Annotated in this window: 66 protein-coding genes and 1 pseudogene (1 of these 67 only partly in view); 33 read left to right on the top strand and 34 right to left on the bottom strand. The window is 64.3% G+C overall.

All coding sequences use genetic code 11. From position 1 onward, the window contains the following. The 6 genes from HXS66_RS08105 to HXS66_RS08080 form a co-directional block, all read left to right on the top strand. Positions 1-4225, top strand: a 4225-nt coding sequence (locus HXS66_RS08105) for a VCBS domain-containing protein (RefSeq protein WP_176503243.1), incomplete at its 5' end; no start/stop codon positions are given. Between the two features lie 97 nt (positions 4226-4322). Beyond that, positions 4323-6497 (top strand): type I secretion system permease/ATPase, encoded by a 2175-nt coding sequence (locus HXS66_RS08100; RefSeq protein ID WP_240704257.1) that lies wholly within the window; start codon positions 4323-4325, stop codon positions 6495-6497. After that, entirely contained in the window at positions 6490-7872 is a 1383-nt protein-coding gene (locus HXS66_RS08095) for an HlyD family type I secretion periplasmic adaptor subunit (RefSeq protein ID WP_084207911.1), read from the top strand. The genes HXS66_RS08100 and HXS66_RS08095 overlap by 8 nt, the downstream gene beginning before the upstream one ends. 33 nt (positions 7873-7905) lie before the next feature. After that, on the top strand, positions 7906-9210 hold the full coding sequence (locus HXS66_RS08090; protein WP_077378256.1) for a TolC family outer membrane protein: 1305 nt from the start codon (positions 7906-7908) through the stop codon (positions 9208-9210). Positions 9211-9273: 63 nt separating this feature from the next. Then, a complete protein-coding gene (locus HXS66_RS08085; RefSeq protein WP_141392320.1) occupies positions 9274-11199 on the top strand; it encodes an EAL domain-containing protein in 1926 nt (641 codons plus the stop codon). 23 nt (positions 11200-11222) lie between these two features. Then, complete coding sequence (locus HXS66_RS08080) at positions 11223-11891, top strand: transglutaminase-like cysteine peptidase (RefSeq protein ID WP_218015150.1); 669 nt, start codon at positions 11223-11225, stop codon at positions 11889-11891. 101 nt (positions 11892-11992) lie between these two features. Here HXS66_RS08080 and HXS66_RS08075 read toward each other — a convergent pair whose 3' ends face one another. Continuing rightward, positions 11993-12406, bottom strand: a complete 414-nt coding sequence (locus tag HXS66_RS08075) for a hypothetical protein (protein ID WP_077378265.1) — start codon at positions 12404-12406, stop codon at positions 11993-11995. A 363-nt stretch (positions 12407-12769) separates the two neighbouring features. Between HXS66_RS08075 and fabV the strand changes: the two genes are divergently transcribed. The 7 genes from fabV (at position 12770) to astB (ending at position 21785) form a co-directional block, all read left to right on the top strand. Beyond that, the gene (fabV, locus tag HXS66_RS08070; RefSeq protein ID WP_176503242.1) at positions 12770-13972 is read left to right on the top strand and encodes an enoyl-ACP reductase FabV; all 1203 of its coding nucleotides are present in this window, start codon (positions 12770-12772) and stop codon (positions 13970-13972) included. 219 nt (positions 13973-14191) lie between these two features. Next, entirely contained in the window at positions 14192-15193 is a 1002-nt protein-coding gene (locus tag HXS66_RS08065) for a GlxA family transcriptional regulator (RefSeq protein WP_176503241.1), read from the top strand. Between the two features lie 156 nt (positions 15194-15349). Continuing rightward, on the top strand, positions 15350-16570 hold the full coding sequence (locus HXS66_RS08060; RefSeq protein ID WP_077378271.1) for an aspartate aminotransferase family protein: 1221 nt from the start codon (positions 15350-15352) through the stop codon (positions 16568-16570). Between the two features lie 23 nt (positions 16571-16593). Next, entirely contained in the window at positions 16594-17655 is a 1062-nt protein-coding gene (locus HXS66_RS08055; protein ID WP_141392325.1) for an arginine N-succinyltransferase, read from the top strand. Further along, complete coding sequence (astA, locus tag HXS66_RS08050; RefSeq protein WP_176503240.1) at positions 17655-18686, top strand: arginine N-succinyltransferase; 1032 nt, start codon at positions 17655-17657, stop codon at positions 18684-18686. Before HXS66_RS08055 ends, astA begins: the two co-directional genes overlap by 1 nt. 152 nt (positions 18687-18838) lie before the next feature. Beyond that, a complete protein-coding gene (gene astD, locus HXS66_RS08045; protein WP_176503239.1) occupies positions 18839-20338 on the top strand; it encodes a succinylglutamate-semialdehyde dehydrogenase in 1500 nt (499 codons plus the stop codon). Positions 20339-20438: 100 nt separating this feature from the next. Further along, positions 20439-21785: an N-succinylarginine dihydrolase gene (gene astB / locus HXS66_RS08040; protein WP_176503238.1), complete on the top strand. Its 1347-nt coding sequence runs from the start codon at positions 20439-20441 to the stop codon at positions 21783-21785. A gap of 124 nt (positions 21786-21909) precedes the next feature. Here the strand turns inward: astB and HXS66_RS08035 are convergent, their stop codons facing one another. After that, positions 21910-23100: an MFS transporter gene (locus HXS66_RS08035; RefSeq protein ID WP_176503237.1), complete on the bottom strand. Its 1191-nt coding sequence runs from the start codon at positions 23098-23100 to the stop codon at positions 21910-21912. Between the two features lie 587 nt (positions 23101-23687). Between HXS66_RS08035 and HXS66_RS08030 the strand changes: the two are divergent. From HXS66_RS08030 to HXS66_RS08015, 4 genes and pseudogenes are all read left to right on the top strand, one after another. Then, positions 23688-24134, top strand: a pseudogene (locus HXS66_RS08030) ((2Fe-2S)-binding protein); the annotation flags it as partial. Positions 24135-24267: 133 nt separating this feature from the next. Continuing rightward, positions 24268-26649, top strand: a complete 2382-nt coding sequence (locus HXS66_RS08025) for a xanthine dehydrogenase family protein molybdopterin-binding subunit (RefSeq protein ID WP_176503235.1) — start codon at positions 24268-24270, stop codon at positions 26647-26649. Positions 26650-26752: 103 nt separating this feature from the next. Next, entirely contained in the window at positions 26753-27778 is a 1026-nt protein-coding gene (locus HXS66_RS08020) for an XdhC family protein (RefSeq protein ID WP_176503234.1), read from the top strand. An 8-nt stretch (positions 27779-27786) separates the two neighbouring features. After that, positions 27787-28422 carry an NTP transferase domain-containing protein gene (locus tag HXS66_RS08015; protein WP_176503233.1) on the top strand — a complete coding sequence of 212 codons (636 nt, stop codon included), beginning with the start codon at positions 27787-27789 and terminating at the stop codon, positions 28420-28422. Positions 28423-28514: 92 nt separating this feature from the next. Here HXS66_RS08015 and HXS66_RS08010 read toward each other — a convergent pair whose 3' ends face one another. The 13 genes from HXS66_RS08010 to HXS66_RS07950 form a co-directional block, all read right to left on the bottom strand. Beyond that, positions 28515-28925, bottom strand: coding sequence for a hypothetical protein (locus HXS66_RS08010; protein WP_077378298.1), 411 nt, complete (start codon positions 28923-28925; stop codon positions 28515-28517). Between the two features lie 130 nt (positions 28926-29055). Further along, positions 29056-32193, bottom strand: coding sequence for an efflux RND transporter permease subunit (locus HXS66_RS08005; RefSeq protein ID WP_077378301.1), 3138 nt, complete (start codon positions 32191-32193; stop codon positions 29056-29058). Next, a complete protein-coding gene (locus tag HXS66_RS08000) occupies positions 32190-33476 on the bottom strand; it encodes an efflux RND transporter periplasmic adaptor subunit (protein ID WP_136938899.1) in 1287 nt (428 codons plus the stop codon). The genes HXS66_RS08005 and HXS66_RS08000 overlap by 4 nt, the downstream gene beginning before the upstream one ends. Before the next feature lie 310 nt (positions 33477-33786). After that, a complete protein-coding gene (locus HXS66_RS07995) occupies positions 33787-34551 on the bottom strand; it encodes a transporter substrate-binding domain-containing protein (protein ID WP_077378307.1) in 765 nt (254 codons plus the stop codon). A gap of 251 nt (positions 34552-34802) precedes the next feature. Beyond that, the gene (locus tag HXS66_RS07990) at positions 34803-35555 is read right to left on the bottom strand and encodes an ABC transporter permease (RefSeq protein WP_077378483.1); all 753 of its coding nucleotides are present in this window, start codon (positions 35553-35555) and stop codon (positions 34803-34805) included. 41 nt (positions 35556-35596) lie between these two features. Continuing rightward, positions 35597-36313: an ABC transporter permease gene (locus HXS66_RS07985; protein ID WP_084207919.1), complete on the bottom strand. Its 717-nt coding sequence runs from the start codon at positions 36311-36313 to the stop codon at positions 35597-35599. A gap of 41 nt (positions 36314-36354) precedes the next feature. Further along, positions 36355-37173, bottom strand: coding sequence for a transporter substrate-binding domain-containing protein (locus HXS66_RS07980; RefSeq protein ID WP_077378313.1), 819 nt, complete (start codon positions 37171-37173; stop codon positions 36355-36357). A 164-nt stretch (positions 37174-37337) separates the two neighbouring features. Further along, positions 37338-38138 (bottom strand): ABC transporter ATP-binding protein, encoded by an 801-nt coding sequence (locus tag HXS66_RS07975; protein ID WP_176503232.1) that lies wholly within the window; start codon positions 38136-38138, stop codon positions 37338-37340. Positions 38139-38591: 453 nt separating this feature from the next. Continuing rightward, a complete protein-coding gene (locus HXS66_RS07970; protein ID WP_077378319.1) occupies positions 38592-39653 on the bottom strand; it encodes a succinylglutamate desuccinylase in 1062 nt (353 codons plus the stop codon). Further along, entirely contained in the window at positions 39650-40498 is an 849-nt protein-coding gene (locus tag HXS66_RS07965) for a DUF1338 domain-containing protein (protein ID WP_176503231.1), read from the bottom strand. Before HXS66_RS07965 ends, HXS66_RS07970 begins: the two co-directional genes overlap by 4 nt. A 261-nt stretch (positions 40499-40759) precedes the next feature. Then, positions 40760-41314 carry a lipocalin family protein gene (locus HXS66_RS07960; RefSeq protein WP_077378325.1) on the bottom strand — a complete coding sequence of 185 codons (555 nt, stop codon included), beginning with the start codon at positions 41312-41314 and terminating at the stop codon, positions 40760-40762. 139 nt (positions 41315-41453) lie between these two features. Continuing rightward, complete coding sequence (locus tag HXS66_RS07955) at positions 41454-42629, bottom strand: diguanylate cyclase (protein WP_176493558.1); 1176 nt, start codon at positions 42627-42629, stop codon at positions 41454-41456. Positions 42630-42735: 106 nt separating this feature from the next. Then, entirely contained in the window at positions 42736-43962 is a 1227-nt protein-coding gene (locus HXS66_RS07950; protein WP_255303159.1) for a TauD/TfdA family dioxygenase, read from the bottom strand. A gap of 232 nt (positions 43963-44194) precedes the next feature. Here HXS66_RS07950 and HXS66_RS07945 point away from each other — a divergent pair, with 232 nt between their 5' ends. Then, on the top strand, positions 44195-45202 hold the full coding sequence (locus HXS66_RS07945) for a LysR family transcriptional regulator (protein ID WP_176503230.1): 1008 nt from the start codon (positions 44195-44197) through the stop codon (positions 45200-45202). 99 nt (positions 45203-45301) lie between these two features. Here the strand turns inward: HXS66_RS07945 and HXS66_RS07940 are convergent, their stop codons facing one another. After that, the gene (locus HXS66_RS07940) at positions 45302-46129 is read right to left on the bottom strand and encodes a zinc-dependent peptidase (RefSeq protein ID WP_176503229.1); all 828 of its coding nucleotides are present in this window, start codon (positions 46127-46129) and stop codon (positions 45302-45304) included. A 4-nt stretch (positions 46130-46133) separates the two neighbouring features. After that, positions 46134-47693: a carbon-nitrogen hydrolase family protein gene (locus tag HXS66_RS07935; protein WP_176503228.1), complete on the bottom strand. Its 1560-nt coding sequence runs from the start codon at positions 47691-47693 to the stop codon at positions 46134-46136. A 338-nt stretch (positions 47694-48031) separates the two neighbouring features. On the opposite strand from HXS66_RS07935, the gene HXS66_RS07930 reads away from it, so the two are divergent. Together HXS66_RS07930 and HXS66_RS07925 are read left to right on the top strand one after the other, a co-directional pair. After that, on the top strand, positions 48032-48751 hold the full coding sequence (locus HXS66_RS07930; protein WP_176503227.1) for a glutathione S-transferase N-terminal domain-containing protein: 720 nt from the start codon (positions 48032-48034) through the stop codon (positions 48749-48751). 92 nt (positions 48752-48843) lie between these two features. Further along, positions 48844-49533 (top strand): glutathione S-transferase N-terminal domain-containing protein, encoded by a 690-nt coding sequence (locus tag HXS66_RS07925; RefSeq protein WP_141392304.1) that lies wholly within the window; start codon positions 48844-48846, stop codon positions 49531-49533. Between the two features lie 28 nt (positions 49534-49561). Here the strand turns inward: HXS66_RS07925 and HXS66_RS07920 are convergent, their stop codons facing one another. Then, on the bottom strand, positions 49562-50479 hold the full coding sequence (locus tag HXS66_RS07920) for a LysR family transcriptional regulator (protein ID WP_077378346.1): 918 nt from the start codon (positions 50477-50479) through the stop codon (positions 49562-49564). 354 nt (positions 50480-50833) lie between these two features. Between HXS66_RS07920 and modA the strand changes: the two genes are divergently transcribed. The 4 genes from modA to HXS66_RS07900 all read left to right on the top strand — a co-directional run bounded on the left by modA (position 50834) and on the right by HXS66_RS07900 (position 54702). Beyond that, positions 50834-51736 (top strand): molybdate ABC transporter substrate-binding protein, encoded by a 903-nt coding sequence (modA, locus tag HXS66_RS07915; RefSeq protein ID WP_255303158.1) that lies wholly within the window; start codon positions 50834-50836, stop codon positions 51734-51736. A 202-nt stretch (positions 51737-51938) separates the two neighbouring features. Then, entirely contained in the window at positions 51939-52631 is a 693-nt protein-coding gene (gene modB / locus HXS66_RS07910) for a molybdate ABC transporter permease subunit (protein ID WP_077378349.1), read from the top strand. Beyond that, positions 52624-53796 (top strand): molybdenum ABC transporter ATP-binding protein, encoded by a 1173-nt coding sequence (gene modC, locus HXS66_RS07905; RefSeq protein WP_176503226.1) that lies wholly within the window; start codon positions 52624-52626, stop codon positions 53794-53796. The genes modB and modC overlap by 8 nt, the downstream gene beginning before the upstream one ends. 90 nt (positions 53797-53886) lie before the next feature. Beyond that, complete coding sequence (locus HXS66_RS07900) at positions 53887-54702, top strand: MOSC domain-containing protein (protein WP_255303157.1); 816 nt, start codon at positions 53887-53889, stop codon at positions 54700-54702. A gap of 37 nt (positions 54703-54739) precedes the next feature. Here the strand turns inward: HXS66_RS07900 and HXS66_RS07895 are convergent, their stop codons facing one another. Next, the gene (locus HXS66_RS07895; RefSeq protein WP_255303156.1) at positions 54740-55714 is read right to left on the bottom strand and encodes a histone deacetylase; all 975 of its coding nucleotides are present in this window, start codon (positions 55712-55714) and stop codon (positions 54740-54742) included. Then, positions 55698-57725, bottom strand: coding sequence for an alkaline phosphatase family protein (locus HXS66_RS07890; RefSeq protein ID WP_255303155.1), 2028 nt, complete (start codon positions 57723-57725; stop codon positions 55698-55700). The genes HXS66_RS07895 and HXS66_RS07890 overlap by 17 nt, the downstream gene beginning before the upstream one ends. A 321-nt stretch (positions 57726-58046) precedes the next feature. Between HXS66_RS07890 and HXS66_RS07885 the strand changes: the two genes are divergently transcribed. Together HXS66_RS07885 and HXS66_RS07880 are read left to right on the top strand one after the other, a co-directional pair. Then, on the top strand, positions 58047-58718 hold the full coding sequence (locus HXS66_RS07885; RefSeq protein ID WP_176503224.1) for a molybdopterin-dependent oxidoreductase: 672 nt from the start codon (positions 58047-58049) through the stop codon (positions 58716-58718). Between the two features lie 103 nt (positions 58719-58821). After that, positions 58822-61335: an ATP-binding protein gene (locus HXS66_RS07880; RefSeq protein ID WP_176503223.1), complete on the top strand. Its 2514-nt coding sequence runs from the start codon at positions 58822-58824 to the stop codon at positions 61333-61335. A gap of 38 nt (positions 61336-61373) precedes the next feature. Here HXS66_RS07880 and cra read toward each other — a convergent pair whose 3' ends face one another. Continuing rightward, positions 61374-62366: a catabolite repressor/activator gene (gene cra / locus HXS66_RS07875; RefSeq protein WP_077378370.1), complete on the bottom strand. Its 993-nt coding sequence runs from the start codon at positions 62364-62366 to the stop codon at positions 61374-61376. Positions 62367-62753: 387 nt separating this feature from the next. Here cra and ptsP point away from each other — a divergent pair, with 387 nt between their 5' ends. The 3 genes from ptsP to HXS66_RS07860 are packed head-to-tail and all read left to right on the top strand — an operon-like array spanning position 62754 to position 68553. Continuing rightward, the gene (ptsP, locus tag HXS66_RS07870) at positions 62754-65723 is read left to right on the top strand and encodes a phosphoenolpyruvate--protein phosphotransferase (protein WP_077378373.1); all 2970 of its coding nucleotides are present in this window, start codon (positions 62754-62756) and stop codon (positions 65721-65723) included. Continuing rightward, a complete protein-coding gene (locus HXS66_RS07865) occupies positions 65723-66775 on the top strand; it encodes a 1-phosphofructokinase family hexose kinase (protein WP_176493550.1) in 1053 nt (350 codons plus the stop codon). The genes ptsP and HXS66_RS07865 overlap by 1 nt, the downstream gene beginning before the upstream one ends. Continuing rightward, the gene (locus HXS66_RS07860) at positions 66772-68553 is read left to right on the top strand and encodes a PTS fructose-like transporter subunit IIB (protein WP_176503222.1); all 1782 of its coding nucleotides are present in this window, start codon (positions 66772-66774) and stop codon (positions 68551-68553) included. Before HXS66_RS07865 ends, HXS66_RS07860 begins: the two co-directional genes overlap by 4 nt. Before the next feature lie 120 nt (positions 68554-68673). Here the strand turns inward: HXS66_RS07860 and betT are convergent, their stop codons facing one another. The 8 genes from betT to HXS66_RS07820 all read right to left on the bottom strand — a co-directional run bounded on the left by betT (position 68674) and on the right by HXS66_RS07820 (position 81930). Then, entirely contained in the window at positions 68674-70716 is a 2043-nt protein-coding gene (betT, locus tag HXS66_RS07855; RefSeq protein WP_077378383.1) for a choline BCCT transporter BetT, read from the bottom strand. Positions 70717-71587: 871 nt separating this feature from the next. Next, on the bottom strand, positions 71588-72718 hold the full coding sequence (locus HXS66_RS07850; RefSeq protein ID WP_176503221.1) for a Spy/CpxP family protein refolding chaperone: 1131 nt from the start codon (positions 72716-72718) through the stop codon (positions 71588-71590). Between the two features lie 155 nt (positions 72719-72873). Beyond that, entirely contained in the window at positions 72874-73251 is a 378-nt protein-coding gene (locus HXS66_RS07845; RefSeq protein WP_176503220.1) for a hypothetical protein, read from the bottom strand. Between the two features lie 200 nt (positions 73252-73451). After that, positions 73452-74195 (bottom strand): response regulator, encoded by a 744-nt coding sequence (locus HXS66_RS07840; RefSeq protein ID WP_084207931.1) that lies wholly within the window; start codon positions 74193-74195, stop codon positions 73452-73454. Positions 74196-74230: 35 nt separating this feature from the next. Continuing rightward, complete coding sequence (locus tag HXS66_RS07835) at positions 74231-75793, bottom strand: ATP-binding protein (RefSeq protein WP_176503219.1); 1563 nt, start codon at positions 75791-75793, stop codon at positions 74231-74233. Further along, complete coding sequence (locus HXS66_RS07830) at positions 75790-78915, bottom strand: efflux RND transporter permease subunit (RefSeq protein WP_255303154.1); 3126 nt, start codon at positions 78913-78915, stop codon at positions 75790-75792. Before HXS66_RS07830 ends, HXS66_RS07835 begins: the two co-directional genes overlap by 4 nt. After that, positions 78912-80312, bottom strand: a complete 1401-nt coding sequence (locus HXS66_RS07825; RefSeq protein WP_176503218.1) for an efflux RND transporter periplasmic adaptor subunit — start codon at positions 80310-80312, stop codon at positions 78912-78914. Before HXS66_RS07825 ends, HXS66_RS07830 begins: the two co-directional genes overlap by 4 nt. A gap of 259 nt (positions 80313-80571) precedes the next feature. Next, positions 80572-81930 (bottom strand): gluconate:H+ symporter, encoded by a 1359-nt coding sequence (locus HXS66_RS07820; RefSeq protein WP_141392694.1) that lies wholly within the window; start codon positions 81928-81930, stop codon positions 80572-80574. Between the two features lie 386 nt (positions 81931-82316). Between HXS66_RS07820 and HXS66_RS07815 the strand changes: the two genes are divergently transcribed. Beyond that, positions 82317-82967, top strand: a complete 651-nt coding sequence (locus HXS66_RS07815) for a gluconokinase (RefSeq protein ID WP_308478147.1) — start codon at positions 82317-82319, stop codon at positions 82965-82967. Here HXS66_RS07815 and HXS66_RS07810 read toward each other — a convergent pair. The 3 genes from HXS66_RS07810 to HXS66_RS07800 all read right to left on the bottom strand — a co-directional run bounded on the left by HXS66_RS07810 (position 82930) and on the right by HXS66_RS07800 (position 85993). After that, a complete protein-coding gene (locus tag HXS66_RS07810; protein WP_176493545.1) occupies positions 82930-83970 on the bottom strand; it encodes a LacI family DNA-binding transcriptional regulator in 1041 nt (346 codons plus the stop codon). The genes HXS66_RS07815 and HXS66_RS07810 overlap by 38 nt on opposite strands. Before the next feature lie 73 nt (positions 83971-84043). Next, the gene (locus tag HXS66_RS07805; protein WP_077378410.1) at positions 84044-84970 is read right to left on the bottom strand and encodes a lysine exporter LysO family protein; all 927 of its coding nucleotides are present in this window, start codon (positions 84968-84970) and stop codon (positions 84044-84046) included. Between the two features lie 237 nt (positions 84971-85207). Further along, a complete protein-coding gene (locus HXS66_RS07800) occupies positions 85208-85993 on the bottom strand; it encodes a hypothetical protein (RefSeq protein ID WP_176503217.1) in 786 nt (261 codons plus the stop codon). Positions 85994-86344: 351 nt separating this feature from the next. Here HXS66_RS07800 and HXS66_RS07795 point away from each other — a divergent pair, with 351 nt between their 5' ends. Then, positions 86345-86905 carry a DJ-1/PfpI family protein gene (locus tag HXS66_RS07795; RefSeq protein ID WP_077378415.1) on the top strand — a complete coding sequence of 187 codons (561 nt, stop codon included), beginning with the start codon at positions 86345-86347 and terminating at the stop codon, positions 86903-86905. 121 nt (positions 86906-87026) lie between these two features. On the opposite strand, the gene HXS66_RS07790 is transcribed toward HXS66_RS07795, so the two are convergent. Then, complete coding sequence (locus tag HXS66_RS07790) at positions 87027-88256, bottom strand: PLP-dependent cysteine synthase family protein (protein ID WP_176503216.1); 1230 nt, start codon at positions 88254-88256, stop codon at positions 87027-87029. 119 nt (positions 88257-88375) lie between these two features. Here HXS66_RS07790 and HXS66_RS07785 point away from each other — a divergent pair, with 119 nt between their 5' ends. After that, positions 88376-88843 carry an Lrp/AsnC family transcriptional regulator gene (locus HXS66_RS07785; RefSeq protein ID WP_304363344.1) on the top strand — a complete coding sequence of 156 codons (468 nt, stop codon included), beginning with the start codon at positions 88376-88378 and terminating at the stop codon, positions 88841-88843. 10 nt (positions 88844-88853) lie between these two features. Here HXS66_RS07785 and HXS66_RS07780 read toward each other — a convergent pair whose 3' ends face one another. Next, positions 88854-89810 carry a glyoxylate/hydroxypyruvate reductase A gene (locus tag HXS66_RS07780; protein WP_308478142.1) on the bottom strand — a complete coding sequence of 319 codons (957 nt, stop codon included), beginning with the start codon at positions 89808-89810 and terminating at the stop codon, positions 88854-88856. A 341-nt stretch (positions 89811-90151) separates the two neighbouring features. Here HXS66_RS07780 and doeA point away from each other — a divergent pair, with 341 nt between their 5' ends. Further along, a protein-coding gene (gene doeA, locus HXS66_RS07775; protein ID WP_176503260.1) for an ectoine hydrolase DoeA crosses the window boundary here: on the top strand, positions 90152-91119 show its 5' portion. The gene runs 259 nt beyond the window's last position; 968 of the gene's 1227 nt are visible here — the first part of the coding sequence; it begins with the start codon at positions 90152-90154; its stop codon lies off the right edge, out of view.

The raw sequence follows: 91119 nt of genomic DNA, 5'->3' as shown, positions 1-91119 counted from the left end.
CATCACCGGCACCGACGATCTGCCGGTCATCTCCACCGATACCGGCGCCGTGGCAGAAGACGGCACCCCGGAAGCCACTGGCACGCTGACCGCGACGGACGCCGACAATGCCGACCTGGCCTTTGTCGCGGCCACCGATGACAGCAGTGTCTACGGCACCTTCACGGTCGATGCCGCGGGCAACTGGACCTACACCCTCGACAACGAGTCGGCCGCGGTGCAGGGCCTGACGCCAGATGACACCATCAGCGAGCAGTACACCGTCACGCTGACCGATGGGACGACCACCACGGTCGACATCACCATCACCGGCGCGACCGATGACGCACCGACCATCACGATGGCTGACAAGGAAGTGACCGAGGCCACGGGTGCCACTGTCACTGATACCTTCCAGGTCGAGGCGGATGCTGGCATCGCCAGCGTCACCATCAATGGCACGGATATCACTTCGGCGTCAGTGGACAACCCCATCGTGATCCCAGGCGCGACTGATGATGAAGGCACGCTGACCATCACGGGCTACGATTCCGGCACCGTGTCCTACACCTATGTGGAGGATGGTACGGCTGCGGATCACACGGCTGGCGACGATAGCGTGTTCGACAACTTCGCCGTGGTCGTCACTGACCTGGCAGGACAGAGCACGAGCGACAGCCTTGACGTCAAGATTCTGGATACCGCGCCGAAGGCCAAGCCGGATGAGCGCGATATTGATGAAGATGAGACGGCCGAGCTCACGGGTAACGTGATCGACGGTGCCAATGACAATGAAGACATCCTGGGTGCAGATGCGCCGTTCATGGTTTGCAAACTGAACGATACCGGGATTTCCGACGGCGGCAGTGCCACGGTCACGGGTGACTACGGTACGCTGACGCTCAACAGCGACGGTAGCTATACCTACGTTCTGGATACCACCAAGACTCAGTCACTGGCAGAGGGTGAACCGGCGGAAGACGTCTTCACTTATGTGCTGGAAGACAGCGATGGCGACACCTCCAGCACCACACTGACCATCAATATTACTGGCTCGGCCGATACAGTGCCGGTCATCACGCTGGCTGACAAGGAAGTGACCGAGGCCACGGGTGCCACTGTCACTGACACCTTCCAGGTCGAGGCGGATGCTGGCATCGCCAGCGTCACCATCAATGGCACGGATATCACTTCGGCGTCAGTGGACAACCCCATCGTGATCCCAGGCGCGACTGATGATGAAGGCACGCTGACCATCACGGGCTACGATTCCGGCACCGTGTCCTACACCTATGTGGAGGATGGTACGGCTGCGGATCACACGGCTGGCGATGACAGTGTCGTTGACGACTTCGCTGTCGTGGTGACGGATCTTGCCGGTCAGAGCACCACATCCAGTCTGGATGTCACCGTTCTTGACACCGCGCCGATAGCCAATGCTGATACCCGCAGCATGAACGAGAATCGCAGTGCAGCCGTTACCGGCAACGTGGTGGACGGCTCATCTGCGACGGCGGACACCCTGAGGGCCGATGCGGTCACCGTCACCGCCGTCACTTCCGGATCAGAAACCGTCGCGGTGAGCGATGGCGCGGCGGCTGTGATCACTGGTGCTCATGGCGAGCTGACGCTTGAAGCGGATGGCTCCTACAGCTACCAGTCAGCACGCGAAGATCTGCAGTTCCTCGCGGCGGGTGAGTCGGTCACGGATGTCTATACCTACGTGATCAGGGATGCTGACGGTGATACCTCCAGCACCACTCTGACGATCACCATCAATGGTCGCAACGACGGCCCGGCGATCAGCGTCAACAGTGGTGATAGCGCCTCCGCCAGTCTGACGGAAACGGACTCCGCCCTGAGCACCAGCGGTACGCTGTCGGTGACGGATGTGGATCTCAGCAATAGCGTGACGCCAAGCGTGACCAGTGTCTCCAGCAATGGTGATACTGGCGCGCTGGACAACGATGATCTGCTTGCGCTGCTGGGGGTGGACACCGGCGCCATCATCGATGACGAGAACACTGAAGGGACGCTCAACTGGACCTTCGACAGCAGTGCTGCCGGGGAAAGCTTCGACTACCTGTCTGCAGGCGAGTCACTGGTCCTGACCTACACCGTCACTGTCACGGATACGGCGGGAGCGACAGCTACCCAGGATGTCACCATTACCATTCAGGGGACGAATGACGCTCCGGTGGTGACTGCGACTGAAGGCCGCGTCAGCGAAGAAGGGCTCGAAGGCGGTATCGCCGACAGTGATGCGGCTGATGGCTTCACGGATACTACCGATGCCACCATCGTCACCGGTACGGTTTCGGTCACGGATGTCGACAGTGACAGTGTCTCGCTGGTGCTGACAGCGCCCGCCACGGCCATCACCTCCGGTGGCAGTGCGGTGACCTGGTCCGGCAGCGGCACCCAGTCAATGGTGGCAACCGATGCCGAGGGTAATGAAGTCGCGACGGTGACCATCGATGACAGCGGCGCCTATACCTTCACTCTGAGTCAGGCGGTTGATCACTCGGGTGATGGGGAAGATGTCCTGTCTCTGGACTTCGGTGTGCTCGCAACGGATAGCGAAGGCGCAAGCTCCACCGGCACGCTGACCATCGGTATCGAGGATGATGCGCCTCTAGCAGTCGATCCGGCGAGTTATAGCCTTGCTTTCGTGGATACCAATCTATCCTTGATGCTCGATGTTTCTGGTTCAATGGGCACGTTAGATACCACGACAGGTCAGTCGCGTTTAAATAGTGCTATTGATTCACTTAAGACATTGATAGAAGCATATGACCAATATGGAGAAGTAAGAGTTAATCTGGTGATATTCACCAATACAGCGGGTAGTTTGGACGGGTGGGCGACGGCAAATGAAGCGTTGTCAGTGCTTGAATCGCTGCGTGGCTTTAGAGGTGGCGTTACTAACTATGACGCAGCATTAGCGGAGATGATGGATAACTTCAATGAACCCGGCGCGCTGTCTAATGGGCAATATGTGTCTTACTTTGTTTCTGATGGAACGCCTTATGGTTCTGATGGGAATACCGAGACATTGACTAACTCTTATGATAGTAGTGTTTTGTCTGTAAATGACCCAGATAATGGGATAGGAGATGATGAGGAGGATATTTGGACAAGTTTCCTGTCTGAGAATGGCGTCAAATCCTATGCCGTTGGTCTTGGTACTGCTGGAACAGATAACTTGGATCCTATCGCTTACGATGGGGTAACAGGCGAAAATATCGGTAGCGTAGTCTTCGACGGATTTGCACAGATCGATGAATACTTTGCTGATACAGTGACACAGAGCATACAGGGTGATGTCGATGGCTCCTCAATTATGGATGGTGAGATAGGCCTAGCCGATGGTGGATATATTTCCGATCTAACCGTTGATGGTGAGTCTTACTCATTTGATCCTGAGTCTAATGAAATTCAGGCATTAGCTGGCGATTGGAGCTTTGATGCGACGACTTCAGTGCTAACAGTTGCCACTGATCTTGGCGGCAGTCTTGAGTTAAGCTTCCGCGATGGTGGCTTCGAATACACCGCACCTACAGGCCTTACACAAACAGAACAAGAACGCTTCGATTTCACAGTGGCGGACGGAGATGGTGATAGTGAGAGTTCCTATTTTCTGATTGATTTGGATCAGCAGGATGTGTTGATTGGTACCACAGGGAATGACTCGCTCTCTGGGACCGATATTTCTGATCAGGTTATCGGTCTGGCAGGTAATGACACTCTCCGTGGTTTGGAAGGGAATGATACGTTAGTTGGTGGTGCTGGCAGTGATAGCCTCGAAGGAGGTAGCGGTACCGATACACTGAAAGGTGGTGACGGCGCTGATCTGCTCATCGGCGGAACAGGCAACGACATCCTCACTGGCGGCGATGGGGCAGACACCTTCCAGTGGATGAGTGGTGATGACGTCAACAGCGAAGGCGGCATGGCGACGGATACCATCACCGACTTCAGTGTGGCGGATGGCGACGTCATCGATCTTTCGGATCTCCTTCAGTCCAATGGGGACGCCGATGCGCTCTCGAGCTTCCTGCACTTCGAGTCAGATGGGGACGGCGGTACCACCATCGAGATCAGTGTGGACGGCTCTGCGGGCAGCAATGTCACCCAGGAGATCACTCTGCAGGATGTGGATCTGACATCGGGCGGTGATTCCGATGCCCAGATCATCCAGTCGCTGCTGGATAGCAATAGCCTCAAGACCAACGTTGACGGTTGATGCAAAAGATAAGGGAGATGGCTTAGGCCATCTCCCTTTTATTGCATTAGACTTCACCGAATGAATGTCTGCGAAGTGCCCCACTAAGGAGGACAGGTTGAGCGATCAACCCACGCCATTGAGACCAGAGCCGGTCGGCGAAAGAGAGGGCGACCCTCTGCTGAATGCGCTGGTGTTCATGGCGCGTTACCACGGCAATCCCCGGTCAGCCGCCGTGCTGACGGACGGGCTGCCGATGGAGGACGGGCGTTTGCCTCTGGCGCTTGTCAGCCGTGCAGCCGCGCGTGCCAATCTGAGCGCCAAACTGGTCAATCAACAGATCACCGCGATCAGCGATCTGTTGATGCCCTGCATTCTGATGTTGAATGAAGGGCGCGCTGTCGTGCTGCTGGAAGTGGATGCCAAGACAGAAAAGGCGCGAATCCATCAACCGGAAGCGGAAGGCGATGCATGGATCGAACTGGAAACGCTGACGGCACGCCATGATGGACGAGTGGTCTACCTGAAGCAGGAACACCGTTTCGATGAGCGCGCCCCGGAAACGCTGGAACAGAGCGATGGCCACTGGTTCTGGTCGACGCTGAAGCTCTCGACGCCTATCTATCGTGACGTGATTCTGGCCTCTGTCCTGATCAATCTGTTTGCCGTGGCATCGCCACTGTTCGTGATGAATGCCTATGACAAGGTGGTGCCCAATCTGGCGTTCAACACCTTGTGGGTCATGGCGACGGGCATGGCGATCATCATGGTATTCGATTTCGTGATGCGGCAGACGCGTGCCTATTTCATGGATACCGCCGGCAAGAAGTCCGAGGTGCTGCTGACTTCCAAGCTGTTTGCCAAGACCATGAATCTGCGCATGGAGTCGCGCCCCGGCTCCGTGGGCGGCTATGTGAAGCATCTCCAGGAATTCGATTCCATTCGCGAGTTCTTCACGTCAGCGACGTTGACCACACTCGTCGACCTGCCGTTTGCGCTGCTGTTTCTCGCCATCATCTGGATCGTCGCCGGGCCCCTGGTACTTGTCCCCCTGATAGCTCTCGTCATCCTGCTGATCTACAGCCTGGCGATACAGAGACCGCTGCGCAACAGCATCGAGAAGGGCTCGCGGCTGGCGACCGAGCGCAATGCGCGTCTCGTGGAAGCGGTCTCGGGGCTCGAGAGCCTCAAGCTGGCCAATGCTCAGGGAGAGACCCAGCGCCGCTATGAGCGTGCGGTGGGTCAGATCGCTCATTGGGGGGTGAAGAGCCGCAATCTGACGACATCCGTCAGCTCGCTGAGCATGTCATTGACGCAGGCCACCACGGTGGCACTGGTCGTGTTCGGGGTCTATCTGATCGCGGATGCACGACTCTCGGTGGGTGGGTTGATTGCCGCGGTCATGCTTTCCGGGCGTGCGCTTCAGCCCCTGGGGCAACTGGCGCTGCTGATTACCCGTATCGGGCAGACGCGCAGTGCCATGAGTGCGCTTGAGCAGATCATGGCGTTGCCTGAAGAGGCAGAAGATCGTCGTTACGTGCATCGCGAGACACTGCAGATGCGGATCGAGTTCGATCGTGTCGGCTTCGCCTATGCGCCCAACACGCCGCCGGCGGTGACCGATATCTCGTTGACCATCGAGCCAGGCGAGCGAGTGGCCATCATCGGCCGTATCGGTGCCGGCAAGAGCACCCTGCAGCGCCTGATCTGCGGACTCTATCGCGCTACCGCCGGCAGCGTGCGAGTCGATGGTCTTGACCTCAACCAGATCCATCCCGCCGATGTCCGGCGTCATATCGGGCATGCCGGTCAGGACAGTGCGCTGTTCTTCGGCTCTATCCGCGACAACATCACCTTGGGGCAGCCGCATGCCAGTGATACCCAGATTGAGCTTGCGGCCGATGCTGCCGGCGTGACCGAGTTCACTCGCCATCACCCGGAGGGACTTGATCGCCAGGTCGGGGAAGGGGGACGGATGCTGTCCAGTGGCCAACGTCAGACGGTCCTGATGGCTCGGGCGCTTCTGATGCGACCGCCGCTGCTGTTGCTCGATGAGCCCGGTTCGCACATGGACAATCGTGCCGAGCTGCGTCTGAGGCGTATGCTCAAGTCATTGCCGCGTACCCAGACCATGGTGCTGGTGACGCACAAGAGCAGCATGCTGGAAGTGGTAGACCGCGTCATCGTGATGGAAGGTGGGCGTATCGTCGCTGACGGTCCCAAGGACAAGGTATTGAATGCCTTGAATGAAGGGCGTGTGTCCGGGCGCAAGCAGGAGGCTCAACGTGGCTAAGGCACCGATTGAACAGCGCGATCTTCACCACCTGGATGACGTCAGCTCAGCCGTTCTGCTGGCGACCCCCTGGAAGTCACGCATCCTGATCTGGATGGTGCTGGCCTTCATCGTGGTGTTCGTCATCTGGGCCAGCCAGGCGAGCCTGGAGGTCGTGACGCGAGGTTCCGGCAAGGTGGTGCCCTCCACCCACCTCCAGGTCGTGCAGAATCTGGAAGGGGGGATCGTGCGCGAGATCTACATCAAGGAAGGGCAGATCGTGTCGCCCGGAGAGCCCTTGCTGCGCATTGATGACACCAGCGCCGGTTCCGACCTGCGCGAGCGTGTCTCGACCCTGGATGGCCTGCAGGCCACCATCATCCTGTACGACACCGAGCTGGATTCCATCGCGGTGGACGCCTCTGCCGATGACTGGAAGGACCAGGTCGTCATGACCCGCGTCCCCCTGCCTTTCGATGAGGAGTTCAAGACTCGCAGTCCTGCACTTGTCGCGCGTGCGATGACTGCCTATCGCACCCACCTCAACCAGTTGAACAGTGGCTTGAATGGCTCTCGTGAGCAGATTCTGCAGAAGGAGCAGGAGCTGAGAGAGCTGAAGTCACGCATCAATAGCCTGGAGCGCAGCTACCAGCTGTCACGTCGTGAGCTCAACATGACAGCACCGCTGGTACGTGAAGGCGTGGTATCGCAAGTCGATCTGCTCAAGATCCAGCGTGAGGTGAATGATCTGCGGGGGGATCTGGAGTCGGCGCGACTGGCAGTGCCTGGCAAGCAGTCGGAGCTGGATGAGGCCATCTCGAATCGTGTCGGTGTTGCCCAGGAATTTCGCTCGCGTGCAGCAGATGAGCTGGCCAAGACTCAGGCGGATCTCGGGCGATTGCGTGAGGGGCGTACCAGTCTTCAGGACCGTCTTGACCGTACTTTGGTGACGTCTCCCGTTCAGGGGGCCATCAAGACCTTGAATATCAATACCATAGGCGGGGTCATCGAGCCTGGCGAAGATCTGATGGAAATCGTTCCCATCGAAGATCAGCTGCTGGTCCAGGCCCGGGTGGCACCCAAGGACATCGGCTTCCTGCGTATTGGCCAGCCTGCCGTGGTCAAGCTGTCCGCCTACGACTTCACCATCTATGGAGGGCTCGAAGGCGAGGTGGAGCAGATCAGTGCCGACACCGTTCAGGATGAAGAAGGCAACAGCTTTTATGAAATCAAGGTGCTCACGGAGCAGAACCACCTTGGAAGTGACTCAGACCCGCTCACGATCATCCCGGGCATGCAGGCCAGCGTGGATGTCATCACCGGTGAGCAGACCATCCTGCAGTACCTGATGAAGCCGATTCTGCGCGCCAGGCAAGGTGCCTTGCGTGAACGTTGATCATGGACATGAAGTATTCAAGGGCAACCCATAATGAAAAAGACACTCTTGGCATTGAGCGTGATGGCGGGGATGAGTTCCAGTTTCTCCGCCTCTGCGCAGTCATTGGAAGAAGCCGTTTCCAAGGCAGTGATGGAAAATCCGCGTACCCGCTTGCAGGTGACCCGTCATATCCAGCGTCTGGAAGAAGCGGAAGTCCAGCGTGGGGCCTATCGCCCGACGGTCGATCTGACCGGACGACTGGGCTATGGCAAGTTCGACTCCGAGGATGATGGGGTCAATGACGAGGATGACTGGCACGATTATCGTCGGTTGGATCTCACCATTCGCCAGCTGCTCTGGGACGGTGACACCACGATCGAGCGCATCCGTCAGGCAGAGACCGAAGCTGACTATCAGCGCCTGCAGACGGCCGCCGAAGCCAATGATGTCGCGTTGGATACGGCCGGGGCCTATCTGGATGTCATGCGTGATGAGCTGATTCTCAAATATGCGCAGGCCAATCTCGATGCGCACCGTCGTATTTCCAGTGATATCGGGCGTCGTGCAGAGTCCGGTCTCGGCGCACGCAGTGACGTGCGTCAGGTGGATGGCCGCCTGGCCAATGCCGAGGCCAGCGTGCTGTCCGCCCGGAACAATCTCGAGGATTCCCGCTCGGCGTATCTGCGTCTGGTCGGTGAGCTGCCCACGGATCTGAACCTCCCCAGCCTCGATACCGATCTGATCAGTGCCGATGTGGAGAGTGCCTATGTCCAGGCCAATCAGCGCAACCCCCTGCTGGCAGCGGCACGGGTGTCCATTGATGCGGCTCGTCATGAGGTGAACGCTGAGAAGGGTGACAACTACCCGGAATTCAGCATCGAAGGCAATCGCACGCTGACGGACGATTATGATCAGGACGAGAGCAGCTCCGATGACTGGAGCGTCGAACTGGTCATGCGCTACAACCTGTATCGCGGTGGGCGGGATCAGGCCGAGATTCGCGGACGCCAGGCAGCACTGGAAACCGTCGAGCATGACAATGATCGCGTGATGCGCGATGTGCGTGACGAGATCCGACTGGCCTGGAATGCACGCGAGAACCTCAAGCGTCAGATCGATTATCTGGAAAGCTATGTGCGTGCCGCGACGGATACGCGCGAAAGTTATCGCAAGCAGTTCGATATCGGCCGCAGGACGCTGCTGGATCTGCTGGACAGCGAAAGTGAGCTGTTCACTTCGCAGCAGAATCTGATTCGTGCACGTTTTGACCTTGAAACGGCCAACTATCGCTTGTTGTCCGCGACAGGTGCATTGCTGGATTCAATGAACGTTGCCGTACCGACCCGACAGGGTTGAGTCGCTCACGGCACCACCAGGAAGTGGTGCCGTGGTCATACTGACGGCTGATGAGGAAATCAGATGAGTCTTTCGCGCCGCCTGTTTACCTTGATGTTGTTGGTGCTGTTGGTGTTTTCCTTCGGTATCTTCTTCATTCAGGTCAACAATACCCGTGATTCACTGGCCGAACGACAGCGTGTCGAGCTCTCGAATCTCGCCCAGAGCCTGAGTCTTGCACTGGTGCCGCATGTCGAGCTTGGTGATGCTGCCAGCGCGGAAACCCTGATTCGCGCCACCCTGGATGGTGGATATGTCCGGGATATCCAGCTGGAAAGCGTCGCGCTCCCGGCCCCCATCGCGTTTGACATCACACGAGAAAGCCAGGCACCCGAGTGGTTTCAGCAGATGATTCCCATGCCGGTAGAAACGGTCAGCCGTGAATTGCCGGGTGGGTGGGCCTCTCTGGGGACGATCTCGCTGACGGGAGAGCCGGCCCAGGGTCACGATGACCTCTGGAAGCTCGCCAAACGGCTCGGGCTCTGGTTGCTGTTGGGGGGCTTGTTGACCCTGCTGGTGGCCTCGCTGGTCATGCGTCGCCTGCTGCGCCCTCTGGACCGCCTCTCCGCACGTCTCAACGAGATGGAGACACAGCGTTTCGACGCGCCTCTGGAGGAAACCAGTGTCAAGGAGCTGCGTGGCATCACGTCGGCGGTCAATCGACTCGGGCAGCGTCTGCATACCCAGTTCGAGGCTCAGGCGGCGCAGTTGGCGCGCCTGCAGCGCCAGGCAGAACAGGACGCTGTCTCGGGGCTTGGCAACCGTGGTTACCTCAATCGTGCAGTGGATGAATGGCTGAGTGAGCCTCTGGGAGGCAGCTTCGCACTGTTGCGGGTCGCGCAGCTTGAAGTCGTCTATCAGGAGCAGGGCTACAAGGGACGCGATGCACTGCTGCGCGCCATCGCTCAGCGGCTTGAGCAGCGTGAGCTGGCCGGGGAGCCCATCGTGGCAGGGCGATTGGCCAATCATGACTTCGGCTTGCTGTTGCCAGAAGCCGATGAGTCCGCGCTGCAGGCCTTCTTGAAGGGCATCACCGAAGACATCGATCGACTGCTGGATGCCAATCCCATGGCGAACAGCCGCCCGATCGGCTGTGTCATCGGGGCGGCAAGGCGAGAGCCGGGCATGACCCGCACCCAGTTGTTCACGGTGGCGGACACGACCTTGCTGCAGGCCATCGAGCATGGCAGCAGCGTCGCGCTCGCCGAGGAAGGGGATCAGGCGCGTCCACGCGGCGAATGGCGAGACGTCATCGAGCAGTCGCTGGAGCGCCCTGATGGGCTCGATTTCGTGGCGCAGCCCGTGCTGTTCAATGATGGCAGTGAGCTGCACCGGGAGCTGTTCGCGCGTCTGCGTGAAGGGGACCAGCTGCACCGAGCCGGCGATTTCCTGCCGGTCGTGCGCCATTTCCGTCTGGGAGCACGCTTCGACCTGCATGCGCTGGAGTGGCTGGCTGCCCATGTCGATGGCATCGAGGCTCCACGTCTGGCGCTCAACCTCACCGAGGAGACGCTGGATGATGAGGCGAGCTTCTCGGGACTCATCAGCTGGTTGGGAGTCCATCCGCGTCTCTGCAAGCGTCTGGATATAGAAGTGTCGGAAAGCATCGCGCTTCGCCACCTGGAGCGCGTCAAGCTGCTGTTCCGGCGTGCACGCCGGCTGGGCGCGCGTGGAGGCATTGACCGCTTTGCACGTGAGCTGAAGGAGCTCAGTTATCTGGAGGCGCTGCGTCCGGACTACGTCAAGATCGATCAGGCGTTCTTCAAGCGTGACGATGTGGACACCGAGCTGTTGCAAAGCCTGTGCATGACGGCGCATCAGGTCGAGTCTCTGGTGATCGTGACACGGGTCGAATCCGAACAGGACCAGGCGCGCGTGATGTCCCTTGGCGCCGACGGCTATCAGGGCTATGTGGCACCGGCCGTCGATGTCATGGCGAGGAAGCCCTGATAGACAGCCAGGGGTTGGTCGCCATGTGGCAGAGACGCTGCTTCAGCTGGCTGATCGCCTGGCTATTGATGCTGTTCACGGTCGGTTCCGTACTGGCCCGCGATACGCAGGCACAACGTTTCATCGAGGTCTATGGTCAACCGGGGTGGGCGAGAGTCCAGCAATGGGAGCAGCTGCTCGTGGATCTCGACGGGCAGCCGGCCAGGCGTCAGCTCAGTGAGGTCAATGATTTCTTCAACCGGATGCATTTCACCGATGACATGCGCGTCTGGGGGAAGGAGGATTACTGGGCGACCCCGCTTGAGTTCCTGGGGGTCGGCGCAGGGGACTGCGATGATTTCGCCATGGCCAAGTATCTGACATTGCGTCAGCTGGGCGTGCCGGAGAGTTCCTTGCGCCTGCACTACGTCAAGGCATTGAGGCTCAATCAGTTCCACATGGTCGTCACCTATCAGGGCGCGGGCATGTCGATGCCTGATGTGCTGGACAACCTCAACAGCTCCATCCTGCCGGCCAGTGAGCGCACCGATCTCCTGCCGATCTACAGCTTCAATGGCAACGCGTTGTGGATGAGCAAGCGGCTGGAGGGGGGAGAGCGCATCAGCGACAGTCGAGGGCTGTCGAGTCTCACGGACTGGCAACGACGCTACAAGGACGGTGTCCTGAAAGCTCCCTTGCGCAAGCGCCCCTGAGGCGAGGGGCAGTTCAGCGTCGAAGCGCGACAGGTATCAAGCAGAACGCCCCGTGGCCGGACCGCCACGGGGCGTTCTGCTTCATGCGGTGTCGGATCGCTTCATTCCGGCGTGTTGCCGCGCAGATGGAGCACTTCGAGCAGGTTGCCGTAACGGTGACGGCTGGGCATGGTCGCCAGGCCGGAGAACAGCAGCCAGAAGAGGCGCTTCCCGCGAGTGAGCTGATGCGTATGCTGCAGCAGGCGCGACAGCAGACGGTTCTCGTCGCGCTCCTTGTAGCTCGGGGCCATGCTGACCTGCTCACGCACCAGCACCGGGGCCATTTCGAGTCGATACAGCGTTTCGAGTTCCCGGAAGCTCAGGCCGTGTGCCTCGACCACTTCGGCCATGTGCTGATACTCCGCCTCGCGGGGGTCACGCTCCTCCCAGAGAGGCGCCAGCGCCAGCCAGACCTCCTGGCGGCGTTCGAGCAGGGCGGCCACATCGGGGGCGAGGTGAGCGTTCTGATCGTTCATGGAGAGATCCCGAGCGAAGGCTGTCAGACAGACACACCATCAACGGATGGCGCGAAGCAGGACAGCGGTGTGATGGCGGTGTGCTGAATGCGTCACATGATACGGCAGTCGTCATGGAGGGCTCCAGTAACGTGACATCAGCGCGGGTTGGCCCGCCGGGGCGGACAGCGTCGCCGACAGCCGCTAGAATAGCGGCCAGCAGCAGGCACACACGCCTGCATGTCCTGATTCGACAGCCAGACTCACCAGACGTTTTCAGAGCAAGGTACCGGTCGCGCAGCGTGCGCCGTGGTCATTGCATACTGGAATCGGGCATCAGCATCGGCGGGTACACGCCGGGCCAACAGCAAACGAGGTTCTTACGTGATCATCAAACCCAAGGTTCGCGGCTTCATCTGCACCACGACTCATCCCAAGGGCTGCGAGCAGAATGTTGCCGAGCAGATCGCCATCACCCGCAAGACGGTCGGTGACAAGCGCGACGGTGGCCCGAAGAAGGTGCTGGTGATCGGTGCTTCCAGCGGCTATGGCCTCGCGGCGCGTATCACGGCAGCCTTCGGTTACGGCGCGGACACCCTGGGTGTCTTCTTCGAGAAGCCGGGCACCGAGAAGAAGGCCGGTACCGCAGGCTGGTACAACTCTGCCGCCTTCGACAAGTTCGCCAAGCAGGAAGGGCTCTACAGCCAGGCCATCAATGGCGACGCCTTCTCGCACGAGACGCGCGCCAAGGCCATCGAGCTGATCAAGGCCAACATGGGCGAAGTCGATCTCGTGGTCTACTCGCTGGCTTCTCCGGTGCGCAAGCTGCCGGACAGCGGTGAAGTGAAGCGCTCCGTGCTCAAGCCGATCGGCGAGACCTACCGGGCGACCGCCATCGACACCAACAAGGACACCATCATCGAAGCGGAGGTCGAGCCGGCCACCGAGCAGGAAATCGAAGATACCGTCACCGTGATGGGTGGTCAGGATTGGGAGCTGTGGATGCAGGCGCTGGACGACGCCGGCGTGCTGGCGGATGGCGCCCGCTCCGTGGCCTTCAGCTACATCGGTACCGAGATCACCTGGCCGATCTACTGGCACGGTGCGCTGGGTCGCGCCAAGGAAGATCTGGACCGCGCCGCCGGCAGCATCCACGAGAAGCTGTCCGCCAAGGGCGGTCGTGCCCACGTGGCCGTGCTCAAGTCCGTGGTCACCCAGGCCAGCGCCGCGATTCCGGTCATGCCGCTCTACATCTCCATGGTCTACAAGATCATGAAGGAGAAGGGCCTGCACGAAGGCACCATCGAGCAGCTCAACCGCTTCTACGCCGAGCGCTTCTATGGTGAAGGCGAGATCGCCACCGACGAGTCCGGCCGTCTGCGTCTCGACGACTGGGAGCTCAAGGACGACGTCCAGCAGGCCTGTCAGGAACTGTGGCCGCAGGTCACCAGCGACAACCTGTTCGATATCACCGACTACGCCAGCTACAAGCAGGAATTCCTCAAGCTGTTCGGCTTCACGCGTGATGATGTCGATTACGATGCCGACGTCGCCACCGACGTCGAATTCGATGTCGTGCAGATGTAAGAGCGCTTCAGCAAGCGCAGAGGTCAGGGTAGCGAGCGCTGCCAGCTGACCGCTGCCCGCTGAGCGATGACGACGCCACCCTTCGGGGTGGCGTCGTCGTATGTGGCGGCCTCATCTTGAGCGTCATGCCAGTCCGGGCCAGGCACAAGTGCCAGAGGCATGGCACAATATGCCGGCAGGTTTTCCCCACCCTCACGCGATGGACCTCGACTCACACCCATGCCCGTGGATTCACTGGTTTCCCCCCAGGCCCAGCAACGCCAGATCGGCTTCGTGCTGTTGCCCGGCTTCTCGTTATTGTCCCAGGCCTGTGCGCTGGAGCCCCTGCAGGTGGCCAATCAGCTCGCGGGGCAGACACTCTATCGGGCCGTCACCTTTGCGCTGGACGGGCGCGGTGTGGCGTCCGCAGCGGGCTTGAACCTGTCGCCGGACAGCCTGGTCGCCAGTGATTCGCGCCATCTGGATGCCCTGTTCGTGTGCGGTGCTCAGCCGGCGGGCGAGGCGGGCCTGCAGGAGGTGGCCTCGAATCCCGCGCTGCTGGCCTGGCTCAAGCGTCTGGCCGAGCGTGGCGTGATGCTGGGCGGTATCTCCACCGGCACCCGTGAGCTGGCTCGCGCCGGGCTGCTTGATGGCTATCGTGCGACGATCCACTGGCAGCGTGCCGAGTCGTTCCGTCGCGACTTCCCGCAGGTCAACGTCTCCCATCAGCTGTATGAGCTGGACCGTGATCGTGTCACCTGCGGCGGGGGTACCGCGGCGATGGACATGATGATGACGTTGATCGCCCAGCAGCATGGCCGCGTCCTGGCCGAGAAGGTCTCCGAGCACTTCGTCTGCGAGCGTATCCGGCTGGCGGACGAGCCACAGCACGTGCCGCTCAAGAACCGTTTCGCCCATGCGCCCCAGCCGCTGGTGGAGGCCGTGACCCTGATGGAAGCCAATATCGAGGAGCCGCTGTCCACCCACGAGATCGGCGAGCATCTCGGCATCTCGCGGCGTCAGCTGGAGCGGCTGTTCAAGAAGCATCTGCAGGCGGTGCCCAGCCGCTACTATCTGGATCTGCGTCTGGCACGCTCACGTCAGCTCTTGCGCGAGAGTGATCAGCCCATCGGCGAGATCGCGCTGGCCACCGGCTTTTCCAGCGCCGCTCATTTCTCCACGGCGTTCCGCAACCATTTCGGGCGCAGCCCCCGCGACGAACGTCTCATGCTGCAGGCCTGAAATGTCGCATCGGTGACAAAAGTCGCCTCCTGACATAAGTCGTCGTCCTTTCGCTGAAAGTCTTTGTCATCTCGCCTCCCTATACTCGGGAGTCATGACCCGTGGCTCGCCGATCATCGGCCTGCCACGCAACGCCCCCGCGATGAGGAAGAGACGATGACCCAGCTGACCCGTGCCGATTTCGACCATGCCATGGTGCCCAACTACGCACCCCAGGCTGCCATTCCGGTACGCGGCGAGGGCAGCCGTCTGTGGGATCAGGAAGGTCGTGAGTACATCGACTTCGCCGGCGGCATCGCCGTCACCTCGCTGGGTCACTGCCACCCGGCACTGGTCAAGGCGCTCAAGGATCAGGCCGACAAGGTCTGGCACCTGTCCAACGTCTACACCAACGAGCCGGCCCTGGCGCTGGCCAAGGCGCTGACCGAGCGCACCTTCGCCGACAAGGTCTACTTCTGCTCCTCCGGTGGTGAGGCCAACGAAGCCGCGCTCAAGCTGGCACGTCGTTTCGCCCATGACACCCATGGCGAGAAGAAGGACAAGATCATCTCCTTCCGTCAGTCCTTCCATGGCCGCACCTTCTTCACCGTCAGCGTCGGTGGTCAGCCCAAGTATTCCCAGGGCTTCGGGCCGATTCCGGGCGGGATCCAGCACGCCGAATTCAACAACCTCGACTCCGTGCGCGAGCTGATGGGCGATGACACCTGCGCGATCATCGTCGAGCCGCTGCAGGGCGAGGGCGGCATCATTCCGGGGGAGCAGGCCTTCCTCGAGGGGCTGCGTGAGCTGTGCGACCAGCACGATGCGCTCTTGATCTTCGATGAAGTCCAGAGCGGTGCCGGGCGGACCGGCCACCTCTACGCCTACCAGCACTTCGGCGTGGTGCCGGACATCCTGACCACCGCCAAGGGCATCGGTGGCGGCTTCCCGCTGGGCGCCATGCTGACCACGGACCGCATCGCGCCGGCCATGGCCATCGGCACTCACGGTTCCACCTACGGCGGCAACCCGCTGGCATGTGCGGTGGGGCTGGCGGCGCTCGAGACCATCGACACGCCGGAAGTGCTCGAGGGCGTCGCGCATCGCCACCAACTGCTGCGCAATGGCCTGGAAGGTATCGCCAAGCGTCACGGTGTCTTCAAGGAAGTGCGTGGCATGGGCCTGTTGATCGGTGCCCAGATGGCGCCGGACTATGCGGGCCGTGCCAAGGACATTCTCAATCTGGCGATGGAAGAAGGTCTGATGGTGCTGGTCGCCGGGCCTGACGTGCTGCGTCTGGCGCCGTCGCTGGTGATCAGTGAAGCCGAGCTCCAGAGCGGTCTCGACAAGCTCGACCGTGCCGTGGCGAGCTTCGTCGCCGCCTCTGCATCTGCATGAGCAGCGCCATGAGCAGTGCCCCGATGCTGGTGGTGCGGCCTGCCGAAAGCCGCGATCTGCTCGCTCTCGAGCGGCTCGCGGCCTCGGCCACGCCACGCCTGACCAATCTGCCGGCACATCGTGACCGCCTCGAGGAGCGCATCACGCGCTCCCAGCGCAGCCTGCGTGCCGAGATCGATTTTCCCGGTGACGAGATCTACTGCTTCGTGCTGGAGGATCTCGACAGCGGGGAAGTGGTCGGTACCGCCTCGCTGCGCGCCGAGGCTGGCGCGCGGGAGGCCTACTACACCTATCGTCAGGAAACGCTGATCCACGCCTCGCAGCAGCTCAACGTGCGCCATGAAGTGCAGACGCTGTCGCTGTCGCATGAGGTGTCGGATGCCACGCTGCTGTGCGCGCTGTCGCTGGATGCCCGCTACCGCGAGACGGATGCGGACAGCCTGCTGCGTCGTGCACGCCTGATGTTCATCGCCCAGTACCCGGAACGCTTCGCCAATGAACTGGCGGTGGCCTTCCCGGGCTATCTGGAAACGCGCGACGAGCGTCAGGTCAGCCCGTTCTGGGACAGCGTCGGCCAGCACTTCTTTGATCGTGATTTCAATGACATCAACCAGATGGCGGGGGTGCGCTCCAAGAGCTTCATCGCCGAGGTGATGCCACCGTTCCCGCTCTATCTGCCGCTTCTCACGCCCCAGGCGCGTGCCGCCATCGGGCGCGAGAATCCGCGCCACGAGTACGCCATGCAGGAGATGCTCGCCGAAGGTTTCTCGCGCTCGCGTCATGTCGACATCTTCGATGCCGGCCCCTTGCTGCTGGCGGAGTGCGAGCGTCTGCACACCTTCAAGCAGTGCGGCTGGCATCCGGTGCGTATCCGTCCGCAGGAAAGCCTGCCGGACGCGGTGCCGGCGATGGTCGCCAACCAGCGGCTCGGCGATTTCCGCTGCGTGCTGGCGCGCTATGCACTGACGCCGACCGGCCAGCTGATGCTGACGCCGCAGCAGGCCGAGGTACTGGGGGTGGAAGAAGGGCGTGCGGTGCTTGCCGTGCCGATGCCCTTGCCGGCGGTCGATGAGGGAGAGCTGTAATGCGTATTCGTCCTATCGCTCGTCACGATATCGAAGGCCTCAAGGTGCTGGCGCGGGAAACCGGCGTCGGCTTCACCTCACTGCCGGACAATCATGAATTTCTCAGCGCCAAGATCGAGCGCACCCTGGCCGCCTTCGAAGGCCGGGAACCCGGTGATGATCGCCTGTACTTCTTCGTGCTCGAGGATGAGCGCGACGGCAGCATCGCGGGCTGCTGTGCCATCGAGGCCTGTGTGGGCACCGATGCGCCGTTCTATCACTACCGGCTCGGCTCGCTGGCGCATTCCTCGGTGCAGCTCGACCTGCATCGCACCCTGGATACGCTGACGCTGTGCTCCGATCACACCGGCGATGCCGAGGTCTGCTCGCTGTTCCTGCGTGAGGGCTGGCGCAAGGACCGCAACGGTGCGCTGCTCTCCAAGGTGCGCTGGCTGTTCATGGCCCAGTTCCGTGAGGCCTTCCCCGACAAGGTGCTGGCCGAGATGCGCGGTGTCTTCACCCCCGAAGGGCGCAGCCCGTTCTGGGAGTGTCTGGGCAGTCATTTCTTCCCGATGGACTTCAATGAGGCCGACCGCCTCACCGGCATGGGTCAGAAGAGCTTCATCGGCGAGCTGATGCCCAAGTTCCCGATCTATACGCCGTTTCTCTCCGAGTCCGCGCGGGCTGCCATCGGTCAGGTGCACGAGCACACCCGCCCGGCGGTGGCGATGCTCAAGAAGGAAGGGCTGCGCTGGGAAGGCTATGTCGACATCTTCGATGGCGGCCCGACGGTCGAGGCCTATATCGATGACGTGCGCGGCGTCCGTGACAGCCAGCTGGCATGTGTCGAGGTGATCGCGTCTGATGCCCCGGCCTGTGAGCGTCCCGCCGTGATGGCCGCCACCACCGGTATGGCGGACTTCCGCGCCAGCTGGATCAGCCATGCTGTCACGCGGGACGACGCGGGTGCCTGCCATGTGCGTCTTCACCGTGATGAGGCCGAACGCCTCGGCGTCACTGGCGGTGACACGCTACGCGTGCTGGCCAGCTGAAGCATTCGCCCCGGGCATCCGCTTCTTTGCGCCATCTCGCAGGCCCATGTCGCCTTGCGTCCTTTTGCCATCAGCGGGGCAGATCGCCAACTGCCCCGTTATCTCCTTGTTCAGCGTCGCTTACGCGGCGCGCCCTTTCGATGAGGCATGCCATGACCACTACGACTCCGACTCCCGCCACACTCAACGTGCGTCAACAGCTCTTCATCGACGGCGCGTGGCAAGCGGGCGAGGCCGCATCCTTCACCAAGACCGACCCCGTCTCCCAGGCACGCCTGTGGCAGGGCGCCTCGGCCACTGCCGAGCAGGTCGAGCAGGCCGTCGCGGCAGCGCGTCAGGCATTCCCGACCTGGGCGCGCCTGGGTTTCGAGGCACGTCTGGCGGTGGTGGAGCGTTTCCGCGATCAGCTGGAGCAGCATCGTGAAGCGCTGGCGATCAGCATCGCCAGTGAAACCGGCAAGCCGCTGTGGGAAGCGCGTACCGAGGTCGGCGCGATGATCGGCAAGATCGCGATCTCGGTGAAGGCCTATCACGAGCGTACCGGCGAGCGCGCCAAGGATGTCGCAGGCACCCAGGCGGTCCTGCGCCACCGTCCGCATGGCGTGATGGCCGTCTTCGGCCCCTACAACTTCCCGGGCCATCTGCCCAACGGCCACATGGTACCGGCGCTGCTGGCAGGCAATGCCTGCGTGTTCAAGCCCTCCGAGCTGACCCCGGCCACCGCCGATCTCACCCTGCAATGCTGGGAGGCCGCGGGCCTGCCGGCCGGCGTGATCAATCTGGTGCAGGGCGCGGCGGACGTCGGCCAGGCGCTGTCCCAGTCCGAGGGTATCGATGGCCTGCTGTTCACCGGCAGTGCCAAGGTCGGCAAGCTGCTGCACCGTCAGTTCGCCGGTCAGGTCGGCAAGCTGCTGGCGCTGGAGCTGGGCGGCAACAATCCGCTGGTGGTGCGTGATGTGCAGGATGAAGCCGCCGCGGTGCTGGCGATCATCCAGTCGGCCTTCGCCTCGGGCGGTCAGCGCTGCACCTGTGCGCGCCGCCTGATGGTGCCGCAGGGCGAGGTCGGTGATCGTCTGATCGAGGCGCTGGCCACGGCGCTGCGCGAGTTGCGCGTGGCGGGGCAGTTCGCGCAGGACGCGCCCTTCTATGGCGGCCTGGCCAGTGTCGCGGCGGCCGAGGGCCTGCTCAAGGCGCAGGATGATCTCGAAGCGCTGGGCGGCAATGTCCTCGTGCGCATGCAGCAGCTTGAAGAGGGCACCAGCCTGCTCAGCCCGGCGCTGATCGATGTCACCGGCCTTGCGCTCGAGGACGAGGAATTCTTCGGTCCGCTGCTCAAGATCCATCGCTACACCGATTGGGACGACGCCATCGCGCTGGCCAATGACACCCGCTACGGTCTCTCGGCCGGGCTGATAGGCGGTGAGCGTGCTGACTGGGACGACTTCCTGCTGCGCATTCGCGCCGGCATCGTCAACTGGAACCGCCAGACCACCGGCGCCTCCGGCGACGCGCCCTTCGGTGGCATCGGCGACAGCGGCAACCACCGTCCCAGCGCCTATTACGCGGCCGACTATGTCAGCTATCCGGTCGCCTCGATGGAAGCCGAGGCGCTGGCGCTGCCCGCGACCCTGCCGGCCGGTATCCGTCTGTAAGGCCGTCCGTTCGGGCACCGCTGCCGCTTACCCATTGTTGACCACGACGCTCGCCGTGCCTACTCCCTGAGGTGCCAAGGCGTCGTGGCAGGAGACCTTCATGTCCGACACCCCGTATCAAGAGATCAATTTCGATGGCCTGGTAGGCCCGACCCACAACTACGCCGGTCTGGCACATGGCAACGTGGCCTCGATGCGCCACGGCGGCCTGGCCTCCAACCCGCGCGAAGCCGCGTTGCAGGGCCTCGACAAGATGAAGTCGCTGGCGGATCTGGGTTATGCACAGGGGATTCTGCTGCCGCAGCAGCGCCCGGACCTTGGCGCACTGCGTGATCTCGGCTTCACCGGCAGCAATGCCCAGGTGTTGAAGGCGGCCAGCGAGCAGGCACCGCAGCTTCTGCGCGCGGTGTGTTCCGCCTCCAGCATGTGGACGGCGAACGCCGCCACCGTTACGCCCTCGCGCGACAGCGGTGATGGCCGCGTGCACTTCACGCCGGCCAACCTGCAATCCAGTTTCCACCGCTACCTGGAGCCCGCGACCACCGGACGCATCCTCGGCGCCATCTTCGCCGACGATGCCCATTTCGCGCATCATCCTGCGCTGCCCGCGACGCCGGCCTTCTCCGATGAAGGTGCGGCCAATCATACGCGGCTGTGTGATGGCCACGGCGGGCCGGGCGTGCATCTCTACGTCTATGGCCGTCAGGCCTTCGGCGGTGACGGCGTCGAACCGCGTCGCTATCCGGCGCGTCAGACACTGGAAGCCAGTCAGGCCGTCGCGCGTCAGCATGGCCTGAGCGAGGATCAGGTGGTGTTCGCCCAGCAGCATCCGGAGGCCATCGATGCCGGTGTCTTCCACAACGATGTCATCGCGGTGGGCAATGGCCCGGTGCTGTTCTATCACGAGCTGGCCTTCCGCGATGAGGAGGCGGTGCTCAACGAAATTCGCGCGAAATTGTCCACACCGCTGATCCCGATCCGCGTGCCACTGGAAGCCGTCAGCCTCGAGGATGCTGTCTCCTCCTACCTCTTCAACTCGCAGCTGCTCTCCAATGACGATGGCAGCATGACGCTGGTGGTGCCGGGGGAGTGTCAGGAGAACGAGGCGGTATGGAATGCGCTGCAGAATGCGATTCTGGCCGGCCCGAACCCGATCGGGGAAGTGCTGGTCAAGGACGTCAAGCAGAGCATGCGCAATGGCGGCGGCCCGGCCTGCCTGCGTCTGCGCGTGGTACTGAGTGACGCCGAGCGCGCCGCGCTGTCCGGGCGCGTGATGATGACGGATCAGCTGCACGCCGAGCTGGGTGACTGGGTCAAGCGTCACTATCGTGACAGCCTGACACCGGCGGACCTCGCCGACCCGCAGCTGGCCGAGGAGACACTGGCGGCGCTGGATGAGCTGACGCGGCTGTTGAAGGTCGGCAATGTCTACGCCTTCCAGCGCTGATCGCCTGGCCCGAGCCCATACGACACAGCCCCATACGACACAGCCCCCATCGGGTTCGCCGATGGGGGCTGTGTCGTTGTGGAGGTGTGGTCTGACATTTGAGAATCAGATGCCGTGGCGCGACTCAGGCCAGTTGTGGCTGCACCATGCGCTTGGGCTCGCGGCGCACCGGCCAGTGCACGAGTGCGGCCAGCAGACCGAAGATGCCGCTGGCGATCCACAGCAGGTCGTAGCTGCCGGTCAGCTGATAGACCACACCACCGCCCCAGGCCCCCAGGAAGGCGCCGACCTGATGCGCGGCCAGCACCATGCCGAACACGAAGGCCTGACGCTTCTGGCCGAAGTAGAGCGCGACGGCCTGGCTGGTCAGTGGCACCGTCGACAGCCACAGCACGCCCATGATCGCGCCGAAGGCGTAGAGCAGCATGCTGCTGGGCGGGATGACCACCATCGCCATCACCAGTGCGGCGCGGCACAGATAGATCAGCATCAACAGCTGCGGCGGGTGACGGCGGCCGCCCCAGGCACCGAACAGAATGGTGCCGGCGATATTGAGCGCGCCGATGATCGCCAGCGTGTTGCCGGCCACGTTCAGGGGCAGACCGCAGGCGACCACGAAATTGGGCAGGTGGGTGGCGATGAAGGCGACGTGCACGCCGCAGACGAAGAAGCCGCCGGCCAGCGCCAGAAAGCGCCGGTCCTGCAGCAGCGGGCCCTGGCTCGGGACATCCTCTGCCTGTGTTTCACTGCCGGCCGGCGGGCGACGCAGCAAGGGTAGGGCCATGGGAATCAGCAGCAGACAGCTGGCGCCGAGCGCCAGCATGGCGATCTTCCAGTCGATCAGCACCAGCATCGGGGTCGCGACCGAGTAGACAAGCTGCCCGAAGGAGCCGCCGGCCGAGGCGATGCCCAGGCCGATGCCACGATGCTGGAGGGGAACCACGCGCGTGACGGCGGCCAGCACCAGCGGGAAGGTGGTCGCCCCGATACCGATGCCGGCCAGCACGCCGGCGCCCAGCATCCACACCGTCGGAGTCGGCCAGAGGGCGGTGACGCCCATGCCGACCGCATAGCACAGGCTGCCGACCAGGAAGACGCTGAGCGTGCCGAAGCGATCCGACAGCTTGCTGGCGATGGGCGCGGCCAGCCCGAAGACCAGATTCTGGATGGCGAGGGCGAATGACAGGCTGCCCATGCCCCAGGTAAGCTCGCTGGCCATCGGTGGCAGCATGAAGCCCATCGCCTGGCGCGCGCCGGTATTGATGGCGAGTATCAGCGCTGCCAGCGCGATCGCCGCCTTCCAGTTGAGTTGCATGTCAGATCCTCATGCCGGGAATCGTTATTGTCGTTGTTCTTGCAGTTCTTGCAGTTCTTGCGGTCCCTGCACCCGGTGCTGGCCATGGGCGGAACATCCTCCATGAGGACTCTCGCTACATTTCACTTTATTCTCATAAAAGTACAGATGCCGGATACGCCACTGTCAGACGCGTCTGCGACACTCTCGTCCATACCAGGCAGTCACATGGCTTCGCGGGAGTCCTCGCTCCGGTGCGCCGCCATCATTCTCGACCGCTACCGGCCCAGTCCCGAGGCGGACCGATGTCATGCAAACATCTGCCGATGACAAGGCGTGAAACGCTATACTGTGTGGCATGCGAGACAGCATCTGCATGGCCATGATGAGCCCAGTGACATCACACTGTTTCCTTTTTGGCACCGTGGTGCCGAATCGTGACCTGTAGAATTCACCGATTCGAATCGTGCCAGGCCTCAAAGCCTGGGGTCGGTCCCTGACGCCGAACCCACGCCACGTCAGTCAGATGACGCCATGGCTGGCCGCGACACCCTGCACGCGTTGTCCGAACCCTGTCCCCCTGCTTCATGCTCCTGAGGAGAAGCCCCTTGGCCAACTTCACTCTGAACGGCAAGGCCGTCAGTCTCGAGGTCGATCCGCAAACCCCGTTGCTTTGGGTGCTGCGTGAACACCTGGGCCTGACCGGCACCAAGTTCGGTTGCGGAATCGCCCAGTGCGGCGCCTGCACCGTGCACCTGAACGGCACCGCGGCGCGCACCTGTGTCCTGCCGGTACTGGCCGCCGAGGGTGGCGACATCGTCACCATCGAGGGGCTGGCCGAGAACGATGACCACCCGCTGCAGCAAGCCTGGGTCGAGGAGCAGGTGCCGCAGTGCGGTTACTGCCAGTCCGGCCAGATCATGCAGGCCGCCGACTTCCTCAAGCACACGCCCAACCCCACCGATGAGCAGGTCACTGCCGCCATGGCGGGCAACCTGTGTCGTTGCATGGCGTACGTGCGTATCCATCGTGCGGTGAAGCGTGCCGCCGCGATCGCCAGTGAGCGCGACATGGCGCAGGTGATGGGCCAGCAGACCGAGGCCACCGCCGCGACTGCCGGTGTCGGCACATTCGATCCGCGTGCCACGGCAGATGCCGTGAGCCATTCTGCTGCCGAGGAGACATCTCATGGCAAGGTTTGAAGATACGCTGGGCCGGCATCAGCGCGCTCAGGCAGCCACTCGTCACCCCTCGAGCCAGCACGGCATCACGCGGCGTGGTTTTTTGATCGGCAGTGTCGCGGGTTCCGCGATGCTGGCGTTCGGGGTCTCCGGCGCGGCCCTGGCCAGCGGCGCCGATGACGGCCGCTCTGCCAGCGAGACGCTGTCCGCCGGCGCCTTCGAGCCGACCATGTGGTATGCCATCGGCACTGACGGCACCATCACCATCCATATCACCAAGGCCGAGATGGGACAGCACGTCGCCACCAGCCTGGCGCGTCTGGTCATCGAGGAGCTCGAGGCCGATCTGGCCTCCGTCGAGATCGTCTACGTCGACAGCGATCCCAAGTGGGGCTACATGATCACCGGCGGCAGCTGGTCGGTGAATCACAGCTACCAGCCGCTGTCGCAGGCGGGGGCTGCCGGGCGTATCGCGTTGATCGAAGCGGGCGCCAGACAGATGGGCGTGTCCGTCGAGAGCTGCAAGGCGCGTCAGGGTCGAGTCATCAGCGGTGAGCAGTCGCTGGGCTATGGCGAGATCGTCGCCGCGGGCCTTGAGCGCAGCTTCACGGAAGATGAGCTGGCGGCCATCGAGCTCAAGCCGGCCTCCGAGCGCCGCGTGCTCGGCACCAAGGGCAATGCGCTGGATGTGCCGCCCAAGACCAATGGTCAGGCGGTCTACGGCATCGATTACACCCTGCCTGCCGAGGTGGAAGCCCGTGTCGGCAAGACGCTGCATGCGCGCCCGGTGCTGCCGCCAAGTCGCTTCGGCTGCAAGGTCACGGCCGTGGATGACAGCGAGGCCAGCAAGGTCATCGGCTACCGCCAGACCATCGAGCTCAAGGATCCGTCCGGCATGTGTCAGGGGTGGTTGGCGGTCATCGCCGACAACTTCTCGGCGGCCATGCGTGCCACCGACCTGCTCAAGGTGGAATGGAGCAAGGGCGACAGCTATCACGTCGATGAGGCGGCAATCCAGGCAGAAGGCCAGCGACTGGTCAGCACCCCGAGTCGTGACAATGGCTCGCTGATGGTGGATCAGGGTGACCCTTCCGCGCTGATCGAAGGTGCGGCGACCACGGTGGAGTCCACCTTCACCACCTCAAGCGTCTTGCACTTCACTCTGGAGCCGGCCAATGCACTGGCCTATGAGGAGGAGGGGCAGTGGCATGTCCACTGCGGTAACCAGCAGCAGTCATTGCTGATTCCCCTCGTCGCCAAGGCGCTGGACGTCGAGGATGGCAAGATCACTCACCACCAGCTGTATCTGGGCGGTGGCTTCGGTCGTCGTCTCCACGGTGACTACGCCGTGCCGGCGGCACTGGCGGCCAAGGCGCTGGGGCGTCCGGTCAAGATGATCTTCACGCGCCCGGACGATAGCCGTTTCGATTGCGTGCGCTCGCCCTCGGTGCAGCGTGTGCGTTCCGGTCTGGATGCCGAGGGCCGTGTCGTGGCCTCCGAGCACGCCGCCGCGGCAGGCTGGCCGACTGCCGCGCTGATGCCGAGCTTCCTCGCCGAAGCCGTGGAAGGCGGTGGCAAGCTGGATTCCTTCTCCATCAGTGGCGCGGACCACTGGTACAACGTGGGCACCCAGCGTGTCTGGGCGCAGCAGAACAAGGTCGCTCATGAGGCCTTCGTGCCGGGGTATCTGCGCTCCGTCGCACCGGGCTGGACGCTATGGGCGGTCGAGCAGCACATCGATGAGCTGGCGCAGGCAGCCGAGCAGGATCCGGCTGAATTCCGCCTCTCGCTGCTGGACGCCGAAGGCCGAAATGCCGGCAAGGCGCCGGTCAGCACGGGCGGGGCGGAACGTCTGCGCAACGTGCTCACGCGCGTGATGGAGAAGTCCGGTTGGAGCGAGCGTGACAGCCTGCCGGAAGATACCGGCATGGGCGTGGCGCTGAGCTTCGGTCAGGAACGCAGCATGCCGACCTGGGTGGCCTGCGTGGCACGGGTCAAGGTCGATCGCGCCACTGGCGAGGTCAAGATCGAGAAGCTGACCAGTGTCGTCGATGCCGGTACCCTCGCACACCCGGATGGCGCCATGGCGCAGCTGGAGGGCTCGCTCTTGTGGGGCGTCTCGATGGCGCTGCACGAAGGCACCGAATACCGCGAGGGTGGCCCGGTGGCGCAGAATCTGGGTGCCTACCAGCCGCTGCGCATGCATCAGGTGCCGCAGATGGATCTCGAGTTCGTTGACAGTACCGAGATGCCGGTCGGTCTTGGCGAGCCGGGCACCACGGTGGTCGCACCGGCGGTGGCCAATGCCATCCATCACGCCGTAGGCGTTCGCCTGCGTGATCTGCCGATGCGCCCGGCGGCGCTCAAGGCCGCGCTCAGCGAGGCCTGATCCTCACCGATGAATGCGTCTGATACCCGCCACTCCGGCATGCCCGGGTGGCGGGTTTCGTGTCTTCTGGCTGGGAGCCGGCTTTCGATATGAGAGATTTTTGATGCAACATCTTGATCTTGAAGTGATCTGTCAGGCGATCGACTGGCTGGCGCCGTCAGATGGCACGCGGCCTGACAGCCCGATCTGGCTGTGTACGGTGCTGTCCACCTTCGGCTCCTCACCACGTGAGCCGGGCGCCTGGCTGGTGGCGCGTGCCGATGGCCAGCATCGTGGCTCGTTGTCCGGTGGCTGTGTCGAGGAGGACTTCCTGGCGCGCCTGGCGGGAGGCGAATTCACCGCGAGCGCCCAGGTGATCCGCTATGGCGAGGGCGGCCATCAGGGTGCGGGGATCGCCTTGCCGTGCGGTGGCTTGCTGGACGTGCTGGTCGAGCGCTTCTCGGCCAGCGAGGCGGACATCGCGCATCTCAAGGCACTGCGCGCGGCACTCGAGGGCCAGACGCCGCGTCTGCGTCAGGTCATGCTGGCGGGGGATGGCGCGCGTACGCTTCAACAGGACAGCGGGCTGGGGGAGCGGGTCGAGCCACTCAAGGGCCATGAGGGCGAGGCGTACGGCTATCAGCTCAGGGTCGGGCCGGTGGCGCGTCTGCTCTTGGCGGGACTCTCGCCGGTGGCGGAAGCCTGCGCTGCCTTCGCCGTCAGCCTCGGCTTCGAGGTGATCATCTGCGAGCCGCGTGAGGAAGTGCTGGCGGACTGGGATGCCCGCAAGACGCCGCACACCGGTGTCACCCTGCGTCGTGAGCTGCCCTCGCGCTTCATCGCGGCGGGGGGCTGTCATGCGGCCACTGCCGTGGTGGCGCTGACCCATGATCCACGCATTGATGATCTCGCGATGATCGAGGCGGTACGCCAGCCCGCGTTCTACATTGGCGTGATGGGTTCGCAGCGTACCTCTCAGGCGCGCGCCGAGCGGCTGGCGCGCAGTGGCGGGCTCAGCGCCGAGGAGATTGCGCGTATCGTGATGCCGATCGGACTGAATCTGGGCAGCAAGACGCCGGCCGAGATCGCGCTGGCGGTGATGGCCGATATCGTGCGTATCCGGCGTGGGCGCGCTCGGGAAAGTCTGTGAGACCCGGCATGAGTGAGACGATCATCCTGGTGATGGCGGCCGGTCAGAGTCGCCGCTTTGGCAGTGACAAGCGTCAGGCTTGTCTGGCGGATGGCCAGACACTGCTGATGGCGACGCTTTCGCAGGTCATGTCCTGTGAGGTGGACTGGCGTCTGCTGCTGCGCGAGGACGATGATCCCGCCGCACTGCTGGGAGATGACTTCGCGCGTGAGCATGCCCGGCGAATCTGGCGTGCGCCGCAGGCGGGCAACGGCCTCGGCGCCAGTCTCGGCGATGCCTTCCGTCAGCTAGATGATGAGGCTGGATTGGCGCATGTGCAGGTGGCGGCGGTATGGCTGGCGGACATGGCGCGGATCACGCCGCAGACCTTTCACGCCTTGCACCGTGAGGCGAGTGCGGAGCATGTGGTGAGGCCGGTGCTGACAGGCGAGAAGGGCAGCCCCGGGCATCCGGTGCTGTTCGGGCGGATGCTATGGCGTGAGCTGGCAGCGCTTGAGGGCGGCGAGGGCGCGCGGGAAGTGATCCTTCGACATCGTAATGCCTTGCGTGAGGTGGTCGTCAGCGATGCCGGCATTCTCGAGGATGTCGATACACTGGCGATGCTGGCGGAAAGGCGGCGAAGTCTCCCACGCCCAAATGCCTGAGCAAGCGTTGGGCGGCAAGCCATCGCGCCAGACACAAGGACGCCCCGTCACCTGAAGGTGACGGGGCGTCCTTGTGTCTGCTCATCCGCATTCTACAGCGTGCGCACGTCCAGCAGCTTGATGCGCTGGATGCGTGGCTCACCCCAGCTCAGATCCAGCACCCACTCGGCATCGAAATGCGTGTGCAGCACGCTGCCGTCGTGATGCGCGGCGCGGTGCTCGCCGCCCATGCGCAGGGTGGCCGTGTCGAGACTCTCGCGTCGGGCACGTACCCAGCCCAGTGCATGACTGTTGATCAGCAGATCATCACGGCGCTGTTCCCAATTGGTCAGGAATTCGCTGCCAGTGAGCGTCTCATCCAGCAGCTGGATCACGGCATCGTCTCCCAGCAGCTCGGCCAGCTCGAGGGACGGCGCCAGGCGGTTGAGCAGAGAGAACCAGCGATGCGCGAAGTTCTCGAGTTCAGCCTCAAGGGCCAGATCATTGAAGGTATCGGCGTACATGCTACCCGCTCCCGAGTATTGAACAATGTAGGTTCGGCGGTGTGCCGAGACGATGCGGCGAGGCAAGCCAGTGCGGCGAATCATCTCGCGTCGCCGCACTGGCGGTGTGGTCCGTGAAGCCCCTGCTTCTCTAGGTACGCTTCTCGACCATCCTGCGGATGCCGACATAGAACAGTGGCGTCAGCAACAGGCCGAACACGGTGACGCCGATCATGCCGGAGAACACCGCCACGCCCATCGCCTGGCGCATCTCGCTGCCGGCGCCCGTGGCCAGTACCAGCGGTACCACGCCGGCGGTGAAGGCCACCGAGGTCATCAGGATGGGCCGCAGACGCAGGCGACAGGCCGTCAGCACGGCATCCAGGCGACTCTGACCTTCATGCTGCTGCTCACGGGCGAACTCGACCAGCAGGATGGCGTTCTTGCAGGCCAGCGCCACCAGCACGATCAACCCGATCCGCGTGAAGATGTTGTTGTCGCCTCCCGTCAGCCACACGCCAGCCAGTGCCGACAGCAGCGTCATCGGCACGATCAGGATGATCGCCAGCGGCAGCGACCAGCTCTCGTACTGGGCAGCCAGCACCAGGAATACCAGCAGCACTACCAGCGGGAAGATATAGATCATGGTGTTGCCGGCCAGCACCTGCTGGTAGGTCACCTCCGTCCACTCGTAGCCGATGCCCTGGGGCAGATTGGCTGCCAGCACTTCCTCGATGGCGGCCTTGGCCTGATCACTGGAGACACCCGGTGCCGGCGAGCCGTTGATGTCGGCGCTGACATAGGTGTTGTAGTGCATCACGCGGTCCGGCCCGGTGGTCGGCGTCACCTTGACGAAGCTGCCCAGCGGAATCATGCGCCCGTTGTCGCTGCGCACCTTGAGATTGCGGATGTCATCCGGGTCGAGACGCGCCGACTGCTCGGCCTGGGCGCGTACCTGATAGGTCCGCCCGAAGCGGTTGAAGTCGTTGACGTACAGCGAGCCCATGTAGATCTGCAGTGTCTCGAAGGCGCGTTCCACCGGGACGCCCATGATCATCGCCTGTTCGCGGTCCACATCGATGTCGTACTGCGGCACCTGGATGCGGAAGCTGGAATAGACGCTGCTCAGGCGCGGGTCGGCATTGCCCTTGGCGGTGATGGTCTGCACGGCGGCGAACAGCTGATCGAAGCCCTGGTTACCGCGGTCCTGCAGCTGCAACTTGAAGCCGCCCGTGGTCCCCAGACCCAGAATCGGCGGCGGCGGGAAGACGGCGACGAAGGCCTCGTCGATGCCGGCAAACTTGCGGTTGAGCTCGGCGGCGATCGCCTGGCCGGAGAGCTGGGGCGACTGGCGATCCTCGAAGTCATCCAGCGGCGTGAACAGGATGCCGGAATTGGAAGCATTGACGAAGCCGTTCACCGACAGCCCCGGGAAGGCCACGGTATGGGCGACCCCCGGTGTCTCGAGTGCCAGCTTCTGCATCTCGTTGATGACCTCGGTGGTGCGATCAAGGCTTGCCGCGTCCGGCAGCTGAGCCATCGCGACCAGATACTGCTTGTCCTGTCCCGGGATGAAGCCGCCGGGCACGCTGTCGAACAGCTTGCCGGTGGCGCCGAGCAGGGCCAGATAGATCACGCCGACGATGACACCGAAGCGCAGCAGCTTCTTGATCAGGCCGGTGTAGCCGTTGGACATCGCATTGAAGGCCCGGTTGAACGGCGCGAACAGCCAGCGTCCGAACAGGCCATCGATGAGGCGTGTCAGCCAGTCCGGCTTGGCACCGTGCGGCTTGAGCAGCAGGGCCGAGAGCGCCGGCGACAGGGTCAGTGAGTTGAAGGCCGAGATCAGCGTCGAGATGGTGATGGTCAGCGCGAACTGCTTGTAGAACTGGCCGCTCAGGCCGCTGATGAAGGCGGTGGGCACGAAGACCGCCGTCAGCACCAGCGCGATGGCGATGATCGGGCCGGTCACCTCGCGCATGGCGATCTGGGTCGCTTCGATGGGGGAGTGGCCCAGCTCGATGTTTCGCTCGACATTCTCCACCACCACGATGGCGTCATCGACCACGATACCGATGGCCAGTACCAGTCCGAACAGCGACAGCGTATTGATCGAGACACCCATCAGCTGCATGACCGCGAAGGTGCCGATCAGCGAGACCGGCACCGCGATCAGCGGGATGATCGAGGCGCGCCAGGTCTGCAGGAACAGGATCACCACGATCACCACCAGCAGGATGGCCTCGAACAGGGTATCGATGACTGCCTCGATGGAGCCGCGCACGAAGACGGTGGGGTCGTAGACGATGTCGTAGCTGACACCATCGGGGAAGGCATCGGACATCTCGCTCATGCGCTCGCGGACCGCATCCGACAGCGCGATGGCATTCGAACCGGGGCGCTGGAAGATCGGCATCGCCACCGCATCCTTGCCGTCGAGTTGCGCGCGCAGTGAGTAGCTGTCGGCACCCAGTTCGACACGGGCGACATCCTTCAGGCGCGTCAGGCGGCCATCCTCATCGACACGGATGACGATGTTCTCGAATTCCTGCGTGCTCTCGAGACGTCCGCGCACATTGAGCAGACGCTGGAACTGGTTGTCATCCGGGGCGGGCTGGGCACCGACGGAACCGGCGGCGACCTGCTGGTTCTGGGCGCGCAGCGCACTGATCACGTCACCGGCAGACAGTCCACGCGCCGCCACGGCGTCCGGGTCCAGCCATACGCGCATGGAATACTCGCCAGCACCGAACAGGCGCACGTCACCGACGCCGTCGAGACGGGCGAGGTTGTCCTTGAGATTCAGGCGCGCGTAGTTGGACAGCCACAGCTGGTCATAGCGGCCATCCGGAGAGGTCAGGTGGACCACCATCGTCAGGTTGGGCGAGGCCTTCTCGGTGGTGATGCCGAGCTGCTGGACTTCCTGTGGCAGTCGTGGCGTGGCACGTGCCACACGGTTCTGCACCTGCACCTGGGCCTTGTCCAGATCGGTACCCAGTGCAAAGGTTGCCGTCAGGGTCAGGTTACCGTCGGAGGTCGCCTGGGAGTCCATGTACAGCATGCCTTCGACGCCGGTGATTTCCTGCTCCAGCGGCGTGGCGACGGTCGAACCGATGACTTCCGGGTTGGCGCCCGGGTAGTTGGCGCGCACCACCACGGTAGGTGGCACGACTTCTGGATACTCGGAGATGGGCAGCTGGAACAGTGACAGCAGCCCCGAGATGACGATCAGGATCGACAGCACCGCGGCGAAGACCGGGCGCTTGATGAAGAAGCTGGAGACGTTCACGTACGGCCTCCTGCTGCCTGGCGGTCGGCCTCGGCCAGCGCCGCGGCATCCTGATCATTGTCGTGCGACGGCTGATCCTTCTGGTGTTGCGTCAGGCGAGCGACACGCTCGGCGAGGGCCTTGAGGGCACCATCGTCGGACATCTCGATCAGCTTGGGCGTGATCGGCATGCCCGGGCCTGCCTTGGCGGGGCCGGCGGCCAGCACGCGATCACCGGCGGCCAGGCCATCGGTGACGGCACGCAGCGGGCCAAAGCGCGGGCCAGTGGTGATGCCACGGTAAGCGAGGGTGTCATCTTCGCCGATCACCAGCACGAACTGACGATCCAGATCGGTGCCGATGGCACGCTCCGGGATCAGCACGGCATCGCGAATCTCGGGGGAGGCGATGCGCAGGCGCGCGAAGGCGCCCGGCCGCAGGGCAGGGTCCTCTGCGGTGAAGGTGGCGCCAATGCGCAGGGTACCGGTGTCGATGTCGACGCTGTTGTCGATGAAGTCGAGCTCGCCCTGGAACGGGAAGTCCTGCTGGCCTGCCAGCTGCAGTTCCACCGGCAGATGATCCTCGGCGGAGACGTCGGCAAAGTCCTGATTCCAGGTCAGCTCGCTGATGTCGATATAGGCGTCCAGCTGGCGGGTTTCCACCAGGGTGGTCAACACGCTCTGACCGGCTTGAACGGTATTGCCGCGCGTGATGCGGGCATTGGACAGTCGGCCATCGATCGGGGCACGCACCGTGGCGTAGTCGAGATCCAGACGGGCGCGCTCGAGCTGGGCGATGGCGGCCTTGAGCTGGGCGTTGAGACCGGAGACGCTGGTGCTGCGTGAATCGGCTTCCTCGCGGGAGATCAGGTTGCGCTTGACCAGGCTGGCCGCGCGTCCGGATTCACTGCGGGCGTTGGCCAGTTCTGCCTTGACGCGAGCCACCTCGGCTTCCAGACGATCAACCTCGGCCTTGAAGGGGCGCTGATCGAGGCGGACCAGCGGGGTGCCGGCGCTCACCTGACTGCCTTCGGTGAACAGGACCTCTTCGATTTCACCGCTCACGCGCGGGCGCAGCTGTACGCTCTGCGGAGATTCCAGGCGGGTGGTGTAAGTGTGCCAGGCCGCGACCGGCTGAGCCTTGGCCGCGACGACTTCCATCGTGGGAGGTGTCGGCTGGGCGCCAGCGGAAGCCTCGTCATCGCCTTCACTGCAGGCGCTGAGCGCAAGGAGACCGCCAAGGGTCAACAGCAGGGAAGAGGCGATACGAGAAAGGCGCGCCGGACGTGAAGGATGTCTCGACATGGGGGAGCTACCGTTGCAGGAGTGGGATGCTGGGCATCCTAGAGAGGCCGGGCAGACGGGATAAGCCCTCTCAGGCACACTGCTTTGGTTCTCAATTTGCACCAATTGTGCAAGGGGACGCGATGACTTGGCATCTGGCTCAGGCGTGGCGGGGGCTTGCTCTCATTCCCCGGCGGCGCTGATGAAGGGGCTGGGTCGGGAATGACCCTGTCTCAACGCAAAAGTCCCGCGGCAGATGCCAGCGGGACGTGTTGTCTTGCGTGTCACTTGCGCCTGTCAGCTCGCGCGCGTCATGACATGGGAGGCGATCTTACTTCTTCTCGCCGAAGTACTTGGTGTGGATGGTGTCGTAGGTACCATCGGCCTTCAGTTCCGCCAGTGCGCCGTTGATCTGCTCGGCCAGGTCCTTGTCACGCTTGCGCATGGCGATACCGAAGCCGTCGCCGAAGTATTTCTTGGGCTCGGTGACCACTTCCCCCACGGCCTTGTAGTTGCCGTTGCCGCCATCGATGAGGGTGGACTTGCCGACCGGGAAGTCGAGGAAGGCGATGTCGAGGCGACCCGCATCCATGTCCAGCACCAGGTCATCGGCGGTGGTGTAGCGCTTGACCTCGGCATTCTTGGCGTAGAGATCCGTGACGTAGTTGTCCTGCAGGGTGCCGCGCTGCACGCCGATGGCCTTGCCCGCCAGGGCCTCGGTGGAGGTGGCGCTCAACGCGCTGTCGGACGGCGCGAACCAGGCAGACGGCGGCGTGATGTAGGTGTCGGAGAACAGCACCTTCTCACGGCGTTCTTCGTTGATGGTCATCGAGGACATGATGGCGTCGTACTTGCGTGCCATCAGGCCGGGGATGATGCCGTCCCATGCCTGGATGACCCACTCGCAGTCGCGGTTGATCTTCGCGCAGATGGCATTGCCCAGCTCGATGTCGAAGCCGGTCAGCTCGCCGTCCGGTGTCTTGTATTCCATCGGCTCATAAGGCACATCGACGCCGATGCGCAGTGTCTCGGCGGCCTGTGCGCCACCGGCCATCAGTGCTGCACCCAGCAGGGAAATTCCCAGAAGCTTCTTCATGTCGTTCCCGTTCCTCGTTGTTGTTGGTCGAGCTGACGTGTCAGCGACACCAGACGCTACCTGAAAAGGTATCAGGCGTCTGCGCCGATGAAGACAGGACTGTCGTCAGCCATTGTTCTCCACACTAGCCCAGTCCTGCGCTGTGGTGAAGGGGGAAAATGGTCGGATTCAAACGTTCGTTAAACGAGATGCATTGCTGGATCAGGAGTGAAAAACGAAAGAAGCGCCCGGCAAGAGGCGCTTCTTTCAGTTCAATTCAATGGTTTCAAGTGTGCCAGCAGACGTTTCTCCAGCTGCCTGAAGATGGCAATGATGGTGAAGGTCAGACACAGATAGATGGCGGCGACGAACAGGAAGGCTTCGAAGGGGGCATAGAAGCGTGCATAGATGTCACGCGCCGCCCCGGTGAGATCCAGTAGCGTCACCACGCTGCAGATGGCGCTGGCATGCAGCATGAAGATGACTTCATTGCCGTAGGCCGGCAGTGCACGTCGGAAGGCACTGGGCAGAATGATGCGACGCATCATCTTGCCCCGCGACATGCCATAGGCGCGTGCAGCTTCCATCTCGCCCTTGGGCGTGGACTGGATGGCACCATGGAAGATCTCGGTGGTATAGGCCGCGGTATTGAGCACGAAGGCCAGCAGCGCCGGGACGAAGGGGTCACGGAAGTACTCCCACAGCCAGGTGTCCTGAATGCTGGGGACATGCACGCTGGTGATTCCCAACGAGATGTCGAAGCCATCGAAGAACACCACTCCGTAGTAGATCAGGTAAAGCTGGATCAGCAGAGGGGTACCACGGAAGACATAGGTGTACAGGTAGACCGGCATCTTGATCCAGCGGCGGCGCGAGCCGCGCAGGATCGCCAATGGCACGGCCAGCACCAGCCCGATGATCAGCGACAGGAACACCAGCTGCACCGTGGTGACCAGCCCCTCCCAGTAGTGCCAGAGAGTGGTGGCGGTGAAGATGTAGTTGTCGCTCAGCACGTCGTCGAGCATCTGGCCAAGCTGGGCGATGACGCCTGTCGGGCCCGCATCGTTCAGTTGTTCCATGCGCTGGCCTCCCCGAATCCGGTGTTGTAGCGCTTCTTGAGGCGCGAAAGCCCCCATTCGGACACGGTGGCGATCAGCAGATAGCCCGCCGCGACCGGCAACAGGAAGGTGAAGGGCTCATGGGTCGCCTTGGCGGCCTCGCTGGCGACACGCACCATGTCGACCAGCCCGATCACCGACACCAGGGCGGTGGTCTTGAGCAGTACCATCCAGTTGTTGCCCAGCCCCGGCAGGGCGTGACGCATCATCAGCGGGAAGCGAATGCGCTTGAAGACCTTCCAGTTGCTCATGCCATAGGCACGTCCGGCCTCGATCTGGCCGGCATCCACTGCCATGAAGGCACCACGGAAGGTCTCACCCATGTAGGCGCCGAAGATGAAGCCGATGGTGATGACGCCCGCGGTGAATTCGTCGACGTTGACGAAGACATCGATGTCATAGCGGTCATACAGCCAGTCGGTGACCATGTTGATGCCGATCTGACCACCGAAGAACAGCAGCAGCATCAACACGATGTCCGGTACGCCACGGATGATGGTGGTGTAGAGCGTCGCGATCCAGCGCAGTGGCGTGGAACGCGACATCTTGGCGGTCGCTGTCATCAGCCCGAGGGCGATGGCCAGCAGCTGGGCCAGCACGGCCAGCTGCACCGTGACCCAGGCACCCTCCAGCAGACTTGGCCCGTAGCCTTGTAGGTCGATCATGGGAATCCTCCCGTGAAGCGCCGTGCAAACCGCTCAGCGGTTTACTGGCTGTTGGCGGTCGCGGCGCTGGCGAAGTACTTGGCGTTGAGACGCTCGAGCGTGCCGTCGGCCTTCAGCGTGTCCAGTGCCTCGTCGATGGATTTCTTGAGATCACGATCGCGCTGCTTCATGGCGATGCCGAAGCCGTCACCGAAGTACTTCTTCGGTTCGCTGATGGCGCTGCCGGTATTGACGAAATTGCCATCATTGGCCTCGACCAGGGTGTCCTGACCGACCGGCAGATCAAGGAAGGCGACATCGACGCGACCGCTGTCCATGTCCAGCACCAGGTCATCCAGCTTGGTATAGCGACGCACCTCGGCCACGCTGGCGTAGAGGTCGGTGACGTAGTGATCCTGCAGGTTGCCGCGCTGGACACCGATCACCTTGCCCTTGAGAGCCTCGGCATCGAGGCTGTCCGCGCCGGCCAGTGGGCTGTCCGCCTTGACGAACCAGCCGGACGGCGGCGTGAAGTAGGGCGCGGAGAACAGCACCTGACGTTCACGCTCCGGGTTGATGGTCAGCGCGGACATGATGACGTCGTACTTGCGTGCCATCAGGCCCGGGATGATGCCGTCGAAGTCCTGCTCGACCCACTCGCAGCGAGTGGCGAGCTGCTCGCAGATGGCATTGCCCAGCTCGATCTCGAAGCCGGTCAGCTCACCGCTCGGCAGCTTGTAGCCGAAGGGCGCGTAGGGCACGTCGATGCCGAGGCGCAGCGGGTCCGGCACATCGGCGGCCTGCACGGCGCCTGCCGAGATGGCGAGAGTGGAGAGACCGAGGGTGAGGCCCATCAGGGCGCGTGTCGCGAACTGTTTCATCACTTTCATTCCTGAAATCTCTTGCGCCTCGAGGCCTGCCGATGGCATGGCGCTCGCGGTGCTGAATCATGTGCCGGACACGGGATCACCGTGCCGGGGGAAGCGCCGGCGGAGCGAGCGGTTGTTCAGAGCCGTCCGTCAGTCCTGTTCATCAGTCCTGCCTGTCAGTACTTGGGCGCCAGGAACTGCTTGAGTCGCTCTGACTGGGGATTGCCCAGTACCTCAGCCGGAACGCCGGCTTCCTCGACCAGACCCTGATGCAGGTAGACCACCTGACTCGAGACGTCGCGCGCGAAGCTCATCTCGTGGGTCACCACCACCATGGTGCGGCCTTCCTCGGCCAGGTCGCGCATCACCTTGAGCACGTCACCGACCAGTTCCGGGTCGAGAGCCGAGGTCGGCTCGTCGAACAGCATCACTTCCGGCTCCATCGCCAGGGCGCGCGCGATGGCACCACGCTGCTGCTGGCCCCCCGACATCTGGGCCGGGTAGTAGTCGGCGCGTTCGAGCAGGCCGACGCGATCCAGCAGGCTGCGCGCGTGCGCGATGGCTTCTTTCTTCGGCTTGCCGAGCACGTGGATCGGCGCCTCGATGACGTTTTCCAGCAGGGTCATGTGTGACCACAGGTTGAAACCCTGGAAGACCATCGACAGGCGCGCGCGCATGCGCTCGACCTGACGCCAGTCCATCGGCTCGCGACCGCGGCGGGTGTCCTTGAAGCCGATCTGCTCTCCGTGGACGAAGATGTCGCCACCGTCCGGCTGTTCCAGCAGGTTCATGCAGCGCAGAAAGGTACTCTTGCCGGAGCCAGAGGCACCGATCAGCGTGATGACGTCGCCCTTGCGTGCCTTGAGCGACAGGCCCTTGAGCACCTGATTGCTGCCGAAGGACTTGGTGATGTCGCGAACCTCGAGGGGCAGCACCTCGCGGTTCGGGGTCTCGATCCCGGGGGATGTCTTGGTCATGCCGTTACTCCGATCCAGACGCAGCGCATCGCTGCCTTGCCAGGCGGCGCGGGCGCGTCCTGAGTCTGCCGCAGGGCGGCACGGACCCGTGGGAACTTGTGCGTTGTCGACACGGCGGCACAGGGTGCATGACGTCGCCAGGCGAGACTGAATCTCGCTGGCAGCTGGCCATGTCGTCGCAGCCGCTCGAGTGGTATCACGGTCGTGATCGTGAAAGGGGGCAGATTCTACCAGCTCAACGCTGGGTTAACTGCTTCCTTGGAGCGTCGCCGGATACGACTTTGGTTGAGCGCGTGTCGGCAAGAGTCGCTGGCTGGCGACAGGAGGGACAGAACGGCAGGAATGCGTCATGAGTGGGGACCTTGTTGTCATTATTGGGGGCGCCCACCCTGCCGATGCGCCGTGCTGCGTGGGGCAGTACGGCGGTGGCTGCGGGTGGGGCGCATTTCATGATCAGGCTGTCTCGGGGGGAGCACAGCTGGCCAGCAGCAAGGCGGCGCGAGCGCCGATCTCGACACTGGCATTGGGGAATACCACGCTCAGCGGCGTGTCCCCGATGATGCAGGGGCCCGCCTGCGCATCCCGGGCGATCAGCGTGCCGGGGGCGAAGCGGGTGAAGTTGGCGACGTCCTCGCTGAAGCACAGCGCGAAGTCTGCGGAGTGGCGCATCAGCTCCACTTCCACCTTGAAGTAATCCATGGCACCGGGATCAGACTCATCCGGCGGCGTTCCAGTGGCCAGAGCCGCGAGCAGGCGGGACATCGGCGCCAGTGCCGCCATGTCATTGGCGCCGAATGGACGCACCTGGCCCAGCTCCAGCGTGAAGGCATCGGCATCATGGTAGTGGCGCGAGTAGTGCGAGAAGGTCCAGCTGTGCTGATGTTGATGCAGCACGGCCTGGAGGCCGGCAGCGCTCAATATCGACCACTGTGAGGGACTGATGGCCTCTCCCTCGCTGAAGGGCACCACGGCAAAGCGCGGGTAGTGACTGTCGCGGATCGCGGTATGCATGTCGTAGTGCAGGTGTCGCGTGCCATCGGCCGGCGGGAAGCGGGCGTAGAAGTCATCCACTGCCGCCATCAGCTGGCGGGCGCGTGCCGGCTCATCATCGGCTGGACAGTCATTGGCCTTGCCGGCAGCCGCGTTGCCGGCGTCCACCGAGATGGCGGTCGCCGTCTCGGTACGTCGGAACAGCCGATTGAGGTTGGTCGCATGGAAGCGCTCACCGGTGCGGATGGCGGGCAGGTTGCCCAGAATCAGCAGCAGCGGGGCACCGGCGATCAGGTGGCCGCTCTCGAGACCGGCGATCAGCTCACCCAGCAGTTCGATGGGCGCCGTCTCGTTGCCGTGAATTCCCGCCGAGAGCACGCAGGGGCGAGCCGCAGGCCCTTGGGTGTCCGGACAGATCTCCAGCACGCCGGGGGCGACGATCTCATAGCGCCCACCGGGGATGCGTCCCATGCCACGCGCGCTGGCGTGGCCTTCGAGTGTCAGGTCAAGCCAGTCGGCAATCACGGGGTGGAGTGCTCCCTTGGGCTGTCCTGACCGGTATCGGAGGATTCGGTCAGGTGGGTGGATTCGAAGATCTTGTCGGCACTGGCGGCCACGAAACCCTGATACAGCTTGCCGTCGGCATCCGGATAGCGACGGGCGAACTCGTAGTAGCAGGTCGCAATCTCGTGCTGCTCGCCGCCGGCGAAAGTGAAGGTCTGGCGGTCGGCGAGGGTGGAGGCCTGCTCCAGCAGGACCTCGGGTGAGCCCTTGATGCGTCCGCCGGCCGGATTGATGCCCAGGCCAAGCGCTTCCACGCGCGTCAGCACCTTGTCGAGCGTGTCATGACGGGTAAGTGCATTGACGCTGATGGTGAAGTGATTGGCGCGCAGGCCGATGATCGACAGCCAGGCCGCGTATTCGCTCTCCTCCATCAGACGCTGATACTGCTCGAAGGTCGGCGCGTCCCACAGGCGACCTGACCACAGCACGGAGGGCTGGGTGGCGGCATCCGGCGAGATCTGGCTGACCAGACCATCGATGATCGACTGGGCGCGCTCGGAAAGCTCATGACATTTCAGCTCGGAGAGGAAGACGCGCGGCATGTCGGGAGACGGCGGCAGATAGCCGAAGGCGCGCAGTTTCTTCTCGCGGAAGTCATAGGGGGCGAAGCGGGTGTAGCCGAGCGCCAGCAGATGAGGTTCCAGCGCGCTCAGGGTGATCGGCCCGCGGTCGAAGGTCCGGAAGGCCACGTGGTCGTTGACGATGGTCTCGCCGTCGGCCACGAAGGCATCCTGGATCTGTTGGGCCTGGGGCGTCATGGCGACGTAATCATCCCACAGGGCGCTGAAGAACTGCTGGATATCCATGGCACGAGCTCCCTCTGAACTGAGTTGCCCAGTGCAGCGAGGTGTCACTGACACTGGGCGACGGCATGTGGCGATTGGCAGCAGAGCAGCGCACTCGGCGAGACGCTGCCTCGGCAGATTGTCAGCTCACCATTGGCGAGCCGCTGGCGCGTGGCAAGAGGCAAGGTCGGTTGGATGAAAGCGGCTGTCCGCACCATGTAAACGTCACGTGTCGGTTTAGACCTTGGGTGGAGCCTGCGCCGTGAGCAAGCGCCTGCGTCATCAGCTCTCGCCGTCAGCGACGGGACATGTCTCACCCTGCTCGACCTTGATCAGTGAATCGGTGGCGAAGCCGAGCTCGGCGGCCTGATCGACCAGCGCCTGATAGGTGCCGTCATCCAGCTGCGGCTCGCGCGCCAGTATCCACAGGTAGTCGCGATCGGCACCGGCCACCAGCGACCACTGATAGTCATCATCCAGTGCCAGCACGTTGTAGCCACCATAGAAGGGGCCGAAGAAGCTGACCTTGAGGGCCGCGGTCTCGCTGCCCTGAGTGAAGTAGGCTCGCCCTTCGGCCTGACTCCATTCGCCCTTGTCGGCATCAAGGCCGCGATTGATGACGCGCACGCCGCCGTCCTCGCGGGGCGAGTAATCGGCGGTGACGCAGCTCAGTCCCTCCTCGAAGCTGTTGGGCAGGCGGGCGATCTCGTGCCATTGCCCGTAGTAGCGTTCGAGCTGGAAGTCCCCGACGGGCTGGGTGCCGGACGGGACACCGGCACAGCCGCCAAGGAGGCTGAGGCCAGCGAGCGAGAGGGCGAGATGCGGCAGGCGTGTCATTGGCGGGCTCCATGAGACAGGACGCCCCGGCGAATCGTCGCGGGGCGTCGTTACGTGATGAAAGGCTGCACAGGCATCCTTCTCTCATTGGGGCGTCTGCGGTTGTCTCAAGAGGGGGGGCATCATTCGTGGTGGAGGCTCACAGCACCAGGCGCAGCGGGTTGGCCGCGACCACTCGCCCGCGGCCACGTTGCTTGGCTTCATACATGGCACCGTCCGCACGCGCGATGATGGTTTCGGGCGTGGCACCGGAGAAGGGGAACAGACAGACGCCCACGCTGGCGCTGACACCGATGATCAGCGGCTCGCCGTCGACCTCGAGGTGGATGGGCCTGCTGATCGCATCCACCAGACGATTGGCCAGTGTTTCCGGGCCCTGGCGGCTATCGCCTTCACGACTGATTAGCACGAGAAATTCATCGCCTCCCAGGCGGCCGACGATATCGTTGCCACGCAGGGTGTCTCCGAGTCGTTCGCCGATGATGCTCAGGACCTGGTCGCCGATATGGTGACCATGGCGGTCATTGATGGGCTTGAAGCCATCCAGGTCGATGAACAGCGCAGCCTGTATGACGCCGGGTGCCTGGATGTCGAGCACCTGATCGAGATGCTCCATCAGGGCGCGTCGATTGAGCAGTCCGGTGAGCGAGTCGCGTGTCGCGTGGTCACGCAGATTGTCTCGCTCGTCGGTGACGTGACATTCGCGCAGGAACAGCAGGCGGCTCTGTCGCTCTCGCGAGTAGGCGCTCATGCCGGCCAGCAGGTTGGCGGACATCATGAAGAAGGCTTCGTTGGCTTCCACCAGCACGCCGGTACCACTGTGCAGGATCGCGCAGCTGGCGGTGCAGCCCATCCAGATCAGCAATCCGCAGGCCAGTGCATAGATGAACTGCAGCCCCAGCAGGGTGTAGGTCCAGAACACCAGCAATAGCAGACTGACGAAATAGGCCGGGAATTCACCCTCATGCATCTCATGGTGATCCACTGCGTGGTCATTGCCGAGATGGAACATGGCCAGCGTGCCCAGCGCCGCGCTCAGGGAGGCCAGGCACAGCAGGCCATTGACCCGGTGTCTGTATCGCGCATGGCGTGACAGCAGGAACAGGCTCAGGACACTGGCGAGAATGCCGGCGCGCAGCAGCAGCAGGCTCTCGAAATGGTGGGTAAGACTTATCTCGATCAGCGCATAGGACGCGAACATCACACAGCTCAGCGGGATGGTGAACCGGCTGAGCTTGTGTGAGGTCTCGATCTGTTGTCGACGATAGCGTCGTTCCAGGGTGTCATCCGCAAAGCAGAGCGTCATGGGATTCATGGGCGGTACCTGAGTAGCCAGAGTCTCAGGATGCCATCGCCTTGCGTGGTCTGCTGCCGGGACTGGGCGAATTGAATCACTGAGCTTCAACGCTCGCGGGCCGTCGTCAGTCCAGCTGGCGCGCTGTGACGCGCAATGCCGATTCCACCATGTCGTAATCGACGTAGCAGCCTTGCAGGTGCCGGCGCCCGGTGGTCGGGTCGAAGGACCGGCGCCCATGCATCACGCGGCGGTTGTCGAAGGCCACCATCTGACCGGCCTCGAGCTTGAGGTGCAGGCGGAAGTCCGGTTCGCGCAGGATGCTCCAGTAGTGGCGGTAGGCGTCGTACCAGGCCTGCATCCGTTCCAGCGGCAGGCGCAGGCTATCGCGGATCCAGTTGTTGAAACGCACCTCGATGACCTTGCCGCTGGCATCCAGATGGATGACCGGTTCGCGCACCACGAGGTCGGTCTGCTCATCCGCGAAGCGAAAGTCCACCGGCGTCTCGGCCAGCAGGCGGAAGGCGGCAGGGTCACGCCGGCGCAGTTCCTCGGCGACGGCCATGCCGTCACCGAAGATCGACTCACCGCCCTCGGCGTCATTGACCAGGCAATAGAGCATCTGGATGTCCGGCGGTTGGCGCCAGTTGGGCAGATCCGTGTGCAGTTCCAGCGCGATGGGCGTGTAGGCGGCATTGTTGGGCGCCTGCTTGGAGAAGACCTCGAAGCGCCCGCCGAAGTTGGTGGCACGGATGGGGCCGATGGTGGCCGCGATGGCATCGATCTCACCGCCTTCACAGGTGCCGCCGTCCATAATCGCGAAGCCGTCGCGGCACAGCGCTTCCAGCCAGCCAAGTCGTGCGGCGCCGCCGGCCATGTAGTCGGCAAAGGCGGTAACGTGAGGCTGATGGCCCTGCTGCCAGGCGCGGCTTGAGGGGACCGGCGTGGCTGGCGGCGCATCACTCGGACGACGTTGCAGCAACCAACCGGCATCGAAGCGACTGGTGTGGCCGTCCTGCCAGATGACGACGAGATTGCCTTGCTCGACACGCAACTGATGCACCGTCAGGGCCGCATCATCCATGAGCATGAAGGTGCGCTCGAAGGTCTGCGGATGACGGCAGGCGTCGCAGGCGCAGTGATCACGCAGCCAGATCAGCGGAAAGCGTGCCTGATCCCCATCGGCCCAGCTCAGAGTCGCCAGTGCCTCGTCATGGGTCGCCTGAATCAGGGGAGTGCCGCGATGATGGGGCTGATATTCCTTCATGTCCCACTGATGACGCGTGCCGGCATCCGTCGCTGCCGTGTCGGTAGTGTCGGTAGTGTCGGTAGTATCGATAGTGTCGTTCGTCACGCTAGTGTCGCCAATACCATCAGTGTCGCTGGTACCGAAAGTGTCGGAATCAGATGCGGTGAGAGTCTCCATTGGCGCCTTCCTTGTCTCTGTCGGTTTCGGTGAGTCTTGTGCTGAGAGTGAGTCTATTGTCTTGCGTGTCATGAAGGCTGACCAACGCGAAATATGACGCCCATGGCTTAGCTGAGCTAATGTGTGGTCATGCTCCTCCATTGTCCGCCACGAGATTGCCATGCACGACTCACCTTCCTCGCCGCCGAGTGTCTTGCCCGTTTCCTTGTCCAGCCCGTTGCCACCCCTGGCCTGGCTGCAGGCCTTCGAGGCGGCGGCACGCCTGATGAGTTTCACGCGGGCGGCCGAGGAGCTGAGCGTCACCCAGTCCGCCATCAGTCAGCGTATCCGCCAGCTGGAGGATCGGCTCGGCCAGCCGCTGTTCGTGCGCCATGCTCGCAGTCTGAATCTGACACCGGCCGGGCAGGCCTGGCTGCCGGCGCTGCAGGATGGCTTCCAGCGTCTGCAGGAGGGCACGCTGGAAGTCTTCGGACCCTCACGCGCCGCGCCGGTGAGTCTGCGTGCGACGCCGATGAGCCAGCAGGCCTGGTTGTTGCCGCGTCTGGCCAGCTTTCATCGAGATCAACCCGAGATCGCCCTGCGGCTGGTGAGTGCCTTCTGGGCGCGTGATTTCGATGGCGAGGAAGTGGATATCGAACTGCGCTATGGCCAGGGGGACTGGCCGCAGGTCGAGGCGATCAAGGTGGGAGCGGAGCAGGAGCGGATGATCGTCGTGGCAAGCTCGGCACTGAGCGCCCGGTTGAGCACGGCGGCGGATCTGACCGGAATGACGCTGCTGCATGCGGCGGGATTCGCGGTGGGCTGGCGTCGCTGGCTGGTCGCGGCTGGTCAGCTGGGACTGGAGAAGACGACGTCCACCATCAGTTGTGACACCCAGGTCATGACACTGGAAATGGCGCGTCTCGGCATGGGCGTGGCGCTGGTGCATGAAGGCCATTTTCAGCAATGGATGGCCTCCGGCAATGGCGGACTGGAGCAGGCCTTCCCGCTGGCGATTCCTGCCGAGCAGCATTTCTGGCTGGTACGTTCCTCCCAACGTCCCATGCGACCCACGGCCCAGCGTGTCTGGGATTACCTGGTGGAAAAGTCAGCAGTGACCGACTCAGGTACTGCTCTTGATGCATCGGGGAATCGCAACGGCGGGCCCGCCGCGGCACACCCTGATTGATATACCGTTAGCTTGAGCCGGTGGTTGAGGGGGTGAGCGGTCGCTATTCATTGTCCGGATCTTCTTGTCTGCCCGTCTGCCTGCCTGGCTGTCAGGCGATCAGTCGTGAGCCGTCGGGCAGCGTGGCAATGGCGATTGATGGAAGAAGCGTTCCAGCAGGGCATACAGCTCGGGATAGGCGGCTTCGAGGGTGTCCGGTGCGGTAAAGAAATACTCGCAGCACACGGCGAAGCATTCGGCGGGGTGACTGGCGGCGTAGTCATCGATCGGCGTGGGAATGCCGTGTGCCAGGCGCTCGCTCAGGTCATCCCAGACGGCAGTGAAGGTGGCGTGCCATTCCTGAGCGCTGATGTGGCCAGGCAGAGGCGGAAAGCCATCGGCATCGGTGGCGTTGGCCATGTCGAGCTTGTGGGCGAATTCGTGGATGACCACATTGAAGCCGCTCCAGTCACCGCTGGCGGCCAGGTCCTGCTGCGTGACCACCACCGGCCCCTGGTACCAGGTCTCACCGGCCCGGGTGTCCTGGAAGACATGCACCACGCCTGCCTCATCCATCTCTTCCACTTCACGGCGGATGGCCTCGAGCGGCAGCATGATCTCATGGACGCGAGCGCCGGCATCCTGCCAGCGCTCGGCATGCGCCCAACCATTGAGCAACAGCATCGCCTGAGCCGCCAATGCCAGCGCCTCGACCTCCTCGAGAGGCTCGGCGCTGGTCAGCTTCCAGTCATGCAGTTGCCGCCGGGCGCGGCGCTCGAGACGCGTGAGCGCCTCGGCGTCGAGTCCCTCGAGGATCGGCAGACGCTCGCGGACGGATTGCCACAGGGTGTCCCCCTCCTGGGTCTGGGAAGAGAAGGGGGCTGAGGCGTCGGCATCATGGCCGTGGCGCTCGGATCGCTGCCACAGTCGTTGCCACCAGGGGGGCATCGAGTCAGTCCTGACGACTGCCGGACTTCCAGGACCAGTCGCGCAGGCGCAGGTCGAAGAGGTCCTTGCGACGGTCCTTGAGGTTGGTCACCGAGCCTTCGCTGCGCACGACCTTGAGGCGTTCCAGATCGAGATCCGAGAACATGATCATCTCGGTGTTCGGGGTCGTCTCGGCCATCACCGCATCATGCGGGAAGGAGAAGTCAGAGGGCGAGAATACCGCTGACTGGGAGTACTGGATGTCCAGACTCTCGATGGACGGCAGATTGCCGACACTGCCGCAGACCACCACATAGCACTCGTTCTCGATGGCGCGCGCCTGGGCGCAGTGGCGGACGCGCAGGTAGCTGTTCTTGGTGTCGGTCCAGAACGGCACCATCAGGATGTCCATGTCCTGGTCGGCCAGCAGACGTGACAGCTCCGGGAATTCCACGTCGTAGCAGATCAGCATGCCGATGCGGCCGGCATCGGTCTCGAACACGGCCAGCTCGTCGCCGCCCTTGATGATCCAGTCACGGCGCTCCTGAGGCGTGATGTGCAGCTTGGCCTGACGGTCGATCTCGCCATCGCGGTGACAGAGATAGGTGACGTTGTAGAGCTCGTTGTCATCACCGACCTCCACCATGGACCCGGCCACGATGTTGATGTTGTAGGCCACCGCCATGCGCGAGATTTCCTGCTTGAAGCGCTCGGTGAAGCCGGCGAGGAAGCGGATGCAGCGCACCGGGTCACTCTGGTCTTCCAGCAGGCCGATCAGCGGCGTATTGAACAGCTCCGGGAAGACGGCGAAGTCGCTCTGATAGTCCGAGAGGGCATCGACGTAATATTCCACCTGCTGCAGCACGGATTCGACACAATCGAACTTGCGCATCTGCCATTGGACGGCGCCGACGCGAATCATCGTCTTGCGGCTTTCCAGCACACGCTCGACCGGCTCGAAGAGGATGTTGTTCCACTCGAGCAAGGTGGCATAGCCCTGTGAGCTCTCGTCTTCCGGCAGATACTGGCGCATCAGGCGCTTGACCAGAAATCCATTGGCCAGCTGGAAGGACAGGATGGGGTCGTAGATCTCGCGTCGCTCGACCTTGTCGATGTAGTCGGTCGCGGACAGCTCCGCGGCATACTCGTGATACTGGGGAATGCGCCCACCGGCCAGAATCGAGCGCAGATTCATGGAGCGACACAGTTCCTTGCGCGCTTCATACAGGCGGCGGCCGAGACGATAGCCCCGGTAGTTGGGGTCGATCAGGACATCCAGGCCATAGAGCGCATCTCCCTCGGGGTTGTTGAGGATGACTTCGCGCTGGCCGATCAGATCATCGTACTTGTGCGGGTTCGAGAAGGCGTCGTAATCCACCAGCGCCGTCAGCGCGACCCCGACCAGCATCTCGCCGTCCTCGATCACGATCTGACCATCGGGGAATTCCGCGACCAGGCGGTTGATGGTGTGTTCCGGCCAGGCGCCGCCGATGTCGTCGTAGATGCCGTCCATCAGGCGTTTCAGCTGGGGGTAGTCGGATTCCTGCAGGTTGCGCAGGTTAAGGTGCAGGTCTTCGACGGACATCGAGACTCCTTGGGAAATGAGTGATGAGAGCAGGGCGAGACGCGGCGGGTGCGACAGCGTGGATCCATTATTCGCGCTGTCGAGGCCGAGTGTCATCAATATCCTTTGGTCAATGACCGGCGCGTGTCGCGAATCCCTCCTCAATGGGTCCAACCTCGCGCCACTGCAAGGGTGAGCGGGTGGAAGCACGGCGAGCGGCGTGTCAGCGGGATATTGAACGAATGCTCATTTTGCTTGCATTTGCGCGGCACAACGTCCAAAACATTGCCATGGGCAAGACGCCCACGGCGACGTCATGCCGAACATCTTGAGCTTGAATGACACCGGAGGATACCTGCATGACCCCAGTACTCTATGAATTGCGAGGCCGTGATGACCGTCTGCGTTTCTCGCCGTTCTGCTGGCGCGCGCGGCTGGCCCTGGCCCACAAGGGCGTCGAGGCGGAACTCGTTCCCATGCTGTTCACCGACAAGAGCCCGATCGACTTCTGCGATTCCACCACGGTGCCGGTACTCAAGGATGATTTCGGCGTGTCGATGGACAGCTACGACATCTTCCAGCACCTGGACGAGCATTATCCGGATGCAGGCCATGGCCCGCTGATCGGCGATGCACTGGCAAGGGCGCGCCTGAATTTCGTCAAGGTCTATGCCGAGCAGGTCATGGCCGTCGGTTTCTTCCGCCTGGTGGCGCTGGATCTGGTGCAGGCCATTCACCCGGATGACCGTGAATACTTCCAGAGCGCGCGTGAAGCCCGCTTCGGCATGTCGTTCGAGGAGTTCCACGATGTCGAGATCGCCCGTGGCATTCTCGACAGCGCCTTCAAGCCGTTGCGTGGCCTTCTGGGCAATCAGCCCTTCATGGATGGCGAGTCGCCGGCGGCGGCGGATTACCTGATCTTCGGCTTCTTCATCTGGGCCCACATCGTCTCCGACACCTCGCCCTTCGGCGAGACAGAAGACCCCGCTGATCCGCTGGTGCAGTGGCGCGAGCGCATGATGGATCTCCATGACGGCATGGCACGCAAGTCGCCGCGTGCCAGCGAGATCCCGCAGTAATCCCTCGATCGCGTCAGCGATGCGCTTCCTGATGGCTCGAACGCTTCCAGGCGTTCGGGCCATGTCGTCTTGCCCTCGAAAAGGTGCTCACGATGATTGACCTGTATTACTGGACCACGCCCAACGGCCACAAGATCACGATCTTTCTGGAAGAGGCCGGCCTCGAGTACCGACTCATTCCGGTGAACATCAGCAAGGGCGAGCAGTTCGCGCCAGCGTTTCTGGCCATCTCGCCCAACAATCGCATGCCGGCGATCGTCGATCATGCGCCGGCCGATGGTGGCGAGCCGATTTCCGTGTTCGAATCCGGCGCGATTCTGGAATATCTGGCCGACAAGACCGGCCAGTTCCTGCCGCGCGAGACGCGCCCACGCAATGATGTGCTGCAGTGGCTGCATTGGCAGATGGGCGGCCTGGGGCCGATGCTCGGTCAGGTGCACCACTTCAAGCACTACGCGCCAGAACCGGTGGAGTACGCCATCGAGCGCTATCACAAGGAAGGCGAGCGCCTCTACGGCGTTCTGGAGCGCCAGCTTGCGGGGCGGGAGTTCGTGGCCGGTGACGAGTTGAGCATCGCTGACATGGCCATCTGGCCGTGGCTGAAGGCCGAGAAGCAGGAGATCGATCTGGCCCGCTTCCCGGCGGTGGCTGCCTACCGCACTCGCATGGCCGAGCGTGATGGCGTCAGGCGGGCGATGGCGCGCATCGACGACATCAATCCGGCGGCCAATGTGGCGATGGATGAAGAGGCGCGTCGCCATCTGTTTGGCCAGGGCCGCTGAGTCGCGCTGGTACGTGAGGCCTGCGGGGCTAGGGCTGCCCCCAGTCCTTGGGCACATGGCGCCGGATACGATCCAGCAGCGCGCCCAGCTTGCGCGGCGGGTGCCCGAAGGGATAGTGCAGGCTGACCGGAATCGAGGGCCCTTGCCACTCGGGCAGGCAGGCCTCGAACTGGCCGGGATGTGCCACGGAGCGGGTGCGCACGTGGTGGTCCGGCAGCAGGCCGATACCGGCGCCATGCGCGATGTGGTCGGCATGTACCACGACATTGTCGACCGTGAAGCGTGAGGGCGGCAGGCTCACTCGGTACTCGCCCTGTTCCGGATGGTGGAGCACCAGATCGGGGTGATGGCGGTCGATCAGGTTGACCCAGTCGTGGGAGGCAAGCTCGCCGGGATGCTGCGGATGGCCATGCTGACGCAGATAGTCCGGGTGGGCATACAGATGCTGACGCTGGTGGCCCAGCACCTCGTCACGCAGGCCGCTGTCACGGGTCGGACCTTCCCACAGCCACAGCATGACCTGATCATCCTCACGTGTCGGAGGCTGCAGGTTCGAGGTCAGCGTCAGGCGAATGCCCGGATACTCCTCGATGAATTCGGTGAGCAGACGATTGAACCAGCCACGCAGGAAATGCGGGTGGACGCTGATGCTGAGATCACCGCTCACCTCCTCGCGCAGCTCGTCCAGTGCCATCTGCGAGCGCTCGCCCAGCGACAGCATCTGCTGGCAATACTGATGGAACAGCGTGCCGGCCTCGGTGGGAATCAGGCGGTTGGCCTGGCGATGCAGCAGCGGCTGACCGAGCTGATACTCGAGGTGACTGATCCGACGGCTGAGCGTGGACTTGGAGATACCGAGGTGTTCGGCGCCGGCGCCCAGGTTGCCATGGCGCATGATGGCATCGAAGGCACTGAGGCCCTGAAATTCGTCAAGTACGGGGGGCATGGATTGGTGGCACCTGAGACTGTCTGCCACTCGGGCAGCCGATGGCATGAAAGAGAGCGTGGAGGCAGAGTGCGCCGCGGATCTGGCGCAAGGGCCAGTGGCGAGTTGCCGATTTGGCCAGCATTGTAGCCGATTTGGCGGGGGGAGTGGCATGCATGAAAGTGATTCGCGTTCTCTGCTGGCGGGCGCGTTCAGATAATGGAGCTCAAGATTCCAGCTCGTTGACGCCCATCCGCGTCCGAGCGGGATGCATGTGGCGGGTGGGCGCGGCATCATGGCATGCAGCAGTGGCACGCGCTGTCGCTGCGTTTCACTCTTCCAAGGCCCTTTCGCGGCCTGACAAAGGACCTCGTGATGTCACTCGCCACGCGCTTGCGCGCTCACTTTCGCTCATGCCAGGAATCCGCTTGCCTGACGCGCACCTCCCTGACGGCCCGCTCGACACTGCTGATGACGCTGGTGGCGCTGCTGGCGGCACCGGTGCAGGCCGACGAACCCACCCGGATTCGCGTCATGGCCGCCGCCTCGCTGCATGATGCGATGGATGCCATCGAGGCCCGCTACGAGCGCCTCGCCAACGTGGATATCCTGCCGGTCTACGCCTCGTCCTCGACCCTGGCGCGTCAGCTGGCCAATGGTGCTCCAGCCCAGCTGTATCTGTCGGCCAACGAGCGCTGGATGGACTGGCTCGAGCAGCAGCCCGGCGTGGTGGTGACAGGGCGTCATGATCTGCTGGGCAATCGTCTGGCGCTGGTAGCCGCCGGGGCAAGTTCTCTGGATGCCGGCGTCAGCAATGCCCGGGACGTGACGGACGTGGCCAAGCGACTGGCCGCGACGGGCGACGCCTCCCGGCTGGCGGTGGGGGACCCGGATCACGTGCCGGCGGGTATCTATGCACGTCAATCGCTGGAATCGCTGGGTCAGTGGCAGGCACTGCGCTCGCATCTGGCCAGTGCCGAGGATGTGCGTGCGGCGCTGGCGCTGGTCGAGCACGGTGAAGCCCCACTGGGCATCGTCTACTCGACGGATGCCTCCGTCAGTCATCGCGTCCATCAGATCGGCCTGCTGCCCGAGAGCAGCCACGACCCCATCCACTATCCTGCCGCCTTGATCACGCGGGGCGGGGATGCGCCCGACGAGGCAGCGGAAACCTTCGCCCACTGGCTGTCCAGCAATGAGGCAGGGGCCATCTTCCATCGCTTCGGGTTCACCACCCTTGGGACCCAGACCGCACCCGCCACCGCTGACAGCCAGTGAGAGCGCCCCGGCTGGGCTGGCGCGCTGGCCGGCATGTCCCGGAGGCACGCGGGCCGCTACACTGGAGGTTTTCCGTGGCATCATTGCGGCAATGACGTGGCTGGCAGAGCGAATCATCGAGCGGGCCATGGCGATGCCATGGGCGCGAGTCGTCTCGTGATCGCGCTGCCCTGCGCCACCTGATCTTGTTCGAGGAGAGTGCATGCTGAGCGCACTGGAATGGGAAGCCCTGAGCCTGAGTCTCAAGGTCGCCTGCGTGGCCGTCGGCTTCAGTCTGATTCCCGGCTTCGCCGCGGCCTGGTGGCTGGCGCGACGCGAGTTTCGTGGCAAGGCGCTGGTGGATGGCCTGTTGCATCTGCCACTGGTGCTGCCACCGGTGGTGGTCGGCTATCTGCTGCTGGTCACCTTCGGACGCAACGGCGTCATCGGTCAGTGGCTGGCGAAGATCGATATCGTGCTGCCCTTCACCTGGCAGGGCGCCGCCGTCGCGGCAGCGGTCATGGCCTTCCCGCTGATGGTGCGTGCCATGCGCCTGTCGCTGGAGGCCATTGACCCGGGGCTGGAGGCCGCGGCTCGTACCCTGGGGGCCAACCCGCTGCGGGTGCTGTTCACGGTGACGATGCCGCTGGCGCTGCCCGGCATTCTGACCGGCGGCATGCTGGCCTTCGCGCGCGCGCTGTCGGAATTCGGCGCCACCATCACCTTTGCGGCCAACATTCCCGGCGAGACCCGTACCTTGCCCCTGGCGCTCTATACCCTGATCCAGACGCCGGGCGAGGAGGGCGCGGCCGCGCGTCTGTGTCTGATCGCGGTGGTGATCGCGATGCTCTCGCTGTTGTCTTCCGAATGGCTGGCGCGCCGGGCCCGACTCCGGATGGAGGGGCGTGATGCTTGATTTCCACCTTTGCCGCACGCTGGGCGCCTTCCATCTCGATGCCGAACTCAAGGTGCCGGCACGCGGGGTCACGGCGCTGTTCGGACGTTCCGGCAGCGGCAAGACCAGCATCCTGCGCATGATCGCAGGGCTCGACCGCCCGGATCATGGCCATCTGCGTCTCACGGGCGAGTGTCTGATCGGCGGCGAGCATGATCACTGGGTGCCTGCCCATCGGCGCAATCTGGGCGTGGTCTTCCAGGAGCCTCGTCTGTTTCCGCACTACAGCGTGCGCGGCAATCTCTGCTACGGCATGCCGCTGGCGCTGACGCGTGCTCAACGCCAGCGCAACCGTGACCACCTGCACGAGATCGTCGCGCTGCTGGGCATCGAGGACCTACTGACGCGCATGCCGGGTCAGCTGTCGGGTGGCGAGGCGCGGCGTGTCGCCATCGGGCGCGCCCTGCTGTCACGCCCACGCATGTTGTTGCTGGATGAGCCGTTGACCGGCCTTGATGGCGCCCGCAAGCAGGAACTCCTGCACTACATCAGCCGTCTGGCTCGCGAGATCGAGATTCCGATCCTGTTCGTCAGTCACGATACCCGGGAGCTGTTCGCCGTCGCGGACCGCCTCGCGCTGGTCGACAACGGGCGCATCACCGCCAGCGGCGAGATCGGTGACATGCTGTCACGTCTTGATCTGGCCCCGCAGACCGGGCGTTTCGAAGCCGGCTCACTGCTCAGCGCCGAGGTGCTCTCGCACGATGAGACGCATCAGCTGACCCGTCTGGGGCTCGGGGCGGGATTGAGTCTCAAGCTGGCGCGCCTGGCGATGCCGGTCGGGCGTCGGGTACGCCTGCGACTGCGCGCCCGTGATGTCAGCATCGCGCTGGAAACTCCGCTGAATACCAGCCTGCGCAATACGCTGCCCGCCGTGATTCACGAGATCGAGAGCGAGCGCGGCCACGCCAGTGCGGAACTGGTGCTGGGCATCGCCGGCCAGCGGCTCAGAGCGCGCGTGGACCGGCTGGCCTGCGAGGAGCTGGGGCTCAAGGTCGGCCTTGGCGTCAAGGCATTGATCTCGAGCGTCGCGCTCTCCGGCCCGGACGTGATCAGTCTCGATGTCGGAGACGAGGTCGCGCAGCAGGATGAGGCGGCCGGCACCAGCGAGACGACGTCTCCCTGAGTCTCCCGCGATCCCGCTCCCCTGAGCCCCCTCGGGCCGGGCATTCTGGTAATGTGCCTCGCTCGGTATCCATCGACAAGGAAGACCCTGATGCAGCTGACCCACCTGTGGCGCTACCCCTTGAAGTCAGGCGCCGCCGAGGCACTTGAGAGCACGACTGTCGGCGAGGAAGGCCTGACGCAGGACCGCCGTTTCGTGGTGGTCGCGGCACGCGGCAAGTTCGTCACCGCACGCACGCATCCGCAGATGCAGCGTCTGGCACTGCGCGAGCAGTCGCCGGGCCACTGGCGGCTGTGGCAGCTGGACCGCCCGGCCTGCGGTGAGGTGAGCTTCGCGACCCGTGATGAGGCCGAGCGTCTCGACATCCAGGTGTGGGCAGACCAGTTCAGCGCCCTGAGCGTCAGTGACGAGGCGGATGCCTGGTTGAGCGAGCAGCTCGGCATGCCGGTGCGGCTGTGCTGGCTGGGCGAGCGCTCCGAGCGCTATCGCGAGATCATCCGACAGCGCGTGAGTGCCGCGGACGGCTTCCCGCTGCTGCTGGCCAACGAGGCCTCGCTGGAAGCGCTCAATCGCGAGACGCCGACGGCGGATCACGGCATGAACCAGTTCCGGCCGAATCTCGTGATCAGCGGTGCCGAGGCCTGGGCCGAGGATGGTTGGCAGGAGGTGATGATCGGCGAGGTACGTTTCCGCCTGGTGTCATCCTGCACGCGCTGCGCGATGGTCAATGTCGACCCGGCCACCGGCGAGAAGCGTGGTGACAGGGAGCCGCTGACGACACTGGCGCGGGTGCGCCGTTTCGAGGATGGCCAGGTGCACTTCGGCTACAACCTGGTGGCGGTGGCCCCGACGCGCCACCAGCCGCTGCGGGTCGGTGATCCTGTCGAGGTCACGGCCTTCAAGTGACGCCTCGCGTCTGCGTTCAGGGGGCGGTTGGCAAGGCTCAGTCCGGCGGCCCGAACAGGGCAGGCTGACCATGTGCCTCACGCCAGACATCCAGCGCTGCCCGGTGCAGCTGACTGTGTCGCCACGCCAGCGCCTCGATATCACGGTCATAGCCGCCGCCGATCACGCAGGCCACGGCCGCGCCCGCCTCGCGACAGCGCTGGATGACATGCCGCTCGCGCCGGTAGAGGCCGCGGTCGCTCAGTTCGAGATGGCCGAGCCTGTCGGCGGCGTGCGGGTCGACCCCGGCATCGAAGATCACGAGTTCCGGCTGCACCCGCGTCAGCACCGCCTCCAGCGTGCGCTCCAGCACCGCCAGATAGTCCTCATCGCCCATGCCTTTCGGCAGGGGCACGTCCAGATCACTCTTCTGCTTGCGGGCCGGGAAGTTGCTCTCGGCATGCAGCGAGAGCGTGAAGACCCGTGGCTCGTCGGCGAAGATCAACGCGGTGCCATCGCCCTGATGGACGTCGAGATCGACGATCAGCACCCGCGTCACGCCATCTTCCAGTGCCTGATGCGCCGCCACGCCGATGTCGTTGAGCAGACAATATCCGCTGGCCGCCTCGGGGTGGGCGTGATGGGTACCCCCGGCGGTATTGCAGGCCAGGCCGCGCGTGAGGGCTTCGCGCACGGTGGTCAGCGTGCCGCCCACCGCCAGCACGCTGCGCTCGCGCAGGGCCTCGCTCCACACGAAACCGCTGCGACGCTGGGCCTGATGACTCAAGGTGCCACTGAGAAATTCATGCACGTAGCGGCGGGTGTGCACGCTGAGCAGGTCTTCCTCCTCGGCGGGCTGGGGCATCACCCACTCGACGGCCCAGGCGCAGTCGGCCAGCTGGCGGTCCAGCAGCCGTTTGAGCACGCTGAACTTGTCCATCGGGAACGGATGTTTCTCGGGCAGCGCGATGCGATAGCCGGGGTGATGGATCAGCGCCAGTGGCGGGCAGGCAGCCTCAGCGACGTGGGACAAAGTGCACCTCCCGGCCCTCGGTGGTCAGCTGACGAATGGCGATGGGGCGGCCCTTTGCATCGAGATCCACCAGTCCGATGCCGCAGGCATTCAGCAGGCGTTCGCCGTGACTCGCGGCATCGTGACGACGTGGCGTGATGCGCATGTTGCGACGCCGTGTCAGCAGGTTGAGCGGTGAGCGTGGGGCGTACAGCCAGCGATTGAGACGATCCAGCACGTCAAGCAATCCCACCGGGAAGCGGTTGCGGATGCCGCTGCTGGTGATCTGCCAGATGTGCGGGCTGGAGCGGCGGTGCCTGAGGCGCACATCGTAGGCGAAGGAGTAGTGCACATCGCCGGACAGAATCACGAAATGCTGCGGCGTGCGCGAATGGCGGAAGATGTTGAGCATCACGCTGGCGGCGCCCTGGTGGGCCATCCAGTTCTCGGCGTCCACCATCAGCGGCTTGCCGGCGAAGGTGAACAGCTTCTGGATAGTCTCGATCAACTTTACCCCGAACACGGGAGCCGGAGACACCAGTACCACCGCGTGCTGCTCCACCAGACGTTGCTGGAGTTCACACAGCGCCTCCCAGTCCATCAGACCCGAAGGGTGCGACAGCTTGCGCTCACTGCGCCAGCGGCGAGTGCGGGTGTCCGCCACGATCAGGGCCGGCGTGGTCTCGAGCTGATAGTCCCAGCGCTCGCAGCGCTCGAGCCGAGCGATCAACGCCTCCTGACGCTCGACGTCGAAATGGCCCTCCGGCGCTGTCTCGGTGTCGGCATGCGCATCCGTGAACAGCTCGCTGGCCTGCTCCAGCAGCTCACCGAGCGCCCGAGGTGCGTTGCCCGCGCCCTGACACAGCAGGTAGCCGGTCAGCGCATTGCCGATGATGCGCCGCGAGAAGGGATTGCCGTAGGCGGCTTTTTCCCAGGCGGCACTCAGATTCCAGTCATCGGTGACGTCGTGGTCATCGAAGATCATCAGGCTGGAGACGTTGGCCAGCAGGCGGCGCACCTGACCGAGCCCAGCGCGGAAACGTGCCAGATGGCGTGCCTCGCGGGCATGGCGCTCGCGGGTGGCCTCGTCGTGGCCTTCGAGCGCTGACGGGTCTTCCAGTTCGACCCCGAGGGCCGCCCACGGCACGTCGGACCACACCAGCAGGTACATGGCGACGACTTCCGACAGGCCGATCAGGTGATTGTCAGCCCCGGTGGAGGTGAAGATGGGCTTGCGCTTGGCGCCGAAGAAACTGGCGGCCAGTCCCTCATTGGCTGGCATGTCCGGCAGCAGCTGCGGGCGATGATAGAGGTGCGACGGGTGCTGGCGCAGTTCGCGGCTGTCGGAGACCTCGGCGCCCAGCAAGGTCTCTTCCGGCAGTCCCAGGCGCTCGATCACCTGATCGATGGCCCCCAGCATGGGGCCGGCGACGTCATCGGCGTAGATCTGATCGCCCGTGAACAGCATCACTTCCGGCCATTCCAGCGGTGTGGTGCGCCGCTCACTCAGCCAGTGATCCAGTGCGACCAGACCATCGCCGGCCGGGCCTTCAGGAGCGCTGTCACTGGCGTTGGCACAGACGCGTTCGGCCTCCTTGTCACTCAGGCCGTGATGCGGCTTGCGACAGCTGCCATGCGCGATGCGGGTCAGCTTCGCCGGCAGACGGAAACGTGGCAGAGGCTCGCCGGGGTAGCAGATCTCTGGGCCCCACTCGGCGATGCCATGCCAGTCGCCGTCCTGCGGCGCGGCGCTACTGTCAGCGGTGTCCTCGCGCTCGCTCAGTGCCAGCTCGTAGGCGATGGCGCAATCGGCGGGCAGGGGAGACTCGGCATGGGCCTCCAGCAGCATCAGCCAGGCATGGGTGCCCAGAGGGATGGCCAGATGCTCCGTCAGTCGGGCAGGTGGCGTATCTGGGAGCCCCGCGAGCGGTGGGCGGCTCTCGTCTTCCGGCAGTAGCCACACGCGGGCCTGTTGAGGGCGCGAGGTCACCAGCCACAGTACGATGCTGTCTGGCGTGACGCGCCTGAGCATCGGACCCGCGAGAACGCGTGGCAGGAGAAGGGAAGGCTCGGGGGACGCTGGGCAATCAGTCATGAACGAAACGGACTCGACGGGTGAAAATGGGCAGCGCTGCAGATCGCGGCCGGCAGCATGGTGTGGGTCCCCGGTCAGGCGACACGACGCGACGCCGAGCGTTCAGAGCGGGGCCGGATGCAGGCCTTCAAAGGCAGCCGAGTCGTCAGGCACGCCTTGTCGCAGGCTCGCAAAGCACAGGGTGGCTGACGTAGAGTTGTGGCTCTCTGCGGACGTGGCGTTGGCAGGATAGCATGGGACAGCAGGATGAAAGAGTGCATGGCAGGCCGCTTCAAGGCCATCTGGACAGAGGCAGAAAGCACTCTGGTGGCGCCTGACAAGACCGGGAAGACAGCCGTGGCGATTCGCGCATGGCGTGGGGCGCGGCGGGTCTCCTTGCTGTGCCTTGCTCTGTTGGCGGCAGGCCTTGCCCCGTCTGCCTTGGCGGCGCACGCGTCAGTGCCCCCTGCAAGGGAGTCTCACCCGCTCAAGGCCAACGAATGCCTGCCGGCGCCCAAGGGCAAGGTCGTGCTGACCATCAGCGGCGTGGTGACGTGTGGCAATGCCGGCAGTGAGGCGTCGCCATTGGCTCGCTTTGACATGCCGATGCTGGAGGCGCTGCCCTCGCGCGTGAATGCCACCCACACGCCATGGACCCAGGGAGTCGTCCGCTTCAGCGGGCCCTTGCTGCGCGAGCTGATCCAGCGGGTGGGGCAGGATGTCTCGACGGTGAGCGTGAAGGCCATCAATGACTTTTCCGCCGATATCCCGATGTCGGATATCACGCGATACGAGGTGTTGCTGGCGACGCGCCGCGATGGCGAGCCGATGCCGGTACGGGATTTCGGTCCCTTGTTCATCCTCTATCCCTTCGATGCCCATCCGGAACTGATGACGGAAGAGATTCGCTTCCGTAGCGTCTGGCAGGTCAACGGACTGGTGCTGCGATGACCAAGGCTGCGATGACGGATGTCGTCAAGTCGCCTCCGGGCGCCGTCGTCCCGGGCATCCTCGTCCCGGGGACCCCCTTCCTCAGGTACCCTCTGGCTCGCGCTTGAATCGGATCTTCTCGTCTCCCTCGTCCACGCCCGGCAACCCACATGATGGTGAGCCGTCTTCCCCCTCGTCGGTGGCGGGCTCCCCTGCATCACGGGATGAGGTGCCGGGCGGCGAGGCAGACTCGCACGCCATGCATGCTCTGGCCCAGGCGCCACGGACACGCTGGCCGCTGTGGGTCGGTATGGCCATCATCATCGCCTTGCTGCTGGCGGCCGTGGGAGTGGGCGGTGTCATCCTCCACAACCAGGTAAAGCTCGAGAATCGCACTCGCGATGATGCCGTCTGGACGGTCTATCAGCTGGACCGCGAGGCCATCACCCTCACCAATTCCCTCGCGCGCTATGCCCAGGCGCAGGGCGTGAAGCGTGGTGCGGCCTGGCAGGAGGTGCTGGAGGATTTCGAGCTGCTCTACAGCCGGACCTTCATCTTCCGGCGCGGCGACTTCCGTCATCATCTGATGAGCCTGGCCTCGGTGCCCATGCTGGCCGATGAGGTGATGAGCCAGATCGACTACCTCGACATCCGATTGGGCGTATGGCGGGAAGAGGGGGAGTGGCGGAAGGAGGCAAAGTGGCGTGAGGGCAGAGAGTTGCCGGACGCCGCCTCTGTCGCGAGGCTGCAGACGCTGAGCGACGAGATCAGTGATGTCACCCAGACGCTACTGCTGCGGGTGAGAGCCCAGCTTGCCGAGGAGTCCACCCAGGAACGCCAGCAGCGCGATCGACTCGTGCATTGGATGCTGTTGCTGCTCGGGCTGATGGTACTGACGACCCTGCTGGTCAGTCGCCAGGTCTGGCTGCAGGCGCGTGCGCGGGAGCAGGCCCGCCAGCAGCTGCTGAGCCTGTCCACGGCCCTCAAGCATGAAGCCGAACGCGCCGAGCAGGCCAGCCGTGCCAAGTCCGAATTCCTCGCCACCATGAGTCATGAGATTCGCACACCGCTCAACGGTGTCATCGGCATGAGCGAGCTGCTGCTGGCCGAGCCGCTGGACAACAGCGCGCACCGGTATGCCACCAGCCTGCGTGACAGCGGGGAGGTGTTGATGGGGCTGGTGGATGACGTGCTGGACTTCTCGAAGATCGAGGCCGGCAAGTTGACCGTCGAGCGGCGACCCTTCGATCTCCAGCAGGCCGTCGATGGCGTCATCGATCTGTTGCTGCCGCAACTGGACAGTACCCGTGTGGCCTTCGTCGATCACCGCTCGGCCCAGCTGCCACGCTGGGTCATGGGAGACTCCGTTCGCCTGCGTCAGGTGCTGCTCAACCTGTTGTCGAACGCCTTCAAGTTCACCCGGCACGGCAGGATCACCCTGATGGTGCATCCGCTGCCGGCGGGGCGAGTCCGTTTCGAGGTCAATGACACCGGTATCGGCATCAGCGAGATGCAGGCCAAGCGCCTGTTCGAGCCCTTCACCCAGGGGGATGCCTCGATCGCGCGGCGCTTCGGCGGCACCGGACTGGGATTGGCCATCGCACGCCGACTGGTGGAGCTGATGGGGGGGCGTCTGGGCATGAACTCCCGCGAGGGCGAAGGCGCCTGTTTCTGGTGCGAGTTGCCGCTGCCGCTCGCCCCCATGAGCCAGCCGCAGACCGACTCCCACGCGCCTCTGCCGCTCAGCCGTGGAGAGAAGGTGCTGGTGGTGGATGACAACCACATCAATCGTGAAGTGGCGCGCGCCATGCTGTGCAGTCTCGGCTATGCGGTGACGGTGGTCGAGAGCGGTCAGGCGGCGCTGGACTGGTGTACGGAAAACGACGATATCGTGCTGGTGTTGCTGGATCTGCGCATGCCGCGGATGGATGGCTTCGCCGTGGCGCGAGGCTTGAGGGCACTGGAGCGGCGCGACGGACGCACCGCCAGCTTGATCGTGGCGATGACCGCCAATGTGGAGGCCGGTGAACGGGCGCGCTGTCTCGCGGCCGGCATGAATGACTTCCTCTCCAAGCCGATGCGCCGTCACCAGGTCGCCACCATGCTGGCGCGCTGGCAGCTGCGGGACGGAGGGCTGGCTGGCTGGCATCAGAGTGAGGCGGAACCGGACTGGAGGGGCGAGCCGGGGCCTGGCCTTCGCGGCGACGCCGGGGGTGAGGCTCAGCGTGATGCTCAAGGGAGAGCATCGCCGGGAGCATGCGCCGAGACGCCAGGCCGCCCAGGGCCGGCACCACAAGCCCGTCATCTGGCGAGCCCATCCCCCTCCAGCTTGCGCGATGAGCTGGACATCGCCAGCATCGCCGAGCTCGAGAAGGCCTTCGATGCTCAGCTGACGGAGCAGCATCAACGTCTGACCCGTGCGCTGGCGCAAGGGGATCTGGCGCAGCTCACCCATGAGGCGCATCTGCTCAAGGGCAGTGCCGCAGCGCTGGAGCATGACCTGCTGAGCGATGCCGCGGAGTTGCTTGAACAGCACCTCGCCCGGCAGGCACCCCAGGGACGTATCGAGGCCGCCGTGGATGCGCTGCTGGCGGAAATACGTGAGCATCGTGCCACGGCGGGCGGGCAGGATAGCTGAACCGGTCGCGGGGCCGGGCCCGACGGCGCATGAGGCGTCTAGCGGCGACGCAACTCGCGTTCCACCAGGGTCAGGCCCGGCGTGATATCGCTCTGGATGGCGGCGAGCGCCAGGGTGAGGGTGGTATCCGCGATGCGCTGGTGGCACTGGGGCAGCGAGTGGATCGGCAACGGCAGGAAGTCGAGCAGGCGATCATCGCCGAAGCTGGCCATCGCCCTGGGGGCGTTGACAGGCGGGCCCTTCGAGAACAGCACGTCCAGCACGCCATCCATCAAGGTGTAGGAGGCGGTCACGATCGCCTCCGGCATGGGCGAGTGCGCGAGATATCCGCGCAGTGCCTCGGCACCGGCGGCGCGCTCATAGCGGGCGGCGTGCAGTGTCGTCGCCTCAAGCGGCGTCTGGCTCTGATGGGTCTCGAGCGCCGAGCGCATGCCCTGGGCACGTTCCCGCGATATCTCGAGTTCCGGCAAGGCATCCAGCCACAGCAGGTCTCGTGGTGAATGCTCAAGCACCGCACGGGTCAGCTGGCTGGCGGCATCGGCATTGTTGCTGACCACGCTGGCGAAGTGGCGCGTGTCCAGTGCGCGGTCCACCCCGATCACCGGGAAGCCATCCAGCGTCAGTTCGCGGTAGAAGGGATCATCCGGTGCCAGACAGCTGGCGGTGATCAAGGCATCGACCCTGCGAGCCTTGAGCATGCGGGCCAGTTCGCGCTCCGTGTCGGGGATGTCGTCGGAGCAGACGATGAACAGCTGATAGTCGCGCTCGCGGGCACCGCGTTCCAGCAGCTTGGCGAGGCGTGCGTAACTGGCGTTCTCCAGATCGGGCAGCATGAACCCCAGTGTCCGGCTTTCCCCACGGCGCAGGGCGGCTGCCTGGGCATCGATCCGGTAGTGATGGCGTTGCACCACCGCCATCACGCGCTCGACCGTCTGTGGGCTGATACGTCGTGCCTGTGCCTGCCCATTGACCACATAACTGGCGGTGGTACGTGAAACGCCTGCAAGACGCGCGATTTCTGCCAGGGTCATGCCACTGTCCTTGCTGGAAGAGGGAGAACGGGACCTGCGAGCTCCATGTGCGAGGAATGATGCTCACTTGTGGCCTGAGGTGCAAATCCTCACTGATGACGGTGTCCCTCGACCGACCCCTCGCAACCCCGCACCACAGGCGGCTCTACGCCCAATGTCTAGTCACGAAAACCGCTCATCTGCATGGCATTCACTTGATCACGCGCAAGAAAACGGCCAGCATGAATCCATTGAGGTGACACGATTCAGCAGTATTCGTCATCACGCCACGCCGCCGCTACCCTTGTGGTACTCGCCCCATGAAGTGCCGGTGCGTCAGATGTCACGCCCGCGCCGCACGTCACACATCCAGGCCTCTTGCCAGAGAGGGGCCTCAAGGAGCCCGCCATGCTCAGCCTTGCTCATGAGGATGTCCTCCTCGCCGCCCACGCCAATGACTGGCGCGATGCCCTGAATCAGGCCGCTGATGCCCTGGTTGCCGGTGGGCGCGCCACGCCGGCCTATCGTGAAGGTCTGCTGGCTCGCGAAGCGCAGTCTTCCACCTACCTGGGGCAGGGCATCGCGATCCCCCACGGGACACCCGACAGTCGTGAGGCCGTGCTGGCCACCGGCGTGCGTGTCCTGCAATTCCCGCAGGGGGTGGAGTGGCACGATGGCAACCGTGTCTTTCTGGTGGTGACCATCGCGGCGCAGTCCGATGAGCACCTCGATATCCTGCGTTCCCTGACGCGCGTGCTGGACCGCGAAGGCGTCAGTGAGCGCCTGGCATCCGCGACGACCGCGGAGCAGATTCTCGCCGAGCTTGGCCGCGAGGTGATTCCGCCACGTCTGGATGCCGATACCGTGCTGTGTGGCTTCCCGGCACGCGACCGCGATGAGCTGGTGCTGGCAGGCGCGGCGCGATTGCGTCAGGCCGGTTGCGTCGGGGACGGCTTTCTCACCGCGATGCTCCAGACCGAGCCGAACGCTCTGGGCCAGGGCATCTGGCTGGTGCAGTCCCGACAGGACGTGAGCCAGCCGGCGCTGTCCGTGGTCACGCCCGAGAAGGCGCTGGATACCCGTCACGGGCGCATCAACGCCGTGGCCTGTCTGGCGCTGGACGCTGATGGCGGGCAGCACCGCGTGTTGCTGGAGCGTCTGCTGACGCTGCTGGAAGATGGCGCGGGCGAGCGCCTGCCGGGGCTGTCCACCTCCGCTCTGCTGGCGCGGCTGCTGGGGGAGTCCTCCACGGCACAGCTGGCGAGCGTGACGCTGCTCAATGCACATGGCCTGCATGCCCGTCCCGCCAAGCAGCTGGTACAGGCCGCGCGGGACGCCGGCGAGAGTTTCGGCATCATTCCCTCGCTGCGCCTCGAGCAGGGGGAAGGCGGTATCGTCAGTGCCGCCAGCCTCACCAAGGTGCTGGGGCTGGGAGCACGTCGTGGCCAGACGCTGGTCTTCAGTGCCAACGGCGAGGATGCCCGGGCCAATCAGGCCGCGCTGGATGCCATGGTCGCGGCGGTCAAGGCAGGACTTGGCGAGTCCGTGGAGCCGCTGATGGACCAGCGTCCCGAGGCCAGTGCGCCGGATGCCCAGCCGGCTTCCGACAAGGTGGCAGCCCCCGAGGCCGACAGTGTCGTGCCGGCGGTGGCGGCCTCGCCGGGCATGGCCATCGCGCCCTGCTGGGTGATGTATCAGCCGCGCTTTCTCTATGAGGCGCGCAGCGATGCGGGCGCCGAGCACGAGGCCCAGCGGCTGGCGAGCGGCATCCAGACGGCGCGTGAGCAGCTGCAGGAGCTGGTCAATCGGGCCGAAGGCGCCGAGATGGCCGAGATTCTCTCCATGCACGAAGAGATGCTCGGCGACCCGGAGCTGTTTGCCGCGGCGCGCGAGAGTCTCGAGGAAGGCCACAGCGCCGAGGCTGCCTGGTGGTCCGCCATCGACAGCGCCGCGCGAGCCCAGGAAAACCTCGCGGACCGTCTGCTGGCCGAGCGCGCCGCTGACCTGCGCGACGTCGGGCGCCGTGTGCTTGGCGTGCTCACCGACACGCCGCTGCCCAGCGCCCCCGAGACGCCGCATGTGCTGGTGACCGAGGATATCGGCCCGTCGGATGTGGCGCGTCTGGATACCTCCCGGGTGCGTGGACTGGTCACGGCTCTGGGCGGGGCCACCTCGCACAGCGCGATTCTGGCGCGTTCACTGGGCATTCCGGCGGTGGTCGGGGCTGGCCCGAGCGTGCTGGCGATCGCCGATGGCAGCGAGTTGATCGTCGATGGTGAGCGCGGGCGTGTCAGCGTGATGCCTTCCGCCAGTCGCCGCGCCCGGGCCGAAGAGGCGATCGCCGGCCATGAACAGCGTCAGGCCGCGGCCTGGGAAACCCGCATGGCGCCAGCCATCACCCGGGATGGCCATCAGGTCGAGGTGGTGGCCAACCTGGGCAATACCGCGCATGCCGGCGACGCCGTCGAGCGCGGTGCCGAAGGGGTCGGCCTGCTGCGGACCGAATTCGTGTTCATGGCCCATCCGCAGGCACCGGATCTCGCCACCCAGACCGCCCAGTACGGTGAGGCACTCGATGCGCTGGATGGCCGCCCGCTGGTGGCACGCACCCTGGATGTCGGCGGTGACAAGCCGCTGCCGTACTGGCCGCTGCCGCGAGAGGACAATCCCTTCCTCGGGCTGCGTGGCATCCGTCTGGCGCTGACGCGTCCGGAAGTGCTCGAGACTCAGGTCAGGGCACTGCTGATGGCGGCGGGCTCCCGCCCGATCCGCCTGATGTTCCCGATGGTCAAGGACCTTGCCGAACTGCGCGCTGCACGTGCCATCGTCGAGCGCGTACGCAGCGAGCTGGACGCCGCCCATGAAGCCGAGCACGGCCAGCCGCTGGTGCGTGACGTGCAGGTCGGCGTGATGATCGAGATTCCCTCGGCGGCGCTGACGGCCGCCAGCATCGCCCCCGAAGTCGATTTCTTCTCGGTGGGCACCAACGATCTCACCCAGTACACCCTGGCCATCGACCGCGGCCATGCCACGCTCTCCGCACAGGCCGATGGGCTGCATCCGGCAGTGCTGCGTCTGATCGAGATGACGGTGGCGGCCGCGCATGCCCATGGTGCCTGGGTCGGCGTCTGCGGTGAGCTGGCCAGTGATGATCAGGCCGTGGGTGTGCTGGTCGGCCTTGGGGTGGATGAACTGTCCGTCTCCAGTCGCCAGATTCCGCTGGTCAAGGCGCGGGTGCGTGAGCTGGATCTGACCATGGCGCGCGAACAGGCACGCGTCGCCCTGGCGCAGCCGACCTCGGAAGACGTGCGCAGTGCGCTGGACAGTCTGATCGAACAGAACGCCCAACCCCATCCCCGGCAGGAGGAGCAGGTGTGATGACAGCTTCCCATCACTCGCCATTACACCCGGCCGCTGACTGTCCCGTGCTGTGCGTGACGCTCAATCCTGCGCTGGATCTGAGCATCGGGCTGGACAGTCTGACGCTGGGAACGGTCAACCGTGCACGCAGTCATCATCTGGAAGCCGCGGGCAAGGGCATCAACGTGGCGCGCGTGCTGGCGACGCTGGGCCACCCGGTGACCTTGAGCGGCTTTCTGGGGGCCGACAATCAGGCCGATTTCACCGTGGCCTTTGCCGACTGGGGGCTGGTGGACGCCTTCGAGCGCGTGGCCGGTGCGACGCGCATCAACGTCAAGCTTGGCGAGGCCAGTGGCCGGGTCACCGACGTGAACGGTACCGGCATGCGGGTGGACGAGGACGCCCTGGCGCGCCTGGAAGCGCGCATCGATGACTGGATCGACCGCCAGCAGGCCGAGGGCAATCTGCCACGTTGTGCGGTGGTGATCGCCGGCAGTCTGCCGCCGGGGATCAGCCATGCCCAGCTGGCAGCACTGGTCAGTCGCGTGCGCGAACGCCATGTCGCCTGCTGGCTCGATACCAGCGGCGCCGCGCTGGAAGCGGGGCTGGCGGTGCCGCCCACGGCGGTGAAGCCCAATGAACAGGAGCTGGCGCTGTGGGCCGGGGAGCCGCTGGACAGTGATGCGGCCCGCGAGCGTGCGCTCAGGCGTCTGATCGATCACGGCATCGAGCAGGCGCTGATCTCCGCCGGGCCGGAAGGCGTGCTGTGGGCCAGCCCCGGCGCCGCCATGCTGCGCGCTCGGCCGCCGCGCATGCAGGTCGTCAGTACCGTCTGCGCCGGCGATACCCTGCTGGCCGCCATGCTGCATGGCGTGCTCTGTCAGCCCGATGCCTCACCCGAAGACCGCAAGCGGATTCTGCGCCATGCCACCGCACTCTCCGCCGAGGCCGTGACCCATCCCGGTCCCGGCAATCCGCTTGCCACCACACTCAAGACCCTCCAACAACACACCAGCATCGAGACATTGGCGTCTGCCGATGTCGAGACAGCCGGAGAGCCACGCCAATGAACGTCATCATCGTCACCGCCTGCCCGAGTGGCATGGCGACCACCTTCCTGGCGGCGCGCCGCCTGGAGCAGGCCGCGCGTCGTCGTGGCTGGAATCCGATCATCGACATGCGCTCGCGCATCGAACCCGAGATCACCCTCAGCGAGGCGCAGCTGGCGGAGGCGGAGCTGGTGCTGATCGCCGCATCGCCGCTGGCCAGCGTGGCGCTGGACGACTTTCTCGGCAAGCGGGTGCATCTGGCCCCCATCGAGGATGCGCTGCCGGACCCGCAGGCCTTTCTGGAGCTGGCCGACTCGCGTGCCCGGGTGCTGGAGCGCAAGGACATCGCGGCCCTCACGGACTCGGCCGCACCCGCGTCTGCTGCCGGTGGGACACCCGTCACGTCGTCCCGGGGGCCGTCCATCGTGGCGGTCACGGCCTGTCCCACCGGTGTGGCGCATACCTTCATGGCCGCCGAGGCACTGAGCGAGGCCGGGCGGACGCTGGGCTATCCGACCCGTGTCGAGACCCAGGGCTCGGTCGGTGCCCAGGATGCGCTGACCGAACAGGAGATCGACGAGGCCGAGGTGGTGATTCTGGCCTGTGACATCGAGGTCGACCCGACCCGCTTCGCCGGCAAGCGCGTCTGGCGCACCTCCACCGGTACCGCGCTCAAGAAGCCGCGCGACACCATCGAGCAGGCGCTGGAAGGTGCCGAGGTGGAATCCGCCACGGCCTCTGGCGGTCAGGGTGGCCAGCAGAAGGGCGAGAAGCGCGGCCCCTACAAGCACCTGCTGACCGGGGTGTCCTTCATGTTGCCGATGGTGGTGGCAGGCGGCCTGATGATCGCGCTGTCCTTCGTGTTCGGCATCAAGGCCTTCGAGGAGGAGGGCACGCTGGCGGCGGCGCTGATGCAGATCGGTGGTGGCTCGGCCTTCAAGCTGATGATTCCGGTACTGGCGGGCTACATCGCCTACTCGATCGCGGACCGCCCGGGGATCACGCCGGGCATGATCGGGGGCTGGCTGGCCGCGACACTGGATGCCGGGTTCCTGGGTGGCATCATCGCCGGCTTCCTCGCGGGGTACACGGCCTCGGGGCTCAGTCGCTACGTGAAGCTGCCGCAGTCCATCGAGTCGCTCAAGCCGATCCTGATCATCCCGCTGGTGGCGAGCATGGTCACCGGGCTGGTGATGATCTACGTGGTCGGCACGCCGGTGGCGGGGCTGATGACGGCGCTGACCGAGTTCCTCGAGTCCATGGGCTCGGCCAACGCGGTCCTGCTGGGCATTCTGCTCGGCGCGATGATGTGCTTTGACCTGGGTGGGCCGGTCAACAAGGCCGCCTATGCCTTCGGGGTCGGCCTGCTGGCCAGCGAGACCTACGCGCCGATGGCCGCGATCATGGCCGCGGGCATGGTGCCGGCGCTGGGCATGGGACTGGCAAGCTTCATCGCACGTTCCAAGTTCGCCGAGCCGGAGCGTGAGGCCGGCAAGGCCAGCTTCATTCTCGGGCTGTGCTTCATCTCCGAGGGCGCGATTCCCTTTGCCGCCAAGGACCCGCTGCGCGTGATTCCCACCTGCATGGTCGGTGGCGCCGTGACCGGTGCCCTGTCGATGCTGGTAGGTGCCAAGCTGCTGGCGCCGCACGGTGGTCTGTTCGTGCTGTTGATCCCCAATGCCATCAACGTCCCGCTGATGTATCTGGGCGCCATCGTCGCCGGCACCCTGGTGACCGCGATCAGCTATGCGATGATCAAGAAGGGCGCACAGCAGGTCGAGACCGTCGCCGCGACCTGAGATGTCCGGTGCCTCGGGCACCCGTGACGTGATGGCGCAGACATAGAAAAGCCCCCGCCGGGAGACCGGCGGGGGCTTTTGCGTTGCAGGCCGAGCGTAGGCTCGGCACCGGATGACGACTCAGTCGATGTCGGTCTGCTTGCCGATCACGCCTGGCATCACCGGGGCTTCATTGACCGTATCGTTGCGCACGAAGGCCAGATGCTGCTGATAGGCGGTGACCACTTCATCGAGCACCTGAGCACGCGACAGGCCGTTGAGCTCCTGACCGCTGCCACCCTCGGAGAGGTGGACGGCCAGACGCAGGTAGTAGTCATCGTTGGCATCGATGAAGCTCGGCGTCTGGTGACGCACCGAACGCACCTGGTAGACGAAGTTGGAGGCATCCTCGAACTCGACTTCCAGTGTCACGCGCGGCAGCGGCTCGCCCTCTGCCGTCTCTTCACTGACGGAGGAGACCTGGCCGCGACGGTTGAGCTCTTCGGCCAGCTGGTTGAGCGCCGGACGAATGGAGCGCTTCAGCGTTGCCTCGGCACTGCCGCTCTTGGCGAAGTCGAGCACGTGATCCAGACGCTCGTGCCAGTCGACCCCTTCATAGACGCAGCTGTTGTCCTGACGCACGTTCTCCTTGCGGTCCTCGATCATCAGCGCCTTGTACATGCCGATCATCATGAAGATCAGCACGATGGAGAAGGGCACGGCGGTGATCACCACGGCGCTCTGCAGCGCGCTCAGCCCCCCGACCATCAGCAGAGCCAGCGTCAGCAGGCCGATGATGGCGGACCAGAAGATGCGCAGCCAGATCGGTGCATCGTGGTTGACGTCCTTGAGGATGGACGTGAAGTTGGCCAGTACCAGCGCGCCGGAGTCGGCGGAGGTCACGAAGAACACGATCCCCAGAATCGCCACCACGGCGGTGGTGATGGTGGAGTACGGCAGCTGCTCCAGGAAGGTATAGATGGTGTTCTGCGGTGCGTTCAGGGCTTCGGTGGCCAGTGCGCTGACGCCCTGGTTGGCGACCATGTCGATGGCCGAGTTACCGAAGACGCTCATCCATACCATCATGAAGCTCAGCGGGATCAGCAGCGCACCGAACACGAACTGACGGATGGTGCGGCCACGTGAGATGCGCGCGAGGAACAGGCCCACGAACGGGGTCCAGGCGATCCACCAGCCCCAGAAGAACAGGGTCCAGCCGCTCATCCATTCATCGGTACCCGGCGTGTAGGCATAGGTATCGAAGCTCTTGGCGGTGAACTGGGTCAGGTAGTCACCGATGTTGAGCACCAGCGCGTTGAGCAGCTGGGAGGTGTCGCTGACGGCCAGCACGAAGATCAGCAGGGCGGTGGCCAGCAGCATGTTGAATTCGGACAGCAGGCGGATGCCCTTCTCGACACCGGTGATGACGGAAATCGTCGCCAGAATCATCACGCCGATGATCAGTGCCGCTTGCACGGCGAGGTTCTCGGGCACGCCCAGCATGAACTTGAGACCGTAGTTCAGCTGGATGACGCCGATGCCCAGTGAGGTGGCGATCCCGAACACGGTGGAGATGATGGCGAAGATATCCACGGCGTTGCCGATCGGGCCATTGATGCGGTTGCCCAGCAGCGGATAGAAGGCCGAGCGGATGGCCAGCGGCAGGCGGTGGCGATAGCTGAAGTACGCAAGCGACATGCCGGCGAGCACATAGATGCCCCAGCCGGAGAGCCCCCAGTGGAAGAAGGTTTCCACCATGGCGTTGCGGATCGCCGCCTGGGTCTCGGGGTCCCCCGTGACCGGTGCCACATAGTGGGACAGCGGCTCGGCGATGCAGTAGAACAGGATGTCGATGCCGATACCGGCGGCGAACAGCATCGCGGCCCAGGACATCAGCGAGAATTCAGGACGCGAGTCGTCCGGTCCCAGGCGGATGCGCCCGAAGCGTGAGCAGGCGATCAGCACACCGAAGACCAGATAGGCCACGATGGCCAGCATGTAGAACCAGCCGAAGGTATCGATGGTCCAGCTCAGGGCGTTGCCGATCCACTGGTCAGCCAGTTCGGTGAACAGCATCGCGAAGGCGAGGAACGCCACGATACCGATGATCGATCCGTAGAAGACCGTCGGATTGATGCGACTCGAGGTCGGCGCAGCGCTCTCGGAGGAAGCGGGTTTCTGCATGAGGAACTCCTGTCATGGGGAAGTTTCACTCGTGCGTAGTGCTTTGCTGACAGCCTGCGGCTGTGGGGGCAACGGCAGGGTGTCAGCAAAGACGGACACGAACGGCACGGGCCTCGCTCAGCTCCCGTCATGGGCAGCGCTGAAGCGGTGGCAGTGTCGACTGGCAGGCGGAGGAATGGCAGGTCCATCCGCAGGCAGCAGGCGAGAACGGCCTCAAGGCGATTCACGAAGGTCGGTCGGCGGGCGCCTCGGCAACGGCATGCCTGGCGACTGTCTCGCGACCTTCATCATGGTGAACGTTCACAGGGCGCTGCTGGACGTCAGAGACTGTCTTGCCAAGATCTCTGACTCCGACATCTGCGCGGCGCGAATTCCTTCGCGGCCAGTGCCGGGTCCGCTTTCCGCTGACGGTTGCAGGCATCCCCCTGCGGTGGCTTCTGTCATGGACACCGTTGCTCAATGCCCTGTCGTTCGAGAGAACCCTCGGACGGGGGAGCTCAGCAGTCAGGAAAGCACGACTCTCATCATCACGCCATGTAATGCTCAAGGCCTCGCAAAATTATTTTAATTGATTGTTCAATAAAAATATAACCCCCATTACCCAAAAAGACAGGGGGACTGTCGCTTTCTCTTATGAACCTGTCGCGATCCGTCGGGCGCGAGCCCTCATGCCAGAGCCTCCCGTCAGGAATGTCGCGGAGAGAGACATTTCTGTCGCCAATGGACGAAAACGACACCGCCCCGACCACCAGAAGGCGGCCGGGGCGGCATCGTTTTCGCGTTTTCTTCCCCACAAGACCGATCAGGGTCACTTCATGGGGCGTGTCTGGCTGGCACCTGAAAAGGGGAGTCGCCTCTCAGGTGCCGCGCATCAGGCCTGCGGAGCCGGCTCGCCCGGTCCCTCCTGCGGACCACCGTGCGGGCCGCCATGACGCATGCCATTGGCCATGAAGGCCTCCAGCGCGTCCAGCTGTTCGGCGGACAGAACATCAGCCAGTTTCTCGCGGCCTTCCTGACGCAGTTCCAGGCGCTGCTCCTTCATCTCCTTGCGCATTTCCTGACGGGCCGCGACACGCTCCTGTCTGGTGTCGGCATCCTTCATGGCATCCCGCATGTCGTCGTGCATCTCTTTCATGCTGTCATGCATCTCGTCACGCATTTCCTTGCGGACTTCCTTGAGCGCCTGCATCTGATCATCGCTCAGATTCCAGCTTGCCAGCAGGGCCTTCATGCCTTCGCGCTGCTGACGCTCCGCCATCTTCGGGCCGCGCTTGTCGCGCTGGTGCATCATGTCCAGCACCTTGATCTGGTCATCGTTGAGCACCTTGGCGAGGCGCTCGTGCTGCGTCTCGCGCAGTTCCTTGAAGGCGGTCTTGCGCGCTTCACGCGAGTCGAAGTCGGTTTCCTTGAGCGACTTCATGTCGCCGCGCATGGCATCGAAGGAATCCTTGAGGGACGCACGCTGGTCCTCATCCAGGTTCCAGCTGTCGAACAGGGCGCCCATCAGTGCCATGCGCTGATCGCCATCGCGTCCCATGTGCTTGCCGCCGGCCGGCTTGTCCTTCATGGCCATCGGCTTGTCGCCATGCTTGTCGGCCCCATCAGGGCGCTTGGCATCATGCTTGCCGTGCATCGGCTTGCCTGCGGCCCAGTAGGCTTCAAGCACCTTGACCTGGTTGTCGTCGAGAATCTCGGCGAGGGCGGCCTTGTGCTGGTCACGCTGGGCCTTGATGGCATCACGACGTGCTTCGCGAGAGTCGAAGGTCTGTTCCTTGAGCTGCTTGCGGCTTTCCATCTGCTGCTGCTTCAGCGTTTCGAGCTTCTGTTTCTGAGCATCGCTGAGGTGCCAGCTGGCGAGAATCTTGTCCAGGCCTGCCTGGCGGCCGGCGGCACCGTCGTGCTGTTCCTGTTGCTTGACGCCGCTGGCGGCCATGGCGGTCATCGGCAGTGCCAGGGCGGTCAGCAGACCGGAAACGATGAGCTTGCGAGAAATGCGGTTCATGACGTACTCCGTATGTCGAGATAAAGAACTGCGTTCATGCGATATAGCGAGTATCGGCGGCGAATGTGCCGGGATTGTGCAAGTACTCGCGGGTAAGTGTGCAATGTGTCATGTCAGGATCTGCAACGCTGTCGCGGCAGCCTGCCACGAGGCCGTCAGTGCCGGGCTTGCTTGCCCGTGCTGGCCTTGTCGGGGTAGTGGCGATCGAAGTGCTGATGAAAACGGCTTGTCTGCTCGGCGTTCAGGATTCTGTCGACCTTGGCCAGATAGTCCTGACGGGCCTTGGCCAGCGCCTTTGCATCGTGGTGGCTCTCGGCCGCCTGACGCTGCTGGCGGTAGTGACGATATTGCGTGTAGAGGGTGTCGCGCTGACTGACGTTCAGGCTGATGCCATCCAGCAATACGCTCAGGGAGACATCGGCGGCGCTGGCGCTGCTCACGGTCAGCGGTGACACCATCAGCATGACGCTCAGCATGCCGGCACTGATCAGACAAGTGCGAGGACGCGCACGCTTGGCAGGACGGTGGGACATGGCGAATACCTCACTTGTGGCGTGAGCCCGAGCTCATGCGGCAGTCGATGTCGCGTACTCAGGCAGTGATGACAGTATCCGTCGCAGTTGGACAGCAAGTTAGCACCGCGGGTGCAACAAAAACGCAACCGCCGTCTGTGGTCACAGACGGCGGTTGTCATGTTGCTGAAAGGTTCGCGGGCCCGGGGAGAGGCGGGGAGTCAGTCCAGCACGTCAGGCTCGAACTTGTAGCCGACGCCATAGATGGAGCGGATCACGTCGCGCTCCGGCCAGGCACTGGCGATCTTGCGGCGCAGCTTCTTGACGTGGGAATCCACGGTGCGCTCCGAGACGATGCGGTGATCCCGGTACATGTGGTCCATCAGCTGATCACGGGAGAAGATGCGCCCCGGTGATTGCATCATCACCTTGAGCAGCTGGAACTCGACGGCGGTCAGCCCCAGGTCATGGCCATCCGCCAGGGCCTGCCAGCCTTCTTCGTTGAGCGTCAGCTGGCCCTTGGCGGAGCTTTGCGAGAGCGTCTGGTCGAGTGCCTGGCTGCGACGCAGCACGGCCTTGATGCGGGCGACCACCTCGCGCGGGCTGAAGGGTTTGCAGATGTAGTCATCGGCGCCCAGCTCCAGCCCCAGCAGGCGATCCACTTCCTCGACGCGCGCGGTCAGCATCACGATGGGCAGCAGGGCGTCTTCAGCGCGCAGCTGACGGCACAGGGTGAGGCCATCGGTACCCGGCAGCATCAGGTCGAGCAGGACCAGTGCCGGTCTCTCGTCATTGACCGCGGCGATGACGGCATTGCCATCATCCACGTGGCGGGTGCGATAACCGCTGCCATTCAGATAATCGCACAGCAGGCTGGCGATCTTGGGCTCATCCTCGACCACCAGAATCAGTGGCTTGCGAGATTGTGCCTGGTCATCGGAGTGGTCGGCGTGAATGTCGCTCATGGTCAAGAGTCCTTGCGGATGAAAAAGAGTCAGTCTCAAGTAGACAACAGCGGCAGGCGAATGTCCCATCGCAGCCCGCCCAGTGTGGAGTGCCCCGGCACCAGCTCGCCTTCATGGGCACTCACCAGCGCGCTGGCGATGGCCAGCCCCAGCCCGCTGCCACCGCTTGAGCGATTGCGCGAGTTCTCGACGCGATACAGTCGCTCGGTGAGGTGGGCAAGCTCGGCGTCCGGCACGCCGGGGCTGGAATCCTCCCAGCGCACGATCGCCCAGCCGGGGTGGCCGGCACCCTGGGCGGGGCTTGCGGCTTCGTGCAGCAGACTGACCTTGAGTCTGCCCGGTGCATCGGTATAGGCACGGGTGTTGCTGGCCAGGTTGCTCCACAGCTGATGCAGGCGTTGCGTGTCGCCCAGCACCCGCAGCGGCAGCGGGATGTCGGTCTCCAGTTCGATCCCGGCATCCGCCAGCCAGCCGCGCAGGTCGTCCAGGCTGTCACGGAGCTGGGTATCCAGCGCCAGCGGCTCGCGCCAGGCTTCCAGCGTACCGGCATCGCTCTGTGCCAGCAGGCGCAGGTCCGCCACCAGGCGATTGAGGGCGTCCACCTCCTGGGCCAGCGAGCCGAGGCTTGAATGGCTCATCGGGCGGAAGCCATCCTGCATGGCTTCAATCTCACCCTTGAGCACCGCCAGGGGAGTCCGTAGCTCGTGGGAGATGTCGCTGACCCAGCGCTGGCGGGAATCGCGATTGCTCTCCAGTGTCGCCGCCAGGGCATTGAAGTCCTCGGCCAGCCGCGACAGCTCATCCTGCCCGCGAACCGGCAGACGGGTGGCATAGTCGCCACTCGACAGGCGATTGGCACCAGAGGCCAGGTCACGGACGCGGTGCCCCAGCCACCAGGCGATCCCGGCGGCCGCCAGCAGCGAGGCGAAGGCGGATGAGAGCATGATGATGGCCAGATCGCGCGACTGACGTTCCAGATACTGGTCCTTGCCGCGTTTCAGCATCTCGCTTACCGGCAGATAGCCGAGTTCTCCGATCTTGCTGCCATCAAGCATCAGGTCCTTGAACTGCATGCCGGGAATGGGGCGCGGTGCCCCATTGAGACGCTGGCCATCGGCATCACGCAGCATGTAATCCTGTGGGCGCGTCATGTTGGGCCCCAGCAGCATGGCCTGCTCTCCGACCGGCGGGCGCGACATGCCGGGGCCGGGCATCATGCTGTCCTCCCGTCCCGGCGGGCGCGACATGCCGGGGCCGGGCATCATGCTGTCCTCCCGGCCTGGCGGCGGTGACATGCCGGGCCCGGGCATCATGCCGTCCTCTTCGCTCGGCGGGCGGGAGTGCACGATACGCCCCCAGTTGCGCCGACTCTTGAGCCATTGCCAACTGCCCTCGGCGGCATAGGCGCTGATCAGGTCCGTCGAGATCATCTCGACGCGCTCCTGCTGGGTCTGCTGCAGGTACTCGGCGAAGCCCTTGTCCATGCTCTTGGAAATGAACAGGTAGATGCTGCCGCCGATCACGACATTGGTCAGCAGCAGGATCACGAACAGGCGGACCGAAAGTCTCGAGCGCAGGGCGGTCACGGGTTGGATCATGACGCACGTTCCTCCTGAGACGGGGGGCGGGGCGGCAGTCCCAGCAGGCGACGCAGGCTGTGCTGCAGGTCTTCCAGCAGCAGATAGAGCGACGGCACCAGGATCAGCAGGATGACCGTCGCGAACAGGATGCCGAAGCCGATGGAAACGGCCATCGGGATCATGAAGCGAGCCTGGCGCGAGGTCTCGAAGATCATCGGCGCGAGACCGAAGAAGGTGGTCAGCGTGGTCAACAGGATCGGGCGCAGACGTCGCGTGGCCGCCATGATGATCGCCTCACGCGCACTGGCTCCGGCCAGCCGCTGGCGGTTGGCATAGTCGATGAGGACCAGCGCATCGTTGATGACGATACCCGACAGCGCCAGCATGCCCATCAGGCTGATCACCGATAGCCCGTAGCCCATCAGCTGATGGCCGATCACCGCGCCGATCAGGCCGAAGGGGATCGCCGTCATCACCAGCAGCGGCTGCAGATAGCTTCTGAAGGGCAGGGCCAGCAGCAGATAGAGCGCCGCCAGGGTCAGCAGCAACGAGACCTGCAGGGACCCCAGGTTGTCGGCGGTCTCCTCCTGACGTCCGCCATAGCCGATGCTCAGAGTTGGATACTGACTCTTCAGCTCGGGATAGACATCGCTTTCCAGACTGGTGATCACCTGACTGACCGCATCGGACGGCGTGACGTTGGCGGTGACCTCGATCACGCGGCGACCATCGATGCGCAGGATGCTGGAGGCGGCGCGTCCCTGCTGGATGTCGGCCACCAGTCCCAGCGGCACGCTGACGCCGTCGGCCGTCTGCACGCCGAAATTCTCCAGCTGGGCCAGACTCGCGCGCTGGGCTTCGGGCAACAGCACCTTGACCTCGACCTCATTGCGACCCTGCTGCTGCTTGAGTGCCGTGGCGCCGGACAGCGGTCCGCGCAGCTGGTTGGCCAGCGTCGCGCCGTCCAGTCCCAGCGAGCGTCCATAGGCATTGAGCTGCAGATAGAGCTCGCGCTTGCCGTCATCCAGGCCGCTGTCGATATCCGACAGCGAGCTGTAATCCTCAAGCGAGGTCGCCAGGGTCGCGGCGGCCGCCATCAGCGCGGCACTGTCGGAGGATGACAGTCGAATGGTGAGGCCCGCGCCGCGTCCCGGCCCGCCGATATCGGATTCGAACAGCAGCGATTCGGTATTGGCGATGGTGCCCGCTTCCTCACGCCAGGCCTTGATCAGCTGCGAGGGCGACCAGTTGTTCTCCACCGTGGTGTCCAGATTGGCGATGATGCTCAGCGAGTTGCCTTCTATCTCGGCGCTGGTGGAAAAGACCGCCAGGTCGGCTTCGCGCTCGCGGACTCGCTCCAGCGCCGCCAGCAGCAGGGTGCGCACTTCGCGGTCCTGGCTGATCGGGCTGCCCACCGGCAGATTGGCGGTGACGCCGGCGCGGTTGGATTCCACGCGTGGCATCAGCGAGAAGCCGAGACGGCCACTGGCCATCCAGGCCATCGCCAGCACCAGCAGCGCCAGGCCACAGATGGCGGTCAGGCCACGGTAGTTCAGACATCCCTCGAGGAAGGGCTGGAAGCGCTGACGCGTGAAGCGCTCCAGTCCGTGCTGGACGCCGTGACGCACGCGGTCCAGCGGTGCCAGCCAGCGAATCGGCTTTTCGCTGGTGTGTCCCAGGTGCGCGGGCAGGATGAAGATCGCCTCGATCCAGCTCAGCGCGAAGATGCTGATCACCACCAGCGGGATGATGCCGAATACCAGCCCGAGGAATCCGGGCAGGAACAGCAGCGGAATGAAGGCCACGATGTTGGACAGGATCGAGAACGCCAGTGGCACCGCGATCTCGCGTGCGCCGAGGATGGCGGCTTCGCGCATGCTGGCGCCGCGCTCGCGATGCGAGTGGATGTTCTCGCCGACGATGATGGCGTCATCCACCACGATGCCCAGCGCGATGATGAAGGCGAACATCGAGATCATGTTGATGGACACGCCGACCAGCGGCAGGAACAGCATCGCGCCCAGGAAGGCCGTGGGGATGCCCAGGGTGACCCAGAAGGCGAGGCGCGCCTCCAGGAACAGGCCCAGCAGCACCAGTACCAGCACCAGCCCCATCCAGGCGTTCTTGAGCAACAGTTCCAGACGGTCCTGGTAGACCAGCGAATCATCGTCCTCGACACTCAGTGTCAGGCCGCGCGGCAGGCTGGCGGACAGCTCCGGCAGCATCGCCATGGTCGCGGCGGACAGCTCGTTGGGTGTCTGGGAGCCGACCTGATAGATGTCCAGGCCGATCGCCGGTTCACCGTCATAGAGCACTTCCTTGTCACTGTCGGCGAAGCCGTCGGTGACGGTGGCGATATCGCCCAGGCGGATGACATTGCCTTCCTGACTGGAGATCACCGGCAGCTGCGCGAACTCGGCGGCACCGTCGCGTCGCGCCTCGTAGCGCACCAGGTACTCGCCCTGCTGGGTGTCCAGACTGCCGCCGGCCAGGTTGAGCGCCTGATTGCCGATCAGGCTGGCCACATCCTGATGCGAGAGGCCGTAACGGCGCAGCGCCCCTTCCTCCAGTGACACGTGCACTTCCCGGTCACGGATGCCGGTCAGCTCCACCTTGGTGATGTCGTTGCTGTCCAGCAGGCTCAGGCGCAGACGCTCGGCGACGTTGCGCAGGGTCTGGTCATCCGTCTGGCCGTGCAGCTTGAGTTCCATCACGCTGCGCGAGCGACCTGCCAGCGAGTAGACGGGCGGATCGGACTCATCGGGCAGGGTAGTGATGCTGTCGATGGCCTGCTGGATGTCCTGGTAGGCGCGCATGGTCTCGACGCCATCCTGAAGCTCGATGGACAGTGAGCCGAGGCCTTCCTCGGCCGTGGCGGTGATCTCCTCGATCCCCTCCACGTCCTGCACCGCGGATTCCATGGCCTGCAACAGACTCTCGGACACTTCATCGGGGGTCGCGCCGGAATAGCTGACGCTGACGTTGATGATCTCGAGCTCGAAGGAGGGGAAGACCTCCTTCTTGATCTGGCTGGACATCAGCAGACCGCCGAGAATCAGACACAGCATCAGCAGGTTGGCGGCGACACCATGATCATGCATCCAGCGGATGGGGCCCTTGAGGCGCGATGGTGCCGTCATGAGTCACTTCCGGTGGTTGTGGCGCGCTTGTCGGCAACCGTGGCGGTCTTGTCACCAGTCGCGGTGTCCTGCTCAACTGTCGCGGTGCTCTTGTCGCCAGCCGTCGTCTTGTCGTCAGCCGCCTTGTTATCAGGGGTCCTGGTGGTCGGCGTCGGCGCATCACCGCGGGCACGCAGCGCCATGCCGGCCTCGACATTGCTCAAGGCACTCACGATGACCCGCTCGCCATCGCTCAAGCCTCCGGCGATCAGCAGGGTGTCGTTGCCCAGATGGCGCACGCCCACCGCACGTTTCTCCAGATAGCCATCCTCCGTCAGCACCCAGACCTGCTGGCCACTGCGCAGGGCGCTGACCGGCAGCTCGATCAGCGATGCGGTGCGCTGAGGTGTCAGAGTCGCTTCCACCACATCACCCAGGCGCAGGGCCGGCGTGCTGGCGCGCGCCTCCTCGGAGACGTCGAGCGCCAATGGGTCTTCCACTGCCACCATCACCTGGGTCAGCAGGCCGTTGTCCTCCAGGGACGGCAGGACGCTCCACACTTCGCCGCGCCGATGCTGGCCCTCCGGCCATGCCTTGCTGGACAGCAGGACCGGCGTGCCCTGACCGTCACGGGCATGGGTCGAGAGCCATTCCATGTCGGCCTGCGGGAGATTGAGACGCACCCAGAAGCGGTCGGTGGCCACCAGCGTCAGCAGGTCGGTGAAGGCGTTGAGGTCACTGCCTTCGCCGACCAGCCGCTCGCTGATCAGGCCGTCATAGGGCGCGCGGATCTCGGTACGTTCCAGATTGAGTCTGGCCTGGTCGCGGCTGGCGCGGGCACTGTCCACCGCAGCCTGAGCCGACTTGAGCTGAGGCTCGCGCAGCACCAGCGCTTTCTGCGCCGCCGGCAGGTTGCGACCGAAGGTCTTGTATTCCGAGGCCGCGCGGATCTGCTCGCCCTTTTCCGAGGCGAGGCTGGCTTCTGCCGTGGCGAGATCCGCCTCGGCCTGACGCAGCGCCAGCTGGTAATCCAGCTGGTCGAGGCTCGCCAGCAGCTGGTTCGCGCGGACTTCACGGCCCGCCTCGATGCCCTCGGGGAAGGGCGCCAGTTGACCGCTGACCCGGGTGGATACGGTCGTCTGACGATCGGCGATCACGCGGCCGTAGCCTTCCAGTGTCGGTGCACTGGCCGTATGGCTGACCGTCACCACTTCCACGCTGGGAACCGGGGCGTCACTGGGCGCGCGCTTGGGGGCGCCGGGGCGATGGGTCATCCACCAGGCCGCCAGCGCTATCGCCAGCGCGAGAATGATCAGCGCCAGCAGGCGCATCCAGATCAGACGGCGGGAGGAGGGTGGCTTGCTGCCAGTGGCGGAGGGTGGCGATGCCGGGGTTGGCGACTCAGGGCTGTTGTCCATGCGGACTCCGGACGAAAGATGTCAGGCCCTGATGCGCAACGCCCTCTGACCAGTCGCGAGAGCGCCGGGCAGAGACGTAGGATCATGGGCCAGAATGGCGGACGAAAGGGTGGATGATCGCATGATGTCATGCAGGCGCAATGCAAAAGTGGGAAATAGCGTGCAAGACGCGCGATAGGGAATTCTGGCATTTGCCAGGCACAAAAAAAGCTGCCACATGACGTGGCAGCTTTTCGTCAGCGCTCCGGGTCGCGGGTGTCTAGAGGAACAGCCCGATCAGCAGCGCCATGCTGACGCCGATCACGCCGATCAACGTCTCCATCACCGTCCAGCTTTTCAGGGTGTCCTTCTCGGTCAGGCCGAAGTAGCGGCTGACCAGCCAGAAGCCGGAGTCATTGACGTGGCTGAGCACGGTGGCGCCGCTGGCGATGGCGATCACCACCAGTCCCAGCACCGGACCGGACAGCGCCAGCGTATCGATCACCGGCGCCATCAGACCGGCGGCGGTGATCATCGCCACGGTAGCCGAGCCCTGGATGACACGCACCGCGGTGGCGATCAGGAAGGCGAGCAGGATCGGTGGCAGATTGCTGTCGGCCATCAGGGTGCCGAGCACGTCACCGACGCCGGAGTCGATCAGCATCTGCTTGAAGACACCGCCAGCCCCGGTGACCAGAATGATGATGCCGGCCGGCTCGAGTGCCTTGGTGGCGACTTCCATCACCTGTTCACGCGTCATGCCGCGACGCGTGCCCAGCAGGGTGAAGGCCATCAGCGTGGCCAGACTCAGCGCCACGAAGGGATGGCCGAGAAAGCCCAGCCAGCCGACCAGCGGACTGTCGTCACCGAACAGGAAGCCGGAGACGGTGTTGAGCACGATCAGCGCCAGCGGCAGCAGCACGATGGACAGGATCAACCCGAAGCCCGGGGCGCGCTGATTGACCTCTTCATCGCTCATCACGCTGCCGGCATTTTCCATGTACTCCGGGATCCTGGCATCGATACGCTTGGCGATGAAGCGACCGAAGATCGGGCCCGCGACGATCATCGCCGGCAGACCGCACAGCGCCCCGAACAGGATCACGTAGCCGAGGTCGGCGCCGATCAGCTTGGCGACCGCGATCGGCCCCGGGGTCGGCGGAATGAAGGAGTGGGTGACGGCCAGACCGGCCAGCAGCGGAATGCCGTAATAGAGCAGCGAGCGGCCGCTGCGGCGTGCCAGTGCATAGACCAGCGGCACCAGGATGATGAAGGCCACATCCAGGAATACCGGAATCGCGACCAGGAAGCCGGTCAGCGCCAGCGCCCACTGGGAGCGTGAGGTCCCGAAGCGCCCCAGCAGGGTATTGGCCATGCGGTCGACGCCGCCGGACACTTCCAGCATCTTGCCGAACATCGCGCCGAGCCCGACCACGGTGGCCACGAAGCCCAGGGTGTTGCCCATGCCGTTGGTGACGGAATCGATGATGGCGTCGGGCTGCATGCCGGTGGCCAGCCCGACCCCCAGACTCACCACCAGCAGGGCGACGAAGGCGTGCAGGCGCAGACGCATGACGAGGTACAGCAGCAGCAGGATACCGCCGAGGGCGGCAAGGACGAGGGTGCTATCTGGGGACATGATGGCGAACTCTTGCGGCTGGCGGTGGCGGTGCGATCTGCCACGGCCTTGGGCGTATGGTGTGAGGCGTGTCGTGTGAGGCCTGTGGTGCAGGGCCGGTTTTGCCAGACCTGTTGTGCAGACCTGTTGTGCAGACCTGTTGTGCAGACCTGTTGTGCAAGACCTGTTGCTTCGTGCAGGATGAAAGTTACCGGTAACATAAGCGTCTGTGCAATGATCCGAAAGGTGCATGTCGCCGGGTCGCCACGACATGGATGATGCCTGCGCGGGGTATCCTGCGCAGCGCCGCCGCTCATGGGCTCGCCACACAGGGTTCGCCGTGGCCGGCCCGGGTGGCAAGGCGGGACGACAGACAACACGGATATTCTTCAAGGGGAAGGGGTGTCATGCAGCAGCAGGCAGAAGGGGTGTCATCCACGGCGTCCGCTCAGGGCAGCGTCGCGCTGGACGACGAGAGCGTCACCTTGCCCGAGGGTGGGGTGCGACTGGTGGTGATGGGCGTGTCCGGGTGCGGGAAGTCGCATGTCGGCCAGGCGTTGGCGGCATGTCTGGGGGCGCAGTTCATCGACGGTGATGACTATCATGGCGAGGCCAACGTGGCCAAGATGGCGCGCGGCATCCCGCTCAATGATGAAGACCGCCATGGCTGGCTGGCCCGCCTGGTCGAGCTGATCGATGAGGCGCGCCGCGAGGGACGCAGTCTGGTGCTGGCCTGTTCCTCGCTGAAGCGACGCTATCGCGATCAGCTGCGTGGCGGGGATGCGGCGCTGGGCTTCGTGTTCCTGGAAGGCACGCGCGAGCTGTTGCTGGAGCGCCTGGAGGCGCGCACCGATCACTTCTTCAAGGGCGCCGCCATGCTCGATGACCAGCTGGCGACCCTGGAGGTGCCTGAGCGTGAGACGGAGCGCGTCTATACCCTCGACATCAGTGCCACACCGCAGGCGTTGGTCGAACAGATGTGTCAGCAGCTGACGGCGCAGCACGCATCCTCGAAAGCGCTCACGCCCGGGGCAGACTCCCGCCTCTCTGCAGGCTGAAGCCCAGGTCTTCCCACAGGCCACGCGGCGTGGAGGCGTGGTCGCCGCTCAGGCGTGCCAGCAGCAGGGCGGCGGTGCGTTCGCCGATCTCTCGGCGCGGCGTGACCACGCTGGCAAGCGCAGGCCAGGTGCCACGGGTCATCTCCAGACCATTGAAGCCGGCCAGCGCCAGCCGTGCCGGCACTTCCAGGCCGCGACGCTGACACTCGAACAGTGCACCGGCGGCCAGGTCGTCGTTGCAGCAGAAGACGGCGTCGAGATTCGGCCACCGAGTCAGCATCTCGTCCAGCAATTCGCCGCCCAGCTTGACGCTTGAGGGTGCCGGAGTGGTCATCAGGTACTCCTGTGACAGGCCGGCGGCCTCGACGGCGGCGCGCCAGCCCGCCAGACGCTGCTCGACGCGGCGGTCCATGCGCGCGGCCAGAAAGCCGATGTGCCGGCGGCCACTCTCGATCATCGCCTCCGCCATGGCGCGGCCGGCGGCGTGCTGATCCAGCCCCACCGCCATGTCCAGTGGCGCCTCACGCTTTTCCATGCACTCCACCACGGCACAGCCGGAGCGCGCGATCATCTCGGTGACGCGTTCGCTGTGGCGGCTGCCGCACAGCACCAGACCGTCCACGCCGAACGAGAGCCAGGTCTCGATCAGGCGCTCCTCTTCTTCCATCGAATAGCCGGTATGGCCGATCAGCAGCTGATAGCCGGCGGCGGCCAGCGGTGCCTCAAGCCCCCGGTGCAGTTCCGAGAACACGGCATTGGACAGTGACGGGATCAGCAGCGCGATCAGCCGGGAGCGACCACTGGCGAGGCTGCCGGCCTGACGGTTGGGCATGTAACCCAGTTCGCGGGCGCACTCCCGTACCCGCTCGCGCATGGCGGCGGAGACCTTTTCGGGCTGGTTGAGCGCGCGCGAGACCGTGACCTTGGTCACGCCCAGGCGAGCGGCGATGTCGGCGAGCGTCACGCGTCTGGGGCGCGGTGGAGTGTGATGCAGAGGCGGCATGGCAATGTCAGGCGCTGGAAAGAGAGAGGCCGAGTGTCACCGTTCCGGGGTGTCATCGGCAAGGACCACGACGTCAGACGTGGCTGAGCGAGAGCAGGAACAGGATCATCGGCGGCGAGGCCAGCGAGAGCAGAAAGCCGGATACGACGGCCACGGGCACGCAGGCAACACCGCCGGTCTGCTGGATGACCGGCAGAGTGAAGTCCATCGAGGTCGCGCCGCCGAAGCCGATGGCCAGCGGCGTGAAGCGTTGGATGGTCAGCGGGATCAACAGGAAGGCGAGCAGTTCACGGCTCAGGTCATTGAAGAAGGCCGCGCCACCCAGAATCGGCCCGAGCTGATCACCGATCAGGATGCCTGACAGCGAATACCAGCCGAAACCGGCCGACATCGCCATGCCCTGATTCCAGTCGAGTGCCAGAAGCGGTGCCGCCAGCAGTCCGCCCAGCAGCGAGCTCGCCATCACCGTCAGCGCGATGAACAGGCCATGGCGGTTGAGCAGGATCTGGCGCAGGCTCATGCCGGAGCTTCTCAGCTGGCAGCCGATCAGCGCCAGCAGGGCATAGAGTGCCCACTCGGCTAGGGTGTCGGTGTCGAGCGAGATCTCCATCAGTCCCAGCACGACGCCCGCCGCGACGCCCAGCGCGACCGCCGCCGCCAGTGTCAGGGAGCCGGACAGCGCTTCCCAGCGGGTCATCGGCGCTCCCTCCACCACGCGTGAGGCATCCGCACGCAGTGCACTGCGGCGTGACAGCGCCCACAGTGCCAGCAGATTCAATGGCGTGATGATGGCGAACAGAATCACCGCCTGCCCGCTCATGGCGGCCATGCCGGCGCCGAGTTGCTCCAGCCCGGCAAGCCCCATGCCCATCAGGAACAGGATGACGTAGATCGAGGCATTCACCAGCTGATTGACGACCGCCAGACGTGCGGGCTGCTCGATACGCACCAGATAGCCGAGAATCAGCGGCAGCAGGATGAAGATGAGACCCGAGAGCATGACCCTTCCTTGTCATTGGCCGTCGACAGGACCAGAGCGACGTAAGCGATTGATTGTCAGTGAGTATCACTGGGAAGGGTTACTGTAACGATTGCCGGGGACAGAGGGTATCCCCGGGAGTGGATCCTGCGCGATAACTGCTGATGGGGGATCAGCGCGGCTTATGCCGCGGCCTGGACACAGAGTTCTGGACTCAGAGCACCGGACACCGAGCCTCACGACGGGTCACGGACTGGCCTAGCGCCGCGAGCTGCTGAGCCGGTCGAGGGTCAGATGTGCGGAGCGCTTGGGGACTTTACCTGCGGGGCTGTCCTCGTAGTCGAGGTAGTCGAGAGCCACCATCAGGCCCGGCCAGCGGGGGGCCAGCCACAGGCGGTAGTGCTTCTGATCACGATGCTTGCGCCAGGTGTCCAGCCGCAGGGTGCGGAAGGTCTGACCGGCGGCCACGCGGGATTCCTGGGCCTGGATCTCATACATCAGTGTCCGGGTGCGCCCCTTGTGATCCAGATATTCCAGCGCACAGGGGGCTCCCGTCAGGCAACTTCCCGCGGCCCACTGGGCATCGGCCTGCTGGCTCAGCAGTACCAGCAGGGTCTGGCGGTCGGGGAGGAGCGTCTCGTCAGGCTCGGGTGCCTCGCGGCTGTAGTCCTTGCCGATACCCGCCAGACGATAACCGGAACGATACCCGGCCGGCTGCAGCTGGCCCTCCTTGAGGAGGAAGCGTCCCTGCTCGTAGCCACTGGCCACCTTGATGGAGGCCTCCATGCTGGCGATGTAAAGCTCCCCGCTCTGGCTGATGCGCTGCGTGATGGGCACATCCGGCCAGCCGTCCAGCACCAGGGTGTATTGAGCGGTGAAGGGCACGGGAGACTCCGCGCTGCTCACGTCAGCGCTCGCCTGTTGCGCCGTGCTCAACAGGGCTGATCCCAGCAGCATCGCGCCAAGCCAGCCGTTCAGGCGGCGAGGCGAGGGTATCCGTCGCAGGCGTGTCCAGTGGATTCGTCGTGGTACAAGGGCAAGCATGGTGACTCCTGTCGAAGCTTTCTGTCCGCAAATGGGGCCGCCCTTGGGGAGTGGTGTCGTTCGGGGCGAGAGCATGATGATTGGGCAGCGTGGCCGCATGCAAGGTTCCCTCGCGCTGGCGCACCTCTCCTGCCAGTCGTGGATGACGCATGAGGGCCCGCTGGCGATGGCCCCGATGACAGGCGCATCAGGCACAGGACGCTATTTCAGCGCTTGCTCATGCGCGCCGGACAGGTACTCTGGGAACGCCTTGTGCGTGAGCTGCAGGCTTCCCGACATGTCAGGCAGAGGTGATGTCAGGCGAGCGCGATGCAGTGATGCCAACCCCGTTTGTTCAATCAGGAGATCATCATGGCCAGCATTGTCATCATTGCCGGAGATTTTGTGGAAGACTATGAGCTGATGGTGCCGTTCCAGGCGCTGCAGGCGATGGGTCATCGGGTCGATGTGGTATGCCCGGACAAGCGTGAAGGCGATATCGTCAAGACGGCGATCCACGACTTCGAAGGCGATCAGACCTATACCGAGAAGCCGGGTCACAACTTCGCGCTCAACGCGAGCTTCGCCGACCTCAAGGCGGAAGACTACGATGCGCTGCTGATCCCCGGTGGCCGCGCCCCCGAGTACCTGCGTCTGGACGAGCGCGTGCTGAACCTGGTGCGTCACTTCGTCGAGGCCGACAAGCCCATCGCCGCCGTCTGTCATGGCCCGCAGCTGCTGGCGGCTGCCATGTCGCTGGAAGGCCATCGCGTCAGCGCCTATCCGGCCTGCGCGCCGGAGGTCAAGCTGGCAGGTGGCGAATTCGTGTCACTGGAAGTCACCGATGCCGTGACCTCCGGCAAGCTGGTGACCGCGCCGGCCTGGCCGGCCCACCCGGAGTGGCTGCGTCAGTTCAATGCCCTGCTGGCATGAGGCGTGACTGACCTCCATTGCGGCTGACATGCATTGCGACTGACATGAGCCGTGGCACGAGCTGCCATCGCGCCTCGTGATGCTCGACGACGACACCCCGCCTTGGCAGGGTGTCGTCGTTTCAGGCGGTGAGTCTCTCGATCCAGGCGCGATGCGGGGCGAGGCGTGACTGGTGTTCCGCCCGCCAGACGGGGTCGCCCAGGGTGCTGGCGTAGCGGCTGGCATGATCACAGGCCAGCAGCAGCCAGCTACCCGTCAGCGCCTCGCCGCGGGCGTGCTTGAGCTCGAGGGTTTCCAGCAGGCCCGCGAAGGCGGTGCCGGTGGAGGGCCCGACGGCAAGCCCGGCATGCTCTGCCAGCCATAGTGCCGCCGCCTGGCTGCGGGCATCCGCGATGCGTCGATAATCATCGAAGTGCACGGGGTCGAACGCTTCCAGTACACAGGGGCGGCCAATGCCCTCGATGGGGTTGGGTGCCTGAGGCGCGGGCAGTGAGGTCATGCGGGTGCCATGGGTGTGATGGTGCTGCCAGCAGGCGTGATAGACGGAGTGTTCGGGGTCCACGCCGATCACGCGAGCGCCATGGCCCCTGTGGTGTAGAGGCCCCGAGTGGTGTAGAGGCCCCGAGTGGTGTAGAGGCCCCGAGTGGCGAAGAAGACCCTTGTGACGCAGATGGCGCGCGAAGGTGGCGGCGCTGCCGCCGGTGCCAGCGCCGAGAAAGACCGCTTCAAGCTCCGGCAGCTCGCGTTCGGCTATCTGTGCCAGACACTCGCCCGGCAGGCTTGTCTCGCTCTGCCAGTCGCTGGCCGTGGCGGCATGCTGGAACTGATTGAGGAAGTGGCCGCCGCTGTCCTCGGCCAGCGCCTGGGCGGACTGGCAGAGGTGGACGGCATTCTCGATCTCCACGACACGCCCGCCCTCGTCACGAATCGCCTTCAGCTTGTCACATGCGGTGCCCTTGGGTACCACGGCGATGAATTCCAGTCCCAGGCGGCGTGCCAGCCACGCTTCAGAGACCGCCGTGGAGCCTGACGAGGCGTCGATGACCGGGCGTCCGGGACTGAGCCAGCCTTGCTTCAAGGCCTGCTCGAACAACGCCATGGCCAGTCGATGCTTGAGTGAACCACTGGCGTGGGCGCGCTCGTCCTTGATCAGCACGCGCGCCTCGCCAAGCCCGCAAAGCGCAAGCTCCCTGAGCGGAGTGACGGGCGTGGCTGCCTTCAAGGCGGCCAGCTGTGCCAGGCACTCCTGTCGCCATGCTTCCAGAGGCGTCCTGTGCAGCAAGCCCTCCGAGGGAGTGGCGAGTGAAGAGGGCGCACACGGCGAGCGAGGGGGAAAGGCAGTGGTCGGCATGGCAGCGGTTCCTGTCGCGGGGAGGAGCCTTCATGGTACGACCGGCTGTCAGGCAAAACTTGCCAGTTGTCATGGCGTAGGCCATGTTCTGTAGCAAGATTTTGTCGTGAGGAGGGAGTATGGAGAAAATTGTGCTCGATGCCACGGACCGCGCGCTGCTGCGGCTGTTGCAGCGTGATGCCAGCCTGTCATTGGCGGCACTGGCGGAGTCGGTGCATCTGACCACCTCACCCTGCTGGAAGCGCCTCAAGCGGCTGGAGGAATGCGGGGTGATCACCGCGCGGGTGGCGCTGCTGGATGCCGAGCGGGTCGGGCTGGGGCTGACCGCCTTCGTGCAACTCAAGACCCGCGATCATTCGCGGGCCTGGTTCGAACGGTTCGTGGCGGTGATCGAGGAGGTCGAGGAAGTCACCGAGTTCTATCGCATGGCGGGCGACTATGACTACCTGCTCAAGGTTCAGGTCGCGGACATGAATGCCTACGACCGCGTCTACAAGCAGCTGGTCAATACCCTCGATGACCTCACCGATGTCTCGGCACGCTTCGCGATGGAGTGTATCAAGTCGACCACCGCGCTTCCGGTGTGAAACGCACGTCTCAGTAGCCGTGTTCCAGACTGATGCCCGTCAGGGACTCACCGCGCTGCACGCGGCGGATGTTCTCCGCCAGCTGGTCGGCGGCCTCGGAGACCGGGGTCGGGGCGGCGGCGTGCGGGGTGATGATCACCTTCGGGTGCTGCCACAGCGGGCTGTCGCCGGCGAGCGGCTCATGCTGGAAGACATCCAGCAGCGCGCCGCGCAACTGATCCTTCTCCAGCGCCGCGAGCAGATCCTCCTCGACCACGCTGCTGCCGCGGCCGGGATTGATCAGCACGGCGTCATCGGGCAGGGCCGCGAAGGCCTCTGCATTCAGCACGTCGCGAGTGGCGGTGGTGTTGGGCAGCAGGTTGATCACCGCCTTGAGGCCAAGCGTTTCATCTCCCAGCACTGCCTTGAGCGAGCGACCGCCTTCCCCCTGTTCATGGTGGCAGGTCACGCCCTCCAGGGTGTGGGCGCTGCGGCTGAAGCCATGCACGGGGTAGCCGTCTGCCGCCAGCGCCTCGGCGATCTGCCGGCCGATGGCACCCAGACCGAGCACCGCGACCGGATAATGCCTGGCGCGCACCACGCGATGTGGCGCCCAGTGACGCTCTGACTGCTGGACAGCGTAGCGATCGAAGTCACGTCGGAAGTGCAGCAGGCCGTAGCGCACGTAATCGAGCATGTGGCTGGCCATGCCGGCATCGCGCAGCTTGAGCACCGGCACCTCTCGAGGCAGGGCGGGATTGGCCAGCAGGCTGTCCACGCCGGCACCCAGATTGAGAATCGCCTTCACGTCGTGTTCGCGATGCCGCTCGAACAGTGCCGCCGGCGGTGCCCACACCACCAGGATGTCGCCCAGGGTCTCGCCGTCATCGGCGAGGATCTCGATGTCGCTGCTGTCCAGACGCTCACGCAGTGCCTCGCACCAGCGTTCTGCCCGCTCGTGATGTACCAGAATTCGCATGTGGCTCATCTGAAAGAGTCTCCTGAAAGGCCCTGGAGTATTTCCCGGTGATGTCGTGATGATGGCGCGGCCCTTGCAAGGGCCGAAGGGAAGGGCGACAGTGCCAGAGTCGCCTTTGACCCGCTGTCGGCAGAGTGACAGACTCGAATCAAGAGGGGAATTCGGATGTTCGCATATACGTTGACGGCTCTGGGCACCAGAGGCGCGCGTAAGGCTCCGCCCCGACGTGCTGCTTGCCTCAAGGCCTGATTGAACAGGAGCGCTGCATGAGCCAATTCCCGTCGCATCCGCCTATTGCCCAGCCTCCATTCGCGGGGCTCAACAACTTGCCGAATGGCGAAGCGCAGGCGATGCCCGTCAACTGGGTGCCGCGGCCACTGTCGGCCGGACGCCAGGCCTTCACCATCGGGGAATATCACGCCCGTATCCAGCGTGTCCGGGAAGCAATGGCGCGTGCCGGCATCGATGTGATGGTGATTTCCGACCCCTCCAACATGGCCTGGTTGACCGGTTATGACGGCTGGTCCTTCTATGTGCACCAATGTGTACTGCTGGGTCTGAGCGGTGAGCCAGTCTGGTACGGACGCCGTCAGGACGGCAACGGCGCGCTGCGTACCTGCTGGATGGGCGAGGACAACATCCTGTGGTATCCGGATTACTACGTGCAGAATCCGGACATGCATCCGATGGAGTTTCTCGCCCAGTCGATCCTGCCGCAGCGCGGCTGGCACGACGGCGTGGTGGGGGTCGAACTCGACAACTACTACTACTCGGCACGTGCCCATCTGGCGCTGGTCAAGGAGTTGCCCCACGCGCGACTGGTGGACGCCAACTCGCTGGTCAACTGGTGTCGGGCGATCAAGTCCGAGCAGGAGATCGCCTACATGCGCGTGGCGGGGCGCATCGTTGAGCGCATGCACTCGCGCATCCTCGAGATGATCGAGCCGGGCCTGCCCAAGAGCGCACTGGTCGCCGAGATCTATCGTGTCGGGGTCGAGGGTGTGGTCGGGCCGAATGGCGAGATTCTCGGCGGCGACTATCCGGCCATCGTGCCATTGCTGCCGACCGGCAGTGATGCCGCTGCCCCTCACCTGACCTGGGATGACACGCCGTTTCGCGAGGGCGAGGGCACCTTCTTCGAGATCGCCGGCTGCTACAAGCGCTATCACGCGCCGCTCTCGCGCACCGTGTTTCTCGGTCGGCCGCCGCGCGATTTCGTGCGCGGCGAGTCCGCCCTGCTGGAAGGCATCGAAAGTGGCCTGGCCATCGCCAGGCCGGGCAATCGCTGCTGCGACATCGCGCTGGCGCTGGGCGCGGC

The sequence above is a fragment of the Cobetia sp. 5-11-6-3 genome (assembly GCF_013374055.1).
Lineage (GTDB): Bacteria > Pseudomonadota > Gammaproteobacteria > Pseudomonadales > Halomonadaceae > Cobetia > Cobetia marina.
This window is presented reverse-complemented; position numbering and strand designations above follow the sequence as displayed.

Bases quoted from the DNA above. Each gene is read 5' to 3' on its own strand.
- HXS66_RS08090 (WP_077378256.1), top strand. From the start codon at position 7,906: ATGAAAAAGACACTCTTGGCATTGAGCGTGATGGCGGGGATGAGTTCC.
- HXS66_RS08085 (WP_141392320.1), top strand. From the start codon at position 9,274: ATGAGTCTTTCGCGCCGCCTGTTTACCTTGATGTTGTTGGTGCTGTTG.
- HXS66_RS08080 (WP_218015150.1), top strand. From the start codon at position 11,223: ATGTGGCAGAGACGCTGCTTCAGCTGGCTGATCGCCTGGCTATTGATG.
- HXS66_RS08075 (WP_077378265.1), bottom strand. From the start codon at position 12,406: ATGAACGATCAGAACGCTCACCTCGCCCCCGATGTGGCCGCCCTGCTC.
- HXS66_RS08065 (WP_176503241.1), top strand. From the start codon at position 14,192: ATGCCCGTGGATTCACTGGTTTCCCCCCAGGCCCAGCAACGCCAGATC.
- HXS66_RS08060 (WP_077378271.1), top strand. From the start codon at position 15,350: ATGACCCAGCTGACCCGTGCCGATTTCGACCATGCCATGGTGCCCAAC.
- HXS66_RS08055 (WP_141392325.1), top strand. From the start codon at position 16,594: ATGCTGGTGGTGCGGCCTGCCGAAAGCCGCGATCTGCTCGCTCTCGAG.
- astA (WP_176503240.1), top strand. From the start codon at position 17,655: ATGCGTATTCGTCCTATCGCTCGTCACGATATCGAAGGCCTCAAGGTG.
- astD (WP_176503239.1), top strand. From the start codon at position 18,839: ATGACCACTACGACTCCGACTCCCGCCACACTCAACGTGCGTCAACAG.
- astB (WP_176503238.1), top strand. From the start codon at position 20,439: ATGTCCGACACCCCGTATCAAGAGATCAATTTCGATGGCCTGGTAGGC.
- HXS66_RS08035 (WP_176503237.1), bottom strand. From the start codon at position 23,100: ATGCAACTCAACTGGAAGGCGGCGATCGCGCTGGCAGCGCTGATACTC.
- HXS66_RS08025 (WP_176503235.1), top strand. From the start codon at position 24,268: ATGGCAAGGTTTGAAGATACGCTGGGCCGGCATCAGCGCGCTCAGGCA.
- HXS66_RS08020 (WP_176503234.1), top strand. From the start codon at position 26,753: ATGCAACATCTTGATCTTGAAGTGATCTGTCAGGCGATCGACTGGCTG.
- HXS66_RS08015 (WP_176503233.1), top strand. From the start codon at position 27,787: ATGAGTGAGACGATCATCCTGGTGATGGCGGCCGGTCAGAGTCGCCGC.
- HXS66_RS08010 (WP_077378298.1), bottom strand. From the start codon at position 28,925: ATGTACGCCGATACCTTCAATGATCTGGCCCTTGAGGCTGAACTCGAG.
- HXS66_RS08000 (WP_136938899.1), bottom strand. From the start codon at position 33,476: ATGTCGAGACATCCTTCACGTCCGGCGCGCCTTTCTCGTATCGCCTCT.
- HXS66_RS07995 (WP_077378307.1), bottom strand. From the start codon at position 34,551: ATGAAGAAGCTTCTGGGAATTTCCCTGCTGGGTGCAGCACTGATGGCC.
- HXS66_RS07990 (WP_077378483.1), bottom strand. From the start codon at position 35,555: ATGCTCGACGACGTGCTGAGCGACAACTACATCTTCACCGCCACCACT.
- HXS66_RS07985 (WP_084207919.1), bottom strand. From the start codon at position 36,313: ATGATCGACCTACAAGGCTACGGGCCAAGTCTGCTGGAGGGTGCCTGG.
- HXS66_RS07980 (WP_077378313.1), bottom strand. From the start codon at position 37,173: ATGAAACAGTTCGCGACACGCGCCCTGATGGGCCTCACCCTCGGTCTC.
- HXS66_RS07975 (WP_176503232.1), bottom strand. From the start codon at position 38,138: ATGACCAAGACATCCCCCGGGATCGAGACCCCGAACCGCGAGGTGCTG.
- HXS66_RS07965 (WP_176503231.1), bottom strand. From the start codon at position 40,498: ATGGATATCCAGCAGTTCTTCAGCGCCCTGTGGGATGATTACGTCGCC.
- HXS66_RS07960 (WP_077378325.1), bottom strand. From the start codon at position 41,314: ATGACACGCCTGCCGCATCTCGCCCTCTCGCTCGCTGGCCTCAGCCTC.
- HXS66_RS07955 (WP_176493558.1), bottom strand. From the start codon at position 42,629: ATGAATCCCATGACGCTCTGCTTTGCGGATGACACCCTGGAACGACGC.
- HXS66_RS07945 (WP_176503230.1), top strand. From the start codon at position 44,195: ATGCACGACTCACCTTCCTCGCCGCCGAGTGTCTTGCCCGTTTCCTTG.
- HXS66_RS07940 (WP_176503229.1), bottom strand. From the start codon at position 46,129: ATGCCCCCCTGGTGGCAACGACTGTGGCAGCGATCCGAGCGCCACGGC.
- HXS66_RS07935 (WP_176503228.1), bottom strand. From the start codon at position 47,693: ATGTCCGTCGAAGACCTGCACCTTAACCTGCGCAACCTGCAGGAATCC.
- HXS66_RS07930 (WP_176503227.1), top strand. From the start codon at position 48,032: ATGACCCCAGTACTCTATGAATTGCGAGGCCGTGATGACCGTCTGCGT.
- HXS66_RS07925 (WP_141392304.1), top strand. From the start codon at position 48,844: ATGATTGACCTGTATTACTGGACCACGCCCAACGGCCACAAGATCACG.
- HXS66_RS07920 (WP_077378346.1), bottom strand. From the start codon at position 50,479: ATGCCCCCCGTACTTGACGAATTTCAGGGCCTCAGTGCCTTCGATGCC.
- modA (WP_255303158.1), top strand. From the start codon at position 50,834: ATGTCACTCGCCACGCGCTTGCGCGCTCACTTTCGCTCATGCCAGGAA.
- modB (WP_077378349.1), top strand. From the start codon at position 51,939: ATGCTGAGCGCACTGGAATGGGAAGCCCTGAGCCTGAGTCTCAAGGTC.
- modC (WP_176503226.1), top strand. From the start codon at position 52,624: ATGCTTGATTTCCACCTTTGCCGCACGCTGGGCGCCTTCCATCTCGAT.
- HXS66_RS07900 (WP_255303157.1), top strand. From the start codon at position 53,887: ATGCAGCTGACCCACCTGTGGCGCTACCCCTTGAAGTCAGGCGCCGCC.
- HXS66_RS07890 (WP_255303155.1), bottom strand. From the start codon at position 57,725: ATGCTCAGGCGCGTCACGCCAGACAGCATCGTACTGTGGCTGGTGACC.
- HXS66_RS07885 (WP_176503224.1), top strand. From the start codon at position 58,047: ATGGCAGGCCGCTTCAAGGCCATCTGGACAGAGGCAGAAAGCACTCTG.
- cra (WP_077378370.1), bottom strand. From the start codon at position 62,366: ATGACCCTGGCAGAAATCGCGCGTCTTGCAGGCGTTTCACGTACCACC.
- ptsP (WP_077378373.1), top strand. From the start codon at position 62,754: ATGCTCAGCCTTGCTCATGAGGATGTCCTCCTCGCCGCCCACGCCAAT.
- HXS66_RS07865 (WP_176493550.1), top strand. From the start codon at position 65,723: ATGACAGCTTCCCATCACTCGCCATTACACCCGGCCGCTGACTGTCCC.
- HXS66_RS07860 (WP_176503222.1), top strand. From the start codon at position 66,772: ATGAACGTCATCATCGTCACCGCCTGCCCGAGTGGCATGGCGACCACC.
- betT (WP_077378383.1), bottom strand. From the start codon at position 70,716: ATGCAGAAACCCGCTTCCTCCGAGAGCGCTGCGCCGACCTCGAGTCGC.
- HXS66_RS07850 (WP_176503221.1), bottom strand. From the start codon at position 72,718: ATGAACCGCATTTCTCGCAAGCTCATCGTTTCCGGTCTGCTGACCGCC.
- HXS66_RS07845 (WP_176503220.1), bottom strand. From the start codon at position 73,251: ATGTCCCACCGTCCTGCCAAGCGTGCGCGTCCTCGCACTTGTCTGATC.
- HXS66_RS07840 (WP_084207931.1), bottom strand. From the start codon at position 74,195: ATGAGCGACATTCACGCCGACCACTCCGATGACCAGGCACAATCTCGC.
- HXS66_RS07835 (WP_176503219.1), bottom strand. From the start codon at position 75,793: ATGATCCAACCCGTGACCGCCCTGCGCTCGAGACTTTCGGTCCGCCTG.
- HXS66_RS07830 (WP_255303154.1), bottom strand. From the start codon at position 78,915: ATGACGGCACCATCGCGCCTCAAGGGCCCCATCCGCTGGATGCATGAT.
- HXS66_RS07825 (WP_176503218.1), bottom strand. From the start codon at position 80,312: ATGGACAACAGCCCTGAGTCGCCAACCCCGGCATCGCCACCCTCCGCC.
- HXS66_RS07820 (WP_141392694.1), bottom strand. From the start codon at position 81,930: ATGTCCCCAGATAGCACCCTCGTCCTTGCCGCCCTCGGCGGTATCCTG.
- HXS66_RS07815 (WP_308478147.1), top strand. From the start codon at position 82,317: ATGCAGCAGCAGGCAGAAGGGGTGTCATCCACGGCGTCCGCTCAGGGC.
- HXS66_RS07810 (WP_176493545.1), bottom strand. From the start codon at position 83,970: ATGCCGCCTCTGCATCACACTCCACCGCGCCCCAGACGCGTGACGCTC.
- HXS66_RS07805 (WP_077378410.1), bottom strand. From the start codon at position 84,970: ATGCTCTCGGGTCTCATCTTCATCCTGCTGCCGCTGATTCTCGGCTAT.
- HXS66_RS07800 (WP_176503217.1), bottom strand. From the start codon at position 85,993: ATGCTTGCCCTTGTACCACGACGAATCCACTGGACACGCCTGCGACGG.
- HXS66_RS07795 (WP_077378415.1), top strand. From the start codon at position 86,345: ATGGCCAGCATTGTCATCATTGCCGGAGATTTTGTGGAAGACTATGAG.
- HXS66_RS07790 (WP_176503216.1), bottom strand. From the start codon at position 88,256: ATGCCGACCACTGCCTTTCCCCCTCGCTCGCCGTGTGCGCCCTCTTCA.
- HXS66_RS07785 (WP_304363344.1), top strand. From the start codon at position 88,376: ATGGAGAAAATTGTGCTCGATGCCACGGACCGCGCGCTGCTGCGGCTG.
- HXS66_RS07780 (WP_308478142.1), bottom strand. From the start codon at position 89,810: ATGAGCCACATGCGAATTCTGGTACATCACGAGCGGGCAGAACGCTGG.